Raw genomic sequence first — 115,343 nt, 5'->3', positions numbered from 1 at the left:
GAAAAAGCCTTATGGTTACAGCTGCGCGATCGCCGACTGGCGGGATTTAAGTTCCGGCGACAACTTCCTGTTGGGCATTTGGTTGCGGATTTTGCTTGTTGGCAGGCGAAGTTGATCGTTGAGGTGGATGGTGGCCAGCATACTGAACGAGTGTTTTATGATCAGCAACGGACCCGCTTTTTAGAACGCCAGGGATTTACCGTGATTCGCTTTTGGAATGATGAAGTACTGCGTAATTGGGAGGGAGTCAGGCAGGTTGTTCTGTGGAATTTATATCGCAAAATGTCCACCCATTCCGGCCGTTGAGATCGCCCCTCACCCCAACCCTCTCTACCATGTCCCCGGTCTGTACACTCCCACAGGGCGAGGGAGCTGGTACGGAGCGTACAGTAAGCCCGTGCAACTTCGGAAAGTATGGAGAAAGGCTGGGTATTACTCAGAGAAATCAGCGAACTCGATCAGTCCCCTCTCCCTGGGGAGAGGGTTAGGGTGAGGGGACTGTACTCGATATTACAGAGGCTTATTTAACCTGCATACCAGGCTGTGCACCGCTGTCCGGGCTGAGCAAGAAGATCTCTTTGCCGCCAGGGCCTGCCGCCATCACCATACCTTCGGAAACGCCAAAGCGCATTTTACGCGGTGCCAGGTTGGCCACCATAATCGTCAAACGCCCTTCCAGCAGAGAAGGATCAGGGTAGGCTGAACGGATACCGGAGAAGATCTGACGTGACTCGCCACCCAGATCCAGCTGCAACTTCAGCAACTTGTCGGAACCTTCAACAAACTCGGCGCTCTTGATCAGCGCGATGCGCATATCAACCTTGGCGAAATCGTCAAAGCTGATAGTGTCCTGGATTGGGTCATCCGCCAACGGGCCACTGACAACTTTCTGGCTGGCTGCCAGGTCTTCTTTGGATGCGTTGACCATTTCATTCACTTTGTCGAGATCGATACGGTTGAACAGTGCCTTGAAGGTGTTCACCTGATGGCCCAGCAGCGGTTGCTCAATGCCGTCCCAGCTCAGTTCGCAGTTGAGGAACGCTTCGGCACGTTCGGTCAGTGCAGGCAGTACCGGCTTGAGGTAAGTCATCAGCACGCGGAACAGGTTGATGCCCATTGAACAGATGGCCTGCAGATCGGCGTCGCGGCCTTCTGCTTTCGCCACCACCCAAGGAGCCTGCTCATCCACATAGCGGTTGGCCAGATCGGCCAGCGCCATGATTTCGCGGATCGCCCGGCTGGTTTCACGGCTGGCATAGGCCTGGGCAATGCTGGTAGCAGCATCAACAAAGGTCTGATACAGCGCAGGATCGGCCAGGTGATCGGCCAACTGCCCGGCAAAACGCTTGTTGATAAAGCCAGCGTTACGGGAAGCCAGGTTCACCACCTTGTTGACGATGTCCGCATTCACGCGCTGCACGAAGTCTTCCAGGTTCAGGTCGATATCGTCGATGCGTGAAGAGAGCTTGGCGGCGTAGTAATAACGCAGGCAATCGGCATCCAGATGCTTGAGGTAGGTGCCCGCTTTAATGAAGGTGCCGCGAGACTTGGACATCTTGGCGCCATTCACCGTCACATAACCGTGCACAAACAGGCTGGTTGGCTTGCGGAAATCACTGCCTTCCAACATCGCCGGCCAGAACAGGCTGTGGAAGTAGACGATATCCTTACCGATAAAGTGATACAGCTCGGTCGTGGAGTCTTTGTTCCAGAACTCGTCGAAATCCAGATCGCCGCGCTTGTCACACAGATTCTTGAACGAGCCCATGTAGCCGATCGGCGCATCCAGCCAGACGTAGAAATATTTGCCGGGCGCATCGGGAATTTCGAAGCCGAAATACGGTGCATCGCGGGAGATATCCCACTGTTGCAGACCGGATTCGAACCATTCCTGCATCTTGTTCGCGACCTGCTCTTGCAACGCACCGGAGCGCGTCCAGGCTTGCAGCATGTCGCTGAAAGCGGGCAGGTCGAAGAAGTAGTGCTCGGAATCACGCATTTCCGGGGTCGCGCCAGAAACCACGGATTTGGGGTCGATCAGCTCGGTCGGGCTGTAGGTTGCGCCACAGACTTCGCAGTTATCGCCGTATTGGTCCGGGGATTTACATTTCGGACAGGTACCCTTCACAAAACGATCTGGCAGGAACATGCCTTTCTCTGGATCGTAAAGTTGAGAAATGGTGCGGCGCTTGATATGACCGTTCTCTTTCAAGCGGCCATAGATCACACCGGACAGTGCACGGTTCTCTTCGCTATGGGTCGAATGATAATTTTCATAGCTGATACCAAAACCGGCGAAATCCTGTTGGTGCTCGCGGCTCATTTCCGCGATCATTTCTTCTGGCGGGATCCCCATCTGCTGTGCTTTGAGCATGATTGGTGTGCCGTGCGCGTCGTCCGCACAGATGAAATGAACTTCGTTGCCGCGCATTCGTTGGTAACGAACCCAGATATCTGCCTGGATGTGCTCGAGCATGTGGCCGAGATGGATGGAACCATTTGCGTACGGTAGCGCGCACGTCACCAATAATTTTTTCGCGACTTGAGCCATAATAAAAAGTTGCTTTCTTTAGTGAGTGAAAAGGACCTTTGATGTTACCCGATCGCGCTCTCTGCTGCTAGGGCGGTTTCTTTCGGGTTATACGAGCGAGTTACCCTGCAGTTCTGATATGCTTATCAGGTTGCTACCCATTCAAAATCAAGGAGCCGGGATGAACGCCAAATCCCCTGAGCAGACCAACCCTGAAGTTCTGCGCGCCCTGGTGACCGGAGTATTGGCCGCCTTCGAACACCCGACGTTAAAAAACAACCTGACTGCACTGAAAGCCATTCACCACTGCACGTTGATGGACAATGTCCTGCATATCGAACTGGTCATGCCGTTTGCCTGGCAAAGCGGGTTTGAGGCGTTGAAAGAGTCGGTCAGCGCCGAGCTGCTGCGCGTCACCGGCGTACAGGCTATCGACTGGAAGCTGAAACACGATATCACCACCTTGAAACGTGCCAACGATCAGGCTGGTGTAAAAGGCGTGCGTAATATTATTGCCGTCAGCTCGGGTAAAGGCGGAGTGGGGAAATCCAGCACTGCGGTCAACCTGGCGCTGGCGTTGATCGCCGAGGGTGCCAAAGTCGGTATTCTGGATGCGGACATTTATGGTCCGTCGATCCCCAACATGCTGGGCACCGAGCATGAACGCCCAACTTCGCCGGACGGCCAGCATATGGCCCCGATCGTGGCGCACGGTTTAGCGACCAACTCTATCGGTTATCTGGTGACCGATGACAACGCCATGGTGTGGCGCGGCCCGATGGCCAGCAAGGCACTGCTGCAACTGTTGCAGGATACTCTGTGGCCGGACCTGGATTATCTGGTGCTGGATATGCCGCCGGGCACTGGGGATATCCAACTGACGCTGTCGCAGAATATCCCGGTAACCGGTGCGCTGGTGGTGACGACACCACAAGACATCGCCTTGCTGGATGCCGCCAAGGGTATCGTGATGTTCGAGAAGGTGCATGTACCGGTATTGGGCATCGTGGAGAACATGAGCATGCATGTTTGCAGCAACTGTGGTCATCACGAGCCAATCTTTGGTACCGGTGGCGCAGAGAAGCTGGTGCAGAAATACCATAGCCGCCTGTTGGGGCAGATGCCGTTGCATATCTCACTGCGTGAAGATCTGGATCGTGGTCAACCGACCGTGGTCAGCCGCCCAGACAGCGAGTTTGCCGAGATGTACCGCCAATTGGCTGGGCGTGTCGCGGCTCAGATGTACTGGCAGGGTGAAGCCATTCCTACCGAGATTTCCTTCCGCGCGCTGTGATTTCCTGAATTCGGTGCTCGTTTTCCCCCTCACCCCAACCCTCTCCCCAAAAAGGAGAGGGAGCTGGTACGGTGTTGTCGTCAGATGCAGAAGTTAGTCTGTGGCATGGCTGATGTTGAGGATGAGTACCGTTGTTAATTTGTGGCTCGATTGGTCCCCTCTCCTTGTGGGAGAGGGTTAGGATGAGGGGGACATTGGTGAGCGGGATATTGGCTTCTTATGCAGATCGGCCCGCACAAAAGGTTTTTCTACCGGAGCAATGGTCACGGCAATCCTTTCCAGTAATCCCTGGGTCGGTGCCGCAGTCCCTGAGTTGATCAGGACTATTGGCAGCGCCAAGGTAACGGCAATTTTACGGTAGGACAGCCGCGGTGGCTGCGTACCGCGTTGCAACAGCAAGAAAGTGCTGCTGACGATAAAGCCAAGTGTCAGGCCGGTGATCACCTCAGAAGTGGAATGGGCGTGGATCACCAGACGTGAATAGCCTACGGCGGCGGCCAATAAATAGCCGATGATCACCGCAGTCCGTCGCACGGGTGACGAAAAGCGGCCACACAGCAACCACAGCAAAACCGGCCAGATACTGGCAGACAGGGCTGAGTGACCGCTGAACCCGGTAAAGTCCCAGCTTCGGCTGCCGATGCCCCAACCCATAAATGCCAGCTTCGATACGCAAACCACGGCACCCACGCCGCCAAACAGCAGCATCCATTGCCAGGTGGGTTTTCTGCTGGTCGGGGACAGGATCAAAATAATAAAGACGATGGCTGCGCAGGGCAGCAACAGCATGCTGTCACCAAAAAAAGTCAGAAAATGCCAGTTCATTGAGAGTGGTACTCTAAGAAATAGAAGCGAAAAGTGTCTTGATGATGGTGCGAATTGTACCCTGAGCCGCCGATTTGCAGTAGCGTAAAAAATCTTAAATCTCCCGATAACAGAAAATCTGCACGTTAATCTGGTGATTATCTCCCGTCCTGCCGTCTAAACGCTGGCGCCAGGGGCACTAACTCCCTATAATTAGCGTGTTTTACACCCCCTTTCCCCACATATGAAATCAGGTCTTTAATTTTATGACTGACAAGTCGCATCAGTGCGTCATTATTGGTATAGCTGGCGCATCAGCCTCCGGAAAAAGCCTTATTGCCAGTACGTTATACCGCGAACTCCGCGACCAGGTTGGCGATCAACACATCGGTGTGATCCCGGAAGACAGTTACTACAAAGACCAGACGCACCTGACCATGGAAGAGCGGGTCAAAACCAACTATGACCATCCCAGCGCCATGGATCACAACCTGTTGTTCCAGCATCTGCAAATGCTGAAGGCCGGTAAAGCCATTGAGCTGCCGCTGTATAGCTACACCGAACATACGCGTAAAAAAGAGACCATTCATCTGGAGCCGAAGAAGGTCATCATTCTGGAAGGGATCCTGCTGTTAACGGATATTCGTCTGCGCCAGGAAATGAATTTCTCGATCTTTGTTGATACCCCGCTGGATATCTGCCTGATGCGCCGTATGAAGCGCGACGTGAATGAACGTGGCCGCTCCATGGATTCCGTCATGGCGCAATACCAGAAAACCGTGCGTCCAATGTTCCTGCAGTTTATTGAGCCTTCAAAGCAATACGCCGATATTATCGTGCCACGCGGTGGTAAAAACCGCATCGCGATAGATATCCTGAAGGCCAAAATCAGCCAATTCTTTGAATAAGTCATTAACAGGCTGGCGCTTTTTTCCGGCCTTTAGCGAACTATTTGAGTCCTGACATAGACCTTGAGCCCGTTGTGTGGCAATTTTCGTATGAGTTTATGTGCCTTGATGGAATGGAGAAAATAATGAGACTGTGCGACCGCGATATAGAAGCCTGGCTGGATAACGGAAAACTGGTGATTTCACCGCGTCCTCCCATTGAGCGTATTAACGGGGCCACAGTGGATGTCCGTCTGGGCAATCAGTTCCGCGTGTTCCGTGGCCATACCGCCGCTTTTATCGATCTCAGTGGCCCCAAGGATGAAGTGAGTGCCGCCCTTGACCGCGTGATGAGCGATGAAATCGTGCTGCCGGAAGGGGAAGCCTTCTTCCTTCATCCGGGCGAACTGGCGCTGGCGGTCACGCTGGAGTCGGTCACGATCCCTAACGATCTGGTGGGCTGGCTCGACGGCCGCTCTTCATTAGCCCGCCTTGGGCTGATGGTGCATGTTACCGCACACCGTATCGATCCCGGTTGGCAAGGCTGTATTGTGCTGGAGTTCTATAATTCAGGTAAGCTGCCGTTGGCGTTACGCCCCGGCATGTTGATCGGTGCGCTAAGCTTTGAACCGCTTTCCGGGCCTGCGGCACGGCCATACAACAGCCGCCAGGATGCAAAATACAGGGATCAGCAAGGGGCCGTGGCCAGTCGTATTGACAAGGATTAACAGCGAACCGGTATGACGCTGACACGAGGATGGGCATGAGAAGACTACTGACGACTTTGGTGATTTTGCTGGTGGTGCTGGTGGCAGGGATGTCTGCCTTGGTGCTGTTGGTTAATCCGAATGACTTCCGCGGCTATATGGTCAAGAAGGTTGAGCAGAGCAGCGGCTATCATCTGACGCTGGAAGGCGACCTTCGTTGGCATGTCTGGCCGCAGTTGAGCATTCTTGCCGGGCGAATGACGTTGACCGCACCAGGGGCTGCCGCTCCGGCGGTCAGTGCGGATAATATGCGTCTGGATGTCAAACTGCTGCCGCTGCTCTCCCACCAGCTTTACGTTAAGCAGGTGATGCTGAAAAATGCCGTCATCCGCCTGACTCCCGACAGTGCAGAACAAACCCAGCCCGATGCTCCTATCGCCCCCGGTGGTAACCAGGCGGATGATAGCTCGGGTTCCCTGTGGAAATTTGATATCGACAATCTGCGGGTAGTGGACAGCCTGCTGATTTGGCAGCGCGCCAACAACGAGCAGATTAACGTTCGCGATATCAATCTGACCCTGCAACAAAATGAGAAACATCAGGCAGAGATAGAGCTTTCCAGCCGGGTGAATCGCGATCAACGCGACCTGACCTTCAACCTGGTGGCCAATCTCGATCTGCAACAGTTTCCCCGCCAGATAGACGCACAGGTCACGCAGTTCAGCTACCAGCTTGAGGGCGCAGATATTCTTGCTGGCGGCATCAAGGGGGAAGGGAGCGTACAGGCGGTATACCAGCAGTCCTCCCAGCAGATTGCCCTCAGCCAACTGATGCTCAGCGCCAATGACAGTCAGTTGACGGGCAGTGCCAGTGCGCAGTTGCGGGCGGTGCCAACGTACTCGTTGGATCTCAGCGCTACGCAGCTCAATCTGGATGCGCTTTCGGGCTGGCGAACCAAAGCCCCTGATGAGGCGACGCAGCCGCAGCCGATGACCTCGGCCCCGGTGATCGCCAACCAGGCAGACGATCCACAACAGAATTTACAAGCGTTGCGTGACTTCAACGCGCAGCTCAAGCTAAAGGCCGATCTGGTTACCTATCGTGGAATGTCGATTAATCAGCTGGCGGTACAGGCTGACAACCAACGGGGGTTAATGACCGTTGCAACGCTGTCCGGTAAGTTGGCTGGTGGCGATTTCTCCCTGCCTGGTTCGATGGACGCGCGAACGGATAAACCGTTGATCAAGCTACAGCCGAAGTTACGGCAAATTGAGTTGGGCGAGGTTCTCAAGGCTTTCGACATGCCACTGGCCTTGACCGGCACGTTCAATATGCAGGGCGATTTGAGCGGCGATCGGCTCAATGCGGCGGCTTTCGAACATCGCTGGCAAGGGACGGCAGAACTCTCCATGCAGAATGCGCAGCTTCATGGTCTGAATATTCAACAGCTTATTCAGCAAGCCGTTGCTCGTAACGACAGCAGCGTGCGTGGCGAGGATAACTACCAGCGTTATACCGCAGTGCAACAAATGAGCGCCAAGGCCAGCTTGAGCAAAGGGCAGATCACACTCAGTGAGCTACAGGCACAGTCACCGGTGATGAACCTGACCGGCAACGGTACGCTCAATATGCCTGGCAAACAGTGTGATTTGACATTGAACGTGCTGGTGACGGGGGGGTGGCAGGGCAACAACGCGTTGATTGCAACGCTGCGCGAAATGCCAATCCCACTGCGTGTCTATGGCCCATGGGATCAGCTCAATTACCAGCTACAGGTCGATCAATTGTTGCGTAAAACGCTGCAGGATCGTGCCAAAGGTGCCTTGAACAAGTGGGCCGAGAAGAATAAAGACTCCCAGGAAGGCCAGGATTTGAAGAAACTGCTCGATAAGCTCTAAACGCCCGAGCCAAGCCCGCGCTCTCTGTTGTGAGGGAGCGTAGGGCTTACGCCATAATCGACAAACTTCACACCGTTGATATTCATCTGGCATACTGCTGATGGCTTCCCTACAATAAGGGATCTGTTAATGAATAAAGCAAGGATTGACGGTGCCAAAAGCAAATTCTAATGCCACCATTGTGGATATTGCCCGCCGAGCCAACGTGACCAATATCACTGTCTCCCGTGCTTTTAATAAACCTGAATTGGTAAAGTCTGAAACCTTAGAGAAAATTCATGCTATTGCCAAAGAGCTTAATTATGTTCCCAATGCTTTCGCTCAGGGATTAAAGAAAAGCAGCAGCCAGATTATCGGCATTGTCACCAGCAGCATGTATAACCCTTTCTATTCAAACCTGATCCAAACCGTATCGCGCATTGCCCGCCTGCAGGGCTATCAGATTATGTTGTTTGATACCGACGGGAGTGAAGAAGCAGAAATGCAGGCGGTACAGGCTTTGTTTGGTTATAAGGCGCGGGGCATTTTGCTCTCTGCCGTACGTGACGATCGGCACTATCAACCCGCCTATCTTGATCAGGCTGAACGCTATCATACGCCGCTGATCCTGATCGACAGAGATATCTATAATCAACAGCTTAGTGGCGTGTTCCTCAACAACCAGGAGATTGGCAAGCTGGCCGGAAAATATCTGGCTGAACAGCCGGCAAGCAATATCCTGATCCTGGGTGGCCCGGCCGACTCGGAAATTACCTTGGCGCGAACTCAGGGCATTATTGATGCTTTGGAGGGGAAGGGGGGTAAAATCACTATCATTAACGGTGATTATGATTTTATTTCTCAGGCGGTACGGGTTAAGCAATATCTTGCCGATGAGCAGCATCAGCCGGATTATATCGTTGGCCTCAACGGTATAATCACGCTAGGCGCTATTTCGCTGTGCCATCAGCTGGATATTTATCATCGGGTGAAATTCTTTTCGATCGATGAACCGCCCAAGGCGCGGGATTACGGCCAACATATCGCCGGGGTGTATCACGACACGCAGGTGCTTGGGGAAATAGCGGCGGAACTCCTGTTTAATGCGATTAAAAATAATAACAGCGACCAGCCCTTAAGGCGGGAATTCTTCACCGGGATGTTGCTGGTGGAGTGAAGTGCTTTCTCGTCACTCCAACTTTATCCTCAAGGCAACCTCTTGCTCAGCAACTCCGAGCAAGAGACTACCAAAAAGGATACTATCTCAATGACTTCTCTAGCTCCAGTGGGTTCTTTTTCCTATTTTTTATCTTTTTAGCCGGTGAGCCGAAGTAAATTGACCATTCATCTGTATTCTTCGTTATGAGTGAGTTAGCGCCAACCGCAGTTCCTTCCGCGATAATAATATTTGGCATTATAATTGATTGTGACCCAATTATTGCATGCCTTTCAAGGACAACAGTGCCAGATATGACACCTGTAAGGTGCGCAGGTACTGTTGGGTTGGTCATGAAAGCACCACTATAATCGTCGCTTTTGGAGTAAATTTTGACAGACTGAGATAACCCAGAATAATCCCGAAGAATGACACCTGCACCTGCAAAAATCGCTGAGTATCCACCGATATGGACATATGAACCTATATTAAGAAAACCTTCCCCGGCAGCAATGATTGTTGAGAATCCATCAATCCTTACATTATCTCCGATTGTTATATTCTCAATGCCAATTATCGTGCAGTTCTTCGCAATTAAAACATTCTTCCCAATAGATTTGAAATTAAACTTTCTCAAACTTTCTTCATCGTAGTACCCTGGGTTAAAGATTTCATTTTCCACAAAACACTCCTTACTTTATATTGTCTATATAACGTGCACCGAATGTTAGGCGCACTAGATACCTCATAATGCATAAAATTAACGATGAAATCTACACTTCATAACACAGTTACATGCCACTGGTGACGCTTGATATCACTGATTGGTATGTTTTGCTGTAGATATTGGCAACTGCTCAGAGATACTCACGCCAATGTTGCAAGCTTGTACCCTGTCCCCTGTTGTTTCATGGGAACAAGGGGAGAGATCAATATCAACTGCTCATTGCCCGTAGTAAGCGTTTTTACCGTGCTTGCGTAAAAAGTGCTTATCCAACAGCGCCGGCTGCATGGCCGGGATCGCCGGGGTTAACTGCCGCGTGGCCATCGCCATGGCCGCCACTTCCTCCATTACCACGGCATTATGCACCGCATCCGCCGCCGTTTTCCCCCAGGCGAACGGCCCGTGGGAATAAACCAGCACCCCCGGTACCTGCTGTGGGTCGCGCTTCTGCTGCTGGAACGTTTCGATAATCACCTGGCCGGTTTCACGCTCATAGTCGCCGGCAATTTCGTCCTCACGCATCGGGCGAGTACAGGGAATATCACCATAAAAATAGTCGGCATGCGTGGTACCCAACGCCGGGATCGCCTGGCCAGCCTGTGCCCAGATGGTGGCATTCCGGCTGTGGGTATGAACGATGCCGCCGATGGCGGGGAAGGCGCGATACAGCGCCAAATGGGTATCGGTATCTGAGGACGGTTTACGCCGCCCCTCCTGGATCACGCCGTCCAAATCCACCACCACCAGATCTTCCAGCGTCATCTCCTCGTAGGCGATCCCCGAAGGTTTGATGACCACTAACCCTTGTTGGCGATCGATCGCCGACACGTTGCCCCAGGTAAAGGTCACCAACCCATAGCCCGGCAGGCTGAGGTTGGCCGCCAACACCTGCTGCTTCAACTCGCTTAACATGTGATACCTCCCTGTTTCATCTGCTGCTCGATCCAGCTTTTGGCCTGGGCGATATGCTGGATATCCTGGCCGTCGTTGCGGGTCCACATTTCCAGCAGGAACGGGCCGCGATAGTTGAGCCGCTTTAACACGGCAAAGGTATGGGCAAAGTCGACGCAGCCGCTGCCGAAGGGCACGTCGCGGAATTGCCCTGTGGTGCCTGGCAGCACCGGCAAGGTATCTTTTAAATGAATGGCGGTGATCTTATCGATACCGTGCTCCAGCTCGAAGGTGACGTCATTGCCCCAGGCGCTGAGGTTGCCGATATCGGGATAGACGGTGAACCACGGGCTTTCAATCTGCCGGGCAAATTCGCGCCATTTGCTGATGCTGTTGATAAAGGTGGTATCCATAATTTCCACGGACAGCATCACCTGGGCCTTGGCCGCCAGCTCTACCGCCCATTGCATTCCTTCGATAAAACGCTGGCGAGTATGGCGATCGGCGGTTTCGTAATAGACGTCATAACCCGCTAGCTGAATATTCCTGATGCCAACGTCAACGGCGAAATCTACCGCTTTCTCCATCAACGTGCGTGCTTGCTGACGGATGGCGGCATCATTACTGCCAAACGGATAGCGACGATGAGCGGATAAGCACATGCTGGGTATGGTGATACCGCTGTCAAAACGGGCGTTAATCAGCGCCAGCCGTTGCTGACGATCCCAGTCCAGACGTTGCTGGCGCTCCGGCTGCTCATCAATGGAGATCTCCATAAACTGAAAGCCCAGTTCGCTGGCGATACCCAACCGTTGTGACCAATCCAGATCTACTGGCAAGGCTTTCTCGTACAGCCCCAGCACGACGTTATTAGTGGTTTGCATGATGATTGGCCTTATTTAATGCCTGGGCGATATTCAGGTAGCCCGCATAGCTGGCGCGTAAGCGTCGGTTAGCCGCCGCGTCAGGATAATAGGTTTGCAATTCAGGTTTGATCACCTGCACCGCTTCGTTAAAGCTGCTGTATTCCCCGGCACCCACGGCGGCACATATCGCCGCAGCCCGGCAGCCACTTTGCTGGATATTGACCACTTCCAGCGGTAAATTGCCGGCGTTGGCAAACATCTGCATCCACACGTCAGACTGCGTGGGGCCGCCGGTCATGCGGATACGTTCCACCCGTGGATTGAGCTCCACCAGACGATCCTGATGAACCAGATGTGAGAACACGATGCCCTGATAGATGGCATGTACGATATCGGCCATATCATGGTGTCCGCTCAGGCCAACTAACGCGCCAGGCAGGTTGCTGCCGAGGTTGGAGCCGAACAGATAGGGCAGGAAGGTGATGTCGCTTGGTTGCTGGCTGCGTTCTTGCACCCAACCATTAAACTGCGCATAACGCTGATGATCGTTGTCGCAAAACTGGCGTAAGAACCAGGCCAGATTGCTCGCCGAGGTTGGGCTGCCTTCGTGAACAAAGTAACGGCCTTCCATGCAATAACGCCCCCAGGCAAAGGGATGAGGGGAGGGGATCAGGCTCTCTGTCACACAGGTAGCAATCGACCAGGTTCCTGCCACGGCGCTTAGGGTGCGATCGTCGACGACCCCCGAGCATAAAGCCGCGCCAACCACATCAAACAGGCCGCCATACACCGCCGTTCCTGCTGCTAATCCGCATTGGGCGGAGGCCGCAGCGGTGACTTGCCCGGCGAGCTCGGCTGAGCCGAGCATCGGCGCGGTTTTATCGGCCACTTCTTCGATGCCGAAGGCTGACATCAACACCGGGTCGTAGTTGGCCGTTTGCTGGTTAAACAGGTTGCTGCCGGAGATGTTGGTGATCTCCGCCGTCGCTTCACCCGTCAGGCGAAAACGCAGGTAGTCATGAGCCATCAGCACCCGATCGATGGCCTCAAACCTTGCTGGCTCATGCTGTTTCAACCACCGTAACAGCACCGCCGGATGGCTATTCCAGATTGGTTGCAGGCTGCGCGGGTAGGTGATGGCTTCGATACCCTGTTGCTGTAACTCAACCACCATCGCTGCGGCACGAGTATCCGAAGACACGATGCCGTTACGCACCGGCTTACCTTGCTTGTCAATGGCATATAACCCCTTGCCGTGCGATGAGAAGCTCACGCCGCGCACTTGCTTACCGGTGATTGCCGCGAGGCTAAGCACCTGACGAATGGTCTGGCAAAGGTCGCGCCACAGGCCCTCCATCTCGCGCTCAGAGAAACCGGGCTGGGGGGAAACGGTTTCCCCATCACACTCCGCCACGGCAATCTCATCACCGTTAGCCCGGTAAAGGCCCGCCTTGATCAGCGTGCCGCCAATATCAATGCCCAGAAAATATCCCATATCGGTGCTCCCTGACTTATTTACGGCGGCTGGAACTGAGGTAGATCGCGGCGAGGATAATGCCGCCCTTGACCACGTTCTGGATATAAGGCGATACGCTCATCAGGTTGAGGCCGTTGTTCAGTACGCCGAGCATCATGGCGCCGACCAGCGTGCCGATGATGGCGCCTCTGCCACCGGAAATGGCGGCTCCGCCAAGCACTACGGCGGCGATGGCATCCAGTTCAAACCCTTCACCGGCGTTGGGCTGCCCGCTCATCAGGCGCGAAGTGAGCACCAACCCGGCCAGTGCGGCGGTCGTCCCGCTCACCACATACACCAGGACTTTGTAACGGGGAACGCGAATACCGCTCAGGCGCGCGGCCTCTTCGTTGCCGCCAATGGCGTAGACGTAACGGCCAAACGGCAGGTGGTTAAGCATCAGGTAGGCCAGAATGTAGACGCCGACCATGATCAGCACCGGCACCTGAATGCCCAGCACGGAACCACGCCCAAAGAAGGAGAACATGTCTGGCAGGCCGGAAATCGGATAGCCGCCGGTATACAGCAACGCCAAACCACGGGCGATGCCCATCGAGGCCAAGGTTACGATAATGGGAGGCATACGCAGATAGGCGATACATGCGCCGTTGGCCAGCCCGAACAGGGCACCGATCACCAACGCGGCGACCATCGCCAGCGGGATTGGGATGCCGCCCAGCATCAAGCCAGCGGCAATCGAACCGGATAGCGCCATCACCGGCCCGACCGAAAGATCGATACCGCCGGTCAGGATCGCGCAGGTCATGCCCACCGCAATAATGGCGTTGATCGATACCTGGCGTGCCACGTTGGTCAGGTTGTTGACCGTCAGGAAACTGTCATTCAACCCGCTCATCAGCAGGAACAGGATAGCGAAGCCGATAAATGGCAGCATCGCGGGGTGGTGCAGCAACTTCTCCCAGCGCTTGCCAAGGCTCTGCTTCTGGGCCACGTGTGAAGGTGGGGATTGTTCAATTCCGATCATAATGCACTCCCGGTTGCATGAAGCATGATGTTATGAGACTCGATTTCATCACCCGCCAATTCGGCAACAATGTGGCCACCGCGGAACACCAGCACGCGATCGCAAACGCCGATAATTTCCGGTAATTCGGATGAAATCATGATGATAGAAATGCCTTTCTGCGTGAGCTGTTGCATCAGCTGATAGATTTCGGATTTAGCGCCGACGTCAATGCCACGGGTAGGCTCATCAAAAATAAGGATGTTGCAGTCATTGTTCAGCCAGCGGGCAATGACCACTTTCTGCTGGTTGCCGCCGCTCAACGTGCTGACAACGGTGTCTGCGTCCGGCGTTTTCACACCTACCGCGCGGATCAGGCGTTGCACGATGTCGTCGTCCTTGCGGGCGTTAACGAAGATTTTTCCGAACCGCTCATGGCGGTTGAGGGTGATGTTCTGGGCCACGGAAAACGGTAGCACCAACCCTTCAGTTTTGCGGCTTTCTGGCAGCAGGCCAATGCCTTGCTTCAATGCCAAGGCCGGGTTACGCAGTGTGGTGGCTTGCCCACCGAGGCTGACCTGTTTGCGATAGCAGGGGCTGGCACCAATCAGCGCGGAGACCGTCTCGGTACGGCCCGAGCCGACCAGGCCAGCAAACCCGAGGATTTCCCCTTTGAACAGGTGGAAACGATCTTCCTGTTGGTGCTTGGTGCGCTGAATGCTGGCTTCCAACAGGCGTACCGAAGTATCGACAGGGTGCGATTTCACCGGGAAAGCGTTTTCGATTTTGCGCCCGACCATCAGCTTCACCAGTTCATCCACGTTGGTGTCGGCCGTGGGCAGCGTTTGCACATAGGTACCGTCGCGCAAGACGGTGATCTGATCGCAGACGGTGAAGATTTCATCCAGATGGTGCGAGATGAAAATCATGCCGACGCCCAGCAATTTCAGATCGTTCATCACGCTGAACAGGTGATCGGCTTCACCCGGCGTCAAGGTGGCGGTCGGCTCATCCAGCACCAGCACGCGGGCATCCAAAGACAGCGCCTTGGCAATCTCGACAAACTGTTGCTGCGCCACGCTCAACTGCGCTACCGGGCAATCCAGATCGATATTCACCGTCAGCCGCTTGAAAATAGCCTCGGCTTTTTTACGCATGGCTTTGCGATCTAATAATCCCCAGCGGTTCCTGATTTCCCGGTTGAGGAAAATATTGTCCAAGGCGTTCATATAAGGAATAAGCGAGAACTCCTGAAATATGATGCCTACGCCAGCGTTAATGGCCTGGCGATAATTGGCAAATTGGCGGCTTTTACCCTCCATGATGATTTCGCCGGAATCCGGTTGATGAATACCACACAGGATTTTCACCAACGTTGATTTACCGGCACCGTTTTCCCCTAGCAATGCATGTATTTGGCCATGTTGAATGGTGAGGTCAATACCATCCAATGCCTTTACGCCCGGAAAGGACTTCTTGATCTGTTTTAATTCTAATAACGCCGTCACGGTTAACTCCTCCGGGTTCTATACCCACCGTTGCGAAATCGATCGGGTATCAACCTCAACCGGCTCATTACGTAGGGACGCAGTGTGCCGCGCCCCTACATAGCGAAACTTGCCCGCCCCGATGCCATCAGTCTCGAGGCCGTGCGCTTACCAGCTAAAGCCTTTGGCGTTGCTGCTGTCGATCAACTTCACTTTCACCGGAATGGTGGCCGGAACGTTGGCACCCCAATAGCGGGCCAGAGCAATGCCCAAGGCAATACGTGCCTGATCGCGCGGGAACTGTGCGGAGGTGGCGATAAACGGCGAGTTAGCTTTCAAAATCTCTTTGATCGCTTCCGGCTGACCATCAACGCTGACCAGCTTGACCTTGGCACCGTTACTCTCAATGGCTGCCAGTGCGCCTAAAGCACCCACATCGTTGACGCTGAAGATACCGGCCAGATCGGGAGTGGATTGCAGCATATTTTCGGTTACGGTCAGCGCGGTATCACGCTCCTGTTTGCCGTTTTGCTTGGTGACAATCTTCATTTCCGGGTGCTTTTTAATGGCATCCTCAAAGCCGCGCACGCGTTCCAGGATTGGCACTACCGGGATACCGTCCAGGATCGCCACTTTGCCTTTGTTGCCCAGGGATTTGGCCAGGTACTCACCCGCCTGGAAACCGGCATCATAGTTTTCAGAGCCGACAAAAGAGTCCAGCGGGCCTTCGGCCTGGGCATCAATCGCCACGACTACCGCCCCTGCCTTATGGGCCGAGATCACCGCCGACTGCACGCCAACCGAATCGGTCGGGTTAATCAGTAAAATATCGACTTTCTTTTGCAGCATATCTTCCACATCATTAATCTGCTTTGAGACGTCATGGTGGGCATCGGCAATATACAGCTTGGCGCCAATATCACCGGCGGCCTGTTCTAATGCCTGTTTCATTGAGACAAAATAGTCGTTATTCATTTCCTGGAATGAAACGCCAATGGTGATTTGCTTGGCTAATACCGATTGGCTGGCCAGCAACATGCCGCCGGCCAATACTACGGGTAAGGTTTTCTTGATAAATGAAAACATAGGTGATTCTCCTGTTGTAGGGTCGGTGTTGTTCTTTCAGTGTTATTTATAATAATGGTGTCGTTAGCGGCCAGAAGTCGGCCTCGCCATACCAGGCGTAATGTTTTTGCTTAAAACTAATCACTCAATATTAAGGAACCAAAATAACCTTGATGGAATCGGTTGAGTCGGCCAGAGCGAAGGCCTGATCCCATTCTTTTAACGAATAACTGTGGGTCACTACGCCTTTGGAGGTCACCAGGCCGCGTTCAAACAGATCGATGGCAATTTCATAGCTGTAGGGGGCAAGGTGTGCGCCGCGAATATCCAGCTCTTTGCGATCGCCGATAATTGACCAGTCGACGGTGGTTTCCTTGCCAAATACGCTGAACTCGACAAAGCGGCCCAGCTTACGGATCATCTGCAATCCCTGGGTAACGCCAATCGGTGCCCCGGTTGCTTCAATGTAAACATCGCAGCCGTAGCCGTCGGTTAACGCTTTGACGATTTTATCGGCATCTTCCTTGAGCGGGTTGATCACCACGTCGGCACCAAACGCTTTCGCCAGTTCCAAACGCTCGTCGATGGCATCAATCACGATCAGTTTTTTCGGTGTCTTCAGCTTGGCAACCTGCACCATGCACAGACCCAACGGCCCGGCACCGGCCAGCACCACGACGTCGTCCAACTGGATGTCCCCACGGGCGACGGTGTGGATGGCACAAGCCATTGGCTCGATCAGCACCGCATCTTCATGGCTGAGGCTTTCCGGGATCTTGTGCACGATGGCGTTGGCGGAAAAACGCATGTATTCCGACATTCCCCCCTCGGCGACGTCCTTCTGGAAGCCGTAGATATTGTGGGTCTCACACATCCAATAGCTGCCTGACTTACAGTAACGGCATTCCCAGCAGGGTACGATCTGCTCAGCGATGACGCGTTCGCCGATCTTGTACTTCTGCTCGCTGCCTTCTCCCATGGCAACAATGCGGCCGTAAAATTCGTGGCCGGGTACCACCGGCGGTTTCACCCAAGGATTTTCACCCCAGAACATCTGGGCACCGTTTTTACATTTGCAATCACCGGCACAGATCCCGCAGCCTTCGACCTTGATCACCAACTCCTTGGCTAAAGGCAGCGGGGTAGGGACTTGTTCAAAACGGTAATCCTGCGGGCCATGGCAAACTACCGCGCTCATTTTTTCGGGTAACTGACTCATTTTCCTCTCCATTATCAGGCTTGACAGCGATATAAAAACTTAATGTTGACGTTGTCATTTTTAGATAAATAAAATGGGTAAGACTTATTTAAGTTTTATCATTCATCATGTTATGCATAAGTTCTAACACCAGACTAAAAATGACAACGTGAACATTGACGATCATATAACCAAACTGGAGAAAACATTTGTTTGATCAAACTCACACATCGTTAACATCTAGCGTAAAAATTCTACAAATTCAGATCATGATCACAATGCTGTGCGGAATTCATGCAAGACAGGTGCGGGTGGAATCATTTAATTTATTGAAATTAAATAAATTATTTCTTTGTTGCTAATGAGTTGGCCTGTGCTGGGCTTCTTGTAAGCGATCTCTGACCTCGACCAGCCAAGGGGAATGCGGCTCACTTTTCGCGCAAAAGCGACCTGGCGGGTAATTTCACAATTTGTTGATAGTTTCCCCCCGCAACCTTGATGAATGTCATAATATCCTGTCCTGATTTTCGGCAGAGTGTGGCGTTATTCGGCTGCCATCGGGCGATCGGCTGAAATAAAATAATTAAATCGAGGAATTACAATGGAACTTCTGATTGGAGCCTTGGTGGCGGTGCTGGTTGGCCGCTACATCATCAAAGGCTATTCTGCCACTGGGGTGTTAATGGTTGGTGGCCTGGTGCTGCTGACGGTGAGCGCATTTATGGGCAAAAACCTGCTGCCCGCCAGTGCGACTTCGACGGGATGGCGCGCCACCGATATTTTTGAATATGTGAAAATCCTGCTGATGAGCCGCGGTGGCGATCTCGGCATGATGATCATGATGCTGTGTGGCTTCGCCGCGTATATGACGCACATCGGTGCCAATGACGTGGTGGTAAAGCTGGCATCTCGCCCGTTGCAGATGATCAACTCCCCTTACTTGCTGATGATTGCGGCCTACTTTGTTGCTTGCCTGATGTCACTGGCGGTTTCTTCGGCAACAGGGCTGGGCGTGTTACTGATGGCAACGCTGTTCCCGCTGATGGTCAACGTAGGGATCAGCCGGGGTGCAGCAGCGGCAATCTGCGCTTCCCCAGCGGCTATTATCCTTTCACCGACTTCGGGTGATGTGGTGCTGGCAGCCAAGGCGGCCGAAATGCCGCTGGTGGATTTCGCCTTCAAAACTACGTTGCCGATCTCCATCGCGGCCATTATCTGTATGGCGATTGCCCACTTCTTCTGGCAGCGCTATCTCGATCGCAAGGCCAACGAACAGCACCATATTATGGACGTGAGTGAAATCACGACCAATGCACCTGGTTTCTACGCCATCTTGCCGTTTACCCCAATCCTCGGGGTGCTGGTGTTTGACGGCAAGTGGGGCCCAGAGCTGCATATCATTACCGTGTTGGTGATTTGCATGTTCATTGCCGCGGTGATTGAGTTTATCCGTAGCTTCAATGCCAAAACGGTGTTTACCGGTTTGGAAGTAGCGTATCGCGGGATGGCCGATGCGTTCGCCAGCGTGGTAATGCTGTTGGTCGCGGCAGGGGTGTTTGCCCAAGGCTTGAGCACTGTTGGCTTTATCAGCGGCCTGATCAGCCTGGCGCAGTCGTTTGGCACCGGTGGCATTATCATGATGTTGGTGCTGGTGGTGATCACTATGCTGGCGGCGATGACAACCGGTTCCGGTAACGCGCCGTTCTATGCGTTTGTTGAGCTGATCCCGAAACTGGCGACACAGATGGGGGTTAACCCGGCTTATCTGGTGATCCCGATGCTGCAAGCCTCCAACCTGGGCCGCACACTCTCACCGGTTTCTGGTGTGGTTGTGGCGGTTTCTGGCATGGCAAAAATCTCCCCGTTCGAAGTGGTCAAGCGTACCTCGGTACCGGTGATTGTCGGGCTGGTGGTGGTGATTGTTGCTACGGAGTTGCTGGTGCCGGTGCACCTGTAAGCAATGTGGAAAGGGCACCCTAAACGGGTGCCCGGTATCGGTTTACTCTTCGTCTTCTTCGTTAGGTGTCACTAAAGGCGTGATCTTCACCTTCACGATACGGTGGCTACTGATTTCCAGCGGTTCAAACAGATAATCGCCAATCTTCAGTTGCTCACCTTCGTGTGGAATGCGCTGGCAATGCTCCATCAGCAAACCTGCCAAGGTATGATATTCCCGCTTTTCTTCTATCGGCAGTGGCACATACAGCACCAGGTCTTCCAGCGGCATATGGCCATTGGCAATCCAGTAGCCTTCGCTGGTTTGCTGAATGTCATGGCGCGCATCAACCTCTTCGTCGGCCTCTGGCAGGTTACCGGCGATGGTTTCCATCACGTCGGTTAACGTTACCACCCCTTCGACCGAACCAAACTCGTCGACCACAAAAGCAAAGTGGGTCTTGGCCTGCCGGAATTGCTCCAGGGCAGAGAGTAACGTTAACTGCTCCGGGAAGATCAGCGGCTGGCGAACCAACGCTCGCAGATCCAGCGGTGATTGCTGCAACTGCTGTTTCAGCACATCGATGGTGTGGATCACCCCTAATGGCTCATCGCTGGCGCTATTTTCCGTTACCACGATGCGCGTATGCTGGTTTTTCTCCAACAGCTGCGTCAGTTTATCCAGCGGGCCGTTAAGCCCAAGGTATTCCACATCGTGACGCGAAGTCATGATACTGCTGACGGTACGCTGCGCCATGCCCAGCACCCGCTCGATCATGTGGCGTTCCTGCTGGTTAAAGATCTCACCATTCTCGTTATAGCTGTCTGCCAACAGATGCGCCGAATGGCTATCGATCTCGGCCTCTTCATGTTTGCCGCTTAACATGCGCAATACGGCTTCCGCGGTACGCTCACGCAAAGGCCGCACCTTGGAAAGAAAACGGCGGCGGTTAAACTGGGCAAACTGGTTCAGGGCTTCGATCATTACTGAGAAACCGATCGCCGCGTAGAGGTAACCTTTCGGAATGGCGTAGCCAAAGCCTTCGGCCACCAGGCTGAAACCAATCATCAGCAAGAAGCTGAGGCACAGAATAACAATGGTTGGATGCGCATTGACAAAGCGCGTGAGCGGTTTGCTGGCCAGCAACATCAAACCAATGGCAATACATACCGCGATCATCATCACGGCCAGATGATCGACCATCCCGACGGCGGTGATCACCGAGTCGAGTGAGAAGACCGCATCCAACACCACAATCTGCGCGACCACCGGCCAGAAACGCGCTCCTTTGCGCGATCCGTGGTGCTCTTCGTCTTTGCCCTCCAGCCGCTCGTTAAGCTCCATGGTGGCTTTAAACAGCAGGAAGATACCACCGACCAGCATAATCAGATCGCGGCCACTAAAAGCGTGCCCCATGGCCACAAACAGCGGTTTGGTCAGGGTGGCTAGCCAGGATATCGATGCCAGCAGCACCAGGCGCATCGCCAGCGCCAGTAAAAGACCGACAACGCGGGCTTTATCACGTTGTTTCTTGGGTAATTTCTCCGCCAAAATGGCGATAAAGATCAGGTTGTCAATGCCTAGTACAATTTCCAGTACAACCAGGGTGGCCAAGCCGGCCCAAATTGTTGGATCTGCGATCCATTCCATACGCCTACTTTCACCTTTTAGTTCGACGGCTTATGCCGCAGTGAGAATGATGGACGCTGAGAGAGGGGAATTCAACTCTAAATCCACACGGGCTGCGGGTAATCTAAGCTTGAGGAAAATTTAATCACCACCAGGATCAAGTGATTAGCGACAACAGCAGAAAACCAGCGCAAATAGCTGCTTATAAATCCTGCACTTAGATAATACTTATTATAATCAATTTGTTATAAATCGGTTAGGCGAGTAAAATCTTAAAAAACGAGTATCATTAGTAGTCTTATTCTGAAAAGGTCTTAATACGGGCAGTAAGACTTGTTTCACTGGGTCAATAGTATAAGAATCTTAGCATCCTATAAATGATAGCAAGACTGACCACGTGGCCAGGAAGGCACAGCCTTTTCCCTATTCTGCGACTTGCCTCTCATTACATTCTGAACAGAACCCTGGGTTCATCTACAAGCCTGCGGCTTAACGCACGCTTGTCAGTTCAAACATTGTCTACAGTGCATTGGTAGCTGCAAGCCAAGGGCGGTAGCGTGCCTAAAACGTTGTTTAATGAATATAATTAATTGATTTTTATCAATAAAAAATCATTGAGACGTTAGGTCAACCACTTTTCCTGGCTCTGTTACACTTACTTGTTATTTGTCGGTGGAAAAAATTTATGCAAAAAAGATTGAAGGCCGTTATCCCAGTAGCAGGTTTGGGCACCCGTATGCTGCCTGCAACCAAGGCGATCCCTAAAGAAATGCTGCCGGTGGTCGATAAGCCATTGATTCAGTACATCGTAAGCGAATGCGTTGCGGCTGGCATCAAGGATATCGTACTGGTTACGCACTCATCGAAGAACGCGATTGAAAACCACTTTGATACCTCTTTTGAACTGGAAGCGGTGCTTGAAGCGCGGGTAAAACGCCAACTACTTGCCGAAGTGCAAAGCATCTGCCCGCCAGATGTGACGGTGATGCAGGTGCGCCAGGGGCAAGCCAAAGGGCTGGGCCACGCGGTGTTATGTGCTCAACCGATGATTGGGGACAACCCATTTGTGGTGCTGTTGCCAGACGTATTATTGGATGACTCTACTGCCGATCTGCAGAAAGAAAACCTGGCCAAGATGATCCAGCGCTTCGAGCAAACCGGCTTCAGCCAGATTATGGTTGAGCCAGTGCCGGAAGAAGATGTTTCCAAATACGGTGTGGTCGATTGTGGCGGTGTGGCATTAGCCGCTGGGGCAAGTACACCAATGACAGCCGTGGTAGAAAAGCCTGCGCGTGAAGATGCGCCATCCAATCTGGCCGTGGTAGGGCGTTATGTCCTCTCTGCCGACATCTGGCCGTTGCTGGAAAAAACGCCTCCGGGTGCAGGTGATGAAATCCAACTGACCGACGCGATTGCCATGCTGATGCAACAGGAAACGGTTGAAGCCTTCCATATGAGTGGTAAATCGCATGACTGTGGTGACAAACTGGGCTATATGAAGGCGTTTGTACAATACGGTTTACGTCACGCTACCGAGGGCGAAAATTTCACCCAGTGGATGAAAGAGACCCTGAACAGCAAATAATTGTCTTAGCCGGTTAGCACGACCACAAGATTTTAAGAGGATCACCATGTCGAAGAAGTTAAAAGCCGTCATTCCTGTTGCTGGTTTGGGCATGCGCATGTTGCCAGCGACCAAGGCAATCCCGAAAGAGATGTTGCCTATCGTCGATAAGCCGTTGATCCAGTACATCGTCAACGAATGCGTGGCGGCCGGGATCAATGAAATCATTTTGGTTACCCACTCATCCAAGAACGCGATCGAAAACCACTTCGACACCTCTTATGAGCTGGAGGCAATGCTTGAAGCGCGTGTGAAGCGTCAACTACTGGAAGAAGTTAAATCCATCACGCCGAAGGGCGTAACCCTGATGCACGTCCGCCAAGGCCAACCAAAAGGGTTGGGGCACGCGGTACTTTGTGCCAAACCGCTGGTAGGCGATTCACCTTTTGTGGTGGTACTACCGGACGTGTTGCTGGATGACGCCAAGGCCGATATGCACAAAGACAACCTGGCGCATATGATTGCCCGCTTTGAAGAGACCGGGCTGAGCCAGGTATTGGTACAAGCCGCAGATGAAAATGTACTGTATGACTACTCGGTGGCTGAATGTGAGACTACAACCCTCAAGCCAGGGGAAAGCTCACGTATGACTTCGATCATTGAGAAGCCAAGCCGTGAAGTGCAGCTGAAATCCAATTATTCTGCCGTAGGTCGTTATGTGCTCTGTGAAGACATCTGGCCGATTCTGGAAAAAACCCAGCCGGGCGCCTGGGGCCGTATCCAACTGACCGACGCGATTGCCGAACTGCTGAAGCACAAGCCAGTAGAGGCGATGGAGTTGGTAGGGGAGTCGTTCAACTGCGGCGAGAAGCTAGGGTATCTCCGAGCTTTTGTGACCTACGGTCTGCGCCACCCTACACAGGGCAAGGCCTTCCGTGAATGGGCTGAGCAGCTGAAGTTGTAATAATTTGTACTGAAATAAGGCAGAAAAGTCTCTATAGTTATGGGCCTGCGGATGTCTCGCGGGCCTTTTGGCTGACCGAGACCGCTCGCACATGAAAACACTCCTGGTGCATGCGCCACTCACTGTGAGTTTGAGTCAGCATCTTAGCAAACCCAGGCTTAACGTTTGCTCAATGAGTGCTTTCATGCATGTATCGCTGGACAGCTATACATAGCGCAAACAAAAAAATTTTGCTAAGCACCACCCCAGGCGGCCATGGTTGGCCAGGTGCCTAGCGTTGCTAGTTTACTTACTTTGAAAGTGATGAAAATTCGATGGCAAAGAAACAATGGAAACTGATACCGCTACTGGTATCGATCAGCGTGATCAGCGGTTGCACTGTGGTCCCTGGCACTCACCTTTCTACCAGTGGCAAAAACGTTGTTAAGCAGGAAGATAGCAATTTTGACTTGGACAAGTTGGTGAATATATACCCAATGACACCGAGTTTGGTTGACAAAATGCGTCCAAAACCCGTTATCGCGCAGAACAACCCAGCCTTGGAACGTGACCTGCAAAGTTATGAATACCGTATTGGTGTGGGTGATGTACTGATGGTGACCGTTTGGGATCATCCTGAGTTGACAACCCCGGCTGGCCAATACCGTAGTGCCAGTGATACCGGTAACTGGGTGAATGCTGATGGAACTATCTTCTACCCGTACATTGGTAAGGTAAAAGTTGTCGGGAAAACTATGGCTCAGATACGTTCAGAAATATCTAGCCGTTTGGCACAATATATTGAAAGCCCACAGGTAGATGTGAGTATTGCGGCCTTCCGCTCTCAGAAAGTCTATGTGACGGGAGAAGTTGAAAAATCTGGCCAGCAGCCGATTACCAACGTGCCATTAACTGTTATGGATGCAATTAACGCCGCCGGGGGACTTTCTGAAAACGCTGATTGGCGAAATGTGGTACTAACACACAATGGTAAAGAACAACGGATTTCATTACAGGCATTGATGCAACGTGGAGATTTAATGCAGAATCATCTCCTGTATCCAGGCGATATCCTCTACATACCACGTAATGACGATTTGAAAGTGTTTGTTATGGGAGAAGTGAAGAAACAATCTACGCTTAAAATGGATCGGAGTGGGATGACACTTACTGAGGCATTGGGCAATGCTGAGGGTATGGATCAGAGTTATGCAGATGCAACAGGTGTGTTTGTAATCCGGCCACTGCGTGGTACTGAGGGCGATAAGCTTGCTAGTATTTATCAATTAAATGCTGCAGATGCAGCAGCAATGGTAATGGGGACTGAATTCCACTTGCAGCCTTATGATATCGTTTATGTTACTACAGCTCCAATAGTGCGTTGGAACCGAGTAATTGGTCAATTAATACCAACAATATCTGGGTTTAATGATCTGAGCGAAACCACATTGCGTATAAGAAATTGGCCTTAGTAGTCATAGAGGTGGTATTTAATGTTTAATTCAATATTAGTTGTATGTGTTGGTAATATTTGCCGTTCTCCTACAGGAGAACGACTTTTAAAAAGAAATGTCCCAAATAAAAAAATAAACTCAGCTGGGCTGGGAGCATTGGTTGGAAAACCCGCCGATGGAATGGCTACAGAAGTCGCTAATCTACATGGCATATCCCTAGAAGGACATGAAGGGCAGCAACTGACAAGAGCGATGTGTGAGGAATATGACTTAATCTTAGTAATGGAGAAAAGGCATGTTGATGCGGTGTGCCGTTTAGTTCCTGAAGTTAGGGGAAAAACCATGCTATTCGGGCATTGGCTAGGTCAGCAAGAAATTGCAGATCCATATCGTAGAAGCCGGGAAACATTTGAACTTGTATATTCCCAGCTAGAGAAATCTGCCCAAAAATGGGCAGAGGCACTAAGTCGCTAAGTGAGTAGCTAGAGAAACTTATGACAGAGAAAACTTCTTTAAAGACGTCCGAAACGTATTCGGATGAAATTGATTTAGGCCGTTTGCTGGGTACATTGCTTGACAATAAATGGTTAATAATTGGTGTGACAGTACTGTTTGCAACAATTAGTTTATTCTACGTTATGTTTACTACGCCAATTTATAAGGCTGACGCCCTGATTCAGGTTGAGCAAAGCTCTGGAAATAAACTCCTAAATGATATTTCAAGCATGCTTCCGGAGGCTAAACCAGAATCAGTAGCTGAAATAGAATTGATTAAATCTCGAATGGTAATAGGGAAAACCATACGGGACCTATCATTAGATACAGTTATTGAGCAAAAATACTTTCCATTTTTTGGAAAAGGCTTGGCAAGAATATTAGATGAAAAACCAGGTGAAATTGCAATATCACGCCTAGATGTTCCTGAAGGATGGCAGGATGAGAAAATTGAGCTTACTGTTTTAAGCCCAGAATCATATAAAATAACCGCCGGTGAAGTAGTTGACTTTGTTGGAACTAAGGGGAAGTTAGAAAAAAACAATGGCATAACTTTGCTCGTAAGTGATATATCGGCAGAAGCTGGAACAGTTTTTAAAGTCAAAAAGTTAAATGAGTTAACGGCTATTAATAATCTGCTCGATGGTTTTAAAGTCGAAGATAAAGGTAAGGATACAGGTGTATTATTATTGAGCATGGAAGGCAGTAATCCGCAAGAGATAAATAAGATACTAAATAGTATTAGCCAAAATTATTTACAACAAAATGTTGAAAGAAAATCTGAAGAGGCAGGTAAGAGCCTAGAGTTTTTAAAAGAGCAACTTCCAGATGTTAGAAATTCTCTGAATGAATCAGAGACTAAGCTGAACTTATATCGACAGCAAAACGAATCGGTTGATCTTTCCCTTGAAGCTAAATCTGTTCTGGAGACGATGGTTGCGGTAGAAACTCAGTTAAATGAACTCACATTTAAAGAAGCTGAGATTTCAAAGTTATATACAAAAGAACATCCAGCTTATCGTGCTTTGATGGAAAAAAGACATACGCTTGAGCTAGAACGAAACAAGCTAAATAAGCGTGTGGGTGGAATGCCTAAAACGCAACAAGAAATTTTGCGGCTAACTCGCGATGTTCAGGCTGGGCAAGAAGTCTATATGCAACTTCTGAACAAGCAGCAGGAATTAAGTATTAATAAGGCTAGTACAGTAGGAAATGTTCGAATAATAGATCCGGCTGTGACTCAATTGAAACCAGTTAAACCTAAAAAGACACTGGTTGTTTTGTTGGGATTAATATTGGGTGCAGTATTATCCACCTCTTTTGTGATTCTTAAGGCATTGCTGCATAAAGGAATTGAAAGTCCTGAGCAATTAGAAGAGTTAGGAATCAATGTTTATGCTAGCGTACCTCTTTCTGAGTGGCAACAGAAAAAAGATCGCGAGTTCCTATCCCGAAATAAGAGAAGTAATGTCAGGTCAACAGAGCTTTTAGCGTTAGGTAATCCAACAGATTTGGCAATTGAAGCGATAAGAAGTTTAAGGACAAGTTTGCATTTTGCGATGATGGAGGCAAAAAATAATCTGTTGATGATATCGGGAGCAAGTCCGGCAATTGGTAAAACATTTATTAGTGTAAACTTGGGGGCTGTGATTGCTCAATCAGGCCAAAAAGTACTCATCGTAGATTGTGATATGCGCAAAGGCTACGCACATGAACTAATGGGTACAGATGCAAATAATGGTTTGTCTGACATTTTATCCGGGCAGAGTTCGATTGAAAAAGTTATACGCAATACACAAATAGAAAACATGCATTTTATATCTCGTGGGCAGATACCTCCGAACCCCTCTGAATTGTTAATGCATAATAACTTTGCCAACTTTGTACAATGGGCTTCAAAAAATTATGATTTGGTTCTTTTAGATACGCCTCCAATTCTTGCTGTAACTGATGCTGCGATAATTAGTCGACAGGTCGGAACGTCACTCCTTGTTGCTCGTTTTGAAGTAAATACTCTCAAAGAAATCGAAGTAAGTATGCGAAGATTTGAGCAAAATGGTACCGAAATAAAAGGTGTAATTCTGAATGCAATAATGAAACGTGCCGCAAATCATTATGGCTATGGGAGTTATAATTATTATGCATATGAGTACAAGTCAGATAAGTAAGAAATTGCAAAAATAAATTTGGAAATTTTTTATAAGGCCGTTATTATATAGCGGCTTTAATTTCAGCATTACATAGATTAATATATTGTTGTTTATGAAATCACCTGAGCACATATATTATACAGAAGATCGAGTCTACTAAGTAAATTGAAAATAAATTAATAAATAGTTTATTTCTAATGAATTTCAGTCATTATCTTAGAGGAAAAATGAAGTCGATATTGATTATTCCAACCTACAATGGTGGCGAGTTGTGGAGAACAGTAAGTTCCGCAATATCAGCACAAAAATATGATTGCGAGTATGTACTTACCATTGACTCATCGAGCGATGATAATACTAGAGAGATAAGTGAGAGTAATAGTTTTCAATTAATTAAAATTGATAAAAAAGCATTTAATCATGGTGGTACAAGAAATCTTGCAATCGATTCTATAGAGTCTATAAATGATGTGGATATTGCAATATTTCTTACACAAGACGCAATACCAGAAGAACATTACATTTCAAAAATAGTATCCTCTTTCGAGGATCCCGCTGTTGCAATAGCATATGGCCGACAACTACCACATGATAATGCTAATCCTATAGCAAGACATGCCCGTATGTTCAATTATGGGAGAGATAGTCACTCAGTAGGGTTATCTGATAAACAAAAATATGGCATTAAAACCGTATTTACGTCAAACTCGTTTTCTGCCTACCGTATCAATGTGTTTAAAGAATTAGCGGGTTTTCCCTCTAATACAATTCTTAGCGAGGATATGTACCTGGCAGCAAAAGCTGTTCTTGCTGGTTATAAAGTTGCTTATGTCGCCGAATCAGCGGTTAAGCACTCACATAACTATACGCCCCTCGAGGAGTTTAAGCGTTATTTTGATATCGGAGTATTCCATCATGATGAAAAATGGATAAGAGAGGCTTTTGGTGGAGCTGGAGGAGAAGGTAAAAAATTTATAATTTCTGAGTTTATGACATTATTAAAAGAACATCCAAGTTGGATTCCAAGAGCTTGTTTACATAATGCTCTTAAGCTATTCGGATATAAACTTGGACAGAATTATAAAAAAATACCCAATAAGTATATAAAGAAATTAAGTATGCATAAAAGATATTGGGATGAATGAAATAATAGAATAATTATACTTTAACTTGTGCTAAGTATCGCGTTTAAAGGTAAATATAATTAGAGAGAGATGCATGAATAGTTTACGCAGAGGAATGTTACAGACTAATGCCTCAATGATATCGATTGCTCAACGACTATCTGATACGTTGATTATGTTCGCAAGTATGATATTTTCAGGTGTTATAACTAAAGGAGGCATCACTGAATCTCATTGTATTATGGCCTTAACTGCATTAGTTGTTTTTCAGATGATTGGGGGAATTACCGACTTTTATCGCTCGTGGCGTGGGATGAGTATATATTTAGAATTACAAATTTTAATTAGAAATTGGACGTTGAGTATTATTTTCTCAACGGGAATTCTTGCACTTCTCACTCCAATCACTTCTGGCGTATACTTTTATTTTTTGTGGTATATTACATCGACTATTTTATTTGTTTTAAGTAGGGTTTTTATCCGTTCGGTTATCAGATACTTAAGGCAGTTAGGTTATAACACCCGTAATATTGTTATTGTTGGAGGGTGCCATTCAGGGGGGCATCTGGCAGAAAGTATTACAAAGGCGCCATGGTTGGGCTTTAATTTATTAGGCTATTATGTTTCAAAGAATGAATCTGCCCCAGATTCTTATTCAGAGATGCAACATAGAGGTGACATTGATAATCTAATTAACGATGCTAAGAAAGGACTTTTTGATAGAGTTTATATCGCATTGAAAATGCAGGATAATGAATCTATCGAATACATATTGTCAGAATTATCCGACGCCACCTGCACTGTAATGCTTGTTCCTGATGTATTTACATACAACTTGTTGCAATCGCATAGTGAGATAATAAATGGAATTCCTGTTATATCATTATTCGATTCACCGATGAGTGGTATCAATATGCTGATTAAACGTATTGAGGATATTCTTGTTTCATTACTAATTTTTATTTTTATATCTCCAGTTCTGTTATTAATAGCTTTACTTGTAAAATTTACATCTCCAGGACCGATTATCTTTAAGCAAACTCGCTATGGAATCGATGGGAAAGCGATCAAGGTTTGGAAGTTTAGAAGTATGTCTGTTATGGAGAATGGTAATGAAATTAAGCAAGCCAAAAAAGGAGATTCCAGGTTAACACCAATCGGAGGTTTTTTACGTCGAACATCTCTGGATGAATTACCACAGTTCATAAATGTGATTTTGGGTGATATGTCGATCGTTGGACCAAGGCCACATGCAGTTGCACATAATGAACAATATAGAAAAATTATTAAAGGTTATATGCTGCGTCATAAAATGAAACCGGGTATTACAGGATGGGCTCAAATTAGTGGATGGCGTGGTGAAACTGATACGCTGGAAAAAATGGAAAAAAGAGTTGAGTGCGATCTTTTTTATATCAGAAATTGGAGTGTTTGGCTAGATTTTAAAATAATTATCTTAACTGTTTTTAAGGGGTTCATAAATAAATCAGCTTATTAATAAATTGACGGTTTCATTTTTATTAAGCAGTTTAAATTATATGTTAAATTGTTATTTTCAGTTGGTTACTATCAAAATTTATTACCCCTCAAGGAGACTGGTATGTCGAATAAAGATATTTTTGTTACTCAACCATATTTGCCTGAGTTAAAGGAGTTTATACCTTACTTAGAAAAAATTTGGGAGAATAAGATTCTTACTAATGGTGGGCCAATGCATGAACAATTGGAATGTGCTCTCTGTGAATATCTTGGTGTAAACGAAATTGCACTTTTTAATAATGGTACAATTGCGCTCCTGACTGCATTGCAAGCATTACGTATCACTGGTGAAGTAATTACAACTCCTTATTCTTTTGTTGCAACTGCACACTCTCTTTTGTGGAATGGCATTAAGCCAATTTTTGTAGATATTGATCCGATTACTTTAAATATTGATCCTGAAAAAATAGAGGCCGCGATAACACCACAAACGACTGCAATTATGCCTGTTCATTGTTATGGCAATCCATGTGATGTAGAAAAAATACAAAAAATTGCAGATAATTATAATCTAAAGGTGATTTATGATGCTGCCCATGCATTTGGTGTGACAGATAAAGGTGGAAGTATATTAAGACATGGGGATTTGAGTGCAATAAGTTTTCATGCAACAAAGGTTTTCAACACTTTTGAAGGTGGGGCAATAATATGTCCAGATAAAAAAACCAAAACCAGAATAAACAATCTCAAGAATTTTGGAATTGTTAATGAAACTACTGTAGTAGCTCCAGGCATCAACGGTAAGATGAGTGAGATTAATGCTGCTTTTGGACTTCTCCAACTGAATCATGTAGATCAGGCTCTTCAGCAAAGAAAGGAAATTGATAGTTACTACAGGGATGGGCTTAAAAACATAAGTGGAATAAAAATCGTTCCTCACGCAGGTCAAGAAGTTGCGAACTACTCATACTTCCCAATACTTATTGAGGATGAATTTAAAATGAATAGGGAGCAGCTTTATCATTATTTGAAGGAGAATGGGATTTACTCTCGGCGATATTTCTATCCCCTAATTAGTGAGTTTTCAATGTACAGAAGTATGAAATCAGCATCACAAGACAACTTACCAATAGCGAATGATGTCGCTCGAAGAGTATTATGTCTACCAATATATCCATCATTGAAAAGGGAAGATCAAAAGCGTATTATTGAAATAATACAAAATATTTGACATTCTATGTAATGTGATGAAATTTTAATCTTTGGGGTTGAATTCATTTTAGAGATTTTTAGCCTTTGTACGACTATTTTGTAATTAATGTCATCATGTATATTATGGCTGTTGGGGAGTCGTATTGGTGAGGAAGCGTGATTGTTTCTAGGGGCAATTTGTCCAGATATTGTAGCCCTTGATACGTTAAGTTTAATAAATAAGGTTTTTGAAGTGTTTATAGTGAGTGTAAAAGGCTGTTATGAAAGGAATACAGAGAGCCAGAGTACTTTTTAAATTAGAACAGGATATTTAGGGGATGAAATTTAATAGTCATATGCAAAAAAATGGAAAATTAAATATTTTACATCTTTGTCCTGATGAGAAATTTATCGACCGAGCGCTCGATACATTTGAAAGTGCATTTCCTGGGCAGAACAAGATATGCGCATATACAAAAAAAGGGCCAGCAAAATATATTAAGCGTGATATAGAATATAGTGCTAACTCAACAGATATGCTGTTGGGGGTAAATAAAAAATATATCAATAAATTTGATGTTCTCATTTTACATTCACTTAATAGCGCCTGGTTCCGCACGATAGAACGCCTTGATATCAATACTCCAATAATCTGGATTGGTTGGGGATATGACTACTATGATATAATAGATCCACACAATAATTCATTATTGGTCAGAACTAGAGAGTTTGAGAAAAATAGGAATGCAAAGGAAAAAAGAAAAAAGGGAATTAAACAGAGGATCCAAGATTTACTCAATTCAAAAAATAGGGTTAGACGCTTAATTGAGAGGATTGATTATTTTTCTCCTGTAATTGCGACCGAATATGATGTTTTAAAGCATGTTGGGAATTGGAAGTCTTTTCCTAAGTTAGCAAGGTGGAATTATGCACCTGCTGAGTGCGAGTTATCTACTTATGTTAGAAACGTACAAGAATCGAACTTTACTAAAGAGAATATTCTTGTAGGCAACAGTGCAACAAGTACCAATAATCATTTGGAAGCATTTGATTTACTGAAAAAAATTGGTTTTAACTATAGGGAAATAGTTGTTCCTCTAAGCTATGGAGATCTTTCATATAGTGTCGATTTAAGAAACATAGGTGAGGTTTTATTAGGGGGCAATTTTTCACCATTGATTGATTTTATGGCACCTATCGAGTATATGAAGAAAATAAACCAATGCGGCTTTGTAATTATGAATCATGTGAGACAACAAGCCGTAGGGAATATAATTATTATGTTATATTTGGGAGCGAAAGTTTTTCTACGTGAAGAAAATCCGACATACAAATATTTCAAAAGCATAGGTATGATTTTGTTCACGATTCAGGAGTTAAGTGAAAATCATGATCATCTTAATGTTGGACTCTCTGATGGAGACGTTCAATTAAATAGAAATATTTTGGATTCAATATGGTCAAGTAAAGCTCTAGTCGAAAAAACGTATAAATTATTGGAGCCAATAATAAATAAAAGAGAGCAAATTTGAACATTAAGAAGATTGCATCATTCGCCATTGGCCCGATAGGAAGTGCAGTATTGGGATTTGTTACATTACCGCTAATTACTTGGTTATACTCTCCAGAAGATGTAGGTCGGATGAGTATGTTGAATATAGCAATTTCCTTTTGCGTGTTACTTTTTAGTTTGGGACTTGATCAATCATATGTACGGGAATATCATGAGTCGCCCGAAAAAGGCGTGTTGTTAAAGTCAGCCATTGCGCCAGGTTTTTTTCTTCTTTTATTAACATGTATTGCCTTTTTATTTCAACCATCTAGGTTATCGCTATTGTTATTCGATGAGGATAGCAGTGTTTTTAGCGTATTAACCATGTTGATATTAATCTTTACCTTTATATCTAGGTTTTTGTCGCTGATCCTTCGTATGAAAGAAAAAGGGATGGCCTATTCTTTAAGCCTACTAATTCCGAAGTTAGTGATAATTATCGTCATTATTAATTATTACTTTTTCGTAAAAAAACATGATTTCTTGCAGTTAATAATTGCTAATATGATTGGTTTTGGATTTGTTTTTTTAATACTCGCCTTGAATACAAAAGACGATTGGCTTACTGCGTTACGGTCGAGTTTTAGCATAAAAAAAATTAAAACAATGCTTTCATTTGGATACCCACTTATCCTCGGAGGCCTTGCATTTTGGGGGGTTACTGCAGCAGATAGAATGTTTTTACGGGCAATGTCAAATTTTGAACAACTTGCTATCTTTTCTGTCGCAGTTAGTTTTGCCAGTGCGGCAACGATTATACAAAGTGTTTTCTCTACAATTTGGGCTCCTATTGTATATAAAGTTTTGAATACTGGTGATGGGGCGCTAGAGCTTGTCAATAAAGCCTCTCGCTATATGCTAGTTGCAGTTGTATGCATATTTTGCGTTTGTGGGCTTTTATCATGGATTGTAGATTTTTTCTTGCCTACCAATTATGGAGATGTTAAGTTTATTCTAGTTGCATGTTTAGGCTATCCATTACTTTATACTTTATCTGAAACCACTGTTATTGGTATAAGTATCAGCAAAAAAACATCATATTCTATGCTGGCATCATTGTTAGCTTTTGTAGTAAATTTAGTTGGGAATTTTCTTCTTGTGCCAACGTTTGGTGCAGCTGGAGCTGCTGTAAGTACGTGTGTGACTTTTTGGTTCTTCTTTATTCTACGAACTGAGTTTTCAATTATAACTTGGAAAGTTATACCCCGTTTCGAAATGTATTTTTTCACTTTCCTTTGTATATTTGGTGCTTCATGTTCAGCTTTACTTGGCGAGTCAATAAAAAACGAGATCTTCATATATTGGTTAGTACTATTTATTTTTGTTATTCTAAGAAATTATCGAGAGCTTAAGTTTTTTTTAGCTAAAAGAATCAGGTAAGTTAATGATTAATAATTTTGGTGGTGTACGTGCGTTGACTATCTAGACCTTTGTATTACTAGGAAATAGAATATATTATGGTTGAAAAAGAAAAAAACAAAAAGGACAGTATCATTATTTTACATGATGTTGACGGAAGGATATATTTCCAAGGTGTGGAGCTTTTAAAAGAAGAGGGGGTCATAGGAAATATAGTATATCGCGAGACTTCTGTGTTTAGACGGCTCTTAGCGGCAGCCGTAAAGCGTACTTTAAATAAAGAAACTTTAATTCGCGCTTGGAATAATTTATGGTTTAGATTGAAAATGCCTTTTATGCACGACAATGTTATTATATTAGGTATTGCGCCATATAATTTCAGGTTTTTCATGTATTCTATGTTAGCTATTAATAATCAAGTCATTTACCATACATCGTGGCCGTACTGGTGGACCGAAAATGTTCCTAGTAAATATGGTCCATTGACTAAGTTTTTTATGCGTTTTTTTAATTATCTGATAAATAAACTTGATTTTAATTTCGTTTGTGTAACTAAACCCGTAGCTGATAGTTTAGCTGTTAATTTAGATTGTAAATACTCCATTAACGTTATTCCGCATGCAGTAGATCTTAAGCTTTTTAATAATTTTTTTACTCAAAAAATATGCTTTGAAAAATGTGTTACTAAAGTTTTATATGTTGGGAGGATGGTTAAAGAAAAAGGCGTCTATGAAATTGCTCAATTAGCTCACAAATTGAAAGATTCTCACCATTTTACTTTCGTTGGCAGTGGGGTTGAGCTCCAAGAGCTAACCAGGAATCTTCAAGGGTTAGATAACGTTAGCATATTGGGGCAGATAGGTGATAAGTCAGCTCTTGCGAATATATTTAAAACCAACGATGTTTTACTTTTACCTTCTAAAAGAATTGATGGTTGGGAAGAATTATTTGGACTTGTATTGATCGAGGCCATGGCTTGTGGCCTTATTGTCGTTGCTACGGATCATATTGGTCCAAGAGGGATTATAAACGATGGAGAGGATGGAGTCATTATTTCTGAGGTTGGCATGGTAGATAAAATGGAAGGATTATTAATTAATATCAATGAGGATTATGTTAGTTGGTTTGATATGAGAGAGCGAGCGAGGGCATCTGTAGAAAAATACTCAATACAGTCTGTCAGTAAACAGTGGTCAAAGGTAATAAATAATGGCAAAGATTCAATTTGATGAGTCTAGTTCGATTCATTGGCTAAAAGTCTTAGGTGATAGCCCTGTTTTTCTTTTCCCTGCAAGAATCGTTGGTGGCCATGAGTTAATGGCTTTAGAGATAATTAGATCTATCACAAGTCTCGGTGCAGATGTTAAATGTTTAATCGAGCCTTCTAATACTAAATTGCTCTCGTTGCTAAACAATACTCAATTACCAAGCTCTAACATCATCTTTTTGCCATTTAATCAACCGCGCTTTGAGTTCCTTCATTCCGTTTTAAATTACCATTTGATTAAAAAGGCGGCTGAATTTCTTTCCGAAATTAACAAAGTTCCTCATACGGAAATTTTTTATGTTCAAGGTGATATAGAAATTGGCTCAACATATGTTGCGGCAGCAATTAAAGCCAACGTGTCTTTTATGTCTTACTTGCCATTTACTCACTCAGCTAAAGTAATGGGTAAGAAGCTTGCTATTTTACGTGACTATAGAAATGCTTCTCTTTATAAGAAAGTAAAACGGTTTGCAACAATATCTACCATATTTAAAGACCAGCTTTATCTGTTATCACCAGGTTGTAATGTTGAACTTATTCGGAATAATACGCGCGACCTTCATGAGTTCAAACGTGCCAGAAAGGAGAAAGATGCAGCACTTAATTGTGATTTATTTAGCATTTTTATTATAGGCAGAATTAGTTATAGGCAGAAAGGTCATGATATTTTATTGAATGCCCTTAGTAAATTAGATGTGAAATTTCGAGATATTGTAGAACTAAATATAATCGGGGATGGAGAAGATGCAGAGGATTTCAGGCATCGGTGTAAGATGTTGACACCTTGGCTGAAAACTCGTTTTTTAGGGTGGCAATCAGAACCATGGGAAGACGCGCATAATGCTGACTTACTGGTTATACCTTCACGTTTTGAAGGTGTCCCACTCGTTATGCTAGAAGCCTTGGAACTAGGAATCCCGATACTTTCTTCAAACAAAGATGGTATGATAGAGTACTTGAATAAAGATGATTTATTTGATAGTGAACAAGAGCTATCTACTAAAATAGAAGCATTCTTACTGTTCGAGTAGGAAGTAAGATATAAGAACTCTGGAGAGCTTTTTTTGAAGACGTCAACTATAAATGAAAATATACTGCCGTTAATAATAATTTTAGGTTTTTTTATTGATGGAGCGGATAAATATCTGCGCTCATTACAAGAAAGTAGAGTTGGATATATTGTTAAATCGATACTTGCTTTCTTTTTATGTATTTTAATACTTTACTTCTATATTTCCCAAAAGAAAATAAAGAAGCCGAATAGAATTATTTTTTTATTCTTTTTACTTATTGTTTGTTTGTTTTCAGGTTTTCTATTCTCTTCGGCATGGTTAAGTGATGAACCATTTTCGAGTAAAATTTATGCGTCATTACGATATTTTTCTGGTTTGATTTTTGTCATATTTCCATTGTGTTTTATTCAAACAAAAAAAGTATCTGATATTTTCTCCTTGATTTTCATTGTTAATTGCATTTTAGCATGGATTGGATTTGCTTTTGGTATAGAAATTTTACGTACCTATGGACATATCATGGATTTAGATGCAGGTTGGGTAGATCAACGATTTGGTTATAGTGGTTTAATTCCGGAACAAAATAATGCATCATTTTTCTTTCTATTTGGGGTGGCTAATAGTTATTGGAGATACAAGTATTTATCAAAGACACCCATTGAACTCTTTTTTGGTATTGCAACATGTTTTATTTTAGGAACAAAAGCAATTCTTTTAGCGCTATTTATTTTCTTTGTGTTAATTTTTGCAAAATCTTTAGCTAAAAAACTATTACTAACTGCTGTTGTAATTGCTTTTGCATTCTATGCGGAAATTAATATGGGGCTATCGGGGCTAGTGACGAATGAAAAAATTTGGAATTCAGCACTGTCTGGTAGATTAAATTTTTTATTTTATAAATTCTCCCCTTTGATAAGCTCTGCGAATTTAGAAAATATCATTTTTGGCTTTCAAGGAGCCAAACCTCAAATTTATCTTATTGAAATGGACTTTTTTGATTTAGTATTATTTTTCGGCGTTGTTGGTGCTTTGATATATATGACTATAATCTTTATGATATTTTGGGAAAGACGAGGTCCTACTATGTGGATTCCACTTGCCATTTCCACGTTAGCAATTTCATTTTTCTCAGGTCACCTCTTTTATGACCCAACATCTATGCTTTATTTATCATTCATAATTGCATGTGCTGGCTATTTTAAGATAAAAGATTCTGAGCGTGTAAAGTTGCTTTGAAAAATGTTTTTTCAAACAATAGAGTTTCCTAAAAAAGATCGTCTGTTTAGCAATTAGAACGTATCATAATTTTATATTGAAGCGAATGGAGTGTCTCAAAAGTGAAGGCCATTAAGGTAATAATCAATGTATCAAAGCTTGGTAAAGAAGGTACTGGAATGTGGAATTATACTAAGTCTTTCATACATTCGGTTCATGAGATAGGTCACGTCAATGGTGTTATTTGTCCAAAGCATCATGCTGAGTTTTTTCATCGATATACAGACTCTATTATTCAAATACCAGATTGCGTATCCAGCACTTCAAAGGTTTCGAAGGTAAAACCGATTATTTTTATGATTTATAATTTTTTATTAGCTTTTAAAATTAAGAGAGAAAAGAGTATTATAATATCTACTACACATCATGCAATACCATTCATTAAACATCAAGTAATAACTATTCATGATCTTAGGCCGTTATTTTACCCCGATAGTTTTCTTCAGAAAGTCTATTTTAAATATATTCTCCCGCGGACTGCTAGAAATTGTTTGGCAGTCTATACAGTTTCAAATTCAGTTAAAAAACAGTTAATCGAAAATTATAATCTTGAACCTGAAAATATCCATGTAATTTATAATTCTATCAAAGAAGAAGATTTTTTAAAGTCAGATAGCTCTGGATCGAAATCTATTTTGGCAGTAGGTTGTAATTGGAAACATAAAAATATCCATTCCTTTATTAACAATTCGGATGTTTGGAAGCATAAGTACAAATTACGCATAATATGTGCAAAAACATCTTATTATGAAGAGTTAAAAACGTTTGTTAATAAAAATGAGTTGAATGATTGTGTGACCTTTATTCATAATCTTTCTTTCAATGAACTAAAACAAGAGTTAAGCAATGCTTGGTGCCTTGTGTATCCTTCAATTGACGAGGGGTTTGGCATTCCCCCGATAGAAGCTATGGCATCTTCTACACCCGTCATAGCATCAGATATACCTGTTTTCAGAGAGATACTTGGCAAATCGGCGGTATATGTTCAGCCCGATGATGCCTTATCATGGAAAAATGCAATAGAACGCCTTGAATTAAAAAGAGAAAAATATGTCGAATTAGGCTTATTAACTGCTCATAAATATTCAGAATCAGGAATGAAAGAAATGATTAGAAACTCACTTACTAAATTTTTCCCATGAGTTTTTTAGTCCAAACTATGGTTTGTTACTTACTGTAGATATAAAAATTTAACAAGCATTATATGATCTTATTTTCAGTGTTAAATCAAAAAGTAATCGTTTTTCTATCAATATGCTCTTGAGCTTATAGCGAAAACCAGAAGTGCTATGAAGCAGTAATGACTGGTGTTGTTAGGCCGGTGTAGTTGACCCCCTTAGATCATGTTAAAAAGCATTTAAGCACAGTAGTTTCAGCAAACAGATCGTTAATAAAGCACAAATAGGATGCTATCTAAATGCCTATGACAAGAATTCTATGATGATTACGGTATAATGAATAAAAGCGTCTACGGTTATTGTTTTATAGGCCATCTATTGAAAAATGAAGTTGGATTGGTGTGCTCAGTAACTTGTCGAGAGGTGAACTTGCTAATTTTTGTTTGTTTGATCTAGTTCTGGTGCGTTCAATAGGTAATTCGCTTAAGCTAAAAAATATGAATAGAAGTGCGACAAGTTAGCCGTTGTTGAGGTACGAATTATTTTGCATGAACTAATCCACTAATGTTAGATTTTATTCTAATTAGAACTGTGCTTTGGTTAGGAAATACAGAGGCAAGTAAGTGCAAGGTTTAATGCGCACTGTCAGAAACGAAATTAAAATTCTGCATGGTGATTTTTATTTAACTGGTTGGCTCAGAATGAATTACATGATCTGACGTTTTTTACTAAACTATAGGATCTGATGGTAAAAGGTATCTTAAAAGGATTACTTAATGTCAACAATCATACCTGTCATTATGGCAGGTGGTACAGGAAGTCGCCTCTGGCCCCTGTCTAGAGAATCATTCCCCAAACAATTTCTTTCAATTGATGACAGTGGTTTTAGCCTCCTACAGCAAACTCTCCAGCGCCTCTCTGGGATTGATGGAGCAGAGATTGGCGCGCCGTTGGTTATCTGCAACGAAAACCATCGTTTTCTTGTTGCAGAGCAATTACGTGAAATTGATCAACTAGCAACCAACATCATCTTAGAACCTGTAGGGCGTAATACTGCCCCTGCCGTGGCTCTAGCCGCACACCTGTCAGCGGAAGGGGATCCTGATAGCATCTTATTGGTATTAGCAGCGGACCACTTAATCAAAAAACTGGATAACTTCCACTCTGCAATTCAAACTGCCCATAAGTTTTCTTCACAAAATAATCTTGTTACTTTTGGAATCATCCCTGAGCATCCTGAAACGGGCTATGGTTACATTAAGCGCGGTAGTAACTTATCCGACGGTTGTTTCAAGGTGGATTCTTTTGTTGAAAAACCGTGCCTTGAAAAGGCACAAGAGTATCTTGCTTGTGGCGAATATAGCTGGAATAGTGGCATGTTTATGTTCAAGACGGCCAAATTCCTGCAAGAGTTGGAACAATTCAGCCCTAAAATTTTCACCAATACTCAAAAATCCGTTTATGAAAGTAAGCGTGATATGAACTTTATTCGAGTGGCACAAGAAACGTTCGAGCATTGCCCTAGTGACTCTATCGACTATGCAGTAATGGAGAAAACTAGTGATGCAGTTGTGATCCCGATCGATGCAGGTTGGAGTGATGTCGGCTCATGGTCATCATTATGGGAAGTGTCAGAAAAGGACACACAGGGCAACGTGAACGTTGGTCAAATTATCTCCATTAACTCCAGTAATAACTACATCTCGTCTGAGTCTGCTTTGGTGGCTACCATTGGTCTAGATAATCTTGTTGTTATCAATACCAATGATGCATTGCTGATCTCAGCTAAAGATCAGGTACAGGATGTCAAGAAAGTCGTTGACGAGTTGAAGAAGCGTAACCTTCATCATTACCGTCAACACTCTTCTTCCTACCGTCCATGGGGCACCATCTGCGATATAGATAATAGTGAACATTTCCAAGTTAAAAAATTGATTGTTCACCCAGGACAAGGTCTATCTCTGCAGCGTCATCTTCATCGCGCCGAGCATTGGGTTGTGTTGAGTGGCACTGCAAAAGTGAGCCTTGGAGATAAAGAATTTTTGCTTTCAGAGAATCAGTCTACCTTTATTCCTGCTGGCTGCGTTCATTCGTTGGAAAACTCAGGGAAAATCGATCTTGAAATAATTGAGGTGCGTTCTGGTTTCTATCTGGGGGAAGACGACATTGAACGTTTGCATGACCGGTATGGTAGGATTTAACTAAAGGGTCCGAAATGAAAAAGCTAACATGTTTTAAGGCTTATGACATTCGCGGTAAATTAGGTGAAGAACTTAATGAGGATATCGCTTACCGCATTGGGCGCGCTTATGGCGAGTTCTTAAAACCCAAGACGATTGTGTTGGGTAGCGATGTGCGCCTTACCAGCGATAGTTTGAAGCTGGCCTTGGCGAAAGGATTGCAAGATGCAGGTACTGATGTAATCGATATTGGTACGACCGGTACGGAAGAGATTTACTTTGCCACTTCGCACCTTAAAGCTGATGGTGGTATTGAGGTAACTGCGAGCCATAACCCGATCGATTACAACGGTATGAAGTTGGTGCGTGAAGGTTCTCGCCCTATCAGTGGTGATACTGGCTTGCGCGCTATCCAAGATCTGGCTGAAGCAAATCAATTCCCTGCTCCGTTATCAGCTCGTGGTCACTATGTTCAACAGGATGTATTGGCAGATTACGTACAGCATGTGCTTTCTTACATCAACATAGCAAACTTCAAGCCACTTAAGTTGGTGATTAACTCTGGTAACGGCGCTGCTGGTCATGTGATTGACGCAATTGAAGCTCAGCTAAAAGCGCATAATGTTCCGCTTGAGGTAATCAAAGTTCATCATCAACCCGATGGTACTTTCCCCAACGGTATTCCTAATCCATTGTTAACCGAGTGTCGCGCGGATACGGCCAACGCAGTGCGTGAACATGGTGCCGATATGGGTATTGCATTTGACGGGGACTTTGATCGCTGCTTCCTGTTTGATGAAAACGGTGAGTTTATAGAGGGATATTACATTGTTGGTTTGCTAGCTGAAGCTTTCCTTCAAAAACAACCTGGTGCGAAGATTATCCATGATCCGCGCTTGAGCTGGAATACCGTCGATGTGGTGACGCAGGCGGGCGGTGAGCCGGTGATGTCGAAGACCGGCCACGCTTTTATTAAAGAACGTATGCGTGCAGAAGATGCCATCTATGGTGGTGAAATGAGTGCACACCACTATTTTCGTGATTTTGCATATTGTGACAGCGGTATGATCCCATGGCTGCTTGTTGCCGAACTGGTTTGTGTCAAAGGGCAAACTATTGGTCAACTGGTTAAAGATCGTATCGCAGCCCATCCATCTTCAGGCGAGATTAACGTTAAGTTGACTGAACCAGCTATCTCAATCGATAAAGTCAAACACCACTACATCGGACTAGGCGGCGAAATAGACTATACTGACGGGATTAGCATTGAATTCCCAGAGTGGCGTTTCAATTTGCGTTCATCAAATACTGAGCCTGTCGTACGATTGAATGTTGAATCTCGTGCTGATATTGTTTTAATGCAAGAAAAGACTAAGGAAGTATTAGCTATGCTTTTATAGTTATTAATTATTAGTATGTTGTGTTATGTATTGTTCGTGTTTTAGTTTTAAAAATATCTTTATTTTGTCACGGTGAGATCTTTTTTACTAAAAATTGTTTTATTTTTAAAACCATTAATAAATTTATTTTGTTTTTCTTTCTGAGTGTGGCTTATCTAGTGACGATATTCGTCTATATAAAAGCGTTAAAGATAAGCTAGTGTCAATAAAGTTTCTGCATTGCGCTATTTATAGAGGGTCGTATGAGAATTATAGTTACTGGTGGTGCCGGTTTTATTGGCTCAGCCGTTGCACGTCATATTATTAACAATACCCAAGATCAAATATTGATTTTAGATAGCCTGACATATGCTGGGAATATAGAGTCTTTAGACACAATTGCTAGTAGTGAGCGCTACAAATTTGAATATGTAGATATTTGTAATCGTAATGAATTGGACCGTGTATTTGCCGAGTTCAAGCCTGATGCGGTTATGCACCTAGCAGCCGAGAGCCATGTTGATCGTTCCATTGATGGTCCTGCTGCATTTATCGAAACCAATATTGTGGGCACCTATACTCTTCTAGAAGCAGCTCGTCAGTATTGGTTAGCTTTGGATGAGGCGGCTAAAAAAGCTTTCCGTTTCCATCATATCTCGACCGATGAGGTTTATGGTGATTTGCATGGGACGGAAGACCTGTTTACGGAAACTACGCCTTATGCGCCAAGTAGCCCTTACTCAGCCTCGAAAGCTTCAAGCGATCATCTTGTCAGAGCGTGGCTGCGTACCTATGGTTTACCGACTATTGTGACCAACTGTTCAAACAATTATGGACCCTATCACTTCCCTGAAAAGTTGATACCGTTGACGATCCTTAATGCGCTGGAGGGTAAAGCTTTACCGGTATACGGTAATGGTGCTCAAGTTCGGGATTGGTTGTATGTGGAAGATCACGCACGGGCTTTGTACAAGGTTGTTTGTGAGGGTGACATCGGGGAAACCTATAACATTGGCGGTCATAACGAGCGTAAGAATATAGACGTGGTGCAGGCCATCTGTCTTTTACTGGACGAATTGGTTCCAAATAAGCCTGGCAATTTAGCTAAGTATGAAGATTTGATCACCTTTGTGACTGACCGTCCTGGTCATGATATGCGTTATGCTATTGATGCCTCGAAAATTGAGCGTGATCTGGGCTGGAGGCCGCAAGAAAGTTTTGAGAGCGGCATTCGCAAGACAGTAGAGTGGTATCTGGCAAATGAGCAGTGGTGGGGCCGAGTTAAAGATGGTTCTTATGCCGGTGAGCGTCTGGGTTTAACCCGTTAATCTAATTTAGGAATCTGAAATGAAAGGAATTGTACTCGCGGGTGGTTCAGGTACTCGACTGTACCCTATTACTCGTGGTGTTTCTAAGCAACTGTTGCCAATTTATGATAAACCGATGGTGTACTATCCTATCTCGGTACTCATGCTGGCCGGAATTCGTGACATTCTGATTATATCCACACCCGATGATATGCCCTCATTCCAGCGCTTACTGGGTGACGGAAGTCGTTTTGGTATCAACCTGAGTTATGCTATCCAGCCAAGCCCAGATGGTTTGGCTCAAGCCTTCCTGATTGGTGAAGAATTCATCAATGGCGACCGCTGTGCGTTGGTCCTGGGGGATAATATTTATTTTGGCCAAAGTTTTGGTAAAAAGCTTGAAAGCGTGGTCGAAAAAAATGCTGGAGCCACGGTGTTTGGTTATCAGGTAATGGACCCTGAACGTTTTGGAGTGGTTGAGTTTGACGACAATTTCCGCGCATTGTCCCTTGAAGAAAAGCCAGCAGTGCCGAAGTCTAACTGGGCGGTTACCGGCTTATATTTCTACGATAATGAAGTCGTTGAAATGGCCAAGCAGGTTAAACCATCCCACCGTGGTGAGTTAGAGATCACTACGCTTAATCAAATGTACTTGGACGCAGGTAAGCTGAATGTTGAGTTGCTTGGACGCGGGTTTGCTTGGTTGGATACTGGCACTCACGACAGCCTGATTGAAGCATCACAATTTATTCATACCATTGAAAAACGACAGGGTTTTAAAGTTGCTTGTCTGGAAGAGATCGCTTTCCGCAAGGGGTGGCTTTCACGTCAGCAAGTTTTCGAAGAGGCTCAATTGCTTGGGAAAACACTTTATGGCCAGTATTTATCACGTCTGATCGGAGAGTTATAAGATGCAGGTGATAGGCACAAAAATTGATGGTGTGAAAATCATCCAGCCCAAAGTATTTGGCGACGCACGGGGTTTTTTTCTCGAGACGTTTGAAAAGAAACGTTATCAAGAGATGTTAGATATTGACCTCGATTTTGTTCAGGATAACCATTCGCGTTCTGCGTATGGTGTATTGCGTGGACTTCACTTCCAAAAGATAAATCCTCAAGGCAAACTGGTTCGTGTTGTGCGTGGTGAAGTATTTGATGTGACAGTAGATATTCGACCTGACTCTCCAACTTATGGCACTTGGGAGGGGGTTATCCTCTCTGAGGAAAACAAGAACCAGTTCTGGATCCCGCCTGGCTTGGCTCATGGTTTCGTTGTGCTCTCTGATGTTGCCGATTTCGAATATAAATGCACCGATTATTACAATCCAGCACAAGAATGTTGTCTACTATGGAATGATCCGCAGGTTGGTATTGAATGGCCTATCGATAATCCATTGTTGTCAGAAAAAGATAAAGTCGGCAAGTTATTCAAGGATCTGGGACTATGAGAATCTTACTAACTGGTGCGAAAGGACAACTGGGTAATTGTTTCCAGGATTGCTTACCCGCCGGGTGGGATGTGTGGGCAACTGATGCAGATGTGCTTGATATCACTGATCTTAACAAGGTAAAGAGTGCTGTAGCTGATTATCGACCTGATGTTGTTGTGAATGCTGCCGCATTCACTGCAGTTGATAAAGCAGAAACTGACCACGAAATCGCTGCATTAATTAATGAAGTGGGCCCGAAGAATTTGGCTTTGGCGGCCAACGAAGTGGGGGCTCGCCTAGTGCATGTTTCTACGGATTACGTTTTTGATGGTGAGGCGACTACCCCCTATATTGAAACCGCATCAACTAATCCGCTAGGGGTGTATGGCAAAACTAAACTGGACGGCGAGATTGCGGTTAGCCACCATCAACCTGATGCGTTGATTATTCGTACGGCCTGGGTTTTTAGTGAGTATGGAAATAATTTCGTTAAAACCATGCTAAGGCTTGCGCAGGATCGTGACTCTTTAGGCGTGGTATCTGACCAGTTTGGTTGCCCTACCTATGCGGGCGATATTGCTCAGGCAATTATCGTGCTCTTGCAGAAGAAATCAGCAGGTGGAGTCTATCATTTCTGTGGCGATCAAACGGTAGCTTGGAATGAGTTTGCTGAAGCTATTTTTTCCTCCGCAATCAAGCACGGCGTTTTAGCCAAGTCGCCGATAGTTAATGGGATTACAACGTCACAGTATCCTACGCCAGCCAGAAGACCAAAGTACTCTGTGCTTAACTGCGAAAAAATACAAAACCAAGGTGTCATCTTGTCCCCCTGGAAGGATCGCATTGACGAGATTATTACCATTCAGCCTAAGTACTGTTAAATTCATCTAAGGGTTTCCACGCAACTATGATGGACGCTGTGGGCATGGTGAATGACTTTGAAACGGAAGACTTCGAGAAGGCTGCAGAGATGTGGCCTTTTTTTTGAACAAAATATTTACCATGACTCAATACTCTTAGTGACCGGAAGGTTAGAATAGCAGCTCAAAATATTCATTTTCAGCGCATCAGGCGCTTGCAAGGAGTTCAGATGGCAATTCTAGTCACCGGCGGAGCCGGCTACATCGGTTCCCACACCGTTCTGGCTCTGCTGGAGCGTGGAGAGGAGGTTGTTGTCCTAGACAACCTATCGAACTCATCCGAAGAGTCACTGCACCGTGTGGAGCAGCTAACAGGCAAAGCAGCCATCTTCTACCAAGGCGACATTCAAGATCCGGAGTGTCTGAACCGCATCTTTGATGGTCACCGTATCTCGGCGGTGATCCACTTTGCTGGCCTCAAGGCGGTAGGGGAGTCAACCCGCAAACCGTTAGAGTATTATCAGAACAACGTCTCTGGCACCCTGGTGCTGTTGGATGAGATGCGTCGTGCCGGAGTTCACCAGTTTATCTTCAGTTCCTCAGCCACCGTTTATGGGGCTAACTCCCCAGTACCTTATGTTGAGACCACGCCTATTGGTGGTACGACTAGCCCGTACGGTACATCTAAACTGATGGTTGAGCAGATCTTGCAGGATTTCGCCAAGGCTGAGCCGCAGTTCTCGATCATTGCGTTACGTTACTTTAATCCGGTTGGTGCTCATGAATCTGGCCTGATAGGTGAAGATCCCAATGGCATTCCTAATAACCTGCTGCCTTACATCTCGCAGGTCGCCATCGGCAAACTGGAGAAACTGGGCGTTTTCGGTGGTGATTATCCAACGGAAGATGGTACCGGGGTACGTGACTACATCCATGTGATGGATCTGGCAGAAGGTCATCTGATGGCAATGGATCATCTCAATAAGGTCGAAGGGTTCAAAGCTTATAACCTGGGAGCTGGCGTTGGGTTCTCTGTACTGGAAATGGTACATGCCTTCGAGAAAGCCTCAGGTGTTGCTATCCCTTATCAGATCTTGCCGCGTCGCGATGGTGATTTGCCTGCGTTTTGGGCTGATGCCAACCTGGCACGTCATGAGCTAGGCTGGGAGGTGAGCCGAGGTATTGATGTGATGATGCGTGACACCTGGAATTGGCAGAAAAATAATCCACAGGGATACGGCAGTAAAAACTAAGTAAGTGACAGCGAGTACGCATTTTAAAAAGCCCATTCATGGGCTTTTTTTTCGTCTGGATAATGATGAGGCTGCTATCAATATGTAGCATTTATTATAAAAATGCTGAATTTAATGCAGCTTAATCATCTGATATAAAATGAGATTGCTGATGAGGCAAGGAACTAGCTCAATAAATCAACAACCATTTTAAGATTAAACTGAAAGCGTGGACAATGTGCAGGTGTTTTGCCCGCTTAGGTGGTAGCATACGCTACAAAAATTTCATCCAATGGGCGTTAAGTAACCGTTCGGATAATGATCATGCGCCCTGATATGTGCTTAAATCTATGCATGTGAGGGCTAAGCGTAAAATTTATATCGTATTTCAGTCTATTGGTAGCTGCTGAGCCAAGGGCGGTAGCGTGCTTTTTTGATCTGGCAGTAAGTAAAATGGCTTTTTTGGTTGTTTTTTGACCTCGCCTCTACGGTCAACCATTATACTTCATGATGTAACAAAGTATGACGGTTTGGGTGAAAATCGGAATAATGACATACTGACTGCCAAGAGGATTAAGACTGAGTGATGACTTAAGAAAGCGAGTTAAAGACTGCGATTGGCGTATTTTTTTTAAGTGATTGTATTACTTAAAGCTTTTTAGCTTAACGTAATAAAGGATAAATAATGTTACTACCCGTAATTATGGCAGGCGGCACTGGCAGTCGTTTATGGCCAATGTCGCGTGAGCTCCATCCCAAGCAATTCCTGCGTTTGCATAGCATCCATTCAATGCTGCAAGAAACGTTAAAGCGGCTTGATGGTGTCGGCGTCAGTGAGCCTGTTGTAATCTGTAACGAAGATCATCGCTTTATGGTTGCTGAACAACTTCGGCAGATCGACATGTTATCGCATAACATCATTCTGGAACCGGTAGGGCGCAATACGGCTCCAGCGATCGCACTGGCCGCATTGAATGCCATTGCCCAGGGCAATGACCCTATCATGTTGGTGTTGGCGGCCGACCACATTATCAATGATGTCGAAGCATTCCATCGCGCCATTGACCTGGCACTGCCACATGCGGCTGCAAAGAGTCTGGTCACTTTTGGTATCGTCCCCACTGGGCCTGAAACGGGTTACGGGTATATTCAACGTGGGGAATGTAAGAATGGATCGGTGGCTGCGCCTGTTCAACGGTTTGTAGAGAAGCCAGACAGCGAGACAGCACAAAGCTATATCGAAACCGGTGAATACTACTGGAATAGCGGCATGTTCATGTTTCGTGCCAAGCGATATCTGGAAGAGCTGGAGAAATTCCGCCCAGATATCCTTGCGGCTTGCCGTGATGCGCTTGATAACACTGAATGCGATAAAAACTTTATCAATGTTGATCGCGATGCGTTTTCTGCCTGCCCAGATGACTCGGTTGACTATGCAGTAATGGAGAAGACTCACGATGCGGTGGTCATTCCGCTGGATGCTGGTTGGAGTGACGTCGGATCTTGGTCGGCATTGTGGGAAGTAAGCAAGAAAGACTCGGCGGGTAATGCGTTAACCGGAGATACTTTCCTTTATGACTCCCGTGACTGCTACATCAACACTGACGAGAAACTGGTCGCTGCTGTAGGTGTAGAAAACCTGGTGATTGTTAACACCAAAGATGCCGTTCTGGTAGTAGATAGATCCAAGGTTCAAGATGTTAAAAAGATTGTTGAACATCTGAAGAAGAACAAGCGTAGTGAATACCGCCGGCATCGTGAGGTGTATCGTCCATGGGGCCGTTGCGACATCTTGGTTGCCGAGAAGCGCTTTAACGTCAATCGTATTACCGTGAATCCCGGTGAAGCATTCTCTTTGCAAATGCATCACCATCGTGCTGAGCATTGGGTCGTGCTTTCCGGCACCGCGAGAGTGACTACTGGCGACAAGACGTTCTTGATTACCGAGAATCAGTCAACATTCATCCCAGTTGCGGTTATCCATCGTTTAGAAAACCCAGGTAACATTCCGTTAGAATTGATTGAGATTCAGTCTGGCTCTTATCTTGGTGACGATGACGTTATCCGCATAAAAGATCACTACGGGCGTTGCTAATTTTTGAGGTTTTAATGAACAGTTTAACATGCTTTAAGGCTTATGATATCCGCGGTCAACTTGGTGAAGAGTTAAACGAAGATATTGCTTACCGCATCGGAAGAGCCTATGGCGAATATTTAAAGCCAAAGCGCATTATCGTGGGTGGCGATGTGCGCTTAACGAGTGAAGCATTAAAATTGGCTTTGGCTAATGGCCTGCGTGATGCCGGTGCAGATGTTTTTGACATTGGGTTAAGTGGGACAGAGGAAGTTTACTTTGCTACATTCCATCTCAATATGGATGGTGGGATCGAAGTTACAGCAAGCCACAACCCTATGAACTATAACGGTATGAAACTGGTGCGTGAGAATGCACAGCCTATCAGTGGCGACACAGGCCTGTTTGCGATTAAGGAATTGGCCGAAGTGAATAACTTCGCTCCGGTTGATGAAAGCAAACGTGGTAGCTATCAGCAGATCTCTATTCTGAATGATTATGTCGATCATCTGCTAGGGTACATTGATACCAAGACGCTAAGCCCAATGAAATTGGTGATCAACTCAGGGAATGGTGCTGCCGGCCATGTGATCGATGAGATCGAACGGCGTTTCAAGCAAGATAATGTGCCCGTTTCCTTTGTTAAGGTCCATAACCAGCCGGACGGCCAATTCCCAAATGGCATTCCCAACCCCTTGTTGCCAGAGTGTCGTGCTGATACCGCAAAAGCGGTATTGGAGCACCAGGCTGATATGGGGATCGCGTTTGATGGCGATTTCGATCGTTGTTTCCTATTTGATGAAAACGCAACCTTCATTGAAGGCTACTATATCGTTGGTTTATTAGCCGAAGCATTTTTACAAACCAATCCAGGTGCCAAGATTATTCACGACCCGCGGTTGTCATGGAATACCATTGATATTGTCAACCAGGCTGGCGGGGTACCGGTTATGTCTAAGACCGGTCATGCATTTATCAAAGAGCGCATGCGTAAAGAAGATGCCGTTTACGGTGGTGAAATGAGCGCGCATCACTATTTCCGCGACTTCGCCTACTGTGATAGTGGGATGATCCCGTGGTTGTTGGTGGCTGGCTTACTTTCTACCAAACGTAAGGCATTGAGTCAGTTGGTTGGCGATCGTATGTTGGCCTACCCTGCGTCAGGCGAGATTAACCGTAAAGTAGACCGACCAAATGACGTCATTGAGCGGATCCGCACTGTTTATCAACCTGATTCAATTAGCATCGATTTAACTGATGGATTGAGTATCGAATTCGATGACTGGCGCTTTAATTTACGTACATCTAATACTGAGCCTGTAATAAGACTTAACGTTGAGTCAAGAGCTGACACTAGTATCATGAAGAATAAAACAGAAGAGTTGCTCACTTTGTTAGGTGGGAATAAATAATGAAAGCATTGTTAATGTCGATATTCAATTATCGAGGGTTTATTGGTAGCAGTATTAAGCGGGATTTTCAGTCAAGATATAAAACAAGTATGCTTGGTGCAGCATGGTTAGTTCTTCAGCCCTTGGCCATGATTATTGTTTATACTGTTATTTTTGCAGAGGTAATGCGAGCAAGAATGCCAGGTGACACAGGTCCATTTGCATATAGTATTTATATCTGTGCGGGATTATTACCTTGGGGCCTTTTTGCTGAATTGGTTACGCGTTTACAGACTGTCTTTGTAGATAATGCTAATTTCTTAAAGAAGATTAACTTCCCTCGGATCTGTCTTCCGGTTATCTCATTGGGAACCTCTTTCATTAATTTTACCATCATTTTTAGCCTCTACATTGCATTTTTGTTGGTTACAAATAATTTTCCAGGGATTTATATTCTTGGTATAATTCCGCTGTTAATTATTCAAGTGCTTTTCGCCTTGGGATTGGGAATTACTTTAGGCGTTTTAAACGTATTTTTCCGTGATGTTTCACAGTTTATGAATATATTGCTTCAGTTCTGGTTCTGGTTTACGCCAATAATATATATCATTGATGTTTTGCCTAAGTGGGCTAGCCAATGGCTAATGCTCAACCCAATGACGGGGCTCATTGTGGGATATCAAAGCATTTTTGTAAAAAAACAATGGCCAGACTGGAGCAATTTATATCTAGTTGCCACGTTGTCAGTGATACTTTTGATAACCGCATTTCACTTATTCCGGAAGCATTCCGGCGACATGGTAGATGAATTATAATGAGCAGTATAATTGTAGAGAATATTAGTAAGTCCTATAAAAAATACAATAGCCGTTATGACCGTCTTATTGAATGGTTTTCTCCATTCAAGAGTTGTAGGCATAGTGTTACCACAATCCTCGATGGTATCAATTTTACCGTTAATCCAGGCGAAGCCGTGGGGATTATTGGTATCAATGGTGCAGGTAAGAGCACACTGTTGAAGATTATCACTGGTACAACTGCGGCTACGACAGGGAACGTCAAGATTAATGGACGTGTCGCTGCATTGCTTGAACTGGGCATGGGATTTCACCCCGATTTCACCGGGCGAGATAATGTTTTCATGTCTGGACAATTACTTGGTATGTCAATTGAGCAAATCAATGAGCTCATGCCTCACATTGAAGAGTTCGCTGAAATAGGTTCGTATATTGATCAACCTGTACGTACCTACTCTAGTGGTATGCAAGTACGTTTGGCTTTTAGTGTGGCAACTGCGTTGCGGCCAGAAATTTTAATCGTTGATGAGGCACTTTCTGTTGGGGATGCTTATTTCCAATCCAAGTGTTTCTCTCGAATTAAAGAGTTTAAATCACGTGGGACAACCCTGCTGATTGTGTCCCATGATCAAGCTGCAATTGCCAATCTTTGCAGCCGAGCCATTCTTCTTGAGAAAGGCAAGATTGTTGCTGACACCGTGCCAACTGACGTTATGAATTTATATAACGCTAAGTTATCTAAGACATCTGATATTATGGAGGTAAAACTTCATGAAGGTAAAACTATATCAGGCGATCTTCGTGCGGTAGTCAATGATTTTTACGTTATTGATAGCAAAGGTTCGAAAGTAGAGACGCTCACTGTCTCAGAGAAATACGAGCTTTGCTTTGAAATAGATAATAAAGAAGTCAGTTCTGGGCTTACGTTGGGTTTCCATATCCGCGACAGACTGGGTAATGTTATTTTTGGTACTAATACCTTAGCATTAAAAGCTGATATTTCCAGTTTAGGTCCTAAGTTGGTAAAATTTGTTTTAAATATGAATATTGGAGTCGGTGAGTTTTCTGTCTCTGCGGCGTTACATAAAGAGCGTGACCATTACGAGGAGTGTTATCACTGGGTTGATGGTTTGGGAGCTTTTCATGTGGTTGCTCCAGAGAGAATATTCGTTGGCAGCGCATGGTTAGATGCTGACTGTCAAATAGTTGATTTGGAGAAAAAACTTTGATCTTAAATTACTTTAAGCGCTTAACTCAACATTTTAATGATTCTGTAACCCACAACAAAACCGTGCTTGAGGTTTTGGATGGTTTGAATAATAAGGTTGATTTGTTAGGTGGAGAGGTTGAAAGGTTAAAGGAGATACACGTAAGTATCCAAGAACGGCATTTAGAAAATGAATTGGCTGAAGTTAAGGATGGTTTAGCTTCCCAGAAACAAAGTCTTCATCAAATTGATCATACTGTACATACTGTTGCGGACCGTCTCGAATTTGTGCGTGAAGAGCTGATGTTTGAGCTTCGTGTGAAGACAGGGTCCTTTAAGGATAAGACGGAATCAGCCAGCATCGAAAGCAAAGTGATTAATAGCGAAAAGTTTGATGCTGGTGTTCGAAGCATCAATGTAGGATGTGGCCATGTGCAGGTAGAGGGATACATCAATGTTGATGCACGCGAGATCCCTGGCGTTGATGTTATTGCGTCAGCGCAAGACTTACCATTTGCCGATGAAAGTCTGCAGGAAATTTATTGTGCACATTTAGCTGAACACTTTACTGAGCTTGAGCTTAAGAGGATCATATTTCCCCACTGGTTCAGCAAAATCAGTAAAAATGGTCAATTACGTATTGTTGTTCCAGATGCACATAGCATGATTAACGATTATGTATCCGGTACGATGAGTTTCGAAGACTTACGTAAGGTGACATATGGCGCACAAGATTACGATGGTGATTTTCACTATACAATGTTCACAACAGCCAGCCTGAGCCAGTTGCTTACTGAAGCTGGTTTCAGTCATGTGTCTGTTGTTGAAGATAACCGGAAAAATGGATTGTGTCGTGAAATGGAATTGATCGCAAATAAAGTGTGATCGGCATGCTGGGGTTAATTTATGAGTCATAATATGCTTGATGAAGTTAATAATAAATTAAGGCAGGAGATACTTAGGGAACGGGAGGTAAGAAACACGGCTCAAGACTCTTATCTTTCTGTTATTCCGAAGAGCCTTCGCTTTCGTGCCGCCTCTGAACAGTATCATATGAAAGAAATAATTGCCTTATGTAAAGATGATTATCGCGATTTGGTGGTTGCATTAATGACAAAGGACTTACGCGATAATATCAAAGGTTATTACATTATTGATAAATTTCGCTCGCGACCTCTTGTTTTCGTTAGCTTACTTTCGTTGCATCCTGCTGCAAAAGTGAAACTTCTAGGAAAAACGCGGTTCATTGCAGTTAAATTCTTGATGAAGAATCCACGTTTAATGGATGTTGCCAGAAAGATGTATAGAAAATTCAAGGGGTAAGCAATGTTTAAGCATTTTAATGGCAAGGTGATTCAAGTTATTGAGTCATTAGATGTTTATGATGCGTGTTCCAATCATGTCATAAATATAGACACCGCGTTGCAGAATGTTTTTGGTATTGAGTCACAAATTTACGTTACGCACTTTCACCCAGAACGCGAGAAATTTGCTAACCATATTAGCGCGTTAGACGCCAATGAAGAAGATATAATAATTTTTCATTTCTCTGGCCTCTCGGAATTTTGCGCGGATGCGGTTATTAAGCAAAACTGTTTGAAGGTTATACTGTATCATAATATTACACCTCATTATTTCTTTGACAAAAACAGCCATCTTTACAGCTATTGTAAACGTGGTCGTGAGCAGTTAAAGGAAATTATTCATCACTTTGATTTTGCGACAGGTGTAAGTGATTATAACCTTAAAGAAATTATCGAGCTAGGTTATAACCCGGATAAAACATTTAAACTGCCGATAATTATAGATGATATTGATGAGGAGAATTTCCTCGAAGTTGCCGACAGTAAGAAAGACAACAACATTCTCTTCGTTGGCCGAATCTGTGAAAATAAACGTCAGGACAGGCTTGTTGAAGCATATGCAAAGCTTAGAAAAACATTCCCAAATATCGGTGATTTAATTCTTGTTGGGGGGTATGATTCTTCTTCTACCTTCTACAAGCGTATTGTAACACTCATCAGTGATCTGGATCTCAAGGCTAATGTGCATATTACTGGCAAGGTTAGTCAGTCTGTGCTTGAAGATTATTATCATAATTCACTTTGTTTTATGTGCTTCAGCGAGCATGAAGGTTTTGGTGTTCCGTTACTTGAAGCTGCATTGCATAATATCCCTGTCTTGGCTCTTGATGCCGCTGCGGTTCCAGAAACACTTGGGAACTCTGCTGGTATCTTCAAAGATGAAACTGAGCTATTTGATAAGTTCGAGAAAATCTGTTCGGATGACAAATTTAGAAAGGCTTTACTTGAGCATCAAAAGCAAGTCCTCCATGCTAGTGATTATAATGCTTGGATAAAAATTGCCACTAATTTCTTTGATAAAATAATCGGTGGGCCAGACCGATTTAAATCGGTTAGTTTTGTTATTTGTACATTCAATCGCGCTGACTATTTAGAACGATGTCTAGATTATTTGACTCGTAGCTATAATAAAAACTTTGAAGTCATCGTTGTTAATGGCCCCTCAACGGATGACACATCATCAGTGGTTGAGCGTTGGCGTGATAAGATTATCTATGCTGACAATCCAGTACGTAATCTTTCAATATCACGTAATATAGGTAGCAATTTAGCTTCTGGCGATATTGTTGCATTTATTGATGATGATGCAATGCCATTCTATGATTGGTGCGATTGCATTCTTGCCTACTATAATTCATCTCACAATTTTGTTGCGGGTGCCGGGGGGCCGACTTATTATGCCGGTTCCTTGCAATTCCAGGCTGTTGATATTCTGGTTGATAGTTTTGGTTCGGGAGTTAGTAACCCTGAAAAGGAGTTGTATAGCAACCCGGATTATCATCGCACCTTATTAGGTACTAACTCTTCTTTTCGTAGGGACTATTTGCTTTCAGTAGGTAGTTTTGATGAGGAATACGATTATTTCCTTGATGAAACGGATGTTTGTTTCCGGTTAATTAAAAGTGGCTATAAAGTACAGCATTGCGCCAATGCCTATTTGAGGCATGAATTTGCACAAAGCGATAATCGTGTTAGTAAATACAAATATAACTGGTTTTCGATTGTCAAGAATACGGTTTATTTTGCTTTGCGTTTCAATGAAGGCGACAAGGATTTCATTATTGCTCAGACAAGAAAAATTGTTGAAAGAGAGCGTATTGCTTACCTTGAAAGTGGGCTTCGTTCGGGGGAAATCTCATCCGTTGATTTTAGTTCATTAGTTAAAAGTGTTTGGGATGGTTTCGACGCTGGTATTGCTGCTGCCAATCACCCTCGTAAGCTAATTGAACTGACACCGAATAATAACGGCTGGCTGCCTTTTGAAACGGTATCCGCAAATAAAGCATTTAATAAATTGCACATCGTATTGGTAACAAAAGAATTCCCTCCATTTACCAAGTCTGGTGGAATTGGAACTCTTTATTACCATTTGGCTAGCGAACTCCTACTACAAGGCCATGATGTTACTGTCATAACACAGGGTAGTGAGGACAGGATCGAGCGCGGGAACTTTCGTTTAATCAGTTTGGCGGCTCCTGCAAGCAATGAGACATATACAGATTCTGCCATCGCCAATATCAATTTGTCTTGGTCGTTAAAAGTTGCGATAGCGCTTGATGCATTAAATGAAGAACTCCCTATCTCTGTTGTTGACACTTGTCTTTGGGATGCCGAGTGTTATGCGTTCTTGCAGGTTAAAAATGAATTAAATATTCCTTTGGTTGTACGTTTGGTCACCCCATTGATTGTCGCTGATGAGACTAATGGTTGGAATATGCCTGCCATTGATAAGAATTTGTTGGTCGGGTTCGAGAGAGCGATGGTACAGGGTGCCGATGCTGTAGTACCTATCAGTCAATCAATTCAAAATACATTTACCAAACGCTATGATATTGAGGCAGATGAGCGCTTTAATATTATTAATGCTGGCATTGCTTATTGGCCAAGTTATGATGTTTCACGGGGTTATAATGATATTAGTCATTTCCCAGAACTGGTGAATGCCAAGCAACAGGGAAAAATGATCTATCTGTTCCTTGGTAGGCTAGAAAAACGTAAAGGGATTGATGTCTTTATTAAAGCAATCAGCCAGTTTAACCATCGGTACCCAGAAAAAACTAACGATGTGATGTTTGTTTTGGCGGGTAACGATGGTGTTGGAGTCAATGCTTTACTTGATGAGCACTTGAATGGGCAACAAGACAACATACTTCTTTTAGGTGAAGTTTCAGATTGGGATCGCGAAAAGCTATATGCATTTTGTGATGTTGTGGTTTTCCCATCCAGGTATGAGTCATTTGGCCTTGTACCGCTTGAGGCTTTTGTTCATGGAAAGCCTGTCATTGGTAGTAGTGGGGGGGCAATTCCTGAGGTTGTATTAGATGAACAATGCGGGCTTATTTTTGACGATGGTTCTGAAGTCGAACTGGCGGAAAAGATGGCGCGGCTTTGTAAAAATAATGCACTATACGAAATGCTTTCTCTGGGAGCTAAGGCCCGAGTCAAATATTTATCGTCAAACCGCTCCGCTTTACAATCCGAAGAATTATATAATCGTTTGATTTTAGGTATTAAATCATTATGAAAACAGCAATAGTTACAGGTATAACTGGTCAAGATGGCGCATATCTTGCTGAACTTTTACTCGAAAAAGGTTACCAGGTTCATGGCACCTACCGTAGAACCAGTTCGGTTAACTTCTGGCGCATAGAAGAACTGGGTATTGATAAGCATCCGAATCTGCATCTGGTTGAGTATGATCTGACCGATCTGTCTGCCAGTATTCGTCTGTTGCAACAAACAGGTGCAACAGAAGTTTATAACCTGGCAGCGCAGAGCTTTGTTGGTGTTTCATTTGAACAACCTATCACCACAGCGGAAATCACTGGCATTGGCCCGGTTAATCTGTTGGAAGCGATCCGCATTGTTAATCCTAAAATCCGCTTCTATCAGGCATCGACCTCTGAAATGTTCGGTTTAGTGCAGGCGGTGCCGCAGAAGGAAGATACTCCCTTCTATCCGCGTAGCCCGTATGGCGTGGCCAAGCTTTATGCCCACTGGATGACCATTAACTATCGTGAAAGCTACGGTATCTTCGCCTCCAGTGGCATTCTGTTTAACCATGAGTCACCATTGCGTGGCCGTGAGTTTGTTACCCGTAAAATCACTGATTCCGTTGCCAAGATCAAACTGGGCAAACTGGATGTACTTGAATTGGGTAATATGGATGCCAAACGCGATTGGGGCTTTGCCAAAGAGTACGTAGAAGGCATGTGGCGTATGCTGCAGGCTGAGCAGCCGGATACTTTTGTGCTGGCAACCAACCGCACTGAAACCGTTCGTGACTTTGTAGCTATGGCGTTCAAGGCCGCGGGTTACACCCTGCGCTTTGAAGGTAAAGATGAGCAAGAAGTGGGGATTGATGTGGCGACCGGCAAAACGCTGGTTCGTGTTAATCCTAAATTCTTCCGTCCGGCAGAGGTTGAGCTGTTGATCGGTAATCCCGCTCGTGCCAAGGAAATTTTAGGCTGGGAACCTAAGACCACGCTGGAGCAGTTGTGCCAGATGATGGTAGAACAAGATATTGTACGTAATCAAAAAGGGTTCTCTTTCTGATGTTCGGCGCCGGCAAACGCGCCTTGGTTACGGGCATCAATGGGTTTACCGGCCGCTATGTGGCAGCGGAGTTATCCGCTGCCGGATATCGGGTTTATGGTCTGGGCTCATTACCGTCGGCCCAGGCTGACTATTTTCAGGTAGACTTGCTGGATGAAGCGGCATTGGCTGAAGTGATCAGCACGGTTAAGCCGCATGTTGTGGTGCACCTTGCTGCCATTGCGTTTGTTGGCCATGGCGACGCCAATGCTTTCTATAGCGTAAACCTGCTGGGTACCCGGAACTTACTGCAGGCGCTCTCTGAAAGCAGTCATCCACTGGATGCCGTATTAATTGCCAGCAGTGCCAATGTTTATGGTAACAGCACTGAGGGTAAGCTCGACGAGCAGACATCTGCCAACCCTGCAAATGATTATGCGGTGAGTAAGCTTGCCATGGAGTTTATGGCTAGATTATGGATGGATAAACTCCCCATATTTATTACACGGCCTTTCAATTATACCGGTGTTGGCCAGGCCGATAATTTCTTATTGCCAAAAATCGTCAAGCACTATAAGTGCAAGGCTGAGATTATCGAGCTCGGTAATATCGATGTGTGGCGTGATTTCACCGATGTACGCGCCTTGAGCAAGGCTTATGTGGCCCTGTTGCAGGTCAAGCCGATCGGTGAAACGATCAATGTTTGCTCCGGCCGAACCTACTCTTTACGTGACGCTATTGATTTATGTGAAAAAATCACCGCGCATCACTTGGATATTCGCGTAAATCCGGCTTTCGTTCGTCCTAACGAAGTCAAGGTATTGTGCGGCGATGCGACAAAGCTGCGTAATCTGATCGGTGCTTGGGATACACCTCCGCTGGAGGAAACGTTGCGCTGGATGTTGGAAAACTGACGATGAAAGTCATATTTGGTACTGACCCGATTAAATATCCGTTAACTGGGATTGGTCGATATGCTTATGAGTTAGCCAACTGTTTAACTAAAAGCTCGGAGATCTCTGAGCTTTTATTTCTTCAGGGACGTAGGCTGAGTAAGCAAATACCGCAAGCCAGGGAAAGCAGTTCTTCAAGCCAGGGTTTGCGTCAAATGGTGCAGAAAAGCAAAGTTGCCTCTGAACTCTACCGTTTGACGGCACCTTGGTTAAAAACGTTGGCGTTAAAGAAACATCCTGATGCCATCTATCACGGCCCAAACTTCTATTTGCCTCCCAAAGTTGGCCCTAGTGTAGCCACCTTCCACGATCTCTCTGTCTTTACCTGGCCGCAATGTCATCCTCAAGAGCGCGTCCGTTTTATGCAGAAAGAACTACTGCTGACGATGAAGCGTGCCGATATTTTGATCACCGACTCGGACTTCACTCGGCAAGAGGTGATGGACTACTTTAGTTTGCCCGCGAGTAAAGTATATTCGGCAAAACTGGCTAGTAGTGGGGAGTTTTATCCACGCGATCCTGAGTCAATCACTGCTGTAGTATCCCAGTATGGCTTGCAAGCTGGTCAATATTGTCTATTTACCGGTTCGATAGAACCGCGCAAGAATATTGAAACCTTGCTGTCCGCCTATGAACGTTTGCCTCTGAGCTTGAGGAAGGCCTACCCACTAGCGATCAGTGGTTTTAAAGGTTGGCGCAGCGAGTCGCTGCACGTGCGTTTTGAACAGGCTGAGCGTGAAGGATGGTTATGTTATCTGGGCTACACCAAGTCTTCAGATTTGCCTTACCTGTTTGCTGGAGCGAGGAGTTTCCTCTTCCCGTCGTTATATGAAGGTTTTGGGCTACCGGTACTGGAAGCTATGGCATCAGGGGTGCCGGTGGTGTGTTCCAATAGTTCTTCGTTACCCGAAGTCGTTGGCGAATGCGCGCTCACCTGTGCCGCTTTGGATGTCGAAACTCTGACACTGTTAATTCATAAAAGTATTGAAGATGAGACTTGGCGTGGATCTGCCATCAGTGGTGGTTTAAGTCGGGCAAAAACCTTCTCTTGGCAGCGTTGTGCCGCAGAGACTATTCACGCATATCAGCAGGTTTAATAGCTTTCATGTTAAAAGTTCTGCATTTTTATAAAACATATTACCCTGACTCCTTTGGTGGCATTGAACAGGTTATTTATCAGCTAAGTGAAGCCGGTGCATGTCATGGTATTGAGTCAACCACGTTATCCTTAAGTACTCGTGGTGATATTGATAACCAATGTGTAGGCTCGCACTCGGCTTATTATTCAGCAACCAATTTTGAAGTAGCATCCACGCCGTTCTCTCTTAGTGCAATAAAAAAATTCAAACACTTGGCTGAACAGGCAGATATTATTCATTATCATTTCCCTTATCCATTCATGGATATGGTGCATTTTATTGCTGGTATTAAAAAGCCGACGATTGTGAGCTATCACTCGGACATTGTGAAACAAAAGTTGGCGTTAAAATTTTATACGCCGCTGATGAGCAAGTTTTTAGATTCGGTTGATTGCATCGTCGCGGCTTCGCCAAACTATGTGGAAACGAGCGTGACCTTGCAGAAATACCTCCCTAAAGTCAAAGTGATCCCTTATGGTCTGGATAAAAATTCGTACCCTATGGCGGATGAACAACATCTTGACCACTGGCGTCAAAAGGTGGGTGATCGCTTTTTCCTGTTTGTTGGCGCTTTCCGCTATTACAAGGGACTCCACATTCTGCTTGAAGCGGTAAAAGGCACCGACTTCCCGTTGGTGATCGTTGGAGCTGGCCCGATTGAACAAGAGTTGAAACAGCAGGCGGCCGATTTAGGATTGAAGAATATTCATTTCCTTGGTGCTTTACCTGATGAGGATAAGGCTGCCTTGTTGCAGTTGTGCTATAGCGTCGTTTTCCCTTCCCACTTGCGTTCAGAAGCGTTTGGCATAACTTTGCTGGAAGGTGCGATGTTTGGTAAACCACTGATTTCCAGTGAAATCGGGACGGGCACAACCTATATCAATCTGGATAAAGAGACTGGCATCGTGGTGCCACCTTCAGATTCTGACGCATTGCGTCAGGCAATGGTGCAGCTGTGGGACGATCCGCAACTGGCTGCATGTTACGGTGAAAATGCGGCAAGACGTTTCCAGGAACTGTTCACTTCTGCGCGTATGGCGGAAAGCTACATTGAGCTATACCAGCAGTTGATCGAGAAGCGCCTGTAAAAACCGCATTGTCTATCCGTGATATGCAATTATGTGACCTATCGCACCAATCACTACCCAGTGGACACAATCCTGAGTTAACATGTTGGCCACATCAAAAACCTGTTGGCCAAGAGCCGTGATACAGGTGTCATCCTCAGACAGGAGTTCCTAATGTCCAAACAGCAAATCGGCGTTGTCGGCATGGCGGTGATGGGCCGCAATCTGGCTTTAAACATCGAAAGCCGTGGCTATACCGTTTCTATCTTTAACCGTTCAGGCGACAAGACTGACGAAGTTATTGCAGAGAACCCGGGCAAAAACCTGGCACCGTTCTACACCGTCGAAGAGTTTGTCGCCTCGCTGGAAACCCCGCGTCGCATCTTGCTGATGGTTAAAGCGGGCGAAGCTACGGACAAAACCATTGCCTCTCTGACTCCGCACTTGGATAAAGGCGATATCCTGATTGACGGTGGCAACACCTACTATCAAGACACCATTCGTCGTAACCGCGAGCTGTCTGCTCAGGGCTTCAACTTCATTGGTACCGGCGTTTCCGGTGGCGAAGAAGGGGCACTGAAAGGGCCTTCAATCATGCCTGGTGGCCAGAAAGAAGCTTATGAGCTGGTAGCCCCAATTCTGAAGAAAATCGCTGCAGTAGCCGAGGGCGAGCCTTGCGTAGCTTATATCGGTGCCGATGGCGCTGGTCACTACGTGAAGATGGTGCATAACGGTATCGAGTATGGCGATATGCAGCTGATCGCAGAAGCTTACTCCTTGCTGAAGCAGGCGCTGAATCTGAGCAACGAACAGCTGGCTGTAACCTTTGCCGAATGGAACAAAGGCGAACTGAACAGCTATCTGATCGACATCACCAAAGACATCTTCACCAAGAAAGACGAAGAGGGTAAATACCTGGTTGATGTGATCCTCGACGAAGCGGCCAACAAAGGCACCGGCAAATGGACCAGCCAGAGCTCACTGGATCTGGGCGAACCACTGTCGCTGATCACCGAATCGGTGTTTGCACGCTACCTGTCTTCGCTGAAAGACCAGCGCGTAGCGGCTTCTAAAGTGCTGACCGGCCCGAAAGTGGCTGCCTTCAGCGGCGAGCAAGCCGAGTTCGTAGAGAAAGTTCGTCGCGCTCTGTATCTGGGCAAGATCGTTTCCTATGCGCAGGGCTTCTCACAGCTGAAAGCCGCTTCCAAGGAAAACAACTGGGATCTGAACTACGGTGAGATTGCCAAAATCTTCCGTGCCGGTTGCATCATCCGCGCCCAGTTCCTGCAGAAGATCACCGATGCCTACGCTGAAAATGCCGACATCGCCAACCTGCTGCTGGCACCTTACTTCAAGCAAATCGCCGATGAGTATCAGCAGGCTCTGCGTGACGTGGTTTCCTATGCGGTGCAGAACGGCATCCCAACGCCAACCTTCTCCGCTGCCGTTGCGTACTACGACAGCTACCGTTCTGCGGTACTGCCTGCCAACCTGATCCAGGCGCAGCGTGACTACTTCGGTGCTCACACCTATAAGCGTATCGACAAAGAAGGCGTGTTCCATACCGAATGGATGGAATAATCCCGCACGTTGAACGATAAAAAAAGCCGCCGAGGTTAATGCCCGGCGGCTTTTTTGTTTTTAGGATCAGTTAAATAGCCCCTCACCCTAACCCTCTCCCAAAGGGAGATGGGACTGACCGTGCTACAACTTGGCTACGACATTCGTCCTCAGCGTCACCCTCGTTACCAAGTGATTGCCGCACCTGAATACAACTCCAGACTAACTCCCTCTCCTTTTTGGGAAGAGGGGGCTGTGCTTTGGAGCCTATTTCTTCTCGTGCCGCTCGCGCAGGCGACCAATCACCGTGCTCAAATCCAGCTCCTGATCCTGCAACAGCACCAGCAGGTGGTAAATCAGGTCGGAAGCTTCGTTGGTCAGCTCTTCGCGATCGTTCACCGTGGCGGCCAGGGCGGTTTCTACACCTTCCTCGCCAACCTTTTGTGCGATGCGCTTGGTGCCACTGGCATACAGCTTGGCGGTGTAAGAGCTATCCGGGCTGGCGGTCTTGCGTGAGGCCAGCAACTGCTCTAGCTGATACAGGAAGCCCCAGTCGCTGCTTGCCGGATGGAAGCAACTGTCGTTGCCCAAATGGCAGGTTGGGCCGATCGGGTTGGCCAGGATCAGCAAGGTATCGTTATCGCAGTCTGGCGTAATGCTGACTACGTTAAGGAAGTTGCCCGAGCTTTCGCCTTTGGTCCACAGGCGTTGTTTGGTGCGCGAAAAGAACGTCACTTTGCCCGTTTGCTCGGTGACCTCCAGGGCTGCCTGATCCATATAGCCGAGCATCAATACTTCGCCGGAAACGGCATGTTGTACGATCGCTGGCATCAGGTTGTCGGTTTTTTCCCAGTCCAGTTTAGCTTTCTGTTGTTCTGTTAACACACGCGTATCTCCACGCCATTCTCTGCCAGGAACCGTTTCAGTTCGCCGATATTAATGATTTGCTTATGGAACACCGAAGCCGCCAGCGCGCCGTCAACGTCGGCATCGCGGAAGGCTTCCAGGAAGTGTTCCATGGTACCGGCCCCGCCGGAGGCGATCAGCGGCACCTTGCACACCTCACGTACCCGCTTCAGCTGTTCCAGGTCATAACCGTTGCGTACGCCGTCCTGGTTCATCATGTTGAGCACAATCTCCCCAGCACCGCGCTTTTGCACTTCCTGCACCCAATCGAGGGTTTGCCACTCGGTCACACGGGTACGGCTTTCATCCCCGGTATATTGGTTGACGTGGTATTTGCCGGTTGCGGCTTCATACCAGGTGTCGATCCCGACCACGATGCACTGCACGCCAAAGCGATCTGCCAGGCGGCTGATCAGCGTGGGATCGGCCAGAGCAGGGGAGTTGATGGAGATCTTGTCCGCCCCAAAGGAGAGGATCTGGCTGGCGTCTTCGGCACTTTTGATGCCACCCGCCACGCAGAACGGAATATCGATCACTTCCGCCACGCGCGATACCCAACTTTTATCCACCACGCGGCCATCGCTGGAGGCGGTGATATCGTAAAATACCAGTTCGTCGGCGCCTTCCTGCGCGTAGCGCTGGGCCAGCGGCACGATATCACCAATGATTTCGTGGTTACGGAACTGCACGCCCTTGACCACTTGCCCATCCTTGACGTCCAGACAAGGGATTATCCGTTTTGCCAGCATGCGATAGCCTCCTCAACGCTGAATTTACCATCCAACAGGGCACGCCCGACGATCACCCCTTCCACACCACTGCCGCGTAGCTGGGCGATATCGTCCAGGTTACCGATGCCGCCAGAAGCCTGGAAGGCAATCTGCGGATAGCGTTGGCAGACTTCCTGATACAACCCCACGTTGGAGCCTTTCAGCGTACCGTCGCGTGAGATGTCGGTGCACAGCACGTGTTTCAGGCCGAACGGCAGATACTGTTCAACTACCTGCTCCAGCGTAGCCTCCGAGTTTTCCTGCCAGCCGCTGATGGCCACGTTCTTGCGGCCGGTGGCATCGATGCGTACGTCCAGCGCCAGCACCATGGCATCGGCACCGTAGCGTTCGAACCAGCCTTGCACCATTTCTGGCTGCTTGACGGCGGTGGAGCCGATAACCACGCGCGTGGCGCCAGCCTCCAGCAGTGCCGCAACGTCTTGTTCGTTACGGATGCCGCCGCCAACCTGTACCGGCACGCTTACACCGGCCAGCAGTTTACGCAGCAGTGGGATCTGGCGGGCCGCCGGGTCTTTGGCCCCGGTCAGATCAACCAGGTGCAAAACTTGCGCCCCTTGTTGCTGATAGTCTTGCAGACGCAGCAGCGGATCGTTGCCGTAGTCGCGCTGCTGGCCGTAATCGCCCTGATGCAGGCGCACGACGTTACCGTCGATCAAATCCAAAGCGGGAATAATCATGCTGCCTACATCTCCAGAAAGTTCTTCAACAGTTGCGCCCCGGCGTTGCCAGATCGCTCTGGATGAAACTGCACGCCAAAGAAGTTGTCTTTTTGTACGGCGGCGGTGAAGGGCTCGCCGTAGTTCGCCTGAGCGATGGTGCTTGAGCATATCGGCATCGCATAACTGTGAACGAAGTAAAAGTAAGCACCATCCTCGATGCCGCGGAACAGATGATCGCCGGCCTGCGCCGTAACCTGGTTCCAGCCCATATGGGGCAGAGGCAGGCCAAAATCGGTCATCTGTTTGACCGGAGTATCGATAATCCCTAGCGTTTTGATACCCCCATTTTCTTCACTGCTGGCTGCCAGCAACTGCATACCCAGGCAGATGCCTAGCACCGGTTGGGTACAGGCTTTGATCAGCTCGATCAGGTCGCGCTGTTCCAACTGGTCCATCGCGGCCTGTGCAGTGCCCACGCCCGGTAGGAACAGTTTGTCGGCGCGCAGCACAATCTCCGGGTCGCGGCTGACCTGCGGCTGATAACCCAGCCGCTGAACCGCATAGTTGACCGAGGCGAGGTTGGCGCAGCCGGTGTCCAGGATCACCACGTTCATTACAGCACCCCTTTCGAGCTGGGCAGCGTATTGCCTTCAACGCGGATCGCCTGGCGCAGCGTGCGGCCAAACACCTTGAACAGGCTTTCGACGCGGTGATGGTCGTTTTTACCTTTGGTGCGCAGGTGCAGGGTGCAGCCCATGGTGTAAGACAGCGAGCGGAAGAAGTGCTCGATCATTTCGGTGCTGAGATCGCCAACGCGCTGGTAGTTGAACTCGGCTTTATATTCCAGATGCGGGCGGCCGGAGATATCCAACGCGCAGCGGGCCAGGCATTCATCCATCGGCAGCACGAAGCCAAAGCGTGCGATACCGCGTTTATCACCCAAGGCTTTACTCAATGCTTCACCCAGCGCCAAGCCGGTGTCCTCCACCGTGTGGTGATCGTCGATGTACAGATCGCCGTTCACCTGAATATCCATACGGAAGCCGCCGTGGGTGGCGATTTGGTCCAGCATGTGGTCGAAGAAGCCGACGCCGGTTTTGATCTTGCTGCCACCTTCACGATCCAGCCAGACCTTGACGTCAATCTGCGTCTCTTTGGTCACGCGGTTAACGTGCGCGTAGCGATCGCGTTTGGTCAACTGTTGGGTGATGGCCTGCCAGCCCAGCGTCTGGCGCTGATACAGCAATCCTTGGATCCCCATATTGGCTGCCAGTTGGATATCGGTTTGACGATCGCCAATCACATAGCTGTTGGCTGTGTCCATCACGCCCGGCTCCAGATACCCTTTCACCATGGCGACCTTCGGCTTGCGACATTCGCAGTGGTCTTCCGGCTTGTGCGGGCAGATCAGGATATCGTCGAATTTGACGCCCTGAGAGCTGAGGATCTGCATCATCAGGTTGTGCGGCGGATCGAAGGTTTCCTGCGGGAAACTGGCGGTGCCGAGGCCGTCCTGATTGGTGATCATCACCAGAGTGAAACCGGCTTGCTGTAAGGCCAGCAGGGAAGGGATCACATCTGGCTCCAACGCCAGCTTGTCCAGGCGATCGACCTGGAAGTCTTCCGGTGGTTCAGCAATCAGCGTGCCGTCACGGTCAATAAAGAGATATTTTTGGCTCACGTTGGCTCCTATGCGCCGGGCAGAGTATTGAGTGCGTCAACGACGCGCTGGCATTCGTTACGGGTGCCGATGGTGATCCGCAGGCAACCGGACAGGCCAGGCTGTTTATTTTGGTCTCGTAAGATAATGCCCTGATCCCATAAGGTTTTAAAGACATGACTTGAGGCGGTGAAGCGTACCAGCAGGTAATTGCTGTCGCTGGTAAAGACTTGTTCCACGCAGGCACAGTTCTGTAACGCCTGCTGTAGCCAGCTGCGGTTGGCGACAATCTCCGTAACGCGCTGGCGCATAACGCGGATCCCCTCGGTGCTCAGCGCCTGGGCGGCGATATCGGCTACCGGAGTGGAGAGCGGATAAGGGGCAATCACTTTCATCAGCAGGGCGATCACGTCCTCATTGGCCAGGGTAAAGCCGCACCGCAGGCCTGCCAGAGCAAAGGCTTTGGACAGCGTGCGCAGTATCACGAGGTGCGGGTAGTCGCTCAGCCAACCGGCCACCGATGCCTGCGGGCAGAATTCGATATAGGCTTCGTCAATCGCCACGATGGCTTTGCCTTTGGCCATATCCAGCAGTGCGCGCAAATCGTCGGGATCGAGCAGGTTGCCGGTCGGGTTATTGGGGCTACAGGCGTAAATCAGCTTAACGTTATCCAGGCTGGCGGCAATCGCAGGCAAATCGAGTTGCCAGTCTTCTTTAGCTTCGACCGTGCGGCGTTCTACGCCAAAGGTCTCGGCGCTGACGGCGTACATGCCGTAAGTCGGTGGGCAAAACAGGATGGCGTCTTGGCCCGGCTCGCAAAAAGCGCGGATCAGCAGCTCGATACCTTCATCTGCCCCACGGCTGACTAACACCTGCTCTTTATTCACTCCGGCGTAAGCGGCGTAGCGCTCAATCACCAGCGCGGGCTGGCATTCCGGGTAGCGATTGAAGGTCTGGGCGGTCAGCTGGAACTCTGGTGCCACTGGGTATTCGTTAGCATTCAGCCAGACGTCACCTTTGCCACCAAGACGGCGTGCCGACTGATATGGGGTCAGCTCGCGCACGTTTTTACGTGCCAATTCTTCGATGCTCATGCTTGCTCCTTCAGTGCGGCGACGCGTAGGGTCACGGCATTTTTGTGGGCGACCAACTGTTCGGCGGCAGCCAGGATCTCAATGGTCGGGGCCAGGGTCATAAAGCCTTGTGGCGTCAGTTCCTGTACCGTCATGCGCTTTTGGAAGTCCGCCAGCCCCAGGCTGGAGCAGGTGGCGGTATAACCGTAGGTTGGCAGCACGTGGTTGGTGCCGGAGGCATAATCGCCGGCAGATTCCGGTGACCAGTCACCGAGGAATACCGAACCGGCGCTGGTGATGCTGTCTACCAGATCGCGTGCGCTGCGGGTCTGAATAATCAGGTGCTCGGGGCCATACTGGTTGCTGATCGCGACACATTCGGCCAAATCCTGCGCCACAATCAGGCGGCTGCTGGCCAGCGCCTGGCGAGCGGTTTCTGCCCGTGGCAGCTGTGCCAACTGTTGCTCAACGGCTACGGCGACCGCTTCGGCCATCGCGGCGTCTGGAGTTAACAGAATGACCTGTGAGTCAGGACCATGCTCGGCTTGGGACAGCAGGTCCGAGGCGACAAACGCCGGGGTTGCGCCGCTGTCGGCAATCACCAGCACTTCGGAAGGGCCTGCAGGCATATCGATGGCCGCACCGTCCAACCGTTGGCTGATTTGACGTTTGGCCTCGGTAACGAAGGCGTTGCCTGGCCCGAAAATTTTAGCCACTCGCGGTACCGAGTCTGTGCCAAACGCCATGGCAGCAATCGCCTGTGCACCGCCGACCTGGAACACTTCCTGTACGCCACAGAGTTTGGCAGCATACAGGATCTCGTCGGCAATCGGCGGCGGTGAACACAGCACCACGCGGCGGCAACCGGCAATGCGTGCCGGGGTGGCCAACATCAATACCGTAGAAAACAGCGGCGCGGAGCCACCTGGGATATACAGACCCACCGAATCGATAGGGCGAGTTACCTGTTGGCAACGTACGCCGGGCAGGGTTTCTACATCTACCGCAGGTAAAATCTGTGCGTTGTGGAAGGTTTCCACATTGGCTACGGCCACGGCCATCGCCTGCTTGATCTCGTCACCCAGGCGGGCGCAGGCCTGGTCAATCTGCTCTGCCGTCACGCGCAGTGCCGTGACTTCGGTTTTATCAAACTTGGCGCTGTATTCGCGTAGCGCACTGTCACCGTTGGCTTTCACGTTGTCGAGGATCTCGCGCACCGTGCGGGTGATGCTGTCCGAAGCGGAAATGGCCGGGCGCATCAGTAACTCTGCACGTTGCTCCGCGCTGCAACTGGCCCAATTGACGACGGTATTGAAGTTAGGCATGGCGTTACTCCATCATCTTCTCAATTGGCAGCACCAGAATGGAGCTGGCACCCAGGGCCTTGAGCTTTTCCATGGTTTCCCAGAACAGGGTTTCGCTGCTGACCATGTGCATGGCTACGCGGTTCTGAGAGCCTGCCAGTGGCAGAATGGTAGGGCGTTCGGCACCCGGCAGCAGCGCGACGATTTCGTCCAGGCGCTCGCTTGGTGCGTGCAGCATGATGTATTTGGATTCACGCGCCTGGATCACGCCTTGGATACGGGTCATCAGGCGGTCGATCAGCTGTTGTTTGGCTTCTGGCATTTCGCCGGCACGCTGGATCAGGCAGGCTTTGGAGCGGTAAATTACTTCCACTTCACGCAGGCCGTTGGCTTCCAGCGTGGCACCGGTAGATACCAGGTCACAGATGGCGTCTGCCAGGCCAGCGCGTGGGGCCACTTCCACCGAGCCATTGAGCAGGCAGGATTTAAAACGAACGCCTTGTTTGTCGAGGTATTGCTTGAGCAGGTGCGGGTAAGAGGTGGCAATCCGGGAGTCTTGCAGGCTTTGCGGGCCGGAGTATTCGCTATCCAGCGCGGTGGCCAGCGACAGGCGGCAACCGCCAAAATCCAGGCGGCGCAGCGTGAAGTAACGCGGGTCTTCGCCTTGAGCACGGCGGTTGAGCAGTTCCTCTTCCAGCACGTTCTCGCCGATGATGCCGAGATCCACCACGCCATCCATCACCAGGCCAGGGATATCATCATCACGCACACGCAGGATATCGATCGGCATATTCTCAGCGAAGGCAATCAGGCGTTGCTGTTGCAGGTTGATCTTGATGCCGCAGCGGGCCAGCAGTTCCTGAGACTCATCGCTCAGGCGACCTGATTTCTGCATGGCGATACGTAAACGCGTTTTATCCAACATGGTAACCTCTGTTTAATCTGTAATTTTATGAATTTATTATAAAAATTATTTTTCTGTCTGTCCGGAGCCAAAAAAAAACCCTCGGAAGATATCTTCCGAGGGCTCTTTCTTGCGTTTAGTTCGTTCTACGCGCCACTGGAAGATTCGAGAATCGTCTTCCAGCACACATCGCCTGAAAGACTAGTCAGGATGATGGTGATGATGATGGTTGAACTGAACGCGTGTCATGTGCTTTCTCTTAAATTGGGTCAGCCAGTGCTGAGGTGCTAATTAAGCTAAACTATCCGCAGTATCACTTGCAACCCTTTTTTAGGGTTATCAATTTAATTAATTGAAACAGCCTGAATTATTAGCCACGCGCGCTTTACCTAACCTTAAGGTTAACCGATTGTAACCGTCAGCGCAGTGGCGTAGCCTTAAGGTTGTCGAATGCTGCAATCTTCTGAGAGGAAGCTGATGAAAAAAGTCGCCATTGTGGGTTTAGGTTGGTTAGGGATGCCGCTGGCTTTATCGTTGATGGGCCACGGGTATGAGGTCGTTGGCAGCAAAACCACGCCGGACGGGGTTGAAGCCGCGCGGATGAGCGGCATCGAATGTTATCGGCTGGAGCTGACTCCATCGTTGATTTGTGAAGCACACGATCTGGAACAACTGTTATATGCGGATGCGTTGGTGATCACTCTGCCAGCCAGCCGCACCGTCGAGGGGAGCGAAAGCTACTTTGATGCCGTGCGTATGTTGGTCGACAGTGCGATGGGGTTTGGTGTCCCGCATATCATCTTTACCAGCTCCACGTCGGTTTACGGTGAAACCACCGGCACGGTGCGGGAAGATTCGCCGCTGAAGCCGGTAACGTCGGCTGGCCGGGTGCTGCAGGAATTGGAGCTTTGGCTGCACCAATTGCCCAACACCTCGGTCGATATTTTACGCCTGGCAGGGCTGGTGGGGGGCGATCGTCATCCTGGTCGTTTCCTGGCAGGTAAGGTTGACGTCAAGGGCGGTTCGCAAGGAGTTAATCTGGTGCATCAGGATGATGTGATCGCAGCCATTCAACTGTTGCTGAAGCTGCCTAAAGGCGGGCACACCTATAATCTTTGTGCGCCGGGTCATCCGCTCAAACGTGATTTCTATCCGGCATTCGCCGAGCAGTTGCAGCTGCAACCCCCGCAGTTTGCACCAGAGGAAGAACAGGAAGGGCGATTGGTGGACGGCAGCCGTATCTGTAACGAACTAGGGTTTGAATATCAGTATCCAGACCCAATGCGGATGCCGATCAGCTGATAAAACAAGGGGCGAACATGTTCGCCCCATAAACTCAGACCTTGGAACCCCAGAGGTCGTATTCGTCGGCGTTCTCAATCTTCACTTTGACAATGTCGCCAACTTTCACATCCGCTTCACCGTTGAGGTAGACCGCGCCGTCGATTTCCGGTGCGTCCGCCATGCTGCGGCCAATCGCGCCTTCCTCATCCACTTCGTCGATCAACACCAGCACTTCGCGGCCAATCTTGTCCTGCAGGCGTTGGGCGGAGATTTTTTGCTGTAGCTGCATGAAGCGGTGGAAGCGTTCTTCCTTCACTTCTTCTGGCACTGGGTCGGCCAGTTCGTTGGCAGCGGCACCTTCTACCGGGCTGAACTTGAAGCAGCCAACGCGATCCAGCTTGGCTTCGGTGAGGAAGTCGAGCAGCATCTGGAAGTCTTCTTCGGTTTCCCCTGGGAAGCCTACGATAAAGGTTGAGCGCAACGTCAGTTCCGGGCAGATCTCGCGCCAGCGTTTGATGCGTTCCAGCGTGCGTTCTACCGCGCCAGGGCGTTTCATCAGCTTGAGGATTTTCGGGCTGGCGTGCTGCAGGGGAATATCCAGATAAGGCAGAATTTTGCCTGCTGCCATCAGCGGGATCACGTCATCCACATGCGGGTACGGATAAACGTAGTGCAGACGCACCCAGGCCCCCAGGCTGGAGAGCTGTTCACACAGGCTGACCATGCTGGTTTTTACCGGTTGCCCATTCCAGAAACCGGTGCGGTGTTTGACATCGACACCGTAGGCCGAGGTGTCTTGTGAAATCACCAACAGCTCTTTCACCCCAGATTCCACCAGGCGTTTGGCTTCATCCAATACGGAACCGATCGGGCGGCTATCCAGATCGCCACGCATCGAAGGGATGATGCAGAAGGTGCAGCGGTGGTTACAGCCTTCGGAAATCTTCAGATAGGCGTAGTGTTTTGGCGTCAGTTTCACGCCCTGCGCCGGGGTCAGGCTGGTAAACGGGTTATGTTCCGGTTTCGGTACATACTGGTGAACGTGGGACAAAACCTGCTCGTAGCTGTGCGGCCCGGTAATTTCCAGAACTTTCGGGTGCACCTCACGGATTTGGTTTTCTTTGGCGCCCAGGCAGCCGGTCACAATCACCTTGCCATTCTCGTTCAAGGCTTCACCGATCGCTTCCAGTGATTCTTGAACGGCGCTGTCGATAAAGCCGCAGGTGTTGACGATCACCAGTTCAGCATCATCATAGCGTGGTACGACCTGGTAACCTTCGTTACGCAGTTCAGTCAGGATCCGTTCAGAATCAACCAGGTTTTTCGGGCAACCTAGTGAGACAAAGCCGACACGGGGGGCTTTTGGGGTCATAGTTTGTGACATAGCTCAATCCAAAGAAGAAAACGGGCGGATTTTACACTCGGGCAACGGGAAATTACACCGTTATATGTCGACGGCGTAAACAAAACGGCCTAGAGAGTATAGGCCGTTTTGCTGGGGAGCTATAACCAACCGGAACGCTTGAGTTTTTGGTACAGGAAGAAGCAGCCGGCGACCGTGACGCCCAGCGTCGTGTGGTAAGCCCAGGGGAACTTCAATTCGGGCATATCGGTGAAGTTCATGCCGTACAGGCTGAAGATCACCGTTGGGATAGCCAGGATTGCCCCCCAGCCCGCCAGGCGTTTAACCACCTCGTTTTGCTTGACCGTGACCAACGCCAGATTGACGTGCATGGCGTTGGTGAGCATTTCGCGCATATCGTCCAGCGTGCTGGCGACCTGCCGGGTATGGTCTTGCACGTCGCGCACATAAGCGCGCAGCTCTTTGGGGATCACGTCCTCATGCAGATGGATCAACTGGTTACAGATCTCATCCATCGGCAGGGCAGCATTACGCAGGCCGAGCAGGTGGCGGCGCAGGCTGTAGACGTTTTCGATGGCGGTTTCGTCAAACTCCGAACGGAACATATTGGACTCGATGTCTTCGATCATCGTTTCGAACTTGCCGACGATATGGCGATAGTTGTCGACGATAAAATCCAATACGATATACAGCGCAAAGCCAGGCCCGTGGCACAGCTGCTTGGGGTTTTCCTCCGCTTTGGCACGGATCGGTGCATAGCTGGCAGAGGCCCCGTGGCGCACGCTGATCAGGAAGTTTTTGCCAACGAAAAAGTGGGTTTCACCGTATTCGACTTCTTCATTCTGCCAGCGTGCGGTTTTCACCACGATAAACAGCGAATCACCGTAGGTCTCGATTTTCGGCCGCTGGTGGGCGCAGAGGGCGTCTTCGATCGCCAGATCGTGCAGGCCGAACTCCTCCTGGATCTTGCGCATAAAGGCGTCTTCCGGTTGCCATAAGCCCAGCCAGATAAAGGTGTCCGGTTCTTTGACCACTTCACTGATATCGTCAATCGTCACGTCATTTAACCGTTTACCGGCCTGGTACGCCACGCAGTTGATCACCATCTCTTGGGTTTCCATCGCGTTACCTGTCAGTCAGTGAGGGTTTTGGTGAAGAAATAGCGCTCATGTTCTACCGGCGCATTGTGCAATGTCATTTGCAATTGGTAACCCTGTTTTTCATAGAAAGGGCGAGCTTGAAAGCTGAACGTATCTACGCGCGCAAATTTGCAGCCATCTGCCATTGCCTGCTGCTCTGCCGCTTTAATGAGCTTGCTGCCTACGCCTTCGCCACGTAATGCTTCAGAAACCCATAACAGATCGATGCTTAACCAACTGCCTACGGTACTACCGGTTAACCCGGCAAGTTTATTACCCTGCTCATCCAGGATAAAAACGCCGATGTTTTTGTTCAGGATATCGCCGACAAATTGGCGATTAAATGCTTTCAAATGATTGCGAATTTCTTCGGTATCTGCGGCCTGTAGAGCGTCTGTTACGGTGATGTTCATGATGCCTCCTGGATCAATCCACTAACTTAAGCACAGCAAATGGAAAATGCAACATGTTGAAATTTAAATTAAAGCGCTGATCCCGGAGTCTGGACTAAACTCATGGAGCCATATCAATTTAAGGAGAAGACATGTTGCGTCCTATTTTGATCGCGGGTTGGCTGCTGTTCGGCAATGGCCTGCTGCATGCGGCACCGGTAGTGACCCAATTGCAAGACCGGCTCGAACATCCTTGGTCACTGGCCTTCCTGCCAGATGATAACGGCCTATTGATCACGGAGCGCCCTGGTCGTTTGCGGTTATGGCAGCCATCAACCGGTCTTTCCGCACCGATTACCGGGGTGCCAGACGTTTATGCTCAGGGGCAAGGCGGATTACTGGACGTGGTGCTGGCTACGGATTTTGTCACCAGTCGCCGGGTTTATCTTAGCTATGCAGAGGCAGGGGATGCCGGCAAGGCCGGTACTGCTGTCGGTTATGGGCATCTGAGTGCAGACAATAAACGGCTGGAAGATTTCCGCGTGATTTTCCGCCAACATCCCAAGCTGTCCACTGGCAACCATTTTGGCTCTAAACTTGCCTTTGATCGCCAGGGTTATCTGTTTATTACGTTGGGTGAAAACAACCAGCGGGCTACGGCGCAGGAAACGGACAAACTGCAGGGCAAGATTGTGCGGCTAACGGCGGATGGCAAGATACCTGCCGATAATCCGTTTGTCGGCCAACAGGATAAGCGATCAGAGATTTGGTCTTATGGCCATCGTAACCCACAAGGATTGGCACTAAACCCCTGGAGTGGCATGATTTGGGAGCATGAGCATGGCCCACGCGGTGGTGATGAACTGAATATCCCTCAACCGGGGAAAAACTATGGCTGGCCGATAGCGACCTATGGGGTTAATTATTCAGGGCTCGCTATCCCGGAGGCTAAAGGCCAAATTGTGCCCGGGACCGAACAACCGTTGCATTATTGGAAAGTTTCGCCTGGGATCAGCGGGATGGCGTTCTATGACAGCCAGCGATTCCCGGAATGGCGGCATTCTCTGTTTATTGGTGCACTGGCCCAGCGGGATCTGATCCGTTTGACGCTGGACGGGGACAAGATAGCGGCAGAAGAACGGCTACTGGGCGATCGCCAAGAGCGTATTCGTGACGTGCGCGTGGGGCCGGATGGTTACCTTTATCTGTTGACCGATGACAGCGATGGAAAACTGCTGCGGGTAGGGCGCAATTAGCGCCCTGTCAGATTAGCTTGAGATCGGCGGCGGTGATGACCTCGCGGGAGTTCATCTGGATAATCCGCCGCACGGTCTCATCATCCAACGGCTGCGGATCTGCATAAACTGTGCTGTATCCTTTGCGAAAACTTGGCACGACAAATTCCTCTAGCACCCGTTGTTCTACCTGACTGACACCGCCCTCCAACTTATCCATAGCATGAACCAGAATATCAGTGCGTAAATGGCGGCGCTTTAGCAGATTGAGGTAACCCGGGAAAACCTCTGGAACCAGGTTGAGCAGGCAGTATTCAGCAATAAAAAACTGGCCGATCAGCAGCCGTTGAGTGCTGAAAGGGCCAATTCTAGAGGCGGTCTTCTGAGTTTCGAGGCTTTTCAGCGTCAGATGGTTACTGCGTACCTGCAAATAAAACAATGACATACTTCTTCGTACCTCCGTTGTACGAAGTGCCCCGGCAGGGGCACTGTGGCCATCAGGTGAGTGGTATCATTACCGCGTGTTGGTAAGCAGGGCGGGCGCACAGCCGTTGGTACCAGCGTTCCATGTGTGGGCTGGGCTGACGCTCGATCGGCATGGAGAACCAGGCGTAAACAAAACTGCCGAGCGGGATATCGCCGATGCCGAACTCTTGGCCAGAGAGATAAGGCTGCTCGGCCAATGTCCGTTCGATAATGGCAAAGTGTTGTTCCAATTCCGCGATGGCGGCCTCGATCTGGGCCATATCACGCTTTTCTGGTGGGGTGCGAACCATGCCCCAAAATACGGTGCGGAAGGGGGCGGTAATGGTTGAGGTATTCCAGTCCATCCACTTTTCTGCCGCGGCACGAGCTTGGAGGTCCTGTGGGTAAAATGGCGATTGGCCGAACTTGGCCGCCAGGTAGCGCACAATTGTATTGGATTCCCACAACACGAAATCCTCATCCTGCAACAATGGCACCAGGCCGTTGGGGTTGAGGGAACGGTAAGGCTCATCATTAACCTTACCGTAGGCACCACCGGCGTTGATATGGGTATAATTCAACCCCAGCTCGGCGGCACACCAACGCACTTTTTTGACGTTGTTGGAATTTTCACGGCCCCAAATGGTTAGCACAAAGCACCTCCTCATCGACTGGATAACAGTAACCGTAATACCTACGCTACAAACCCGCTTTTGTCACCATGAAATCAGCGTTCCCAGACGCAGACTTCCCAACCGCGCTGCTCTGCCAGCGTGCTCAGATCGCTGTTTGGGTTGATGACGCTGGCGCTGTCGACGTATTCCAGCATGGCTTTATCGTTAATGGAATCACTGTAGCCGTGGCTATGGGCAAATTGCAGTTCAGGATGTTGCTGTAACCATTGTTGCAGGCGGATGACCTTACCCTGCTGATAGGTCATGGTGCCGTAGGTATTACCGGTAAAACGGCCTTCTGCCACTTCAACGCCAATAGCCAGCGCTCCATCGGCTCCCAGTTGCTCGGCGATGGGGGCAACCAGATGTTCACCCGTTGCTGAAATAACCAGAATGCAGTCGCCGCGTTCGCGATGCCACTGCATGCGCTCGCGTGCCGCAGGGTAGACGCGGGGCAGGATATCCCGGCGAATATAGCGCTGCACCCAACCGGCGACGGTCTGGACGCTTAAGCCTGCCAGTGGAACCAGCGTCGCCTGCATATAATCCTCCATCGACAGTTTTCCCTGATAGTAGGATTGCATCAACAGTTGCTCTTGGCGTTCCAGTTCCGCTGGGGCGAACCCCTCGGCCACCAGCCAGCGAACCCACAGGCTGGCGCTGTCATCATCAATCAGGGTTTCGTCCAGGTCGAACAGGGCTAAGTCCATCAATATTTCTCCGGCAAGGAATACTCTCAGGCAACAGGATAACGGATAGGTGTGGCGGTCAGCCAGTTGCCGCAGTGAAGTGCGCAGAGCATAAGTCGCTTTGATGACAGGGCGGCGACGGTTTGTTGAAGGTTTGCATAACCTGCCGTATAGCCCGATCGCTGACCAATTGCTCAGCGGTTACGTACAGTTATGTAAAAATTCAGAAAAATCAGCCTTAACCCTGCAAAAATAGGAGCAATCTAATAAACTCACAGCAAGGGCACTTTCGGTGCCGCGTTGGCCCAAATGGGAGCCGTTGGCTATTGCGCGGTTGGCAGCGCGGCCTGGTGCCACTCTCGCTGGTTGGCTGAAAACGTGAACATGTTTGAAAGTTAACGCTATTTCAATGGTTTGAAAGGACACTCTGGCGACGTCATGATGAAAAATAACGGTTACACCCCTCTTGGCAAATTGGCCCTCAGCGTAGGCGTCATGTTATTGGTAATGCCTGCCGTGCAGGCAGCAGAGGCTCCGGCCGCACCGCAGGTCGATGCAAAAGCCTATGTATTGATGGATTACAACAGCGGCAAGATCCTGGCAGAAGGCAATGCGGATACCCGCCTGGATCCCGCGAGCCTGACTAAAATCATGTCCAGCTATGTGATTGGTCAGGCAATGAAAGCCGGTAAAATCAAACCGGACGATTTGGTCACCGTCGGCAAAGATGCCTGGGCCACCGGTAATCCGGTGCTGCGTGGTTCCTCACTGATGTTTATCAAACCCGGCGATCGGGTACCGGTATCGGAACTGAATAAGGGCATCGTCATTCAGTCAGGTAACGACGCCAGCATCGCCTTGGCGGATTTCGTGGCGGGTAGCCAGGATTCGTTCGTTGGCTTGATGAACAATTACGGTAAATCTCTGGGGCTGCAAAATACCCACTTCCTGACCGTGCATGGTCTGGATGCCGAAGGGCAATACAGCACCGCGCGCGATATGGCGTTGCTGAGCCAGGCGCTGATCCGCGACGTGCCGGAAGAGTATGCGCTGCATAAAGAAAAAGAGTTCACCTTCAACAAGATCCGCCAGATTAACCGTAACCGCCTGCTGTGGAGCACCAACCTGAACGTGGACGGTATCAAGACGGGTTACACCGGCGGAGCCGGGCATAACCTGGTTGCCTCGGCAACCGATGGCCCAATGCGCCTGATTTCGGTGGTGTTAGGGGCGCCCAGTGACCGCGTACGCTTTAGTGAAAGTGAGAAGCTGCTGACCTGGGGCTTCCGTTTCTATGAAACCGCGACGCCGATCAAGGCCGACAAAGCCTTTGTGACGCAGAAAGTGTGGTTTGGTGACGTGAGTGAGGTGCCGCTGGGCGTGGCGAAGGATGCCGCCGTCACCATCCCTAAAGGGCAGATGAAAAACCTGAAGGCCAGCTACAAGCTGAACCAACCGACGCTGGAAGCGCCGTTGGCAAAAAATCAGGTGGTGGGAACCATTGATTACCAGCTGGATGGTAAAACGATCGAACAGCATCCGCTGGTGGTGATGCAGGAAGTACAGGAAGGGAACTTCTTTAGCCGCATGTGGGATTTTGTGATGATGAAGCTGACCCAGTGGTTTGGCGGCATCTTCGGCTGACCGCGCCCATCAGCCTAACCCTCTCCCACAGGGAGAGGGGACCGTTCTGTGCTACCAATTTACTCTTGCATCAGCCTTCATTTCGTGGTCGTTATAGGTCATAAATTCACTCTTATACCTGAACCCAACTCCGTACCAGCTCCCTCTCCTTTTTGGGGAGAGGGGAGAAAACCGCGCGCTAACTAAGGCAATTATCAATTACACGCCACAACCTTGATCGCCAATCCGCCCTGAGATGTCTCACGATATTTGGAGTTCATGTCCTTGCCGGTTTCGTACATGGTTTCGATCACCTTATCCAGGCACACGCGCGGCTCGCTGGTGCGACGCAATGCCATACGTGCGGCATTGACTGCCTTTACGGCAGAAATCGCGTTACGTTCGATACAAGGCACCTGAACCTGTCCTGCCAGTGGATCACAGGTCAGCCCAAGATGGTGCTCCATGGCAATCTCTGCGGCGATACAAACCTGTGCCGGGCTACCGCCCATCAACTCTGCCAGACCTGCCGCGGCCATTGAGCAAGCCACGCCGACTTCCCCTTGGCAGCCCACTTCGGCACCGGAAATTGAAGCATTCATCTTGTACAACGTGCCGATCACCCCGGAAGCCAGGAAGTAACGGCTGTAGGAATTGGTGTTCACCGGGCGGATAAATTGGTCGTAATACGCCAGCACCGCTGGAATAATACCGCAGGCCCCGTTGGTTGGTGCCGTCACTACCCGGCCACCTGCCGCGTTCTCTTCGTTGACTGCAAACGCGAACATGTTGATCCAATCCACCACGTTCATCGGATCGGTATTGTTCTTGTCACCGGTGACCAGGATGCGACGCAGGGCAGCGGCACGGCGTTGTACCTTCATTGGGCCAGGCAGCAACCCCTCGGTATTCATACCGCGCTCGATACCGGCACGCATCACCTGCCAGACGTCGGCAAAATGCGCCTCGATCTCTGCTTTGTTGCGCAGTGCCAGTTCGTTCTGCATCACCAACCCGGAAAGCGAAAGCCCGGTATCTTTACAGTGCTGCTGCAAATCCAGCGCAGAGCGATAAGGGTAAGGAACCGCGACGCTATTGCTGGCCGATAGGCCAAAGCTTTCTTCATCAACGATAAACCCACCGCCGATGGAGTAATAGGTTTTGCTGTGCAGTAACCGATCGCCAGCATAGGCGCTGATCGACATGCCGTTTTCGTGCAGCGGCAGGTTGGTGCTGTGGAAGTTCATACCGCCAAGCTGGGGAAAATCGACCTCGTGCTCACCTTTTGCCAGCAACAGGCGGCCACGCTGTTCTACATCGCGAATAAAACCGGGGATGCTGTCGATGTCTACGTCATGAGGCAGATTACCTGCCAGGCCCATAATAATCGCGATATCGGTATGGTGCCCTTTACCCGTCAGTGACAGTGAGCCGTAGACGTCAACCGCTACTCGCGTTGTGTCGCGCAGCTGCCCGGCTGCCAGCAAATCATCGATAAACTGTTTACCGGCTTTCATCGGGCCGACGGTGTGGGAACTGGAAGGGCCGATGCCAATTTTGAAAATATCGAAAACGCTGACCATAGTCTCGCTTCCTTCTTGAGGTTAATTCCCCTCTGCCTGCCGTTGTTATGGGGCTGTTGGGTAATGCTTGAGTTCGCGGCGGGGTAGGAGGGAGAGATTCGAGATAGCCGGTGCCATCAGGCACCGGCTGAGCGTGATTAGCCGAACAGGGTGTACAGGATGGCTGAGATGGCAATCAGCCCCATCACGACCACAAATACGTTGCTGATGTGGCCGCTGTACTTGCGCATGGCAGGCACTTTACGGATGGCATACATCGGCATCAGGAACAGCAGCATCGCGATGATTGGGCCACCCAGGTTCTCGATCATGCCCAGAATGCTTGGGTTCAGCGTGGCGACGATCCAGGTGGTCACCAGCATGAAGATGGCGGTGATGCGGTTCAGTTTGTTGGTGGTGATGGTCTTGCCACGGCTTCTCATCGATTTGGCAATCATGCCGTTAAAGCCTTCACGAGCACCGAGGTAGTGGCCCAGGAAGGATTTGGTGATGGCGATAAAGGCAATCACTGGCGCGATGTACTCGATAACCGGGTTGTTAAAGTGGTTAGCCAGGTAAGACAGGATGGAGATGTTTTGTGCTTTGGCTTCAGCCAGATCCGCTGGGGACAGGCTCAACACGCAGCTGAAAACAAAGAACATCACGGTCAGCACCATCATGATGTGTGCATAACCCAGGATGCGGGAACATTTCTTCTCGGCGTCAACGCCGTACTCTTCGCGTTTGGCTACTGCAAAGGCAGAGATGATCGGTGAGTGGTTGAAGGAGAACACCATGACCGGGATAGCCAGCCACAGGGTGATCACCAGGCCGTGGCCCATGCTGCTGCCAGAACCGGCCAGCGAAACGTTTTCGAAGATGGCGCTGGTCCAGTTAGGGATCAGATATAACGCCAGCAGCATCAGCACTGCGACAAACGGGAATACCAGGATACTCATGGTCTTCACGATCGCCTGCTCACCGAAACGCACGATACCCATCAGGCCAACGATCAGGATCAGTGACAGGATGGCGCGTGGTGGCGAGGTCATACCCAGCTGGTGGGTGATGAAGCTGTCGACGGTGTTGGTGATTGCGACGCTATAAACCAGCAGGATTGGGTAAATGGCGAAGAAGTAAAGCAGGGTGATCAGCTTACCTGCGCTGATGCCAAAGTGTTCTTCTACCACTTCGGTGATGTCTTCACCTGGGTTTTTGCCGGACAAAACGAAGCGGCACAGGCCGCGGTGAGCAAAGAAGGTCATCGGGAAGGCGATGATCGCCATGATGACCAGCGGGATTAAACCACCGATACCGGCGTTGATTGGCAAGAACAAGACGCCAGCGCCGATGGCGGTGCCGTAGAGGCCCAACATCCACATGGTGTCTGATTTACGCCAGGCCGTGCTGGAACCTGAGGCTGCAGAGGCGATAGTGCCGGTCTGTGTAGTGTCCATAAATATCTCCGAGGTGAACACGATAATTTAAAATCAAAAGAAAAACTTAAGGTTAAAATCCGCTGGTGAAATAAGTCGCCATGCCGCCAGCGGTAAAATCAGTTGTTACAACCAGAGGTTGAATTGCGCCGCTGAATTGTTTATCAGGCTAATTAACGGGCTAACCTGTCGAAATGGTTTCTGCTGTTAAAGAGGCCAACACCGATGCTTCTGTCGGTGGGGAAACTGCCCACCGATTTTGTTGGCGGCAAGATAACGATTTGCAGCAGAAACAACCGTGATCTTGCTCTCAAATGCGTGATGTGTGTGGTTGAAGGCTTTTATTGTAAATTTTCATGCAAATGTTACGCATTTGTGCGAAACATCATGCTGTGAGCGCTCTCACTAAAACCACAGTCTTTATCCGGTTTGTATGATGTTTAGCCAGATAAAACCCTGCATTACGTAGCAGGGCGAGCAATATATTTTATGTGCTGATTTGGATCCAGCTAAAATGCCGGATTAAGACGTTTTAGTGATGTAGATCACATTTGGCTATTGGAAGGGGAAAGGATATCTCATTGTTTTTCAATGGATTGAGGTTTTATTATCGCCAGATAGCGGTATGACGATATCGATAAACCAAACCTTCGCATTCATCATATAAATAAATATTAATCCTGATTATCAGCATTAAAGCAGCTAATGATAGGGTGATAAAACCTGGCATAACGGGGGCGTTAGAAGTGAGAGGCGGTTTTTTCGGTTAGGGTTTGATGCAATTTAGCGCAATTAAATTTCGCCAGCAATAATAACCCTGGCAAGTTGTTGCAATTTATTAACCTGTAATTAGCGCTCTATAGGAATTTTTTCTGTTTAATAGCGAAAAAAAAATGGAATTTAACGGCGTTTGGTAGCCGCATCCTTCAATTGGTATCTGCAGGACGCGGCATAAATCGGTAACGGGATGGGATCAAAAACGCAGAGTGACCGCGTGCTGGTTAAAGAAGTCGATGAACTCGGGGTCGGGTTGGCGATCGGTGATCACCTTATCGAACAACGCCAGCGGCCCGATGCAGGCGGGTTTGGTTTGGCTGAATTTGCTGTGGTCGGCCACCAGGATCTTTTGCTGCGCCTTTGCTAATACCTTATGTTTCATCGCCAACTCATCAAAGTTGAAGCAGGTTGCACCGTGCTGCAACGTGATCCCTGCCGCTGAGATAAAGGCTACGTTAGGGCAGATATGGTCCAACTCGTTATGCTGGCCAATGGCAGTGAAAATGTAGTTACTCGGTTTGAACTCGCCGCCGCACAGGATCACCTTGCAGTTGGGCTTGTCCTGTAGCGCCAGGAAGGTATTAAGCGAATGGCAGATGGCGGTAAAGGGCAGTTCATCGGCAATAGCGTCGATAATTGCCGGGGTGGTGGTGCCACAGTCAAAGAATACCGTGTCATTTTCGTTAACCAGGGGGGCCGCCAGCAGGCCAATGCGGCGTTTTTCAGCGATCTGTTTGGCTTTCTGATCGGAGACAAAGTAATTGGTGACTCCGTTGGTACGCGGATCGGCTACGACATAACCCCCGAGCAACACCACCGCAGCGGGTTCGGCACTGAGATCGCGCCGGATGGTCATTTCCGAGACGCCGAGCAGTGCGGCTGCTTCTTTCAGGTGGATCTTGTCAGAACGCTTTAGTGCCTGAACTAAACGGTTGATACGTTCGTCGCGCCGGGTTTCCATCAGTTATTCCTACAGGTCTATACCCCAGATTGCGGGTATAGAGGAGCCAAAAGTATCTTTCGTTCGCTCCAACATAATAATGCGGAGTAGTGCAAACCCAGTTTGCACTGAGGGCACAACCCCGCATTATACCCGTCGTCTTTCAAGCTGCAGCGTTGTTACCTGCGCTTACTGCAGCTTGAAATCCATAGGGTATCTTGTTGTTATAACTAAGTAGAGCTAGCGAAAATCAGTAGTTACCAGCGGCAGCCGCATTGCCAGAAACGATGGCAACGCCCGAGCTGGTGCCGATACGTGTTGCACCGGCGGCAATCATTTTCTCTGCGGTAGCGCGATCGCGCACTGCGCCAGAGGCTTTGACGCCCATCTCGCTGCCTACGGTAGCACGCATCAGTTTAACGTGTTCTTCACGAGCACCGCCGGTGCTGAAACCGGTAGAGGTTTTCACGAAGGCGACGTCCAGTTCGCGACACATTTCACAAACCACAACGATTTGTTCATCACTGAGCAGACAGGTTTCCAATATTACCTTCAACGGGATAGCCGCGCAAACTTCACGTACCGCAGCGATATCGGCCTTAACTTCGTCATTCAGACCGCTTTTCAGCCAACCGACGTTGATCACCATATCGATTTCCTGTGCGCCAGCGGCAATGGCGGCTTTGGCTTCGAAAGCCTTCGATACGGTCAAACCAGCCCCCAGAGGGAAGCCGATAACCGAACATACTTTAACGTTGCTTTCCTGTAACAGGTGAGCGGCCAACGGGACATAACCCGAGTTGACGCAAACGGCATAGAAATTATGCTGACGCGCTTCTTCGCACAGTTGGTTGATCTGGCTTTCCGTGGTGTCCATAGCCAGCAGGGTATGGTCGATATAGCTAGCGTAATCAATCTGTTCAGTAGTCATGGTAATTCCTCAGTGGGTGTATAAACGTTTTGGGATGTTAGCGATGTTATTATCCTAACATTGTCACATGGCGATTGGTAGTTGTATTAACACTAATTTTTTAGTCATAAGCGGAATTGATAAGCACCATATGCCACAGGATTTGCTGGTAAATGTTATTTAAATAACATAGATTAGACATTGACCAATCTGTTCACTCTGTAACGGCTGCCACTGAGGAAAGAAGATGAAGACGATCATGACTCTGAACCCTGGATTGTTCGGCAGACAGCCGAATGAAGTGTATTGCGGTGCTGGTTTTACGGTGACCGCGTTTATGTTTCCTGGTGAGATTGCCGCCTTGGCGCTGCAAAACCAGCGAGGCACCCTAACATTGTTGCCTTACCAGGATTTGATGGTCTGGGATGCGGTGTTTGACGGCAAGTCCCTCAAATCAAAAGTTAGCCACGCGCAACCCCGGCGTAATGATGCGGGTGGTTGTTTTGCTTCTCACCAAGGTTTGCCGGTTAATCGTGGGCCGGTGGTTGATGTCTGGCTGGAAGTGGAAGAAGAGGTGGTCACCGTGCGAGCCAGCACTGCCGATGGCCAGTGCCGCACCCAACCGGCCGTTCAGCTAGCGACCAACAGCACGCAGTTCAGTATTGAAATGGTGATTAATAACCTGGCGCAGCAGGATCAGCCTTTCAGTTATATGTGCCACATGAACTATGCCTGTGAAGAGGGGGCCGTTTTCCGGCAAAACCTGCCAGGTTGCGCACTTAATATTCGTGATAATCCACAGCGGGTTATCTGTTCAGACGATCTCTCGCTGTACGTCGATCAGGCCGAGTTCTTTATGTTGGCGCCGGGCGGCAGAAGGTACGTGACCCGCTTTGCCACTGGCCAATTCAGCTATGCCGTCTTACAGCGGCCACGGGCCAACTCGCGAGCGGCGGCGTTTATTCAGCCAGCCAGTTGTAGCCCAGAGGTTGCAGCCACCCCCATGGCGGCAATGTTAAAAGCAGGGGAAATGCGAGAGTTCTGCGTAACGACCGGCGTGCTATAGCTGGCAGGGGACCAGCCCCTGCGGGCCGGCATTACTCCTTCACCCAGCCTTTGCGGATCGGGAAGGCGAACAGCAAATGGTACAGGCGAGTCAGACGTTGGGCGATGGCATCGCCAAACAGGTTCCACACCAATTGGGCAAACAGACAGCCCACACCGCCCAGCAGGAAGCCGCCTACCATATCCAGCGGCCAATGTACGCCGAGGAATACGCGCGACCAGGCAATGGCGACTGCCGCAACCATCAGTAGGATACCGGACCAGGCACGATGCCAGCACAAGAAGGCCAGGGCGAAGGTGAAGATGGCCGTGCCATGATCGCTGGGGAAAGAGCTATCTGGCGCATGCGCCAGGAAGGTGTAGCCGATCCCGGCGACAAACGGGCGCTCATGGGGCAACAGCGCACCAATAGCGGCTGAGGCGCTCATGGCAAATAACAGGGCAATGGTCGTTTTGGCTACCACTTCTCGCTGTGCTGCCAGTTGGCTATGCGCCCCCCAGAGCCACAGGCCAACAATCAGCAGCGGGATAATGGCGATCAGATCCCGTGCAATGAAAGTGGCAAGGTCGATCAACCATTCCGGGCTGGCCGGAGTCGCATCGATCCAGGCGAAAAGAAGATAGTTCAACTGCTCCATTAAGTATTACCTCGTCTTACGGCGGAAGAAGCCGCTAATACACCAATAAACAGCCATCTGGCTGAACCAGACCCACCACCCGGCCCACAGGTTATGGGAAAGAAAATGCGCGCCCCGCATGATCTGGCCAAAGCCCATCAGCATGCCAAGCGTGATACCGCCCAGCCAGCACCAGTAAGCCAGGCGCGGGCGTTGCGGATAGAACAGAAAGAACAACGCCATCACGGCAAAGCCGCTGGAAGCGTGGCCCCCGGGGAAACAACGGCCAGGCCCTGGAAACGCTGGCGTGGTGCCAAACAGCGGGAATGACATCGCCTTGCCACCGTACTCCAGCAGATCCCAAGGGCAGGAGTGTGCGCTGGTGGCTTTCAGGATCCCCACCACCAATGATCCAATACCCATCAACAACGTGGTGACGATCAGCCGTGGATTACGGCGATAAATTCCCCAAATCAGCGCCAACACCGCCCCGGCGATCACTAAAATCTTTAACAGGCGATGGTTAATCAGATCCAGCCAATAGCTGTTCTGCCAGGGGAAGCGCTGGCTGGCGGCGTCATACCAATAATTGCTGACCGCCCAATCCAACTGTTCATTGCGCGACAGCCAGATAAACAGCAAACCCGTCACCAATAACCCAAAAGCTTGCCAACGGTAAAAGGATGTGGGCAAGGAGTAAAGGGCGGTAGTCTTAATTTGGCTTACCGTTGAGGATTGATTTAATGAAGATTGTTTGGCGTTTGACGAGTTCACACGGTGGCTCATAGGCGATAACAGATGGCCTACTGTAATCATCCCGCCTTAAGAAAACCTTAATGAATGGCAACGCTAGTCACCGGCCTGGGTGACGATATCCAGAATTGACCTATAATTTAACGCAGCAAACTATGTTAGCGTAACTGGGTATTAGATGATGAATTGTAAGGATAAAAAATGAACAAGCTTTCTATGGTAATGACCAGCGTGCTGATGGCCGCGTCCGTCAGCGCTGTTGCCGCCACCACCGCCGAAAATGACGATCTCAATATGCAGCCGCTGGAAAAGGTCGCACCGTTCCCGAAAGCGGAACCGGGGATGAGCCGCCAGGTCATTTATTTGCCCAAGCAGGAAAATGAAGAAAACTTTAAGGTTGAGCTGCTGATTGGCCAAACGCTGGAAGTTGATTGCAACCGCCACATGATGGGGGGCAACCTGGAGAGCAAAACGCTGGCTGGTTGGGGTTACAACTACTTGGTGCTGGCGAAGCTTTCGGCTCCGGCCTCTACCATGATGGCTTGCCCGGATAATACCAAGCGTCAGGAATTTGTTGCCGCCCATCTGGGGGATGCCGCGATGCAGCGCTATAACAGCCGCTTGCCGATCGTGGTTTACGTGCCGAAGGACGTCGAGGTGCGCTACCGTATCTGGTCAGCCAGCGAAAATACCGGCCGTGCGCTAATTAAATAATCGCATCATAAACGGGTGCTGTGGTTGCGCCGTCGTAGGGGCGTCGCGTGCTGCACCCGTTTAGCATCTGACTCACTAGCGAATAATGCCGCGTGCCGAGCGTGAGAAAAAAGAGTTAAACCATTGCAGCAGTGGATAGGTTTCGCTCAAGCGCTGCGCCTCCTGTTTCACCTCATCGATCGCCAACGCTTTGTGATACAGCATGTTGTACAGAGCCAGGATCACCTGCTGTTGCTGGCTATCCAGCGATTGGAAGGCGACCGCAGACTCGTTGATCCCGATCGGGGCCGCGTGGTTGCCACTGGCGCTGACAAAAGGCGGCACATCCTGCACCACCCCGGATTGGTTGGCGATGTGTGCGTGTGCACCCAACAGGCAAAACTGATGGATGGCGCACATAAACCCAATCTGAACGAAATCAGCCAGTTCAACATGCCCAGCCAGCCCCGAGTTATCACCGATCACGGTGGTATTGCCGACGATACAATCATGGCCAATGTGGACGTTGTTTAAGAACAGGTTGTCATTGCCGATGGTGGTGCGGCGATGTCCTTGCACGGTACCGCGATGAATGGTCGCATTTTTGCCGATCCGATTCCTGTCGCCAATCACCACATCGGTCGCTTCACCGGCATATTTCAAATCCTGATTCACTTCGCCGATGGTGGAAAACTGTCCGATAACGTTATCGCGGCCAATACGGGTGAGGCCGTTGATGCTCACATGGGAAGCAATGACCGTATCGTCACCGATCTCGACGTCGGCTGCGATGATGCAAAAGGGGCCAATGCTGACGCGCGCACCGATAATCGCCCCCGGTTCGATCAAGCTGTTGCTTGCGACCCGGGCAGAGGGAGAAATTGACATTGCGTTATCCTGGAGATGGCGCGTGGCGTTGCCGGCATCGAGCCCAATCATGGGTAAATGACTAAGCCGAAATGTGGATTAATCAGAGAGTAAACGTCGAATGGGAGGGGGTAGGATTGGGCCATTGAAGACCACTGATTGTTCTTATCGACAAGGCAAGTATAAGGAATGCCCGGGTGTAGCACGCTATCTTATATTTTATTTATTTTCTGAACCTTTCTGTAATGGTGGGAGAGGCCAGGAACCAGGTTGATAGCATGTCCTTTAGGATCAGGGGGGCCGCTCGGGCCCTATGGCAGCAGCTTGACCCTGAGCATGTGTGACATTTTGCCGTAGCCCACGTTGTCTCTAACAATGGACGATAAAACAAAGCTGGCAGGCGACTACTCTCACGCTAGGCTAGAATTAATAGGTAGATGATCAGGCTGGGTATTAGGTGATACGGAGGGCTGACAACATGACTTATCAACATATCGTTATCGCTACCGATCTGAGTGAAGATGCCGAATTGGTGGTGCGAAAGGGTTCTGAATTGGCTAGCGCGCTAAACGCCAAGCTGTCGCTGATTTATATCGATGAACAAGCCAGTCACTACAGCGAATTTGGTAGTGGCGAGTTCAATTATACCGATAAGACCTTCTCCGAACGGGTGAGGACTATGCTTAACGCTATTCAGCAGCAGGCGCAGTATCCCATCAGTGAAGTGATCATTGGCCGTGGCGAACTCAGCGAAGCACTGAATAATGCTATCCACGAAAAGGGGATTGATTTGGTGATTTTTGGTCACCATCACGATATGTGGAGCCGTTTAGTGTCCAGCACGCGACGCACGATCAACCACATTGCGGTGGATATGCTGGTGGTGCCCCTGGTGAAAAGCTGAGGTAGAGATTTTGAATCTGTGAATGCCCGGCACCACAAAAATTAGAACAGTTTTCCCTCACCCAGCTCTCTCCAAAAGGGTGAGGGAGCTGAAGTCAGGCTCGGAAGTTAATATGTGGCAGGTAGACAAAAATCCCCCTTTGAGAGAGGAGATTTTGTATACGTCTTTATTAGTTCGTTAAATTTCAGGCAACAAAAAACCCGTTAATCTTGAACCTAAAAAGGCGGGACTAACGGGCTCCACAAAATGGGGACATCAAAGAAAAGCAGTGGCACTAATTCAGACTATGTCCCAATCGAAAAGTTCTGCCTGTTGCCAGAAAAAGCAAAAAATATTTCGCCATGGCATCACTTCTCACACCTCTTTGCTACCCCATGATGGCTGGCCAGATCACCACGATGAGCGAACCTGCCAAGGTTAACAACACGTTAGCGATGGCATAGGTGCCTGCATATCCCAACGCTGGGATATTACTACGTGCAGTGTCGCTAATGATTTCCATCGCCGGGGCACAGGTACGCGCTCCCATGATGGCTCCAAACAGCAGGGCACGGTTCATCCGCAGGATGTAGGCACCAAACAGGAAGCAGATCACCACCGGCACCAGGCTGACAATCAGGCCCGCGACAAGCATCTGGCCACCGACTGCGCCAAGGCTATGGCCGATACCGGCACCTGCGCTCAGGCCCACGCCGGCCATAAACACCATCAGGCCAAACTCTTTCACCATATTCAACGCGCCCTGGGGGATATAGCCAAAGGTCGGGTGGTTGGCACGCAGGAAGCCCAGCATGATGCCGGACATCAGCAGCCCAGCGGCATTGCCAATACCAAAGGAGAAACTGCTGAACTGAATGGTGATCTGGCCAATCAGCAGGCCGATGATAAAGAAGGCACAGAACGCCAGCAGGTCGGTGACCTGGCTATGAATGGAGATAAAGCCAATTTTCTCCGCCACGCTTTTTACCCGGCGGGCATCGCCGCTGACCTGTAGGACATCGCCTTTGTTCAACACGATGCTGTCATCGATCGGCATTTCAATCTGGCTGCGGATCACCCGGTTCAGGAAGCAGCCATGATCGGTCAGCTTCAACTGGCTTAGGCGCTTGCCGACCGCATTGCTGTTTTTTACCACGATCTCTTCGGTGACAATGCGCATATCCAGCAGATCGCGGTCAAACACTTCCTTACCATTACGGAAACTTGGATCCAGGCGTGCGTGGGCATCAGGGTAGCCGACCAGGGAGATCTCGTCCCCGACCTGCAACACCGCGTCTCCGTCCGGGTTGGCCAGAATGCCGTTACGGCGAATTCGTTCGATGTAGCAACCGGTTTGGCGGTAAATGCCCAGTTCCCGCAGGTTCTTGCCGTCCGCCCAGGCAACCAGTTCCTGCCCAACGCGATAGGCGCGGATCACCGGTAAATAGACCTTGCGCTGGCTATCGGTATCAAGACCGCGCTCACGGGCAATTTGTTGGGCTGAGGTAGAGAGATCTTGATGCTGCAATTTTGGCAGGTAACGAGCGCCGAAGATCAGGCTGACCAGACCAATCAGGTAGGTCAGGGCATAGCCCAGGCTCAGATGATCCTGTGCGGCAAGCAGCGCCGGGCCGTTGGTGATGGTGTTACGTAGCGTGTCGCCTGCTCCCACCAGCACCGGCGTGGAGGTCATCGAACCGGCGAGCATGCCGGCGGTAAGGCCGATATCCCAATGGAACAGCTTACCCAGGCCGAGGGCGAGCACCATCGCGCTACCCACCATCACCAGAGCCAGCATGAAGTAGTTTTTGCCGTCGCGGAAAAATATCGAGAAGAAGTTGGGGCCAGCCTCAACGCCAACGCAAAAAATAAACAGCATAAAACCGAGGCTCAAGGCTTCGGTGTTAATGGCAAAGTGCTGCTGGCCAAGCAGCAGCGAGACCACTAAAACGCCAATGGAATTACCGAGTTGAACGGAGCCAAGACGAACCTTTCCGAGGCAGAGCCCCAGGGCGAGTACCACAAACAGTAACAGGATGTAGTTACCGTTTAACAAACTTGCGACGTTTATGTTCACGGGGGATAACTTATTGTTTACCAGTAAGTTCTTGATAAAGAACACTATAAGAGTTAGATTCAGCCATAGAGTATATGGATAAAACTTATATAACAACCAACCACCGGAAGGCGAGCCGAACCATCGAATGGCGGCGCTTATTCTAGTCGCTATCACGTATGACAGCCAGCATAAAGCTGTGTCGGTATACGTATTTAACCCTTTTTGACCAAGGAAAAAGTTCAGCCAGCGCTGCCGATTTCGGCCGTGTGTCGCAAGGTCTGTGCGATAGGCTGTTTTTTACGATGTAGTCAGCGGTCACATCGCGATACCTGTCGTTTTTCGGGTATGGAGGGGAGAGGTGGATGGTGGGTTATCGATACTGGGTGGGCATTTTCAGTTGTTTTCTGCTCTTTAGCCTGGTTTTTCTTGTCCAGAAGAGCGGCACCGTCGGCGTGACGGAATCTGAGCATCATGGTGAAACCGGCCTGCTGTTGTTTATTCTTCCCGGTTTTATCGCCAGCTATTTGTCTAGTAAGCAGCGTATCCTGTGCCCTTTGCTTGGCGCGTTGTGTGCGGTACCGCTGTGTTTGATCATTCGCCACTTTTGGCTGACGCCCGGCCATTCATTTTGGCAGGAACTGGCTTACGCGGTTAGCGCCGTGTTCTGGTGTGTTTTAGGTGGGATGTTGTATTTACTGATGCGCGCGATGATACATGCGTGGCAACGGTTCTCGGTGCGCAAGAAAAACTAATCGTAAAAAGGCCACCGAAATGGGTGGCCTTTTGCTGTTCCGAGCTTGAAGCTTATTGGAACAGGTTCAGGTTTTCTTTGGCGTAGGCTTCAAAATCGGTGCAGCCGCCAATGTGGTCCTGATCGATAAAGATCTGCGGTACGGTTTCTACCGGTTTGCCCACGGTTTTTTCCAAATCGGCCTTGGTGATGCCTTCGGCGTGGATATCAACATAGCGGAAGTTGAAATCGTCACGCTCTTCAGTCAATTTCTCTGCCAGCTCTTTAGCACGGACACAGTAAGGACAGCCTGGGCGCCCGAAGATTACAGCAAACATGTAACACTCCTAGTCTGTTATTAATAATTAACCGTTATTGTAACGACATTCCTTCCGTCATAAAAAGACTTCAGTTGCGCAATCACTCACGTCATGGCGCTTACTATGCCCGTTGGCAGGGCTAAAAAAAAGCAGGATCTGCCTCTTGGTCTGATTTATAGAACCGATTAATCAACTAGGGCTGTTGCTACGTTAGTGAATTCACTACACTGAGCACAGTGGGTCTGGAGATAAAAATATGCGTTCATTCGGTGACTTACCGCGTTCGGTGCTGGTGCTTGAAGGCCTGGGGATGGTGCTGTTGATACTCTCTTATCTGAGTATTCATGACTACGTGCGTTTGCCGGGCATACTGGCTTCGCAACAGGCGGCGGTTGGCATGATTTTTCTTGGCGTTTTCCTGATGGTGCCTGCGGCCGCATTTCTGGTCTGGCGCGTGGTACAAGGGTTTGGCCCGCTACTGCGCGGTGGCTTGCCGCCACAGAACGATCGGCGTACCCCGCCAAAAGATAAACAAGACCAGGGACCGCAGGACTAAACGCGGCTATGGGGAATGCCTGCCAATGCAGGTGATCAACGCCTTCAGGGGTGACGAGTGAAAATAGCCATTCTTTCACGCGATGGTTCGCTGTACTCATGCAAAAGGCTGCGTGAGGCTGCCGAGCAGCGCGGGCACCGTATCGATGTTATCGATCCGCAGTCTTGCTATATGAATATCAATCCGGCGGCACCCAGCATTCATTATCGCGGCCGCCAGTTGGAACGTTATGATGCGGTGATCCCGCGTATCGGTTCCGCCATTACGTTTTACGGCACCGCCGTGCTGCGCCAGTTTGAATTGCTTGGCAGCTATCCGCTCAATGAGTCCGTGGCCATAACCCGGGCACGTGACAAGCTGCGTTCGCTGCAACTGCTGGCGCGCCAGGGAATTGACCTGCCGATCACCGGTTTTGCACATTCGCCGGATGATACCGGTGATTTGATCGAACTGGTGGGGGGCGCACCGCTGGTGGTTAAGCTGGTCGAAGGCACCCAGGGGATCGGCGTGGTATTGGCCGAAACCCGTCAGGCGGCGGAGAGCGTGATCGACGCGTTTCGTGGTCTGAACGCGCATATCCTGGTGCAGGAGTATATCCGCGAAGCCAACGGCTGTGACATCCGCTGCCTGGTAGTTGGGGGCAGGGTGGTGGCAGCGATTGAGCGGCAGGCAAAGCCTGGAGAATTTCGTTCCAACCTGCATCGCGGCGGCACTGCCCGTAAAGTGCATATCACCGCCAAGGAGCGCGCTACGGCGATCAAGGCCGTGGCGACGTTGGGGCTGGATGTCGCCGGGGTCGATATTCTGCGTGCCGATCGTGGCCCGCTGGTGATGGAAGTGAATGCCTCACCGGGGTTGGAAGGCGTAGAAACCACCACCGGGCTGGATATTGCCGGCATGATGATCGAGTACATTGAGCAACGGGGCCGGCCTGGGTTTCGTCTGAAATCTGGCGGCTGAGAAATTGGCACTTTTCGCTGTCGCGCCAAGCCCATAGGCAGGGCGCACAGGTGCGGATATCCCGTTCAATGTGGCTGTATTAGTGAATTAAGCGGCTTTGATCGTGGCATCTCGATTGAATATTCCGTAAGCTATGCGCCTTTTCATGTTTTTGAACCCTGTGAGGCTGGTAATTTATGGATTCACTCATCGTCCCCGATTTGGCGTTATTACGACGTTGGTTGGATCAATTGGGGATCTCGTTTTTTGAATGTGATTCTTGCCAGGCGTTACACCTGCCACACATGCAAAACTTTGACGGCGTATTCGATGCCAAGCTCGATCTGGTGGATAACGTGATCCTGTTTTCCGCGCTGGCCGAAGTGAAGCCAACCGCGCTGATCCCGCTGGTGGCCGATCTCAGTCAAATCAATGCCAGTTCGCTGACCATCAAGGCCTTTGTCGATATTCAAGACGACAACCTGCCAAAACTGATCGTTTGCCAGTCCCTGAGCATTGCCGTGGGCGTCGCCTATGAGCAGTTTGCCCACTTTATGCAACAGGGCGAAGAACAGATCTCGATGGTGATCCTGGAAGCCCGGGCGAACGATCTGCTGTTTATGGGTGATGAAGAAGAGAACCCGGCTACCCCTACCAGCCAGCCGATGCTGCATTAATCTTCGCTGTACATTATGTGTGCCGCAGATCCGGCGGCACGCAGCCCAGACTTTCCCCCACAACCAGATATTCTGCGTTTCTCCCCTTATTGCCAGATATTTCTCGTCTTTTAGGGCGTTATTGCCGCATCACATACAGAACCCGTGCATAATTAATCGATAAAAGGCGTTTTTTACCCCGGAGGCTGGCACCGTCTGGCAACTCCGGTTATGCTGCTGATCTTGCTAAAGGCTCACGCTCCTGTATGTGACCTCGTGGGCTGGCAGGTAAGAAAATCGCATGCAATCAACTGCATAGCTATTCACTCGCGATCGCAACGGTTGCGCTCAGCTAATCAAAGGCGTTGTATCCGGCCAGGATACAAATTTACCCCTTGTTTTGGAGGAAGTTACGGATGGTCACCCAACGTAAAAAGTGGTTATCGGGTGTGGTTGGCGGCTTGCTGATGACGGCTTGCTTCACCGCGTCGGCTGCAGACAACACGCTGCATATCTACAATTGGTCCGACTACATTGCGCCGGATACCCTGGCCAAATTCCAGAAAGAAACCGGCATTAAAGTGGTTTATGACGTCTTTGATTCCAACGAGGTTCTGGAAGGCAAACTGATGGCGGGCAGCACCGGTTATGATTTGGTGGTTCCTTCCTCCAACTTCCTTGAGCGCCAGTCCCAGGCCGGAATTTTTGAGCCGCTGGACAAGAGCAAACTTCCTAACTACAAAAACCTTGATCCCGAGATGCTGCAACTGGTGGCGCATAACGACAAGGAGAATAAGTACGGCATCCCTTACATGATGGTGACCACCGGCATTGGTTACAACGTCGATAAGGTTAAAGCGGTGCTGGGTAAAGATGCCCCGGTCGACAGCTGGGATCTGATCCTCAAGCCGGAAAATCTGGAGAAACTGAAAAGCTGTGGCGTTTCCTTCCTGGATGCACCAAGCGAAGTGTATGCCACCGTGTTGCACTACCTGGGCAAAGATCCTAACAGCACCAAAGCGGAAGATTACACCGGTGCCGCCAACGATCTGCTGATGAAGCTGCGCCCGAATATCCGCTACTTCCATTCTTCCCAGTACATCAACGATCTGGCAAATGGTGACATCTGCGTGGCGATTGGCTGGTCTGGCGATATCATGCAGGCTGCCAACCGCGCTAAAGAAGCCAAAAATGGCGTGAATGTGGCTTACACCATTCCAAAAGAAGGGGCGCTGACCTACTTTGATATGTTTGCGATGCCAGCAGATGCCAAAAACAAGGATGCGGCCTACCAGTTCCTGAACTTCCTGCTCAAGCCTGAAGTGATCGCAGACGTCAGCAACCACGTGTTTTATGCCAACGCGGTGAAAGACGCTACGCCGCTGGTCAATGCCGAGGTGCGTGACAATCCGAACGTTTATCCACCGGCGGATATTCGCGCCAAACTCTATACGTTGAACGTACAGTCGCCAAAACTTGACCGTGTCATTACCCGCTCATGGACTAAAGTTAAAAGCGGGAAATAAATACCCGTCGTCTTTCAAGCTGCAGCGTTGTTACCTGCACTTACTCACCCCAGTCACTTACCCAAAAGTAAGCTCCTGGGGATGAGTAAGCTTGTCGCCTAGCTGCAGCTTGAAATCCATAGGGTATTATTGAAAGGTAGGTGGGTTAACACCCGCCTGCATTGCCATTTTGGGCCATGGCAATTGCTGTGGTTGTTCGTACTGCTTTAGCCGGAGAGCACCCCGATTGAACGACGTTATCCCTCGTCCTCAAGCCAAATCGCAGAAGGTTTTCACCCCTCTGCTGGAAATCCGTAACCTCACCAAAACCTTTGATGGCCAAAACGCGGTTGAAGACGTCAGCCTGACGATCTACAAGGGCGAAATCTTTGCGCTGCTGGGGCCGTCTGGCTGCGGAAAGTCTACGCTGTTGCGCATGCTGGCCGGTTTTGAACAGCCGACGAAAGGGCAAATTGTCCTCGATGGTCAGGATATGTCCCACGTGCCGCCCTACCAGCGTCCGGTCAATATGATGTTCCAGTCCTATGCGCTGTTCCCCCATATGACGGTGGAGCAGAACATCGCGTTTGGCCTGAAGCAGGACAAAATGCCGCGCCCGGAAATTAACGAGCGCGTGGCCGAGATGCTCACACTGGTGCACATGCAGGAATACGCCAAGCGTAAACCACACCAGCTTTCCGGCGGGCAACGCCAGCGTGTGGCTCTGGCACGTAGCCTGGCTAAACGGCCAAAGCTGCTGTTGCTGGATGAGCCGATGGGCGCGCTGGACAAGAAATTGCGCGATCGCATGCAACTGGAAGTGGTGGATATCCTGGAGCGCGTGGGCGCGACCTGCGTCATGGTGACTCACGATCAGGAAGAAGCCATGACCATGGCTGGCCGTATCGCCATCATGAACCGCGGCAAGTTCGTGCAAATTGGCGAGCCGGAAGAGATTTATGAACACCCGAACAGCCGTTTCAGCGCCGAGTTTATCGGTTCGGTTAACGTGTTCGATTGCGTGCTGCTCGAGCGGCGGGACGATGCACTGATCCTGCAAAGCCCGGGTTTACGACATGCTCTGAAGGTCGATCCTGATTCGTCGGTGGTAGATGGTGTGCCAATCCAGGTAGCGCTGCGCCCGGAAAAAATCATGCTGTGTGAAGACGTTCCGGAAGACGGCTGCAACTTTGCGGTGGGTGAGGTGGTGAACATTGCCTACCTGGGCGATTTGTCGATCTATCACGTCAAGCTGCTCAGCGGGCAGATGATCAGTGCGCAGTTGCAGAACGGCCATCGCTTTCGCAAAGGGATGCCAACCTGGGGTGATGAAGTGCGCCTGTGTTGGGAAACCGACAGCTGTGTGGTTCTGACGGTGTAGTTGAGAAAGTGAGGAGTAACCACCATGACATTGCTTTCTGAACGTTCGCCGGAGCCTCCGGCACGAGTACCTGGCCCGATCAAAGCCTTTATCCAGCGTATGCAGATGGCTCATGGCCGCAAGCTGGTGATTGCACTGCCGATGCTGTGGCTGGTGCTGTTGTTTATGCTGCCGTTCCTGATTGTGTTCAGGATCAGCCTGGCAGAACTGGCCTTGGCGGTTCCGCCTTATACCGACCTGATGAGCTGGGCCGACGGCAAGCTCGATATCGCGCTGAACTTTGCCAACTACCTGCAACTGACCGATGATCCGCTCTATATTGATGCCTATCTGCAATCCTTGCAGATCGCGGCGGTTTCAACGCTGTGCTGTCTGGTGATCGGCTATCCTCTGGCGTGGGCGGTGGCGCACAGTAAACCGTCAACCCGCAACATTCTGCTGCTGCTGGTGATCCTGCCTTCCTGGACGTCATTCCTGATCCGGGTGTATGCCTGGATGGGAATACTGAAGAATAACGGGGTGTTGAACAACTTCCTGATGTGGTTAGGAGTGATCGATCAGCCACTGGTGATCCTGCATACCAACCTGGCGGTATATATCGGCATCGTTTATTCCTACCTGCCGTTTATGGTGTTGCCAATTTATACCGCGTTGACGCGTCTTGACTACTCGCTGGTGGAAGCCTCACTGGATTTGGGTGCCAAGCCGTTGAAAACCTTCTTCAGCGTAATCATGCCGTTGACGCGGGGCGGCATCATTGCCGGATCGATGCTGGTGTTTATCCCGGCGGTTGGGGAGTTTGTCATCCCGGAACTGCTTGGCGGGCCAGACAGCATCATGATTGGCCGCGTGTTATGGCAGGAGTTCTTCAATAACCGTGACTGGCCGGTTGCCTCTGCGGTGGCTACCGTGATGCTGTTGTTGCTGATTGTACCTATTCTCTGGTTCCACAAGCACCAGAACAAGGAAATGGGAGGGCAGGGATGAACAACTTGCCGGTAGTACGCTCACCGTGGCGGATAGCGATCCTGGTGATCGGTTTCACCTTCCTGTACGCACCGATGCTGATGCTGGTGATCTACTCGTTCAACAGCTCCAAGCTGGTTACCGTGTGGGCGGGGTGGTCATTCCGCTGGTATATCGAACTGTTCCATGATTCGGCGATGATCAGCGCGGTCGGCCTGAGTTTGACCATTGCGGCAGCCTCTGCCACGGCAGCGGTGATCCTCGGCACCATTGCCGCGATGGTGATGGTGCGCTTTGGTCGTTTCCGGGGTTCGACCGGCTTTGCCTTTATGCTCACCGCACCGTTGGTTATGCCAGACGTGATCACCGGCCTGTCGCTGCTGCTGCTGTTTGTGGCGATGGGGCATACCTTTGGCTGGCCTTCCGAGCGCGGAATGTTCACCATCTGGCTGGCGCACGTCACCTTCTGTACCGCCTACGTGTCGGTGGTTATCAGTTCGCGTCTGCGCGAGCTGGACCGCTCGATCGAAGAGGCGGCGATGGATCTGGGGGCGACGCCGCTGAAAGTGTTCTCCGTGATCACCTTGCCGATGATTGCCCCGGCGCTGATCTCTGGCTGGATGCTGGCGTTTACCCTGTCGTTGGACGATCTGGTGATTGCCAGCTTCGTCGCCGGGCCTGGAGCCACCACCTTGCCAATGTTGGTATTCTCCAGCGTGCGTATGGGGGTTAACCCGGAGATTAACGCCTTGGCGACCCTGATCCTGCTGGTGGTGGGGATTATCGGGTTTATCGCCTGGTGGTTTATGGCTCGGGCGGAGAAACAGCGTGCGCGTGAGTTGCAAAGAGCCGCTCGTGGCTGATGTAATCAGCGATTAATTGAGCGTTAAGCGCCGCCTGACTGGGCGGCGTTTTATCTTTTCCAGTCCTCGTAAGGCAGTTTTTGCCCGCATTGGGTGTTACAATCTGCGCCCTTATTGGTCATCCTGATTTAACGGTTACTATTCATGCATTGCGCTTTGTATTCGGCGGACACCTGCCGTTCCTGTCAGTGGCTGGAAAAGCCTTATTCCCAGCAACTGGAAGAAAAACAACATCATCTGCAATCCTTGCTGGCGGATCGCGATGTCGCGCAGTGGCTGGAACCGGTGACGGGTGAACAGAGCGCATTTCGCAACAAGGCAAAAATGGTGGTCAGCGGGAGCGTGGAGCGACTGTTGCTTGGCATGTTACACCGTGATGGCACGCCGGTGGATCTGTGTGATTGTCCGTTATATCCGGCCAGCTTTGCCCCTATCTTCGCGGTCTTGAAAGATTTTATTCCCCGCGCCGGGCTGACGCCCTATAACGTGGCGCGTAAGCGTGGTGAACTGAAGTATTTGCTGTTGACGGAAAGCACCTTCAGCGGCGGCCTGATGCTGCGCTTCGTGCTCCGCTCCGAGAGCAAGCTGGCGCAACTGCGTGCCGCCTTGCCTTGGTTACAACAGCAGTTGCCCCAGTTGAAGGTGATCTCCGCCAATATCCAGCCAGTGCACATGGCGATTATGGAAGGCGAACAAGAAATTCCGCTGACCGAGCAGCAGGCGTTGGAAGAGCAGTTCAACCAGGTGCCGCTGTATATTCGTCCGCAAAGCTTTTTCCAAACCAATCCACAGGTGGCCAGCCAACTGTACGCCACCGCACGGGACTGGGTACGGGCGCTAGGTATCGCCAGCATGTGGGATCTGTTCTGTGGTGTCGGCGGTTTTGGCTTACATTGTGCACAACCACAAACCCGGCTGACCGGTATTGAAATCAGCGCAGAGGCGATAGCCTGCGCCAAACAGTCGGCACAAACTCTCGGCTTACAGCAGGTGAATTTTCAGGCGTTGGATTCAACTCGGTTTGCCACCGCTGAGGGAGAGGTTCCTGAATTGGTCTTGGTGAATCCGCCGCGCCGGGGAATTGGCAAGGAGCTGTGTGATTATCTCAACCGCATGGCACCGGGTTTTATTCTTTATTCCAGCTGTAATGCGCTAAGTATGGCGAAGGATTTGGCGATGCTGCCTGATTACCGCGTGGAACGCGTACAGCTGTTTGATATGTTCCCGCACACCGCTCATTACGAAGTGTTGACACTGTTGGTGCGGAAATAATCCCCTTACCCAGAGGGCGAGGGGACCGATCGAGTTTGTTGATTGTTCTGAGTAATAGCTTGTCTTTCTCGTTCTTACTCCCTACTTGCCGAAGTTGCATGGGCTAACTGCGCACTCCGGACAGCTCCCTCTCCCTGTGGGAGAGGGTTGGGGTGAGGGGAATTACTGCGGGAACCACTTATCGTTGATCGCCTTATAGGTCCCATCCGCCTTGACCGCATCCAGCGCAGCATTCAGCTTGGCCAACAGCGCCTGATTATCCGGACGCACGGCAATCCCTAAGCCGGTACCAAAGTACTGTGCGTCAGTCACGTGCTCGCCAACAACAGCCAGTTCCGGGTTATTCTTCAGCCACTCATTCACTACCGCAGTATCCCCGAATACGCCATCGATCCGGCCATTTTTCAGCTCCAGTACGGCGTTTTGGTAGCTGTCATACGACACGGTATTGATCTCCGGGTGCTTGTCCTGCATGTATTTTTGATGGGTGGTACCGTTCTCCATTCCCAGCTTTTTGCCTTTCAGATCCGCCAGCGAGGTGAATTTGCCTTTCTGAGCAATAACAATGGCCGAGTTGGCATAATAGGGCTGAGTAAAGGTCACCTGCTTGCTACGCTCTGGCGTGATGTCCATACCGGAGATCACTGCGTCATATTTCTTGAATTTCAGCGCCGCGATCAGGCTGTCAAAAGCCTGGTTGGTGAAGGTGCAGTCGGCTTGCATCTGTTTGCACAGGGCTTTGGCCAGATCGATATCAAAACCGACGATCTGGTTATTGGCATCCAGAGATTCAAACGGCGGGTAGGTTGCCGAAGAGGCGAAACGGATGGTGTCTGCGGCGGCGGCGTTAAAGGTGATCCCGGCGAGAATAGTGGCGGCAAGTAACAGCTTTTTCATCGGTACGGCTCCTGTCGTAAATTTGATTTTTGTCTCGCCACCTTTATTCTGACAACGACCAAAAGGCATTGTGAGTGGCTATGCCGATAACAATGCCATTTAGTGAATTATTATGCAATATAAATGACTATAAAATTATTTAGACCATAAAAAAGCCCCGCGCAGGGCAGGGCTTGGTCATTGTGGACGGGCTCAGTTACGCCGTTCAAACGCCAATGCGCGGCGTTCAACCATCCGCATCAAGAGTGTCAGCAGGCCGTTAACGCACAGGTACACAATGCCAGCGGCACCGAATACCATCACGTCATAAGTCCGGCCATACATCAGCTGGCTGTAGCCCATCACTTCCATCAGGGTAATGGTATAGGCAAGAGAGGTACTCTTGAACACCAGAACCACTTCATTGGAATAGGAGGACAAGGCACGTTTGAAAGCATACGGCAGCAGAATGCGCAGCGTTTGCGGGCGTGACATGCCCAGCGCTTCACAGGATTGCCACTGGCCCGCCGGAATAGCGCGCACCGCACCATGGAACAGCAGGGTGGTATAGGCCGCACTGTTCAGCGCCAACGCAATCATTGCACAGAGCCAGGGTTGCGACAGCAGGTTCCACAACCAGGGATATTCACGGATCGCCGGGAACTGGCCTGGGCCGTAGTAAATCAGGAAGATCTGCACCAGCAGCGGCGTACCGGTGAACAGCGTAATGTAGACCTTCACCAGCTGTGTCAGTACCGGCGTTTTTAACGTCAGGATCACCGTCAGCACTAACGACATCAGCAAGGCGACAATTAATGCCACGATGGTCAACGACAGGCTGGTATGCAGGCCTTTGATGATTTCGGGGATAAATTCAAGCATCAGGCTGGCCCCCGCTCAAAACGCGTTGTGCGCAGTTCGATCCGCTTAAGGATGTACTGGCTCAGCAGGGTGACTACCAGATAGATTGCCGCCGCAATCATATACCAGGTAAACGGCTCCTGGGTGCGGGTGGCAATGCTCTTGGTCTGCAACATCAAATCGTTAACGCTGATCAGCGACACCAGCGCGGTATCTTTCAGCAGCACCAGCCATTGATTACCCAGCCCCGGTAGAGCATGACGCCACATTTGCGGCATGATCAAGCGGAAGAAGATGGCTGTCTTGCTGAGCCCCAAGGCCTGGCCGGACTCCCATTGACCCTGTGGTACCGCTTTCAGCGCCCCACGCAGCGTTTGTGACGCGTAGGCAGAATAGAGCAGGGCCAGCGCGATAACGCCGCACAGGAACGGGCTGACTTCGAAATTATCGATCGCCAGTTGCACCGGCAGTTGGAACAGGCCGAAGTTCAGCACGAAGCCGTCGGACAGCACCATCAGCAGCTGCGAAGAGCCGAAATAGATAAACAGCACCACCAGAATTTCAGGCAAGCCGCGCAGCAGCGTCACCCAGGCGGTGCCGAGCCAACTGACCGCCTTCCAGCGGGATGACTCCCAGACGGCAAACAGCATCGCCAGGATCAGCCCGAGGACCAGGGCACAAACGGCAAGGCCGACGGTCATCCCGGCGGCGCTAGCTAAAGGTTGGATTTCATTCATCGATAAGGATTACTGCTGGAACCATTTTTTGTAGATGGTCTCGTAAGTCCCATCCTGCTTGATTTTGTCCAGGGCGGCGTTGAACTTGCCCTGCAACTCGGTGTTTTGCAGGCGCATGGCGATGCCCAGGCCGCTACCGAAGTAGTCTTTATCCGTCACTTTATCGCCTACGGCGGTCAGCGCAGCGTTATCTTTCAGCCACTCGTTGACCACTGCGGTATCACCAAACACCGCGTCAACCCGGCCATTTTTCAGATCCAGGATGGCGTTCTGATAGCTGTCGTAGCCCACGGTGGTGATTTCCGGGTGCTTATCGTTGAGGAATTTCTGGTGCGTGGTGCCGTTTTGCACGCCAACGCGTTTGCCTTTCAGCGCGGCAACGTCGGCCACTTTGCCTTTCTCGGCAATAAACAGGGCCGAGTTATCGTAGTAAGGCTTGCTGAACAGCACCTGTTTTTCGCGCTCAGGGGTGATATCCATACCGGCCATCACCGCGTCGAAACGCTTGAACTTCAGGCTTGGGATCAGGCTGTCAAAGCCCTGGTTGGTAAAGGTGCATTCAGCCTGCATCTCTTTACACAGCGCGTTGGCCAGATCGACGTCGAAGCCCTGGATTTTGTTATCCGCCGCCACAAACTCGAACGGAGGGTAGGAAGCTTCGGTAGCGAAACGGATAGTTTCGGCTGCTGAGGCAGAAACGCTGATGCCAGCCAGAACGGCGGCGATTAGTAGTTTTTTCATCGCAAACTCCCTGAGAACAGCAAATAACGCTATTAGTGTGATAAGTAATTGGCAAACTCTACGGTTTGCGGTTGTGCAAACAGGCTGGCATCGCCCTGTTCGACGATATGGCCGTTTTCCATGTACACCACGCGGCTGGCGGTTTTACGCGCGACTTCAACCTCATGGGTAACGATCACCTGGGTAATTCCGGTGCCGGCCAACTCGCGAATGATGCTGACGATCTGTGCGGTGATTTCCGGATCCAGCGCGGCCGTCGGTTCATCGAACAGCAGCACCTGAGGTTCCATCATCAGCGCACGGGCAATCGCTACGCGCTGTTGTTGGCCACCGGAGAGATGCAGTGGGAAACGATCGGCAAAATCGGTCAGGCGTAACCGGGTCAGCAACTTGTCGGCACGCGCCATCGCCTGGGCCTTGGTCAGGCCAAGTACGCGGCAGGGCGCTTCGATCAGGTTTTGCACCACGGTCAGATGCGGCCAGAGATTGTATTGTTGGAACACCATACCCACGTTTTGACGCAGTTCGCGGATGGATTTCTCCCCCGGCGACTGTTTAAAGTCAAACTTGTTGCCCGCGATATACAGGTGGCCAGAGCGTGGCATTTCAAGCAGGTTAAGCACCCGCAGCAGCGAACTCTTACCCGCGCCGCTTGGACCAAGCAGCACCAGAGTCTCGCCGGCAGGGCAATCCAGTGTAATGTTAAACAGCGCCTGATGTGCGCCGTAAAAGCAGTTGATATCTTTTAGTTGAATACTCATGCGCTGAAATTGAATAGACATTGATGCCGTGAATGGTAACTTCCACAGAATACTTATGCAATCTTTGTGAGTTAAAATTTATTAGTACGCGGCAGAATCGCTAAAGAATAGCATAAGATACCGCGAGCGCTGGCTGAACGGCGGATTTGTCGCGCAGAGTGTGAGCTTGATAGCCAATTTTCTCAAAACGATGAAATTTTGAACATCGCCAGGGAGGTGGCAACCGGGCAACACACGCCACCCGGCTGCCATTTCGTTGTTACTGGTTCTCAAGTACCTGGCGCAGCGTGCCGCTGGCGGCATGTGCCGGGATGTTCAGGAAGCGAATGTCGTCAACTACCCAGCAGGTGCCTTCGCGCACCATCAGCACTTCTTCCTGCCAGTTGATTGCACTGCCACCGTCTTTTTGGTGGGTCAGTTGCACACGCAGCGGGATGTTTTTGGCGTCGGTGTTAGGGATGGTGGAGGCGCTGGCTACCGTTGCGCTGGTTGGCCCCTGGGCATGGCCAGAGAACAGATCGCCGGTGATGGTGTGTTTACCAGGATGCTGACCTGCGCTCACAAAATCCTGATACAGCACATGGCTCAGGTAAGGTTGCAACTGTGCCAGGCGGCTAGTGTCCGGCAGCGCGTTGCTTGGGCCTTGCTGAATGCGCAGATCATAGAACTTCTGGGCTACCGTATCCGGGCCACCGTCTACGCAAGGTCCGGTGCGAACCCCGACATCCTTGAAGGCGGGATCAACGGTGGTACAGGCGCTCAGGAACAGGGCCAAGGGTAAAACAACAGCAAGCGTTTTTGTTTTCATCTCATAACCTTATGTAAAAGTCTCTCAACCATGAAGACCGAAAACCTCGGGACTAGCCTACAGTATAAAGGCGTTTTTGGTCCTTGCATTGGTGCTGTGTGCCATTGTGCCATAGAACATCCGCTAAAATTAGCTGTCCTACCACAGCAATGATTTGATTTTACGAGGAGTTCTTGATGCAATTGTCCACTACCCCCAGCCTGGAAGGGTTTACCATCACCGAATATTGTGGCGTCGTCACCGGTGAAGCCATTCTGGGGGCTAATATTTTCCGTGATTTTTTTGCTGGCGTGCGTGATATCGTTGGCGGTCGTTCCGGTGCCTACGAGAAGGAGCTGCGTAAGGCGCGTCAACTGGCCTTTCAGGAGTTGCAGGAGCAGGCTAAAGAACTGGGAGCCAACGCGATAGTCGGCATCGATATCGATTACGAAACCGTAGGTAAAGACAGCACCATGCTGATGGTCAGCGTCAGTGGCACTGCGGTTAAAGTCAGCCGCTGAGCGGCATAGCACAGTGTGAAGGAGCATAGTGTGGTCAAGTGGTTGTGGATCGCCGCCATTGGGGTTTTGACAGGTTGCCAGCAGCAATCGAGTTCGCTGGTGGATCAGGGCAGCTATCAGTTGGAAACCCTGCATCAGGCACCGGGTGCCGATCAGCGTATCCGCTTTCTGGTGATGCATTACACCGCAGAAAACTTCCATTCCTCGCTGAAGACGTTGACGGATGAACACGTCAGCGCTCACTACCTGTTACCCGCCCACCCGCCATTGCAAGACGGCAAACCGGTGGCTTATCAACTGGTGCCGGAAGAGTTGCGCGCCTGGCATGCCGGGGCCAGCAACTGGCGTGGGCGGACCAATTTAAACGATACCTCGATCGGCATTGAGATCGTCAACCAGGGTTATACCCGCAGCTGGCTGAAGACTGATTGGCAGCCCTATACCTCGGAGCAGATTGCGTTACTGATCCAGCTCAGCCGCGATATCGTGCAGCGTTACGCGTTGCAGCCGACAGATGTGGTCGGGCACAGCGACATTGCTCCGCAGCGCAAGCAGGATCCTGGTCCACTTTTCCCTTGGCAGCAACTGGCGCAGGCAGGCATTGGTGCCTGGCCGGATGAGCGGGAGGTGGCGCGCTATCTGGCGGGGCGTGACAAGCATGCGCCGGTGGCGATGGCACCGCTGATGGAAAAACTGGCGCGCTATGGTTATGGTGTCGATCCCACTTGGGATGCCAGACAGCAACGGAACCTGATAGCGGCGTTTCAGATGCATTTCCGGCCCAGCGATTATCGCGGTGAGCCGGATGCAGAAAGTGAGGCGATTATTGAGGCGTTGCTGAGTAAATACGGGGCTATGCGGTAATGCCAAAAGAAACGTCATCACCCTCACCCACAAGGAGAGGGGACCGATCGAGTGGGTTTGAAAATTCGGTGGCGTACTTTGGATGAGTGGGCGATCAAGTTTGCTGAGATTAACTCTTTACTGCCAAATATGCAGGGACTATCAGCTCCCTCTCCCTGTGGGAGAGGGTTGGGGTGAGGGGCAGTTATAGCCCGTGCAGATTACCGTGCTCTTTCAACCAGCGGGCGGTACGGCTGATGCCTTCTTCCAACGAGACCTGCGGCTGATAACCCAGCTCCTGCTGCGCCCGTGTGGTGTTCAACGTCAGATCGAAGTTGAGTTTGGCGACGCCATAATGGGTCAGGACCGGCTCTTTTTCGTTTTTACTGCCCAGCTTTTCCATGCCACGCGCCATCATATCCAGCATCGGGTAGGGCACAGAGCGGATGCGGCACTTCATTCCCAGCTCGTCGATCAACTGTTGCAGCACGGTGCGCAGCGTGCAGGCTTGCAGGTTGGAGATATTGTAAGCCCGCCCAGAGGGGGTATCTCCCTTCATGGTGGCTAACCACATGGCATGCACCGCATTATCCAGATAGGTCATATCGACCAGCGCATCCCCGCCACGCGGCAACAGCAGGCTGCCGTAATGTTTGATCATGTGCAGCAGGCGCGGCAGCATGATTTTGTCGTGTGGGCCAAATAGCCCCTGTGGACGCAGGATGGTGAAATGGGTTTGCGGGTTGGACAGTGCCAACTGTTGCACCACCTGTTCACCCGCCGCTTTGCTGCGGGCAAACTCGTTGGCATAGCGAGCCGGGCGGAAGTCTTCATCCACGTTACGGTGATGGTGATAATCAAAGTAAATGGCTGGCGATGAGATATGAATAAACTGCTCTACACCATAGGCCGCCGCCCACTCGCCTAAACGCCGGGTTGCGCGGACGTTGGCCAGTTCGAAGGCTTCTTCCGTGCCCCATGGGGAGGTGAAGCTGGAGCAGTGCCACAGCACGTCCACATCTGCCAGCATGGCTTTGGCCTGGGAAGAGATCAGGTTGGTGAGATCGCAATGGATAAATTCGGCACCCAGCTTTTCCAGCAGGCAGCCCATGGCCTGATTACGCCCGGCGGCACGCACTTTTACGCCTTGGCGGCGGAGATATTCAACGGCGTTTCGGCCTAACCCACTGGTTGCACCGGTGACCAATACCTTCATAACGAACTCTATTCTCACCAAAAATCAGGATGCTGAGGGCGTTTTAGCGCGCTCCAGCAAATAAGATGCCATTCTTTCGTGATTTCGTGCGCTATGCAATCGGAAAGGACCCAACCGTAACAGAAAACTGTGCGGTTGATCGAGATTTATACCCGTCGTCTTTCAAGCTGTAGCGTTGTTACCTGCGCTTGCTACAGCTTGAAACCCCTAGGGTAGAGGCTATTGAGGGCGCTGGTTATCGTACTCTTCGGCTAACTGGGCAATACGTTTGGCCATGCCCCGGAAAATAAACAGGTGAGCGGGCATCATGACAAACCAGTACAACAGACCGCTGAAACCGGCAGGATGCCACCAGGCGCGAACATCGAGCTGGCGGCGATCGCCAAGGTCTTTGATGCTGAAGGTCAGGCGACCCAGCCCCGGCGCCTTCATCCCGAACATCAAGGCCAACTGGCGTAATGGTTTCTTGGTGATCACCTTCCAGCCATCGACCAGATCGCCGACTTCCAGGGTGTCACGCTGCGGTCGGCCATAAACGATGCCGTTGCCGATCATATCGTCCATACGGGCGCGGATCTGCCACAGGATATTGCCGTAGAAATAGCCCTCTTTGCCGCCCAACTGCTGCACGACATGCCATAGCGCCTCACTGGAAGCCTGCGTTTCCACCTCACAACCCGCATGTTTGGGATAGAAACCATAACCGGGGCGCCAGCGGGCCCGGGCTTCAGGATCGTAACCCCAGTCGGCAGAATCGACCACTTCATCTTCGCGGCGCAGCGTTTCCTTCACGGCATCATCAAAGGTTTGCAACGGCTGCGGGATCAGGGCTTGCAGCGGTTTACCATCGGCAGGCAAGTCATGATTCAGCCCCTGGATAAGCGCGCTGGCGATTGAGGTTGGCACCGAGGTGATCATGCTGATAAACCAGACCGAAATAAAGCGTGTCGGCAGGGGAACCGGGATCAGCCAGCGTTTTTTGCCACTGATCTTGATAAAGCGCTCGAACATCGTTTGGTAACTGATGTACTCCGGCCCGGCAACGTCAAAAATCCGGCTCTCTTGCGCGGGATGTTGCAACAATTCAGTCAGGTAGGTCAGCAAGTTATCCAATGCGACCGGAGAAGACTTTGAGCGAACCCAACGCGGCGGCGTCAGGATTGGCAGGTTATAGACCATGTCGCGCATGATCTCGAACGCGGCGGACCCTGGGCCAACCACGATACTGGCGCGCAATTCGGTGACGGGGATACCGCTTTGGCGCAGGATTTCTCCGGTCAGTTTACGGGCGATGAGGTGAGGGGAGCTATCGCCCTCGGGTTGCAGCGCACCGAGGAAAATGACCTGTTTGACGGTGGAACCGCGTAGGGCATCGCGCAGATTCTCCGCCGCCTGGCGCTCCTTTTCGATAAAGTCATCGCCATCGCCCATACCGTGGATCAGGTAGTAAACGGCATCGATCTGCCATAGCGCCGCCGTTAGCGTTTCTGGGCGATAGACATCCACGTAGCAGCAGTTCACGTGCGGCCAGTTTTGCTCCTCCAACCATTCTATGCGACGTGCAGCAGCGGTGATCTCGTGGCCTTGCTCGGTCAAGCGGGGGATCAGGTGCTGGCCGATATAACCGCTGGCGCCAAGCACCAGAATACGTTGGGAAGTCATTGCGCTGCCTTATTTTATTGATGTTTCTATGAGCATAAATTATAGGATGCCAAATTAGCAGGATAAATGCACTTTTTGCATGGGTATCAGGTGTTGCATCTGCACGGAGGGCGGTTCACACTACGCTGCGATCAAGCAACGAGCCCATGTCCGATGAAACTCAATTCTCTGTGTTATTTCCTGCTGCTAATTGCCCTGGCTGGCAGCCTGTGTTTTCCCGCTCCGCTGTGGACCTGGTTGCTGCTGGTAAACCTGCTGACTCTGCTGATCTACGGTGTCGATAAACTGGCCGCCTGCAAAAGTTGGCAACGGGTGCCGGAAATTACCCTGCTGCTGTTCGGCGTGCTGGGCGGTTGGATTGGGGCCATTGTCGGGCAACGATTGTTCCGCCATAAAACGCAGAAACAACCGTTCAAAACCTATTTTATGCTTAGTGTCGTGCTGAATCTGCTATTGCTACTGGCTGCGGGTTACTGGCTCTATGGCCGAATGGTGGTTTGATTTGCCGTGACGCGGATTTTATCGGGGCGCTGTATGTTGCGCCCCGTTATCAATAATCTGCGTTAAGGCTTCTGCTCACCGGTGACTACCGGAGCATACTCCACCGGCACCCAGGCATAACCTTTACCTTCGACGCGCACGTGGCCCAGGCCAGGGAACGGTAAATGCGCTCCGCCAACCCACAGCTTGTTTTCAGCCGCATCGGCAAACACCTTCTGCCGGGTAGCGATCGCCTGCTTGGAGTCGGTGTCAAAGTCCACCGCAACTTCAGGCTTGGCAAATTGCAAAGAGTGACTGTGAACGATATCCCCCCACAGCAGCAGTTTCTGCCCGCCAGAGCTAAACAGGTAAGAGGTATGCCCAGGCGTATGGCCCGGAGTCGCTATCACTTCCAGGCCAGGGAGTAACTGTTCCCCAGGGCTGTATAGCTTCAACTTGCCCTGTTCAGCATAAGGGGCAACGGCGTCTTGCACCATTTTGAACATCGGTTGCGCGTCCTTGGGAGCTTTGAGAGCCATCTCTTTACTCAGCCAATAGTCACCATCGGCCTTGGAGGCATAGACGGTAGCGTTAGGGAAGGCGGCTTTACCCTGATCGCTGATACCACAGGCGTGATCGGGGTGCAGATGGGTCAGCAATATCGTATCAACCTGCTCTGGCTTATATCCTGCCGCGCGCAGGTTGTTCTTGATGGCACCCAACGTCGGGCCGAAACACTGTGAGGTACCGGCATCAACCAACACCAGATGTGTTCCGGTATTCACCAGATACGCGTTTACCGCCGTCTGTATGCCTGACTTGCTGTCGGTAAACATGCGGGCGAACAGCTTTTGCATATCCGGCTCGCTGACGCCGTGGAACAGTTTGCTGTCCAGATTGACGTAACCATCGTACAGCGCCGTTACCTCCAGGTTACCCAACATCATGCGGTAGAAGCCGGGAGCCTGCGTTTGCTGTTGGGCTGGGGCCGTGGCGGCGCTGGCTGGCAAGGTGAACATCATTCCACTGCTAGCAAGGGTAAGAGCTAATAACGTCTGGCGAAATTTATGACTCATAGAGGATATCCCTTCAGGTATTGAAACCAGGCTGAGATTGCTGGCTCGGCAAGAACCGGGATGCGGGTGCATCCCGGTGTTACGGCAAAAATTTAAGCGTGTTGTTGCAAGAAAGCCTGCCACAGCTCGACCACTTTTTGCAGATCCTGGCGGCTGACGTTGAGGTGCGTCAGGATGCGGGTCAACGGCCCGGCGCTGATTAACACGCCACGTTCACGCATCCAGGGGCCAAGCTTAGCCGCCAGTTCCGCAGATTGGCGCAGGTACAGCACGTTGGTTTGCGCGCCCGGTTCGGCGATTTCTACGCCAATATCACGCAACTGCTGTTCGAGCCATTTGGCGTTGTCATGATCCTCTTTCAGCCGCTCGACGTTGTGCTCCAACGCATACAGCCCGGCAGCCGCCAGAATACCGGCCTGACGCATACCGCCACCGGTCATCTTGCGCCAACGATTGGCACGCTGAATAAATTCTTCGCTACCGCACAGCAATGAGCCGACCGGTGCACCCAAGCCTTTCGACAGGCAAATGGTGAAGGTATCGCAATACCGGGCAATGTCTTTCAGCGGTAGGTTCAGCGCTACCGCGGCGTTGAAAATGCGCGCGCCGTCAATATGCAGGGCCAGCTTGTGTTCGCGGGTGAACTGCCAGGCCTGTTGCAGATACTCCAGCGGCAGCACTCGGCCACTGATGGTGTTTTCCAGGCTCAGCAAACGCGTCTTGGCGAAGTGAATATCATCTGGCTTGATGGCAGCGGCAACCTTGTCTAACGGCAGTGTGCCATCGGGATTGGCTTCAATCGGTTGGGGCTGAATACTGCCCAACACCGCTGCGCCACCGGCTTCATACTTGTAGTTATGTGCCTGCTGGCCCACGATATATTCCTCGCCGCGCTGGCAATGGCTCAGCAAGGCCACCAGATTGGCCTGGGTACCGGTAGGCAGGAATAATGCGGCCTCTTTGCCAGAGAGCCTGACCGCTTCGGCCTGGAGTGCGTTAACGGTGGGATCGTCGCCATACACGTCGTCGCCGACGTCGGCCTGTGCCATGGCGGTGCGCATCTCTGCGCTCGGTTGGGTAACGGTGTCACTGCGTAAATCGATAAGCATACGGGTCCTTGGTAGCCGATGAGGAAGTGGCTTTTATCATAACCGGATTAGCGTGTGGCAAAAGCGGAAAATGCAGGGACAACCCACTTGACCGTCCCCGCTCAATAAATACGTTTAATATCGCTACACCCCAAGTTTGAGACAGGAGGGAGTCATTGCAGGTTAGCCGACCGTTGAGCGCCGGGATGCGCGATTGCCAGCCCCCAAGGATGGGTTCACGGCGTGTCGGCGTTCTGCATGACTCCTTCCTGAAGCACTATTCGGTGCAGCTAGTTAGCAATTAGCGTAACCAGTTGGTTTTAGCCAGTTCGACGACTTCATCGCCCCGGCCATTGATGATCGCGCGCAGCATATACAGGCTGAAGCCTTTAGCCTGCTCGAATTTGATCTGCGGTGGCATTGCCAGTTCCTGTTTGGCAGTAACCACGTCGAGCAACGCCGGACCGGGATGAGCCAACAGCTCCTGTAATGCCCCATCCAGTTCGGAGGCTTTTTCTACCCGAATGCCTTTGATGCCTGCGGCGTTGGCAATGGCGGCAAAGTCCGGGTTATGCAGGTCGGTGCCGTCGGTGAGGTAGCCACCGGCTTTCATCTCCATCGCCACAAAACCCAGCACGCTGTTGTTGAACACCACCACCTTGACCGGCAGTTTCAACTGGGCCAGCGACAGAAAATCCCCCATCAGCATGGTAAAACCGCCATCGCCGCATAGGGCGATCACCTGTTTATCCGGTTCGGTGGCCTGAGCGCCAATCGCCTGCGGCATGGCGTTAGCCATTGACCCATGGTTGAACGACCCGAGCAGGCGACGTTGACCGTTCATTTTCAGATAGCGTGCGGCCCACACCGTTGGCGTGCCGACATCGCAGGTGAAAATGGCGTCCTCAGTGGCGTAATGGCTGATTTGTTGCGCCAGGTACTGTGGATGGATCGGCTGGTTGTCATTGGCGGTAGCCAATCCGTCGAGATCTTTGCGCGCTTCCCGGTAATGTTCCAGCGCCTTATCCAGAAATTTGCGGTCGCTTTTGGCTTGCAGTTGCGGCAGCAAGGCGCTGAGCGTCGTGTTGATATCCCCCATCAGCGCCATATTCACCGGACAGTGAGCGCCGATGCTGCCGGGGTTGATATCGATTTGAATAATATTGGCATTGGTCGGATAAAACGCCCGGTACGGGAACTGGGTACCGAGCAGCACCAGCGTATCCGCATTCATCATGGCGTGGTAGCCGGAGGAGAAACCGATCAGCCCGGTCATGCCGACGCTGTACGGGTTATCCCATTCGATATGTTCTTTGCCGCGCAGGGCATGGACAATGGGGGCCTGCAACAGCTCGGCCAGTTTGACGACTTCGTCATGGGAGCCGGCACAGCCGCTGCCGCACATCAGGGTGATGTTTTTGGCGTTGTTCAGCGTTTCGGCCAGCTTTTGCAACTCACTCATTGGCGGCTGCATCAATGGGTGCGCTGGCGTATGCCACACCATGCTGGCATCTTCCGGTGCCATTTGCAGAGCAACATCGCCCGGCAGCACAATCACCGAAACGCCACGGTTGAGGATCGCTTTACGCATCGCGATCTCAAGCACGCGGGGCAGTTGCTCTGGATTGGAGACCAGCTCGCAATAGTGGCTGCACTCGCGGAACAGTTCCTGCGGGTGGGTTTCCTGAAAATAGCCGCTGCCGATCTCGCTGGAAGGAATATGGGCGGCGATTGCCAGTACCGGGACGTGGTTGCGGTGGCAATCGAACAGGCCGTTGATCAGGTGCAGGTTGCCGGGGCCGCAGGAGCCTGCGCAGACCGCCAACTGGCCGGTGAGTTGTGCTTCGGCACCCGCGGCAAAGGCGGCGACCTCCTCATGACGGGTGCCCATCCAGGCAATGGTGCCCATCCGGTGCAGGCTGTCGCTCAGGCCGTTGAGCGAATCGCCGGTGACGCCCCAGATGCGTTTTACACCGGCCTGTTCCAGCGTTTTGGCGATCAGCGTGGCTACTGTTTGCTTCATCGTTCCTCCAGTCATTATGCAAAATGAGGGGTACTCGCCCGGTTAGAGGCA

104 protein-coding genes and 1 other annotated feature (1 of these 105 only partly in view) are annotated in these 115,343 nt (G+C 49.6%); of the genes, 58 read left to right on the top strand and 46 right to left on the bottom strand.

Annotated features, from left to right (window positions below; all coding sequences use genetic code 11):
- Nucleotides 1-306, top strand: the 3' portion of a protein-coding gene (locus ACRDCA_RS14470; protein ID WP_438690127.1) for an endonuclease domain-containing protein. The gene continues 60 nt to the left of window position 1, outside the view; only the last 306 of its 366 coding nucleotides appear in the window; its start codon lies off the left edge, out of view; its stop codon occupies nucleotides 304-306.
- Nucleotides 307-520: 214 nt separating this feature from the next.
- On the opposite strand, the gene metG is transcribed toward ACRDCA_RS14470, so the two are convergent.
- On the bottom strand, nucleotides 521-2,551 hold the full coding sequence (metG, locus tag ACRDCA_RS14465) for a methionine--tRNA ligase (RefSeq protein ID WP_438690126.1): 2,031 nt from the start codon (nucleotides 2,549-2,551) through the stop codon (nucleotides 521-523).
- Between the two features lie 160 nt (nucleotides 2,552-2,711).
- Here metG and apbC point away from each other — a divergent pair, with 160 nt between their 5' ends.
- Entirely contained in the window at nucleotides 2,712-3,824 is a 1,113-nt protein-coding gene (gene apbC / locus ACRDCA_RS14460) for an iron-sulfur cluster carrier protein ApbC (protein WP_438690125.1), read from the top strand.
- A gap of 177 nt (nucleotides 3,825-4,001) precedes the next feature.
- Here the strand turns inward: apbC and ACRDCA_RS14455 are convergent, their stop codons facing one another.
- Nucleotides 4,002-4,649: a phosphatase PAP2 family protein gene (locus ACRDCA_RS14455; RefSeq protein WP_438690124.1), complete on the bottom strand. Its 648-nt coding sequence runs from the start codon at nucleotides 4,647-4,649 to the stop codon at nucleotides 4,002-4,004.
- 245 nt (nucleotides 4,650-4,894) lie between these two features.
- On the opposite strand from ACRDCA_RS14455, the gene udk reads away from it, so the two are divergent.
- The 4 genes from udk (at nucleotide 4,895) to ACRDCA_RS14435 (ending at nucleotide 9,276) form a co-directional block, all read left to right on the top strand.
- Nucleotides 4,895-5,536, top strand: coding sequence for a uridine kinase (gene udk, locus ACRDCA_RS14450; RefSeq protein ID WP_438690123.1), 642 nt, complete (start codon nucleotides 4,895-4,897; stop codon nucleotides 5,534-5,536).
- A 125-nt stretch (nucleotides 5,537-5,661) separates the two neighbouring features.
- Nucleotides 5,662-6,243 carry a dCTP deaminase gene (gene dcd, locus ACRDCA_RS14445; RefSeq protein WP_024484888.1) on the top strand — a complete coding sequence of 194 codons (582 nt, stop codon included), beginning with the start codon at nucleotides 5,662-5,664 and terminating at the stop codon, nucleotides 6,241-6,243.
- A 35-nt stretch (nucleotides 6,244-6,278) separates the two neighbouring features.
- Complete coding sequence (gene asmA, locus ACRDCA_RS14440) at nucleotides 6,279-8,120, top strand: outer membrane assembly protein AsmA (RefSeq protein ID WP_438690122.1); 1,842 nt, start codon at nucleotides 6,279-6,281, stop codon at nucleotides 8,118-8,120.
- Between the two features lie 151 nt (nucleotides 8,121-8,271).
- On the top strand, nucleotides 8,272-9,276 hold the full coding sequence (locus tag ACRDCA_RS14435; protein ID WP_438690121.1) for a LacI family DNA-binding transcriptional regulator: 1,005 nt from the start codon (nucleotides 8,272-8,274) through the stop codon (nucleotides 9,274-9,276).
- 82 nt (nucleotides 9,277-9,358) lie between these two features.
- Here the strand turns inward: ACRDCA_RS14435 and ACRDCA_RS14430 are convergent, their stop codons facing one another.
- From ACRDCA_RS14430 to ACRDCA_RS14395, 8 genes are all read right to left on the bottom strand, one after another.
- A complete protein-coding gene (locus tag ACRDCA_RS14430) occupies nucleotides 9,359-9,937 on the bottom strand; it encodes an acyltransferase (RefSeq protein WP_438690120.1) in 579 nt (192 codons plus the stop codon).
- Nucleotides 9,938-10,198: 261 nt separating this feature from the next.
- Nucleotides 10,199-10,891, bottom strand: coding sequence for an L-ribulose-5-phosphate 4-epimerase (gene araD / locus ACRDCA_RS14425; RefSeq protein WP_438690119.1), 693 nt, complete (start codon nucleotides 10,889-10,891; stop codon nucleotides 10,199-10,201).
- Entirely contained in the window at nucleotides 10,885-11,754 is an 870-nt protein-coding gene (locus tag ACRDCA_RS14420; RefSeq protein ID WP_438690118.1) for an L-ribulose-5-phosphate 3-epimerase, read from the bottom strand. The genes araD and ACRDCA_RS14420 overlap by 7 nt, the downstream gene beginning before the upstream one ends.
- Nucleotides 11,741-13,231, bottom strand: a complete 1,491-nt coding sequence (locus ACRDCA_RS14415) for an FGGY-family carbohydrate kinase (protein ID WP_438690117.1) — start codon at nucleotides 13,229-13,231, stop codon at nucleotides 11,741-11,743. Before ACRDCA_RS14415 ends, ACRDCA_RS14420 begins: the two co-directional genes overlap by 14 nt.
- Before the next feature lie 16 nt (nucleotides 13,232-13,247).
- Entirely contained in the window at nucleotides 13,248-14,237 is a 990-nt protein-coding gene (locus ACRDCA_RS14410) for an ABC transporter permease (RefSeq protein WP_438690116.1), read from the bottom strand.
- Complete coding sequence (locus ACRDCA_RS14405) at nucleotides 14,234-15,724, bottom strand: sugar ABC transporter ATP-binding protein (RefSeq protein WP_438690115.1); 1,491 nt, start codon at nucleotides 15,722-15,724, stop codon at nucleotides 14,234-14,236. Before ACRDCA_RS14405 ends, ACRDCA_RS14410 begins: the two co-directional genes overlap by 4 nt.
- Nucleotides 15,725-15,871: 147 nt before the next feature.
- On the bottom strand, nucleotides 15,872-16,789 hold the full coding sequence (locus tag ACRDCA_RS14400; protein ID WP_025119513.1) for a substrate-binding domain-containing protein: 918 nt from the start codon (nucleotides 16,787-16,789) through the stop codon (nucleotides 15,872-15,874).
- Nucleotides 16,790-16,919: 130 nt separating this feature from the next.
- Nucleotides 16,920-17,987: a zinc-binding dehydrogenase gene (locus tag ACRDCA_RS14395; RefSeq protein ID WP_025119512.1), complete on the bottom strand. Its 1,068-nt coding sequence runs from the start codon at nucleotides 17,985-17,987 to the stop codon at nucleotides 16,920-16,922.
- Nucleotides 17,988-18,567: 580 nt separating this feature from the next.
- Here ACRDCA_RS14395 and dcuC point away from each other — a divergent pair.
- Complete coding sequence (dcuC, locus tag ACRDCA_RS14390) at nucleotides 18,568-19,923, top strand: anaerobic C4-dicarboxylate transporter DcuC (RefSeq protein WP_438690114.1); 1,356 nt, start codon at nucleotides 18,568-18,570, stop codon at nucleotides 19,921-19,923.
- A gap of 42 nt (nucleotides 19,924-19,965) precedes the next feature.
- Here the strand turns inward: dcuC and ACRDCA_RS14385 are convergent, their stop codons facing one another.
- Complete coding sequence (locus ACRDCA_RS14385; RefSeq protein ID WP_438690113.1) at nucleotides 19,966-21,552, bottom strand: TerC family protein; 1,587 nt, start codon at nucleotides 21,550-21,552, stop codon at nucleotides 19,966-19,968.
- A gap of 664 nt (nucleotides 21,553-22,216) precedes the next feature.
- On the opposite strand from ACRDCA_RS14385, the gene galU reads away from it, so the two are divergent.
- The 33 genes from galU (at nucleotide 22,217) to gndA (ending at nucleotide 63,730) form a co-directional block, all read left to right on the top strand.
- Complete coding sequence (gene galU / locus ACRDCA_RS14380; RefSeq protein ID WP_438690112.1) at nucleotides 22,217-23,116, top strand: UTP--glucose-1-phosphate uridylyltransferase GalU; 900 nt, start codon at nucleotides 22,217-22,219, stop codon at nucleotides 23,114-23,116.
- Between the two features lie 46 nt (nucleotides 23,117-23,162).
- Complete coding sequence (locus ACRDCA_RS14375) at nucleotides 23,163-24,059, top strand: sugar phosphate nucleotidyltransferase (protein ID WP_438690111.1); 897 nt, start codon at nucleotides 23,163-23,165, stop codon at nucleotides 24,057-24,059.
- Between the two features lie 314 nt (nucleotides 24,060-24,373).
- Entirely contained in the window at nucleotides 24,374-25,510 is a 1,137-nt protein-coding gene (locus tag ACRDCA_RS14370; protein ID WP_438690110.1) for a polysaccharide export protein, read from the top strand.
- 21 nt (nucleotides 25,511-25,531) lie between these two features.
- Nucleotides 25,532-25,966, top strand: a complete 435-nt coding sequence (locus ACRDCA_RS14365; protein WP_438690109.1) for an arsenate reductase/protein-tyrosine-phosphatase family protein — start codon at nucleotides 25,532-25,534, stop codon at nucleotides 25,964-25,966.
- Between the two features lie 20 nt (nucleotides 25,967-25,986).
- The gene (gene wzc, locus ACRDCA_RS14360) at nucleotides 25,987-28,155 is read left to right on the top strand and encodes a tyrosine-protein kinase Wzc (RefSeq protein WP_438690108.1); all 2,169 of its coding nucleotides are present in this window, start codon (nucleotides 25,987-25,989) and stop codon (nucleotides 28,153-28,155) included.
- 209 nt (nucleotides 28,156-28,364) lie between these two features.
- On the top strand, nucleotides 28,365-29,282 hold the full coding sequence (locus ACRDCA_RS14355; RefSeq protein WP_438690107.1) for a glycosyltransferase family 2 protein: 918 nt from the start codon (nucleotides 28,365-28,367) through the stop codon (nucleotides 29,280-29,282).
- Between the two features lie 73 nt (nucleotides 29,283-29,355).
- Nucleotides 29,356-30,759 carry an undecaprenyl-phosphate glucose phosphotransferase gene (gene wcaJ, locus ACRDCA_RS14350; RefSeq protein ID WP_438690106.1) on the top strand — a complete coding sequence of 468 codons (1,404 nt, stop codon included), beginning with the start codon at nucleotides 29,356-29,358 and terminating at the stop codon, nucleotides 30,757-30,759.
- A 102-nt stretch (nucleotides 30,760-30,861) separates the two neighbouring features.
- A complete protein-coding gene (locus ACRDCA_RS14345; RefSeq protein ID WP_438690105.1) occupies nucleotides 30,862-31,971 on the top strand; it encodes a DegT/DnrJ/EryC1/StrS family aminotransferase in 1,110 nt (369 codons plus the stop codon).
- Nucleotides 31,972-32,269: 298 nt separating this feature from the next.
- Nucleotides 32,270-33,463, top strand: a complete 1,194-nt coding sequence (locus tag ACRDCA_RS14340) for a TDP-N-acetylfucosamine:lipid II N-acetylfucosaminyltransferase (RefSeq protein WP_438690104.1) — start codon at nucleotides 32,270-32,272, stop codon at nucleotides 33,461-33,463.
- Nucleotides 33,460-34,863: a lipopolysaccharide biosynthesis protein gene (locus ACRDCA_RS14335; RefSeq protein WP_438690103.1), complete on the top strand. Its 1,404-nt coding sequence runs from the start codon at nucleotides 33,460-33,462 to the stop codon at nucleotides 34,861-34,863. Before ACRDCA_RS14340 ends, ACRDCA_RS14335 begins: the two co-directional genes overlap by 4 nt.
- Before the next feature lie 77 nt (nucleotides 34,864-34,940).
- Entirely contained in the window at nucleotides 34,941-36,071 is a 1,131-nt protein-coding gene (locus tag ACRDCA_RS14330; RefSeq protein ID WP_438690102.1) for a glycosyltransferase family 4 protein, read from the top strand.
- Complete coding sequence (locus ACRDCA_RS14325) at nucleotides 36,052-37,140, top strand: glycosyltransferase (protein WP_438690101.1); 1,089 nt, start codon at nucleotides 36,052-36,054, stop codon at nucleotides 37,138-37,140. Before ACRDCA_RS14330 ends, ACRDCA_RS14325 begins: the two co-directional genes overlap by 20 nt.
- Nucleotides 37,141-37,173: 33 nt before the next feature.
- Nucleotides 37,174-38,358, top strand: coding sequence for a hypothetical protein (locus ACRDCA_RS14320; protein ID WP_438690100.1), 1,185 nt, complete (start codon nucleotides 37,174-37,176; stop codon nucleotides 38,356-38,358).
- A gap of 101 nt (nucleotides 38,359-38,459) precedes the next feature.
- Nucleotides 38,460-39,539: a glycosyltransferase family 4 protein gene (locus ACRDCA_RS14315; protein WP_438690099.1), complete on the top strand. Its 1,080-nt coding sequence runs from the start codon at nucleotides 38,460-38,462 to the stop codon at nucleotides 39,537-39,539.
- A gap of 752 nt (nucleotides 39,540-40,291) precedes the next feature.
- The gene (locus ACRDCA_RS14310) at nucleotides 40,292-41,716 is read left to right on the top strand and encodes a mannose-1-phosphate guanylyltransferase/mannose-6-phosphate isomerase (protein ID WP_438690098.1); all 1,425 of its coding nucleotides are present in this window, start codon (nucleotides 40,292-40,294) and stop codon (nucleotides 41,714-41,716) included.
- A 14-nt stretch (nucleotides 41,717-41,730) separates the two neighbouring features.
- The gene (gene cpsG, locus ACRDCA_RS14305) at nucleotides 41,731-43,095 is read left to right on the top strand and encodes a phosphomannomutase CpsG (RefSeq protein ID WP_438690097.1); all 1,365 of its coding nucleotides are present in this window, start codon (nucleotides 41,731-41,733) and stop codon (nucleotides 43,093-43,095) included.
- Between the two features lie 242 nt (nucleotides 43,096-43,337).
- Nucleotides 43,338-44,402, top strand: coding sequence for a dTDP-glucose 4,6-dehydratase (gene rfbB / locus ACRDCA_RS14300; RefSeq protein ID WP_438690096.1), 1,065 nt, complete (start codon nucleotides 43,338-43,340; stop codon nucleotides 44,400-44,402).
- A 19-nt stretch (nucleotides 44,403-44,421) separates the two neighbouring features.
- Nucleotides 44,422-45,291 carry a glucose-1-phosphate thymidylyltransferase RfbA gene (gene rfbA / locus ACRDCA_RS14295; protein ID WP_141131781.1) on the top strand — a complete coding sequence of 290 codons (870 nt, stop codon included), beginning with the start codon at nucleotides 44,422-44,424 and terminating at the stop codon, nucleotides 45,289-45,291.
- A gap of 1 nt (nucleotide 45,292) precedes the next feature.
- A complete protein-coding gene (rfbC, locus tag ACRDCA_RS14290; protein ID WP_141131782.1) occupies nucleotides 45,293-45,829 on the top strand; it encodes a dTDP-4-dehydrorhamnose 3,5-epimerase in 537 nt (178 codons plus the stop codon).
- A complete protein-coding gene (rfbD, locus tag ACRDCA_RS14285; protein ID WP_438690095.1) occupies nucleotides 45,826-46,692 on the top strand; it encodes a dTDP-4-dehydrorhamnose reductase in 867 nt (288 codons plus the stop codon). The genes rfbC and rfbD overlap by 4 nt, the downstream gene beginning before the upstream one ends.
- Nucleotides 46,693-46,901: 209 nt before the next feature.
- Complete coding sequence (galE, locus tag ACRDCA_RS14280; protein ID WP_438690094.1) at nucleotides 46,902-47,924, top strand: UDP-glucose 4-epimerase GalE; 1,023 nt, start codon at nucleotides 46,902-46,904, stop codon at nucleotides 47,922-47,924.
- A gap of 664 nt (nucleotides 47,925-48,588) precedes the next feature.
- Nucleotides 48,589-49,998 (top strand): mannose-1-phosphate guanylyltransferase/mannose-6-phosphate isomerase, encoded by a 1,410-nt coding sequence (locus ACRDCA_RS14275; RefSeq protein WP_199063809.1) that lies wholly within the window; start codon nucleotides 48,589-48,591, stop codon nucleotides 49,996-49,998.
- Nucleotides 49,999-50,012: 14 nt separating this feature from the next.
- Entirely contained in the window at nucleotides 50,013-51,389 is a 1,377-nt protein-coding gene (gene cpsG / locus ACRDCA_RS14270; protein WP_438690093.1) for a phosphomannomutase CpsG, read from the top strand.
- The gene (locus ACRDCA_RS14265; RefSeq protein WP_141131786.1) at nucleotides 51,389-52,183 is read left to right on the top strand and encodes an ABC transporter permease; all 795 of its coding nucleotides are present in this window, start codon (nucleotides 51,389-51,391) and stop codon (nucleotides 52,181-52,183) included. Before cpsG (ACRDCA_RS14270) ends, ACRDCA_RS14265 begins: the two co-directional genes overlap by 1 nt.
- The gene (locus ACRDCA_RS14260; RefSeq protein WP_209555158.1) at nucleotides 52,183-53,394 is read left to right on the top strand and encodes an ABC transporter ATP-binding protein; all 1,212 of its coding nucleotides are present in this window, start codon (nucleotides 52,183-52,185) and stop codon (nucleotides 53,392-53,394) included. The genes ACRDCA_RS14265 and ACRDCA_RS14260 overlap by 1 nt, the downstream gene beginning before the upstream one ends.
- A complete protein-coding gene (locus ACRDCA_RS14255; RefSeq protein WP_438690092.1) occupies nucleotides 53,391-54,257 on the top strand; it encodes a class I SAM-dependent methyltransferase in 867 nt (288 codons plus the stop codon). The genes ACRDCA_RS14260 and ACRDCA_RS14255 overlap by 4 nt, the downstream gene beginning before the upstream one ends.
- A 21-nt stretch (nucleotides 54,258-54,278) precedes the next feature.
- Entirely contained in the window at nucleotides 54,279-54,695 is a 417-nt protein-coding gene (locus ACRDCA_RS14250; RefSeq protein WP_186486612.1) for a hypothetical protein, read from the top strand.
- Nucleotides 54,696-54,698: 3 nt separating this feature from the next.
- Nucleotides 54,699-57,980, top strand: a complete 3,282-nt coding sequence (locus tag ACRDCA_RS14245; protein WP_438690091.1) for a glycosyltransferase — start codon at nucleotides 54,699-54,701, stop codon at nucleotides 57,978-57,980.
- Entirely contained in the window at nucleotides 57,977-59,011 is a 1,035-nt protein-coding gene (gmd, locus tag ACRDCA_RS14240; protein WP_438690090.1) for a GDP-mannose 4,6-dehydratase, read from the top strand. The genes ACRDCA_RS14245 and gmd overlap by 4 nt, the downstream gene beginning before the upstream one ends.
- Nucleotides 59,011-59,904 (top strand): GDP-mannose 4,6-dehydratase, encoded by an 894-nt coding sequence (locus ACRDCA_RS14235; protein ID WP_438690089.1) that lies wholly within the window; start codon nucleotides 59,011-59,013, stop codon nucleotides 59,902-59,904. Before gmd ends, ACRDCA_RS14235 begins: the two co-directional genes overlap by 1 nt.
- Before the next feature lie 2 nt (nucleotides 59,905-59,906).
- Complete coding sequence (locus ACRDCA_RS14230) at nucleotides 59,907-61,040, top strand: glycosyltransferase family 4 protein (protein WP_438690088.1); 1,134 nt, start codon at nucleotides 59,907-59,909, stop codon at nucleotides 61,038-61,040.
- Nucleotides 61,041-61,048: 8 nt separating this feature from the next.
- Nucleotides 61,049-62,170 carry a glycosyltransferase family 4 protein gene (locus tag ACRDCA_RS14225; protein ID WP_438690087.1) on the top strand — a complete coding sequence of 374 codons (1,122 nt, stop codon included), beginning with the start codon at nucleotides 61,049-61,051 and terminating at the stop codon, nucleotides 62,168-62,170.
- A 153-nt stretch (nucleotides 62,171-62,323) separates the two neighbouring features.
- The gene (gene gndA, locus ACRDCA_RS14220; RefSeq protein ID WP_438690086.1) at nucleotides 62,324-63,730 is read left to right on the top strand and encodes an NADP-dependent phosphogluconate dehydrogenase; all 1,407 of its coding nucleotides are present in this window, start codon (nucleotides 62,324-62,326) and stop codon (nucleotides 63,728-63,730) included.
- 246 nt (nucleotides 63,731-63,976) lie between these two features.
- On the opposite strand, the gene hisIE is transcribed toward gndA, so the two are convergent.
- The 9 genes from hisIE to hisL all read right to left on the bottom strand — a co-directional run bounded on the left by hisIE (nucleotide 63,977) and on the right by hisL (nucleotide 71,255).
- Nucleotides 63,977-64,594, bottom strand: coding sequence for a bifunctional phosphoribosyl-AMP cyclohydrolase/phosphoribosyl-ATP diphosphatase HisIE (gene hisIE, locus ACRDCA_RS14215; RefSeq protein ID WP_025122748.1), 618 nt, complete (start codon nucleotides 64,592-64,594; stop codon nucleotides 63,977-63,979).
- Nucleotides 64,588-65,364 carry an imidazole glycerol phosphate synthase subunit HisF gene (gene hisF / locus ACRDCA_RS14210; RefSeq protein ID WP_025122747.1) on the bottom strand — a complete coding sequence of 259 codons (777 nt, stop codon included), beginning with the start codon at nucleotides 65,362-65,364 and terminating at the stop codon, nucleotides 64,588-64,590. The genes hisIE and hisF overlap by 7 nt, the downstream gene beginning before the upstream one ends.
- The gene (gene hisA, locus ACRDCA_RS14205; RefSeq protein ID WP_438690085.1) at nucleotides 65,346-66,083 is read right to left on the bottom strand and encodes a 1-(5-phosphoribosyl)-5-[(5-phosphoribosylamino)methylideneamino]imidazole-4-carboxamide isomerase; all 738 of its coding nucleotides are present in this window, start codon (nucleotides 66,081-66,083) and stop codon (nucleotides 65,346-65,348) included. Before hisA ends, hisF begins: the two co-directional genes overlap by 19 nt.
- 5 nt (nucleotides 66,084-66,088) lie before the next feature.
- Nucleotides 66,089-66,679: an imidazole glycerol phosphate synthase subunit HisH gene (gene hisH, locus ACRDCA_RS14200; RefSeq protein WP_438690084.1), complete on the bottom strand. Its 591-nt coding sequence runs from the start codon at nucleotides 66,677-66,679 to the stop codon at nucleotides 66,089-66,091.
- Nucleotides 66,679-67,746 (bottom strand): bifunctional histidinol-phosphatase/imidazoleglycerol-phosphate dehydratase HisB, encoded by a 1,068-nt coding sequence (gene hisB, locus ACRDCA_RS14195; RefSeq protein WP_438690083.1) that lies wholly within the window; start codon nucleotides 67,744-67,746, stop codon nucleotides 66,679-66,681. Before hisB ends, hisH begins: the two co-directional genes overlap by 1 nt.
- 8 nt (nucleotides 67,747-67,754) lie before the next feature.
- The gene (hisC, locus tag ACRDCA_RS14190; protein ID WP_438690082.1) at nucleotides 67,755-68,819 is read right to left on the bottom strand and encodes a histidinol-phosphate transaminase; all 1,065 of its coding nucleotides are present in this window, start codon (nucleotides 68,817-68,819) and stop codon (nucleotides 67,755-67,757) included.
- Entirely contained in the window at nucleotides 68,816-70,123 is a 1,308-nt protein-coding gene (hisD, locus tag ACRDCA_RS14185; protein WP_438690081.1) for a histidinol dehydrogenase, read from the bottom strand. The genes hisC and hisD overlap by 4 nt, the downstream gene beginning before the upstream one ends.
- A gap of 4 nt (nucleotides 70,124-70,127) precedes the next feature.
- Nucleotides 70,128-71,027, bottom strand: coding sequence for an ATP phosphoribosyltransferase (hisG, locus tag ACRDCA_RS14180; protein ID WP_438690080.1), 900 nt, complete (start codon nucleotides 71,025-71,027; stop codon nucleotides 70,128-70,130).
- Nucleotides 71,028-71,096: 69 nt separating this feature from the next.
- Nucleotides 71,097-71,232: a sequence feature (His leader region), on the bottom strand.
- Nucleotides 71,208-71,255, bottom strand: coding sequence for a his operon leader peptide (gene hisL / locus ACRDCA_RS14175; protein WP_100396937.1), 48 nt, complete (start codon nucleotides 71,253-71,255; stop codon nucleotides 71,208-71,210). It overlaps the preceding feature by 25 nt.
- 228 nt (nucleotides 71,256-71,483) lie before the next feature.
- Here hisL and ACRDCA_RS14170 point away from each other — a divergent pair, with 228 nt between their 5' ends.
- Complete coding sequence (locus ACRDCA_RS14170) at nucleotides 71,484-72,308, top strand: SDR family oxidoreductase (protein WP_438690079.1); 825 nt, start codon at nucleotides 71,484-71,486, stop codon at nucleotides 72,306-72,308.
- A 34-nt stretch (nucleotides 72,309-72,342) separates the two neighbouring features.
- Here the strand turns inward: ACRDCA_RS14170 and rimO are convergent, their stop codons facing one another.
- From rimO to ACRDCA_RS14155, 3 genes are all read right to left on the bottom strand, one after another.
- Entirely contained in the window at nucleotides 72,343-73,674 is a 1,332-nt protein-coding gene (rimO, locus tag ACRDCA_RS14165; RefSeq protein WP_025122738.1) for a 30S ribosomal protein S12 methylthiotransferase RimO, read from the bottom strand.
- Between the two features lie 119 nt (nucleotides 73,675-73,793).
- On the bottom strand, nucleotides 73,794-74,774 hold the full coding sequence (locus tag ACRDCA_RS14160; protein WP_438690078.1) for a magnesium and cobalt transport protein CorA: 981 nt from the start codon (nucleotides 74,772-74,774) through the stop codon (nucleotides 73,794-73,796).
- A gap of 11 nt (nucleotides 74,775-74,785) precedes the next feature.
- Entirely contained in the window at nucleotides 74,786-75,205 is a 420-nt protein-coding gene (locus tag ACRDCA_RS14155; RefSeq protein ID WP_438690077.1) for a GNAT family N-acetyltransferase, read from the bottom strand.
- 131 nt (nucleotides 75,206-75,336) lie between these two features.
- On the opposite strand from ACRDCA_RS14155, the gene ACRDCA_RS14150 reads away from it, so the two are divergent.
- Nucleotides 75,337-76,440, top strand: a complete 1,104-nt coding sequence (locus ACRDCA_RS14150; RefSeq protein WP_438690076.1) for a PQQ-dependent sugar dehydrogenase — start codon at nucleotides 75,337-75,339, stop codon at nucleotides 76,438-76,440.
- Nucleotides 76,441-76,447: 7 nt separating this feature from the next.
- Here the strand turns inward: ACRDCA_RS14150 and ACRDCA_RS14145 are convergent, their stop codons facing one another.
- The 3 genes from ACRDCA_RS14145 to ACRDCA_RS14135 all read right to left on the bottom strand — a co-directional run bounded on the left by ACRDCA_RS14145 (nucleotide 76,448) and on the right by ACRDCA_RS14135 (nucleotide 78,268).
- Nucleotides 76,448-76,864, bottom strand: a complete 417-nt coding sequence (locus ACRDCA_RS14145; protein ID WP_438690075.1) for a YjaA family stress response protein — start codon at nucleotides 76,862-76,864, stop codon at nucleotides 76,448-76,450.
- A gap of 52 nt (nucleotides 76,865-76,916) precedes the next feature.
- Nucleotides 76,917-77,537: a glutathione S-transferase family protein gene (locus ACRDCA_RS14140; protein ID WP_438690074.1), complete on the bottom strand. Its 621-nt coding sequence runs from the start codon at nucleotides 77,535-77,537 to the stop codon at nucleotides 76,917-76,919.
- Between the two features lie 74 nt (nucleotides 77,538-77,611).
- Nucleotides 77,612-78,268, bottom strand: a complete 657-nt coding sequence (locus tag ACRDCA_RS14135; protein WP_438690160.1) for an HAD family hydrolase — start codon at nucleotides 78,266-78,268, stop codon at nucleotides 77,612-77,614.
- A 417-nt stretch (nucleotides 78,269-78,685) separates the two neighbouring features.
- Between ACRDCA_RS14135 and ACRDCA_RS14130 the strand changes: the two genes are divergently transcribed.
- Nucleotides 78,686-79,891, top strand: a complete 1,206-nt coding sequence (locus ACRDCA_RS14130; protein ID WP_438690073.1) for a serine hydrolase — start codon at nucleotides 78,686-78,688, stop codon at nucleotides 79,889-79,891.
- A gap of 194 nt (nucleotides 79,892-80,085) precedes the next feature.
- Here the strand turns inward: ACRDCA_RS14130 and ACRDCA_RS14125 are convergent, their stop codons facing one another.
- The 4 genes from ACRDCA_RS14125 to deoC all read right to left on the bottom strand — a co-directional run bounded on the left by ACRDCA_RS14125 (nucleotide 80,086) and on the right by deoC (nucleotide 85,516).
- Nucleotides 80,086-81,453: an L-serine ammonia-lyase gene (locus tag ACRDCA_RS14125; protein ID WP_438690072.1), complete on the bottom strand. Its 1,368-nt coding sequence runs from the start codon at nucleotides 81,451-81,453 to the stop codon at nucleotides 80,086-80,088.
- Between the two features lie 137 nt (nucleotides 81,454-81,590).
- On the bottom strand, nucleotides 81,591-82,889 hold the full coding sequence (locus ACRDCA_RS14120; RefSeq protein ID WP_438690071.1) for an HAAAP family serine/threonine permease: 1,299 nt from the start codon (nucleotides 82,887-82,889) through the stop codon (nucleotides 81,591-81,593).
- 952 nt (nucleotides 82,890-83,841) lie between these two features.
- Nucleotides 83,842-84,606 carry a DNA-binding transcriptional repressor DeoR gene (deoR, locus tag ACRDCA_RS14115; protein WP_438690070.1) on the bottom strand — a complete coding sequence of 255 codons (765 nt, stop codon included), beginning with the start codon at nucleotides 84,604-84,606 and terminating at the stop codon, nucleotides 83,842-83,844.
- 229 nt (nucleotides 84,607-84,835) lie between these two features.
- The gene (gene deoC / locus ACRDCA_RS14110) at nucleotides 84,836-85,516 is read right to left on the bottom strand and encodes a deoxyribose-phosphate aldolase (protein WP_438690069.1); all 681 of its coding nucleotides are present in this window, start codon (nucleotides 85,514-85,516) and stop codon (nucleotides 84,836-84,838) included.
- Between the two features lie 226 nt (nucleotides 85,517-85,742).
- Here deoC and ACRDCA_RS14105 point away from each other — a divergent pair, with 226 nt between their 5' ends.
- On the top strand, nucleotides 85,743-86,561 hold the full coding sequence (locus ACRDCA_RS14105; protein ID WP_438690068.1) for a hypothetical protein: 819 nt from the start codon (nucleotides 85,743-85,745) through the stop codon (nucleotides 86,559-86,561).
- 31 nt (nucleotides 86,562-86,592) lie between these two features.
- Here ACRDCA_RS14105 and ybjG read toward each other — a convergent pair whose 3' ends face one another.
- Both ybjG and ACRDCA_RS14095 read right to left on the bottom strand, forming a co-directional pair.
- Nucleotides 86,593-87,198, bottom strand: a complete 606-nt coding sequence (ybjG, locus tag ACRDCA_RS14100) for an undecaprenyl-diphosphate phosphatase (protein ID WP_438690067.1) — start codon at nucleotides 87,196-87,198, stop codon at nucleotides 86,593-86,595.
- A 6-nt stretch (nucleotides 87,199-87,204) separates the two neighbouring features.
- Nucleotides 87,205-87,963: a phosphatase PAP2 family protein gene (locus ACRDCA_RS14095; protein ID WP_438690066.1), complete on the bottom strand. Its 759-nt coding sequence runs from the start codon at nucleotides 87,961-87,963 to the stop codon at nucleotides 87,205-87,207.
- 168 nt (nucleotides 87,964-88,131) lie between these two features.
- On the opposite strand from ACRDCA_RS14095, the gene eco reads away from it, so the two are divergent.
- A complete protein-coding gene (gene eco, locus ACRDCA_RS14090) occupies nucleotides 88,132-88,644 on the top strand; it encodes a serine protease inhibitor ecotin (RefSeq protein WP_438690065.1) in 513 nt (170 codons plus the stop codon).
- A gap of 75 nt (nucleotides 88,645-88,719) precedes the next feature.
- Here eco and lpxA read toward each other — a convergent pair whose 3' ends face one another.
- Nucleotides 88,720-89,511, bottom strand: coding sequence for an acyl-ACP--UDP-N-acetylglucosamine O-acyltransferase (lpxA, locus tag ACRDCA_RS14085; RefSeq protein ID WP_438690064.1), 792 nt, complete (start codon nucleotides 89,509-89,511; stop codon nucleotides 88,720-88,722).
- Between the two features lie 457 nt (nucleotides 89,512-89,968).
- On the opposite strand from lpxA, the gene ACRDCA_RS14080 reads away from it, so the two are divergent.
- Nucleotides 89,969-90,394, top strand: a complete 426-nt coding sequence (locus ACRDCA_RS14080; protein ID WP_438690063.1) for a universal stress protein — start codon at nucleotides 89,969-89,971, stop codon at nucleotides 90,392-90,394.
- Between the two features lie 367 nt (nucleotides 90,395-90,761).
- On the opposite strand, the gene ACRDCA_RS14075 is transcribed toward ACRDCA_RS14080, so the two are convergent.
- Nucleotides 90,762-92,450 carry an aspartate:alanine antiporter gene (locus tag ACRDCA_RS14075; protein WP_438690062.1) on the bottom strand — a complete coding sequence of 563 codons (1,689 nt, stop codon included), beginning with the start codon at nucleotides 92,448-92,450 and terminating at the stop codon, nucleotides 90,762-90,764.
- Nucleotides 92,451-92,794: 344 nt separating this feature from the next.
- On the opposite strand from ACRDCA_RS14075, the gene ACRDCA_RS14070 reads away from it, so the two are divergent.
- The gene (locus ACRDCA_RS14070; protein ID WP_438690061.1) at nucleotides 92,795-93,184 is read left to right on the top strand and encodes an inner membrane protein YbjM; all 390 of its coding nucleotides are present in this window, start codon (nucleotides 92,795-92,797) and stop codon (nucleotides 93,182-93,184) included.
- 52 nt (nucleotides 93,185-93,236) lie between these two features.
- On the opposite strand, the gene ACRDCA_RS14065 is transcribed toward ACRDCA_RS14070, so the two are convergent.
- Complete coding sequence (locus tag ACRDCA_RS14065; RefSeq protein WP_025119331.1) at nucleotides 93,237-93,500, bottom strand: GrxA family glutaredoxin; 264 nt, start codon at nucleotides 93,498-93,500, stop codon at nucleotides 93,237-93,239.
- A gap of 238 nt (nucleotides 93,501-93,738) precedes the next feature.
- Between ACRDCA_RS14065 and ACRDCA_RS14060 the strand changes: the two genes are divergently transcribed.
- The 8 genes from ACRDCA_RS14060 (at nucleotide 93,739) to rlmC (ending at nucleotide 101,620) form a co-directional block, all read left to right on the top strand.
- Complete coding sequence (locus ACRDCA_RS14060) at nucleotides 93,739-94,038, top strand: YbjC family protein (protein WP_438690060.1); 300 nt, start codon at nucleotides 93,739-93,741, stop codon at nucleotides 94,036-94,038.
- 57 nt (nucleotides 94,039-94,095) lie between these two features.
- Nucleotides 94,096-94,998 (top strand): 30S ribosomal protein S6--L-glutamate ligase, encoded by a 903-nt coding sequence (gene rimK / locus ACRDCA_RS14055; RefSeq protein WP_438690059.1) that lies wholly within the window; start codon nucleotides 94,096-94,098, stop codon nucleotides 94,996-94,998.
- A 176-nt stretch (nucleotides 94,999-95,174) separates the two neighbouring features.
- Nucleotides 95,175-95,654 carry a YbjN domain-containing protein gene (locus tag ACRDCA_RS14050; RefSeq protein WP_438690058.1) on the top strand — a complete coding sequence of 160 codons (480 nt, stop codon included), beginning with the start codon at nucleotides 95,175-95,177 and terminating at the stop codon, nucleotides 95,652-95,654.
- 395 nt (nucleotides 95,655-96,049) lie between these two features.
- A complete protein-coding gene (gene potF, locus ACRDCA_RS14045) occupies nucleotides 96,050-97,159 on the top strand; it encodes a spermidine/putrescine ABC transporter substrate-binding protein PotF (RefSeq protein ID WP_438690057.1) in 1,110 nt (369 codons plus the stop codon).
- Nucleotides 97,160-97,385: 226 nt separating this feature from the next.
- On the top strand, nucleotides 97,386-98,519 hold the full coding sequence (gene potG / locus ACRDCA_RS14040) for a putrescine ABC transporter ATP-binding subunit PotG (RefSeq protein ID WP_438690056.1): 1,134 nt from the start codon (nucleotides 97,386-97,388) through the stop codon (nucleotides 98,517-98,519).
- A gap of 24 nt (nucleotides 98,520-98,543) precedes the next feature.
- Nucleotides 98,544-99,506, top strand: coding sequence for a putrescine ABC transporter permease PotH (potH, locus tag ACRDCA_RS14035; RefSeq protein WP_438690055.1), 963 nt, complete (start codon nucleotides 98,544-98,546; stop codon nucleotides 99,504-99,506).
- Nucleotides 99,503-100,348 carry a putrescine ABC transporter permease PotI gene (gene potI / locus ACRDCA_RS14030; RefSeq protein ID WP_411752657.1) on the top strand — a complete coding sequence of 282 codons (846 nt, stop codon included), beginning with the start codon at nucleotides 99,503-99,505 and terminating at the stop codon, nucleotides 100,346-100,348. The genes potH and potI overlap by 4 nt, the downstream gene beginning before the upstream one ends.
- A 144-nt stretch (nucleotides 100,349-100,492) precedes the next feature.
- Nucleotides 100,493-101,620: a 23S rRNA (uracil(747)-C(5))-methyltransferase RlmC gene (gene rlmC / locus ACRDCA_RS14025; protein WP_438690054.1), complete on the top strand. Its 1,128-nt coding sequence runs from the start codon at nucleotides 100,493-100,495 to the stop codon at nucleotides 101,618-101,620.
- A 162-nt stretch (nucleotides 101,621-101,782) separates the two neighbouring features.
- On the opposite strand, the gene artJ (ACRDCA_RS14020) is transcribed toward rlmC, so the two are convergent.
- From artJ (ACRDCA_RS14020) to ACRDCA_RS13995, 6 genes are all read right to left on the bottom strand, one after another.
- Nucleotides 101,783-102,517: an arginine ABC transporter substrate-binding protein gene (gene artJ / locus ACRDCA_RS14020; RefSeq protein ID WP_438690053.1), complete on the bottom strand. Its 735-nt coding sequence runs from the start codon at nucleotides 102,515-102,517 to the stop codon at nucleotides 101,783-101,785.
- Between the two features lie 192 nt (nucleotides 102,518-102,709).
- Nucleotides 102,710-103,378, bottom strand: coding sequence for an arginine ABC transporter permease ArtM (gene artM, locus ACRDCA_RS14015; protein ID WP_438690052.1), 669 nt, complete (start codon nucleotides 103,376-103,378; stop codon nucleotides 102,710-102,712).
- Nucleotides 103,378-104,094, bottom strand: coding sequence for an arginine ABC transporter permease ArtQ (gene artQ, locus ACRDCA_RS14010; RefSeq protein WP_438690051.1), 717 nt, complete (start codon nucleotides 104,092-104,094; stop codon nucleotides 103,378-103,380). The genes artM and artQ overlap by 1 nt, the downstream gene beginning before the upstream one ends.
- A gap of 9 nt (nucleotides 104,095-104,103) precedes the next feature.
- Entirely contained in the window at nucleotides 104,104-104,835 is a 732-nt protein-coding gene (gene artJ / locus ACRDCA_RS14005; RefSeq protein WP_438690050.1) for an arginine ABC transporter substrate-binding protein, read from the bottom strand.
- 32 nt (nucleotides 104,836-104,867) lie between these two features.
- Nucleotides 104,868-105,596 carry an arginine ABC transporter ATP-binding protein ArtP gene (gene artP / locus ACRDCA_RS14000; RefSeq protein ID WP_438690159.1) on the bottom strand — a complete coding sequence of 243 codons (729 nt, stop codon included), beginning with the start codon at nucleotides 105,594-105,596 and terminating at the stop codon, nucleotides 104,868-104,870.
- Between the two features lie 259 nt (nucleotides 105,597-105,855).
- A complete protein-coding gene (locus ACRDCA_RS13995; protein WP_438690049.1) occupies nucleotides 105,856-106,404 on the bottom strand; it encodes a lipoprotein in 549 nt (182 codons plus the stop codon).
- A gap of 176 nt (nucleotides 106,405-106,580) precedes the next feature.
- On the opposite strand from ACRDCA_RS13995, the gene ACRDCA_RS13990 reads away from it, so the two are divergent.
- Both ACRDCA_RS13990 and ACRDCA_RS13985 read left to right on the top strand, forming a co-directional pair.
- Complete coding sequence (locus ACRDCA_RS13990) at nucleotides 106,581-106,904, top strand: heavy metal-binding domain-containing protein (protein ID WP_025119345.1); 324 nt, start codon at nucleotides 106,581-106,583, stop codon at nucleotides 106,902-106,904.
- A gap of 30 nt (nucleotides 106,905-106,934) precedes the next feature.
- Nucleotides 106,935-107,768 carry an N-acetylmuramoyl-L-alanine amidase gene (locus tag ACRDCA_RS13985; RefSeq protein ID WP_438690048.1) on the top strand — a complete coding sequence of 278 codons (834 nt, stop codon included), beginning with the start codon at nucleotides 106,935-106,937 and terminating at the stop codon, nucleotides 107,766-107,768.
- Between the two features lie 184 nt (nucleotides 107,769-107,952).
- Here ACRDCA_RS13985 and ACRDCA_RS13980 read toward each other — a convergent pair whose 3' ends face one another.
- On the bottom strand, nucleotides 107,953-108,963 hold the full coding sequence (locus tag ACRDCA_RS13980) for an NAD-dependent epimerase/dehydratase family protein (RefSeq protein ID WP_438690047.1): 1,011 nt from the start codon (nucleotides 108,961-108,963) through the stop codon (nucleotides 107,953-107,955).
- A gap of 219 nt (nucleotides 108,964-109,182) precedes the next feature.
- Nucleotides 109,183-110,625: a DUF2867 domain-containing protein gene (locus tag ACRDCA_RS13975; RefSeq protein WP_438690046.1), complete on the bottom strand. Its 1,443-nt coding sequence runs from the start codon at nucleotides 110,623-110,625 to the stop codon at nucleotides 109,183-109,185.
- A 153-nt stretch (nucleotides 110,626-110,778) separates the two neighbouring features.
- On the opposite strand from ACRDCA_RS13975, the gene ACRDCA_RS13970 reads away from it, so the two are divergent.
- Nucleotides 110,779-111,126, top strand: a complete 348-nt coding sequence (locus ACRDCA_RS13970) for a DUF1294 domain-containing protein (RefSeq protein WP_438690045.1) — start codon at nucleotides 110,779-110,781, stop codon at nucleotides 111,124-111,126.
- A gap of 62 nt (nucleotides 111,127-111,188) precedes the next feature.
- Here the strand turns inward: ACRDCA_RS13970 and ACRDCA_RS13965 are convergent, their stop codons facing one another.
- From ACRDCA_RS13965 to poxB, 3 genes are all read right to left on the bottom strand, one after another.
- Complete coding sequence (locus ACRDCA_RS13965; protein WP_438690044.1) at nucleotides 111,189-112,181, bottom strand: MBL fold metallo-hydrolase; 993 nt, start codon at nucleotides 112,179-112,181, stop codon at nucleotides 111,189-111,191.
- A 92-nt stretch (nucleotides 112,182-112,273) separates the two neighbouring features.
- Entirely contained in the window at nucleotides 112,274-113,290 is a 1,017-nt protein-coding gene (gene ltaE / locus ACRDCA_RS13960) for a low-specificity L-threonine aldolase (RefSeq protein WP_438690043.1), read from the bottom strand.
- A 280-nt stretch (nucleotides 113,291-113,570) separates the two neighbouring features.
- On the bottom strand, nucleotides 113,571-115,292 hold the full coding sequence (gene poxB / locus ACRDCA_RS13955) for a ubiquinone-dependent pyruvate dehydrogenase (protein WP_438690042.1): 1,722 nt from the start codon (nucleotides 115,290-115,292) through the stop codon (nucleotides 113,571-113,573).
- Nucleotides 115,293-115,343 lie beyond the last annotated feature (51 nt).

The sequence above is a fragment of the Serratia sp. (in: enterobacteria) genome (genome assembly GCF_051654945.1).
Classification (GTDB): domain Bacteria; phylum Pseudomonadota; class Gammaproteobacteria; order Enterobacterales; family Enterobacteriaceae; genus Chania.
Note: the sequence above shows the minus strand (reverse complement) of the source record. Positions and strands in the feature narration are given on the sequence as shown.

What these genes read in the sequence shown, in the direction of transcription:
- metG (WP_438690126.1), bottom strand. Translation starts at nt 2,551, where the DNA reads ATGGCTCAAGTCGCGAAAAAATTATTGGTGACGTGCGCGCTACCGTAC.
- apbC (WP_438690125.1), top strand. Translation starts at nt 2,712, where the DNA reads ATGAACGCCAAATCCCCTGAGCAGACCAACCCTGAAGTTCTGCGCGCC.
- ACRDCA_RS14455 (WP_438690124.1), bottom strand. Translation starts at nt 4,649, where the DNA reads ATGAACTGGCATTTTCTGACTTTTTTTGGTGACAGCATGCTGTTGCTG.
- udk (WP_438690123.1), top strand. Translation starts at nt 4,895, where the DNA reads ATGACTGACAAGTCGCATCAGTGCGTCATTATTGGTATAGCTGGCGCA.
- dcd (WP_024484888.1), top strand. Translation starts at nt 5,662, where the DNA reads ATGAGACTGTGCGACCGCGATATAGAAGCCTGGCTGGATAACGGAAAA.
- asmA (WP_438690122.1), top strand. Translation starts at nt 6,279, where the DNA reads ATGAGAAGACTACTGACGACTTTGGTGATTTTGCTGGTGGTGCTGGTG.
- araD (WP_438690119.1), bottom strand. Translation starts at nt 10,891, where the DNA reads ATGTTAAGCGAGTTGAAGCAGCAGGTGTTGGCGGCCAACCTCAGCCTG.
- ACRDCA_RS14420 (WP_438690118.1), bottom strand. Translation starts at nt 11,754, where the DNA reads ATGCAAACCACTAATAACGTCGTGCTGGGGCTGTACGAGAAAGCCTTG.
- ACRDCA_RS14415 (WP_438690117.1), bottom strand. Translation starts at nt 13,231, where the DNA reads ATGGGATATTTTCTGGGCATTGATATTGGCGGCACGCTGATCAAGGCG.
- ACRDCA_RS14410 (WP_438690116.1), bottom strand. Translation starts at nt 14,237, where the DNA reads ATGATCGGAATTGAACAATCCCCACCTTCACACGTGGCCCAGAAGCAG.
- ACRDCA_RS14400 (WP_025119513.1), bottom strand. Translation starts at nt 16,789, where the DNA reads ATGTTTTCATTTATCAAGAAAACCTTACCCGTAGTATTGGCCGGCGGC.
- ACRDCA_RS14395 (WP_025119512.1), bottom strand. Translation starts at nt 17,987, where the DNA reads ATGAGTCAGTTACCCGAAAAAATGAGCGCGGTAGTTTGCCATGGCCCG.
- dcuC (WP_438690114.1), top strand. Translation starts at nt 18,568, where the DNA reads ATGGAACTTCTGATTGGAGCCTTGGTGGCGGTGCTGGTTGGCCGCTAC.
- ACRDCA_RS14385 (WP_438690113.1), bottom strand. Translation starts at nt 21,552, where the DNA reads ATGGAATGGATCGCAGATCCAACAATTTGGGCCGGCTTGGCCACCCTG.
- galU (WP_438690112.1), top strand. Translation starts at nt 22,217, where the DNA reads ATGCAAAAAAGATTGAAGGCCGTTATCCCAGTAGCAGGTTTGGGCACC.
- ACRDCA_RS14375 (WP_438690111.1), top strand. Translation starts at nt 23,163, where the DNA reads ATGTCGAAGAAGTTAAAAGCCGTCATTCCTGTTGCTGGTTTGGGCATG.
- ACRDCA_RS14370 (WP_438690110.1), top strand. Translation starts at nt 24,374, where the DNA reads ATGGCAAAGAAACAATGGAAACTGATACCGCTACTGGTATCGATCAGC.
- ACRDCA_RS14365 (WP_438690109.1), top strand. Translation starts at nt 25,532, where the DNA reads ATGTTTAATTCAATATTAGTTGTATGTGTTGGTAATATTTGCCGTTCT.
- wzc (WP_438690108.1), top strand. Translation starts at nt 25,987, where the DNA reads ATGACAGAGAAAACTTCTTTAAAGACGTCCGAAACGTATTCGGATGAA.
- ACRDCA_RS14355 (WP_438690107.1), top strand. Translation starts at nt 28,365, where the DNA reads ATGAAGTCGATATTGATTATTCCAACCTACAATGGTGGCGAGTTGTGG.
- wcaJ (WP_438690106.1), top strand. Translation starts at nt 29,356, where the DNA reads ATGAATAGTTTACGCAGAGGAATGTTACAGACTAATGCCTCAATGATA.
- ACRDCA_RS14345 (WP_438690105.1), top strand. Translation starts at nt 30,862, where the DNA reads ATGTCGAATAAAGATATTTTTGTTACTCAACCATATTTGCCTGAGTTA.
- ACRDCA_RS14340 (WP_438690104.1), top strand. Translation starts at nt 32,270, where the DNA reads ATGAAATTTAATAGTCATATGCAAAAAAATGGAAAATTAAATATTTTA.
- ACRDCA_RS14330 (WP_438690102.1), top strand. Translation starts at nt 34,941, where the DNA reads ATGGTTGAAAAAGAAAAAAACAAAAAGGACAGTATCATTATTTTACAT.
- ACRDCA_RS14325 (WP_438690101.1), top strand. Translation starts at nt 36,052, where the DNA reads ATGGCAAAGATTCAATTTGATGAGTCTAGTTCGATTCATTGGCTAAAA.
- ACRDCA_RS14310 (WP_438690098.1), top strand. Translation starts at nt 40,292, where the DNA reads ATGTCAACAATCATACCTGTCATTATGGCAGGTGGTACAGGAAGTCGC.
- cpsG (WP_438690097.1), top strand. Translation starts at nt 41,731, where the DNA reads ATGAAAAAGCTAACATGTTTTAAGGCTTATGACATTCGCGGTAAATTA.
- rfbB (WP_438690096.1), top strand. Translation starts at nt 43,338, where the DNA reads ATGAGAATTATAGTTACTGGTGGTGCCGGTTTTATTGGCTCAGCCGTT.
- rfbA (WP_141131781.1), top strand. Translation starts at nt 44,422, where the DNA reads ATGAAAGGAATTGTACTCGCGGGTGGTTCAGGTACTCGACTGTACCCT.
- rfbC (WP_141131782.1), top strand. Translation starts at nt 45,293, where the DNA reads ATGCAGGTGATAGGCACAAAAATTGATGGTGTGAAAATCATCCAGCCC.
- rfbD (WP_438690095.1), top strand. Translation starts at nt 45,826, where the DNA reads ATGAGAATCTTACTAACTGGTGCGAAAGGACAACTGGGTAATTGTTTC.
- galE (WP_438690094.1), top strand. Translation starts at nt 46,902, where the DNA reads ATGGCAATTCTAGTCACCGGCGGAGCCGGCTACATCGGTTCCCACACC.
- ACRDCA_RS14275 (WP_199063809.1), top strand. Translation starts at nt 48,589, where the DNA reads ATGTTACTACCCGTAATTATGGCAGGCGGCACTGGCAGTCGTTTATGG.
- cpsG (WP_438690093.1), top strand. Translation starts at nt 50,013, where the DNA reads ATGAACAGTTTAACATGCTTTAAGGCTTATGATATCCGCGGTCAACTT.
- ACRDCA_RS14265 (WP_141131786.1), top strand. Translation starts at nt 51,389, where the DNA reads ATGAAAGCATTGTTAATGTCGATATTCAATTATCGAGGGTTTATTGGT.
- ACRDCA_RS14260 (WP_209555158.1), top strand. Translation starts at nt 52,183, where the DNA reads ATGAGCAGTATAATTGTAGAGAATATTAGTAAGTCCTATAAAAAATAC.
- ACRDCA_RS14250 (WP_186486612.1), top strand. Translation starts at nt 54,279, where the DNA reads ATGAGTCATAATATGCTTGATGAAGTTAATAATAAATTAAGGCAGGAG.
- ACRDCA_RS14245 (WP_438690091.1), top strand. Translation starts at nt 54,699, where the DNA reads ATGTTTAAGCATTTTAATGGCAAGGTGATTCAAGTTATTGAGTCATTA.
- gmd (WP_438690090.1), top strand. Translation starts at nt 57,977, where the DNA reads ATGAAAACAGCAATAGTTACAGGTATAACTGGTCAAGATGGCGCATAT.
- ACRDCA_RS14235 (WP_438690089.1), top strand. Translation starts at nt 59,011, where the DNA reads ATGTTCGGCGCCGGCAAACGCGCCTTGGTTACGGGCATCAATGGGTTT.
- ACRDCA_RS14230 (WP_438690088.1), top strand. Translation starts at nt 59,907, where the DNA reads ATGAAAGTCATATTTGGTACTGACCCGATTAAATATCCGTTAACTGGG.
- ACRDCA_RS14225 (WP_438690087.1), top strand. Translation starts at nt 61,049, where the DNA reads ATGTTAAAAGTTCTGCATTTTTATAAAACATATTACCCTGACTCCTTT.
- gndA (WP_438690086.1), top strand. Translation starts at nt 62,324, where the DNA reads ATGTCCAAACAGCAAATCGGCGTTGTCGGCATGGCGGTGATGGGCCGC.
- hisF (WP_025122747.1), bottom strand. Translation starts at nt 65,364, where the DNA reads ATGCTGGCAAAACGGATAATCCCTTGTCTGGACGTCAAGGATGGGCAA.
- hisA (WP_438690085.1), bottom strand. Translation starts at nt 66,083, where the DNA reads ATGATTATTCCCGCTTTGGATTTGATCGACGGTAACGTCGTGCGCCTG.
- hisH (WP_438690084.1), bottom strand. Translation starts at nt 66,679, where the DNA reads ATGAACGTGGTGATCCTGGACACCGGCTGCGCCAACCTCGCCTCGGTC.
- hisC (WP_438690082.1), bottom strand. Translation starts at nt 68,819, where the DNA reads ATGAGCATCGAAGAATTGGCACGTAAAAACGTGCGCGAGCTGACCCCA.
- hisD (WP_438690081.1), bottom strand. Translation starts at nt 70,123, where the DNA reads ATGCCTAACTTCAATACCGTCGTCAATTGGGCCAGTTGCAGCGCGGAG.
- hisG (WP_438690080.1), bottom strand. Translation starts at nt 71,027, where the DNA reads ATGTTGGATAAAACGCGTTTACGTATCGCCATGCAGAAATCAGGTCGC.
- ACRDCA_RS14170 (WP_438690079.1), top strand. Translation starts at nt 71,484, where the DNA reads ATGAAAAAAGTCGCCATTGTGGGTTTAGGTTGGTTAGGGATGCCGCTG.
- rimO (WP_025122738.1), bottom strand. Translation starts at nt 73,674, where the DNA reads ATGTCACAAACTATGACCCCAAAAGCCCCCCGTGTCGGCTTTGTCTCA.
- ACRDCA_RS14160 (WP_438690078.1), bottom strand. Translation starts at nt 74,774, where the DNA reads ATGGAAACCCAAGAGATGGTGATCAACTGCGTGGCGTACCAGGCCGGT.
- ACRDCA_RS14155 (WP_438690077.1), bottom strand. Translation starts at nt 75,205, where the DNA reads ATGAACATCACCGTAACAGACGCTCTACAGGCCGCAGATACCGAAGAA.
- ACRDCA_RS14150 (WP_438690076.1), top strand. Translation starts at nt 75,337, where the DNA reads ATGTTGCGTCCTATTTTGATCGCGGGTTGGCTGCTGTTCGGCAATGGC.
- ACRDCA_RS14145 (WP_438690075.1), bottom strand. Translation starts at nt 76,864, where the DNA reads ATGTCATTGTTTTATTTGCAGGTACGCAGTAACCATCTGACGCTGAAA.
- ACRDCA_RS14135 (WP_438690160.1), bottom strand. Translation starts at nt 78,268, where the DNA reads ATGGACTTAGCCCTGTTCGACCTGGACGAAACCCTGATTGATGATGAC.
- ACRDCA_RS14130 (WP_438690073.1), top strand. Translation starts at nt 78,686, where the DNA reads ATGATGAAAAATAACGGTTACACCCCTCTTGGCAAATTGGCCCTCAGC.
- ACRDCA_RS14125 (WP_438690072.1), bottom strand. Translation starts at nt 81,453, where the DNA reads ATGGTCAGCGTTTTCGATATTTTCAAAATTGGCATCGGCCCTTCCAGT.
- ACRDCA_RS14120 (WP_438690071.1), bottom strand. Translation starts at nt 82,889, where the DNA reads ATGGACACTACACAGACCGGCACTATCGCCTCTGCAGCCTCAGGTTCC.
- deoR (WP_438690070.1), bottom strand. Translation starts at nt 84,606, where the DNA reads ATGGAAACCCGGCGCGACGAACGTATCAACCGTTTAGTTCAGGCACTA.
- deoC (WP_438690069.1), bottom strand. Translation starts at nt 85,516, where the DNA reads ATGACTACTGAACAGATTGATTACGCTAGCTATATCGACCATACCCTG.
- ACRDCA_RS14105 (WP_438690068.1), top strand. Translation starts at nt 85,743, where the DNA reads ATGAAGACGATCATGACTCTGAACCCTGGATTGTTCGGCAGACAGCCG.
- ybjG (WP_438690067.1), bottom strand. Translation starts at nt 87,198, where the DNA reads ATGGAGCAGTTGAACTATCTTCTTTTCGCCTGGATCGATGCGACTCCG.
- ACRDCA_RS14095 (WP_438690066.1), bottom strand. Translation starts at nt 87,963, where the DNA reads ATGAGCCACCGTGTGAACTCGTCAAACGCCAAACAATCTTCATTAAAT.
- eco (WP_438690065.1), top strand. Translation starts at nt 88,132, where the DNA reads ATGAACAAGCTTTCTATGGTAATGACCAGCGTGCTGATGGCCGCGTCC.
- lpxA (WP_438690064.1), bottom strand. Translation starts at nt 89,511, where the DNA reads ATGTCAATTTCTCCCTCTGCCCGGGTCGCAAGCAACAGCTTGATCGAA.
- ACRDCA_RS14080 (WP_438690063.1), top strand. Translation starts at nt 89,969, where the DNA reads ATGACTTATCAACATATCGTTATCGCTACCGATCTGAGTGAAGATGCC.
- ACRDCA_RS14070 (WP_438690061.1), top strand. Translation starts at nt 92,795, where the DNA reads ATGGTGGGTTATCGATACTGGGTGGGCATTTTCAGTTGTTTTCTGCTC.
- ACRDCA_RS14065 (WP_025119331.1), bottom strand. Translation starts at nt 93,500, where the DNA reads ATGTTTGCTGTAATCTTCGGGCGCCCAGGCTGTCCTTACTGTGTCCGT.
- ACRDCA_RS14060 (WP_438690060.1), top strand. Translation starts at nt 93,739, where the DNA reads ATGCGTTCATTCGGTGACTTACCGCGTTCGGTGCTGGTGCTTGAAGGC.
- ACRDCA_RS14050 (WP_438690058.1), top strand. Translation starts at nt 95,175, where the DNA reads ATGGATTCACTCATCGTCCCCGATTTGGCGTTATTACGACGTTGGTTG.
- potF (WP_438690057.1), top strand. Translation starts at nt 96,050, where the DNA reads ATGGTCACCCAACGTAAAAAGTGGTTATCGGGTGTGGTTGGCGGCTTG.
- potH (WP_438690055.1), top strand. Translation starts at nt 98,544, where the DNA reads ATGACATTGCTTTCTGAACGTTCGCCGGAGCCTCCGGCACGAGTACCT.
- potI (WP_411752657.1), top strand. Translation starts at nt 99,503, where the DNA reads ATGAACAACTTGCCGGTAGTACGCTCACCGTGGCGGATAGCGATCCTG.
- rlmC (WP_438690054.1), top strand. Translation starts at nt 100,493, where the DNA reads ATGCATTGCGCTTTGTATTCGGCGGACACCTGCCGTTCCTGTCAGTGG.
- artJ (WP_438690053.1), bottom strand. Translation starts at nt 102,517, where the DNA reads ATGAAAAAGCTGTTACTTGCCGCCACTATTCTCGCCGGGATCACCTTT.
- artM (WP_438690052.1), bottom strand. Translation starts at nt 103,378, where the DNA reads ATGCTTGAATTTATCCCCGAAATCATCAAAGGCCTGCATACCAGCCTG.
- artQ (WP_438690051.1), bottom strand. Translation starts at nt 104,094, where the DNA reads ATGAATGAAATCCAACCTTTAGCTAGCGCCGCCGGGATGACCGTCGGC.
- artJ (WP_438690050.1), bottom strand. Translation starts at nt 104,835, where the DNA reads ATGAAAAAACTACTAATCGCCGCCGTTCTGGCTGGCATCAGCGTTTCT.
- artP (WP_438690159.1), bottom strand. Translation starts at nt 105,596, where the DNA reads ATGAGTATTCAACTAAAAGATATCAACTGCTTTTACGGCGCACATCAG.
- ACRDCA_RS13995 (WP_438690049.1), bottom strand. Translation starts at nt 106,404, where the DNA reads ATGAAAACAAAAACGCTTGCTGTTGTTTTACCCTTGGCCCTGTTCCTG.
- ACRDCA_RS13990 (WP_025119345.1), top strand. Translation starts at nt 106,581, where the DNA reads ATGCAATTGTCCACTACCCCCAGCCTGGAAGGGTTTACCATCACCGAA.
- ACRDCA_RS13980 (WP_438690047.1), bottom strand. Translation starts at nt 108,963, where the DNA reads ATGAAGGTATTGGTCACCGGTGCAACCAGTGGGTTAGGCCGAAACGCC.
- ACRDCA_RS13975 (WP_438690046.1), bottom strand. Translation starts at nt 110,625, where the DNA reads ATGACTTCCCAACGTATTCTGGTGCTTGGCGCCAGCGGTTATATCGGC.
- ACRDCA_RS13970 (WP_438690045.1), top strand. Translation starts at nt 110,779, where the DNA reads ATGAAACTCAATTCTCTGTGTTATTTCCTGCTGCTAATTGCCCTGGCT.
- ACRDCA_RS13965 (WP_438690044.1), bottom strand. Translation starts at nt 112,181, where the DNA reads ATGAGTCATAAATTTCGCCAGACGTTATTAGCTCTTACCCTTGCTAGC.
- ltaE (WP_438690043.1), bottom strand. Translation starts at nt 113,290, where the DNA reads ATGCTTATCGATTTACGCAGTGACACCGTTACCCAACCGAGCGCAGAG.
- poxB (WP_438690042.1), bottom strand. Translation starts at nt 115,292, where the DNA reads ATGAAGCAAACAGTAGCCACGCTGATCGCCAAAACGCTGGAACAGGCC.